General features: G+C 39.7%; 84 protein-coding genes, 1 tRNA gene and 1 other RNA gene. 39 read left to right on the top strand and 47 right to left on the bottom strand.

The annotated features are described in order from the left end of the window. The first annotated feature begins 399 nt into the window (after positions 1-399). Together HMPREF1320_RS04295 and HMPREF1320_RS04290 are read left to right on the top strand one after the other, a co-directional pair. On the top strand, positions 400-2,448 hold the full coding sequence (locus tag HMPREF1320_RS04295; protein ID WP_034554108.1) for an HD family phosphohydrolase: 2,049 nt from the start codon (positions 400-402) through the stop codon (positions 2,446-2,448). A 4-nt stretch (positions 2,449-2,452) separates the two neighbouring features. Continuing rightward, entirely contained in the window at positions 2,453-6,343 is a 3,891-nt protein-coding gene (locus HMPREF1320_RS04290) for a response regulator (protein WP_034554106.1), read from the top strand. An 80-nt stretch (positions 6,344-6,423) separates the two neighbouring features. Here the strand turns inward: HMPREF1320_RS04290 and dld are convergent, their stop codons facing one another. The 11 genes from dld to HMPREF1320_RS04235 all read right to left on the bottom strand — a co-directional run bounded on the left by dld (position 6,424) and on the right by HMPREF1320_RS04235 (position 19,114). After that, positions 6,424-8,115 carry a D-lactate dehydrogenase gene (gene dld, locus HMPREF1320_RS04285; protein ID WP_009417531.1) on the bottom strand — a complete coding sequence of 564 codons (1,692 nt, stop codon included), beginning with the start codon at positions 8,113-8,115 and terminating at the stop codon, positions 6,424-6,426. Further along, complete coding sequence (locus HMPREF1320_RS04280) at positions 8,115-8,735, bottom strand: DUF5683 domain-containing protein (RefSeq protein ID WP_009411757.1); 621 nt, start codon at positions 8,733-8,735, stop codon at positions 8,115-8,117. Before HMPREF1320_RS04280 ends, dld begins: the two co-directional genes overlap by 1 nt. Continuing rightward, entirely contained in the window at positions 8,728-9,660 is a 933-nt protein-coding gene (locus tag HMPREF1320_RS04275; RefSeq protein WP_009417469.1) for a ParB/RepB/Spo0J family partition protein, read from the bottom strand. The genes HMPREF1320_RS04280 and HMPREF1320_RS04275 overlap by 8 nt, the downstream gene beginning before the upstream one ends. After that, a complete protein-coding gene (locus HMPREF1320_RS04270) occupies positions 9,660-10,430 on the bottom strand; it encodes a ParA family protein (protein ID WP_002671062.1) in 771 nt (256 codons plus the stop codon). The genes HMPREF1320_RS04275 and HMPREF1320_RS04270 overlap by 1 nt, the downstream gene beginning before the upstream one ends. Positions 10,431-10,441: 11 nt before the next feature. Then, positions 10,442-10,594, bottom strand: coding sequence for a hypothetical protein (locus HMPREF1320_RS11505; RefSeq protein ID WP_034554104.1), 153 nt, complete (start codon positions 10,592-10,594; stop codon positions 10,442-10,444). 47 nt (positions 10,595-10,641) lie between these two features. Then, a complete protein-coding gene (locus HMPREF1320_RS04260) occupies positions 10,642-12,321 on the bottom strand; it encodes a putative transporter (protein WP_009417499.1) in 1,680 nt (559 codons plus the stop codon). Positions 12,322-12,504: 183 nt separating this feature from the next. Continuing rightward, positions 12,505-14,130 carry an L-glutamate gamma-semialdehyde dehydrogenase gene (pruA, locus tag HMPREF1320_RS04255; RefSeq protein WP_009417472.1) on the bottom strand — a complete coding sequence of 542 codons (1,626 nt, stop codon included), beginning with the start codon at positions 14,128-14,130 and terminating at the stop codon, positions 12,505-12,507. A gap of 467 nt (positions 14,131-14,597) precedes the next feature. Then, the gene (locus HMPREF1320_RS04250; RefSeq protein ID WP_009417496.1) at positions 14,598-15,536 is read right to left on the bottom strand and encodes a hypothetical protein; all 939 of its coding nucleotides are present in this window, start codon (positions 15,534-15,536) and stop codon (positions 14,598-14,600) included. 101 nt (positions 15,537-15,637) lie between these two features. Beyond that, positions 15,638-16,378: a hypothetical protein gene (locus tag HMPREF1320_RS04245; protein WP_009417476.1), complete on the bottom strand. Its 741-nt coding sequence runs from the start codon at positions 16,376-16,378 to the stop codon at positions 15,638-15,640. 11 nt (positions 16,379-16,389) lie between these two features. Further along, positions 16,390-18,732, bottom strand: coding sequence for a TonB-dependent receptor (locus tag HMPREF1320_RS04240; protein WP_009417521.1), 2,343 nt, complete (start codon positions 18,730-18,732; stop codon positions 16,390-16,392). A 100-nt stretch (positions 18,733-18,832) separates the two neighbouring features. Continuing rightward, entirely contained in the window at positions 18,833-19,114 is a 282-nt protein-coding gene (locus HMPREF1320_RS04235; RefSeq protein WP_009411765.1) for a hypothetical protein, read from the bottom strand. A 522-nt stretch (positions 19,115-19,636) separates the two neighbouring features. Here HMPREF1320_RS04235 and HMPREF1320_RS04225 point away from each other — a divergent pair. Continuing rightward, positions 19,637-20,422, top strand: a complete 786-nt coding sequence (locus HMPREF1320_RS04225; RefSeq protein WP_009417463.1) for an HAD family hydrolase — start codon at positions 19,637-19,639, stop codon at positions 20,420-20,422. Between the two features lie 202 nt (positions 20,423-20,624). Further along, entirely contained in the window at positions 20,625-22,868 is a 2,244-nt protein-coding gene (locus HMPREF1320_RS04220; RefSeq protein ID WP_009417468.1) for a nitric-oxide reductase large subunit, read from the top strand. 73 nt (positions 22,869-22,941) lie between these two features. Here HMPREF1320_RS04220 and rnpB read toward each other — a convergent pair. From rnpB to HMPREF1320_RS04180, 9 genes are all read right to left on the bottom strand, one after another. Next, an RNA gene (rnpB, locus tag HMPREF1320_RS10805) (RNase P RNA component class A) lies at positions 22,942-23,247 on the bottom strand. Between the two features lie 11 nt (positions 23,248-23,258). Next, positions 23,259-24,101, bottom strand: a complete 843-nt coding sequence (locus HMPREF1320_RS04215; protein WP_009417516.1) for a transketolase — start codon at positions 24,099-24,101, stop codon at positions 23,259-23,261. An 82-nt stretch (positions 24,102-24,183) separates the two neighbouring features. After that, the gene (locus HMPREF1320_RS04210) at positions 24,184-24,924 is read right to left on the bottom strand and encodes an SDR family NAD(P)-dependent oxidoreductase (RefSeq protein ID WP_009417488.1); all 741 of its coding nucleotides are present in this window, start codon (positions 24,922-24,924) and stop codon (positions 24,184-24,186) included. Further along, the gene (locus HMPREF1320_RS04205) at positions 24,921-25,973 is read right to left on the bottom strand and encodes a patatin-like phospholipase family protein (RefSeq protein ID WP_009417514.1); all 1,053 of its coding nucleotides are present in this window, start codon (positions 25,971-25,973) and stop codon (positions 24,921-24,923) included. Before HMPREF1320_RS04205 ends, HMPREF1320_RS04210 begins: the two co-directional genes overlap by 4 nt. Continuing rightward, positions 25,949-26,737, bottom strand: a complete 789-nt coding sequence (locus tag HMPREF1320_RS04200; protein ID WP_009417497.1) for a phosphatidate cytidylyltransferase — start codon at positions 26,735-26,737, stop codon at positions 25,949-25,951. The genes HMPREF1320_RS04205 and HMPREF1320_RS04200 overlap by 25 nt, the downstream gene beginning before the upstream one ends. After that, a complete protein-coding gene (locus HMPREF1320_RS04195) occupies positions 26,724-27,329 on the bottom strand; it encodes a CDP-alcohol phosphatidyltransferase family protein (RefSeq protein ID WP_009417515.1) in 606 nt (201 codons plus the stop codon). The genes HMPREF1320_RS04200 and HMPREF1320_RS04195 overlap by 14 nt, the downstream gene beginning before the upstream one ends. An 81-nt stretch (positions 27,330-27,410) precedes the next feature. Next, positions 27,411-28,766, bottom strand: coding sequence for a peptidylprolyl isomerase (locus HMPREF1320_RS04190; protein WP_009417493.1), 1,356 nt, complete (start codon positions 28,764-28,766; stop codon positions 27,411-27,413). 111 nt (positions 28,767-28,877) lie between these two features. Next, a complete protein-coding gene (locus HMPREF1320_RS04185) occupies positions 28,878-29,966 on the bottom strand; it encodes a hypothetical protein (RefSeq protein ID WP_009417470.1) in 1,089 nt (362 codons plus the stop codon). A gap of 58 nt (positions 29,967-30,024) precedes the next feature. After that, positions 30,025-31,197: an AIR synthase related protein gene (locus HMPREF1320_RS04180; protein ID WP_009417491.1), complete on the bottom strand. Its 1,173-nt coding sequence runs from the start codon at positions 31,195-31,197 to the stop codon at positions 30,025-30,027. A gap of 639 nt (positions 31,198-31,836) precedes the next feature. Between HMPREF1320_RS04180 and aroB the strand changes: the two genes are divergently transcribed. The 4 genes from aroB to HMPREF1320_RS04160 all read left to right on the top strand — a co-directional run bounded on the left by aroB (position 31,837) and on the right by HMPREF1320_RS04160 (position 37,808). Continuing rightward, the gene (gene aroB / locus HMPREF1320_RS04175) at positions 31,837-32,925 is read left to right on the top strand and encodes a 3-dehydroquinate synthase (protein WP_009417489.1); all 1,089 of its coding nucleotides are present in this window, start codon (positions 31,837-31,839) and stop codon (positions 32,923-32,925) included. Between the two features lie 245 nt (positions 32,926-33,170). Further along, positions 33,171-35,774: a thrombospondin type 3 repeat-containing protein gene (locus HMPREF1320_RS04170; RefSeq protein ID WP_009417530.1), complete on the top strand. Its 2,604-nt coding sequence runs from the start codon at positions 33,171-33,173 to the stop codon at positions 35,772-35,774. Positions 35,775-35,796: 22 nt separating this feature from the next. Beyond that, positions 35,797-36,729, top strand: a complete 933-nt coding sequence (locus HMPREF1320_RS04165; RefSeq protein ID WP_009417525.1) for a PorP/SprF family type IX secretion system membrane protein — start codon at positions 35,797-35,799, stop codon at positions 36,727-36,729. A gap of 164 nt (positions 36,730-36,893) precedes the next feature. Continuing rightward, positions 36,894-37,808 carry a PorP/SprF family type IX secretion system membrane protein gene (locus HMPREF1320_RS04160; protein ID WP_034554093.1) on the top strand — a complete coding sequence of 305 codons (915 nt, stop codon included), beginning with the start codon at positions 36,894-36,896 and terminating at the stop codon, positions 37,806-37,808. A gap of 18 nt (positions 37,809-37,826) precedes the next feature. Here the strand turns inward: HMPREF1320_RS04160 and HMPREF1320_RS04155 are convergent, their stop codons facing one another. The 4 genes from HMPREF1320_RS04155 to HMPREF1320_RS04140 form a co-directional block, all read right to left on the bottom strand. Continuing rightward, the gene (locus HMPREF1320_RS04155) at positions 37,827-38,714 is read right to left on the bottom strand and encodes a DUF4249 family protein (protein ID WP_009417523.1); all 888 of its coding nucleotides are present in this window, start codon (positions 38,712-38,714) and stop codon (positions 37,827-37,829) included. Between the two features lie 20 nt (positions 38,715-38,734). Then, on the bottom strand, positions 38,735-41,107 hold the full coding sequence (locus tag HMPREF1320_RS04150) for a TonB-dependent receptor (RefSeq protein ID WP_009417535.1): 2,373 nt from the start codon (positions 41,105-41,107) through the stop codon (positions 38,735-38,737). A gap of 357 nt (positions 41,108-41,464) precedes the next feature. Next, the gene (locus HMPREF1320_RS04145; protein WP_009410200.1) at positions 41,465-42,337 is read right to left on the bottom strand and encodes a flagellar motor protein MotB; all 873 of its coding nucleotides are present in this window, start codon (positions 42,335-42,337) and stop codon (positions 41,465-41,467) included. A gap of 82 nt (positions 42,338-42,419) precedes the next feature. Next, positions 42,420-44,102, bottom strand: coding sequence for an OstA-like protein (locus HMPREF1320_RS04140; RefSeq protein ID WP_009417479.1), 1,683 nt, complete (start codon positions 44,100-44,102; stop codon positions 42,420-42,422). A 563-nt stretch (positions 44,103-44,665) separates the two neighbouring features. On the opposite strand from HMPREF1320_RS04140, the gene rsmH reads away from it, so the two are divergent. The 6 genes from rsmH to HMPREF1320_RS04110 all read left to right on the top strand — a co-directional run bounded on the left by rsmH (position 44,666) and on the right by HMPREF1320_RS04110 (position 50,517). Further along, the gene (gene rsmH, locus HMPREF1320_RS04135) at positions 44,666-45,580 is read left to right on the top strand and encodes a 16S rRNA (cytosine(1402)-N(4))-methyltransferase RsmH (RefSeq protein ID WP_009417475.1); all 915 of its coding nucleotides are present in this window, start codon (positions 44,666-44,668) and stop codon (positions 45,578-45,580) included. A 10-nt stretch (positions 45,581-45,590) separates the two neighbouring features. Continuing rightward, positions 45,591-45,920: an FtsL-like putative cell division protein gene (locus HMPREF1320_RS04130; RefSeq protein ID WP_002671172.1), complete on the top strand. Its 330-nt coding sequence runs from the start codon at positions 45,591-45,593 to the stop codon at positions 45,918-45,920. A 37-nt stretch (positions 45,921-45,957) separates the two neighbouring features. Continuing rightward, positions 45,958-47,976 carry a penicillin-binding protein gene (locus tag HMPREF1320_RS04125; protein WP_009417481.1) on the top strand — a complete coding sequence of 673 codons (2,019 nt, stop codon included), beginning with the start codon at positions 45,958-45,960 and terminating at the stop codon, positions 47,974-47,976. A gap of 117 nt (positions 47,977-48,093) precedes the next feature. Continuing rightward, entirely contained in the window at positions 48,094-48,414 is a 321-nt protein-coding gene (locus tag HMPREF1320_RS04120; protein ID WP_009417465.1) for a DUF6922 domain-containing protein, read from the top strand. Next, entirely contained in the window at positions 48,369-49,010 is a 642-nt protein-coding gene (locus HMPREF1320_RS04115) for a nucleotidyl transferase AbiEii/AbiGii toxin family protein (RefSeq protein WP_009417534.1), read from the top strand. Before HMPREF1320_RS04120 ends, HMPREF1320_RS04115 begins: the two co-directional genes overlap by 46 nt. Before the next feature lie 46 nt (positions 49,011-49,056). Further along, positions 49,057-50,517, top strand: coding sequence for a UDP-N-acetylmuramoyl-L-alanyl-D-glutamate--2,6-diaminopimelate ligase (locus tag HMPREF1320_RS04110; RefSeq protein WP_009417501.1), 1,461 nt, complete (start codon positions 49,057-49,059; stop codon positions 50,515-50,517). 192 nt (positions 50,518-50,709) lie between these two features. Here HMPREF1320_RS04110 and HMPREF1320_RS04105 read toward each other — a convergent pair. After that, positions 50,710-50,783 (bottom strand) — tRNA-Arg (locus HMPREF1320_RS04105). An 89-nt stretch (positions 50,784-50,872) separates the two neighbouring features. Continuing rightward, complete coding sequence (locus HMPREF1320_RS04100; RefSeq protein WP_009417522.1) at positions 50,873-51,925, bottom strand: branched-chain amino acid aminotransferase; 1,053 nt, start codon at positions 51,923-51,925, stop codon at positions 50,873-50,875. Between the two features lie 152 nt (positions 51,926-52,077). Between HMPREF1320_RS04100 and mnmD the strand changes: the two genes are divergently transcribed. After that, complete coding sequence (gene mnmD / locus HMPREF1320_RS04095; RefSeq protein ID WP_009417500.1) at positions 52,078-52,740, top strand: tRNA (5-methylaminomethyl-2-thiouridine)(34)-methyltransferase MnmD; 663 nt, start codon at positions 52,078-52,080, stop codon at positions 52,738-52,740. Here the strand turns inward: mnmD and HMPREF1320_RS04090 are convergent. Together HMPREF1320_RS04090 and tsaE are read right to left on the bottom strand one after the other, a co-directional pair. Next, positions 52,703-53,728, bottom strand: coding sequence for an o-succinylbenzoate synthase (locus HMPREF1320_RS04090; RefSeq protein ID WP_034554089.1), 1,026 nt, complete (start codon positions 53,726-53,728; stop codon positions 52,703-52,705). The two genes, mnmD and HMPREF1320_RS04090, sit on opposite strands and share 38 nt — an antisense overlap. A gap of 37 nt (positions 53,729-53,765) precedes the next feature. Continuing rightward, positions 53,766-54,230 (bottom strand): tRNA (adenosine(37)-N6)-threonylcarbamoyltransferase complex ATPase subunit type 1 TsaE, encoded by a 465-nt coding sequence (gene tsaE / locus HMPREF1320_RS04085; protein WP_009417498.1) that lies wholly within the window; start codon positions 54,228-54,230, stop codon positions 53,766-53,768. Positions 54,231-54,542: 312 nt separating this feature from the next. Between tsaE and HMPREF1320_RS04080 the strand changes: the two genes are divergently transcribed. The 5 genes from HMPREF1320_RS04080 to HMPREF1320_RS04060 all read left to right on the top strand — a co-directional run bounded on the left by HMPREF1320_RS04080 (position 54,543) and on the right by HMPREF1320_RS04060 (position 59,808). Next, entirely contained in the window at positions 54,543-55,868 is a 1,326-nt protein-coding gene (locus HMPREF1320_RS04080; RefSeq protein WP_034554086.1) for an anaerobic C4-dicarboxylate transporter family protein, read from the top strand. A 56-nt stretch (positions 55,869-55,924) separates the two neighbouring features. Continuing rightward, positions 55,925-56,983, top strand: a complete 1,059-nt coding sequence (ansB, locus tag HMPREF1320_RS04075; protein WP_034554083.1) for an L-asparaginase 2 — start codon at positions 55,925-55,927, stop codon at positions 56,981-56,983. Between the two features lie 63 nt (positions 56,984-57,046). Beyond that, complete coding sequence (locus HMPREF1320_RS04070) at positions 57,047-58,249, top strand: OprO/OprP family phosphate-selective porin (RefSeq protein ID WP_034554080.1); 1,203 nt, start codon at positions 57,047-57,049, stop codon at positions 58,247-58,249. A 6-nt stretch (positions 58,250-58,255) separates the two neighbouring features. Continuing rightward, positions 58,256-59,095, top strand: coding sequence for a helix-turn-helix domain-containing protein (locus HMPREF1320_RS04065; RefSeq protein ID WP_009417506.1), 840 nt, complete (start codon positions 58,256-58,258; stop codon positions 59,093-59,095). Positions 59,096-59,178: 83 nt separating this feature from the next. Continuing rightward, on the top strand, positions 59,179-59,808 hold the full coding sequence (locus HMPREF1320_RS04060) for a DUF417 family protein (RefSeq protein ID WP_002671199.1): 630 nt from the start codon (positions 59,179-59,181) through the stop codon (positions 59,806-59,808). A gap of 87 nt (positions 59,809-59,895) precedes the next feature. On the opposite strand, the gene HMPREF1320_RS04055 is transcribed toward HMPREF1320_RS04060, so the two are convergent. Continuing rightward, positions 59,896-60,414, bottom strand: coding sequence for a KdsC family phosphatase (locus HMPREF1320_RS04055; RefSeq protein WP_009417512.1), 519 nt, complete (start codon positions 60,412-60,414; stop codon positions 59,896-59,898). Then, complete coding sequence (locus HMPREF1320_RS04050; RefSeq protein ID WP_009417482.1) at positions 60,395-61,165, bottom strand: Rossmann-like and DUF2520 domain-containing protein; 771 nt, start codon at positions 61,163-61,165, stop codon at positions 60,395-60,397. The genes HMPREF1320_RS04055 and HMPREF1320_RS04050 overlap by 20 nt, the downstream gene beginning before the upstream one ends. Positions 61,166-61,699: 534 nt before the next feature. Between HMPREF1320_RS04050 and HMPREF1320_RS04045 the strand changes: the two genes are divergently transcribed. From HMPREF1320_RS04045 to HMPREF1320_RS03975, 14 genes are all read left to right on the top strand, one after another. Next, positions 61,700-62,302 (top strand): LUD domain-containing protein, encoded by a 603-nt coding sequence (locus HMPREF1320_RS04045; RefSeq protein ID WP_009417518.1) that lies wholly within the window; start codon positions 61,700-61,702, stop codon positions 62,300-62,302. Between the two features lie 6 nt (positions 62,303-62,308). After that, complete coding sequence (locus HMPREF1320_RS04040; protein ID WP_009417483.1) at positions 62,309-63,151, top strand: phosphatidate cytidylyltransferase; 843 nt, start codon at positions 62,309-62,311, stop codon at positions 63,149-63,151. Beyond that, positions 63,151-63,945: a diaminopimelate epimerase gene (dapF, locus tag HMPREF1320_RS04035; protein ID WP_009417502.1), complete on the top strand. Its 795-nt coding sequence runs from the start codon at positions 63,151-63,153 to the stop codon at positions 63,943-63,945. The genes HMPREF1320_RS04040 and dapF overlap by 1 nt, the downstream gene beginning before the upstream one ends. After that, entirely contained in the window at positions 63,942-64,442 is a 501-nt protein-coding gene (locus HMPREF1320_RS04030) for a GNAT family N-acetyltransferase (protein WP_009417511.1), read from the top strand. Before dapF ends, HMPREF1320_RS04030 begins: the two co-directional genes overlap by 4 nt. Positions 64,443-64,450: 8 nt before the next feature. Beyond that, positions 64,451-65,269: a ZIP family metal transporter gene (locus tag HMPREF1320_RS04025; protein WP_009417519.1), complete on the top strand. Its 819-nt coding sequence runs from the start codon at positions 64,451-64,453 to the stop codon at positions 65,267-65,269. 102 nt (positions 65,270-65,371) lie between these two features. Then, positions 65,372-66,646, top strand: a complete 1,275-nt coding sequence (glyA, locus tag HMPREF1320_RS04020) for a serine hydroxymethyltransferase (protein WP_009417510.1) — start codon at positions 65,372-65,374, stop codon at positions 66,644-66,646. 371 nt (positions 66,647-67,017) lie between these two features. Continuing rightward, the gene (gene tatC / locus HMPREF1320_RS04010; protein WP_034554074.1) at positions 67,018-67,827 is read left to right on the top strand and encodes a twin-arginine translocase subunit TatC; all 810 of its coding nucleotides are present in this window, start codon (positions 67,018-67,020) and stop codon (positions 67,825-67,827) included. An 8-nt stretch (positions 67,828-67,835) separates the two neighbouring features. Further along, positions 67,836-68,489 (top strand): hypothetical protein, encoded by a 654-nt coding sequence (locus HMPREF1320_RS04005; RefSeq protein ID WP_009410049.1) that lies wholly within the window; start codon positions 67,836-67,838, stop codon positions 68,487-68,489. 6 nt (positions 68,490-68,495) lie between these two features. Next, a complete protein-coding gene (lptB, locus tag HMPREF1320_RS04000; protein WP_009410048.1) occupies positions 68,496-69,239 on the top strand; it encodes an LPS export ABC transporter ATP-binding protein in 744 nt (247 codons plus the stop codon). Positions 69,240-69,280: 41 nt separating this feature from the next. Further along, positions 69,281-70,504: a peptidase T gene (gene pepT / locus HMPREF1320_RS03995; protein ID WP_009417490.1), complete on the top strand. Its 1,224-nt coding sequence runs from the start codon at positions 69,281-69,283 to the stop codon at positions 70,502-70,504. A gap of 104 nt (positions 70,505-70,608) precedes the next feature. Continuing rightward, the gene (locus HMPREF1320_RS03990) at positions 70,609-71,802 is read left to right on the top strand and encodes a pyridoxal phosphate-dependent aminotransferase (protein ID WP_009417517.1); all 1,194 of its coding nucleotides are present in this window, start codon (positions 70,609-70,611) and stop codon (positions 71,800-71,802) included. A 156-nt stretch (positions 71,803-71,958) separates the two neighbouring features. Further along, positions 71,959-72,939 (top strand): 6-phosphofructokinase, encoded by a 981-nt coding sequence (gene pfkA / locus HMPREF1320_RS03985; protein ID WP_002671231.1) that lies wholly within the window; start codon positions 71,959-71,961, stop codon positions 72,937-72,939. Between the two features lie 53 nt (positions 72,940-72,992). Beyond that, positions 72,993-73,991, top strand: coding sequence for a type I glyceraldehyde-3-phosphate dehydrogenase (gene gap, locus HMPREF1320_RS03980; RefSeq protein ID WP_009417466.1), 999 nt, complete (start codon positions 72,993-72,995; stop codon positions 73,989-73,991). Positions 73,992-74,073: 82 nt separating this feature from the next. After that, on the top strand, positions 74,074-74,928 hold the full coding sequence (locus HMPREF1320_RS03975; protein WP_002671235.1) for a hypothetical protein: 855 nt from the start codon (positions 74,074-74,076) through the stop codon (positions 74,926-74,928). A 57-nt stretch (positions 74,929-74,985) separates the two neighbouring features. On the opposite strand, the gene HMPREF1320_RS03970 is transcribed toward HMPREF1320_RS03975, so the two are convergent. Together HMPREF1320_RS03970 and HMPREF1320_RS03965 are read right to left on the bottom strand one after the other, a co-directional pair. Then, a complete protein-coding gene (locus tag HMPREF1320_RS03970; protein ID WP_002671237.1) occupies positions 74,986-75,600 on the bottom strand; it encodes a deoxynucleoside kinase in 615 nt (204 codons plus the stop codon). 2 nt (positions 75,601-75,602) lie between these two features. Then, positions 75,603-76,091 (bottom strand): Lrp/AsnC family transcriptional regulator, encoded by a 489-nt coding sequence (locus HMPREF1320_RS03965; RefSeq protein ID WP_002671239.1) that lies wholly within the window; start codon positions 76,089-76,091, stop codon positions 75,603-75,605. 674 nt (positions 76,092-76,765) lie between these two features. Here HMPREF1320_RS03965 and HMPREF1320_RS03960 point away from each other — a divergent pair. From HMPREF1320_RS03960 to HMPREF1320_RS03940, 4 genes are all read left to right on the top strand, one after another. Further along, positions 76,766-77,848: an AMP-binding protein gene (locus tag HMPREF1320_RS03960; RefSeq protein WP_009417495.1), complete on the top strand. Its 1,083-nt coding sequence runs from the start codon at positions 76,766-76,768 to the stop codon at positions 77,846-77,848. Between the two features lies 1 nt (position 77,849). Then, positions 77,850-79,676 (top strand): ABC transporter ATP-binding protein, encoded by a 1,827-nt coding sequence (locus HMPREF1320_RS03955; protein WP_009417484.1) that lies wholly within the window; start codon positions 77,850-77,852, stop codon positions 79,674-79,676. 381 nt (positions 79,677-80,057) lie between these two features. Continuing rightward, positions 80,058-81,353 carry a tyrosine--tRNA ligase gene (tyrS, locus tag HMPREF1320_RS03945; protein WP_034554070.1) on the top strand — a complete coding sequence of 432 codons (1,296 nt, stop codon included), beginning with the start codon at positions 80,058-80,060 and terminating at the stop codon, positions 81,351-81,353. Positions 81,354-81,439: 86 nt separating this feature from the next. After that, positions 81,440-81,643: a hypothetical protein gene (locus HMPREF1320_RS03940; protein ID WP_034554069.1), complete on the top strand. Its 204-nt coding sequence runs from the start codon at positions 81,440-81,442 to the stop codon at positions 81,641-81,643. A gap of 46 nt (positions 81,644-81,689) precedes the next feature. Here the strand turns inward: HMPREF1320_RS03940 and HMPREF1320_RS03935 are convergent, their stop codons facing one another. The 9 genes from HMPREF1320_RS03935 to HMPREF1320_RS03900 all read right to left on the bottom strand — a co-directional run bounded on the left by HMPREF1320_RS03935 (position 81,690) and on the right by HMPREF1320_RS03900 (position 93,447). Beyond that, positions 81,690-82,295: an IMPACT family protein gene (locus HMPREF1320_RS03935; RefSeq protein WP_009417509.1), complete on the bottom strand. Its 606-nt coding sequence runs from the start codon at positions 82,293-82,295 to the stop codon at positions 81,690-81,692. A gap of 9 nt (positions 82,296-82,304) precedes the next feature. Further along, a complete protein-coding gene (sprA, locus tag HMPREF1320_RS03930; RefSeq protein ID WP_009417504.1) occupies positions 82,305-89,387 on the bottom strand; it encodes a cell surface protein SprA in 7,083 nt (2,360 codons plus the stop codon). Between the two features lie 627 nt (positions 89,388-90,014). Beyond that, a complete protein-coding gene (gene cdd, locus HMPREF1320_RS03925; RefSeq protein ID WP_323984882.1) occupies positions 90,015-90,512 on the bottom strand; it encodes a cytidine deaminase in 498 nt (165 codons plus the stop codon). 53 nt (positions 90,513-90,565) lie between these two features. Further along, on the bottom strand, positions 90,566-91,180 hold the full coding sequence (locus HMPREF1320_RS03920; RefSeq protein WP_009417528.1) for a DUF4230 domain-containing protein: 615 nt from the start codon (positions 91,178-91,180) through the stop codon (positions 90,566-90,568). A gap of 72 nt (positions 91,181-91,252) precedes the next feature. Next, complete coding sequence (gene crcB, locus HMPREF1320_RS03915; protein ID WP_009417464.1) at positions 91,253-91,627, bottom strand: fluoride efflux transporter CrcB; 375 nt, start codon at positions 91,625-91,627, stop codon at positions 91,253-91,255. A gap of 24 nt (positions 91,628-91,651) precedes the next feature. Beyond that, positions 91,652-91,780, bottom strand: coding sequence for a hypothetical protein (locus HMPREF1320_RS11750; RefSeq protein WP_009417480.1), 129 nt, complete (start codon positions 91,778-91,780; stop codon positions 91,652-91,654). Positions 91,781-91,828: 48 nt separating this feature from the next. After that, the gene (locus tag HMPREF1320_RS03910) at positions 91,829-92,143 is read right to left on the bottom strand and encodes a hypothetical protein (RefSeq protein WP_009417508.1); all 315 of its coding nucleotides are present in this window, start codon (positions 92,141-92,143) and stop codon (positions 91,829-91,831) included. A gap of 16 nt (positions 92,144-92,159) precedes the next feature. Then, positions 92,160-92,774: an endonuclease III domain-containing protein gene (locus tag HMPREF1320_RS03905; RefSeq protein WP_009417467.1), complete on the bottom strand. Its 615-nt coding sequence runs from the start codon at positions 92,772-92,774 to the stop codon at positions 92,160-92,162. Positions 92,775-92,901: 127 nt separating this feature from the next. Further along, positions 92,902-93,447, bottom strand: coding sequence for an NAD(P)H-dependent oxidoreductase (locus tag HMPREF1320_RS03900; RefSeq protein WP_002671258.1), 546 nt, complete (start codon positions 93,445-93,447; stop codon positions 92,902-92,904). 94 nt (positions 93,448-93,541) lie between these two features. Here HMPREF1320_RS03900 and HMPREF1320_RS03895 point away from each other — a divergent pair, with 94 nt between their 5' ends. After that, positions 93,542-93,919, top strand: coding sequence for a winged helix-turn-helix transcriptional regulator (locus HMPREF1320_RS03895; RefSeq protein ID WP_009410025.1), 378 nt, complete (start codon positions 93,542-93,544; stop codon positions 93,917-93,919). Positions 93,920-94,055: 136 nt separating this feature from the next. Here HMPREF1320_RS03895 and HMPREF1320_RS03890 read toward each other — a convergent pair whose 3' ends face one another. From HMPREF1320_RS03890 to HMPREF1320_RS03865, 6 genes are all read right to left on the bottom strand, one after another. Further along, a complete protein-coding gene (locus HMPREF1320_RS03890; RefSeq protein WP_009417532.1) occupies positions 94,056-94,505 on the bottom strand; it encodes a MarR family winged helix-turn-helix transcriptional regulator in 450 nt (149 codons plus the stop codon). Further along, positions 94,480-94,932, bottom strand: coding sequence for an EVE domain-containing protein (locus HMPREF1320_RS03885; RefSeq protein ID WP_034554066.1), 453 nt, complete (start codon positions 94,930-94,932; stop codon positions 94,480-94,482). The genes HMPREF1320_RS03890 and HMPREF1320_RS03885 overlap by 26 nt, the downstream gene beginning before the upstream one ends. 62 nt (positions 94,933-94,994) lie before the next feature. Then, positions 94,995-95,549: an NAD(P)H-dependent oxidoreductase gene (locus HMPREF1320_RS03880; RefSeq protein WP_009417526.1), complete on the bottom strand. Its 555-nt coding sequence runs from the start codon at positions 95,547-95,549 to the stop codon at positions 94,995-94,997. A 193-nt stretch (positions 95,550-95,742) separates the two neighbouring features. After that, entirely contained in the window at positions 95,743-96,120 is a 378-nt protein-coding gene (locus HMPREF1320_RS03875; protein WP_009417520.1) for a VOC family protein, read from the bottom strand. Positions 96,121-96,196: 76 nt separating this feature from the next. Further along, complete coding sequence (locus HMPREF1320_RS03870; protein ID WP_198006259.1) at positions 96,197-96,946, bottom strand: helix-turn-helix domain-containing protein; 750 nt, start codon at positions 96,944-96,946, stop codon at positions 96,197-96,199. A gap of 178 nt (positions 96,947-97,124) precedes the next feature. Next, a partial coding sequence (locus HMPREF1320_RS03865) for a gliding motility-associated C-terminal domain-containing protein (protein ID WP_009417505.1) occupies positions 97,125-97,940 on the bottom strand: 816 nt, incomplete at its 5' end.

Raw genomic sequence — 97,940 nt, 5'->3', positions numbered from 1 at the left:
CCGAATAGGAGAGTATGTGATTGGGGTGAGGATTCTCTTTCTTTCGTCTCGAAACCCTGTTTTTAACATTTTTACCCTTGTTGTATCATATTATTAATCAACCACTTATATACCCTTTCTATACCAATCGTCCAAGATTCGTATAAGCTTCCTATAAGCTCTCTATAAGCTACCCCCACCCTCCTAATAGCCTTTTTTCATCAAAAACCCTCCCTCCTCTCTTCCGAACTTCTCCGATATCTTTCGAATCTCTCAACGCTTTCCCATTTGCTAATTTAACTGCCTGTGCGGCTCGCACCTCATTTTCTCATTTTCTGGTATTATTAGCATTTTTGGTATTAAAAAATTATTTCTTATCTTTGCATTGCATTTACATCTACATTTGAGAAAGGAAAAACAATGATAACGCTCAAAAATATCAAAGCATTTATTAAAAAATCTCTTGTGTTCAAGGTTTTAGCCTTTGCTATAGCCTTAGTACTCATCTTGCAAGTATTTCCCGAAAAAGCGAAATTTAAATACGAATTTCGCAAAGGAGAGCTTTGGCAACACGAAAACCTATATGCCCCTTTTGATTTTCCCTTAAAAAAAACAGAAGAGCAAATAAAAGCCGAAAAACAACAAATAACCAACCAATCTACGGTGTATTACAAGCAAGATACTACCGCCTTTGTGAGTGCTAAGCAAAAGTTTGAACAGAAAAAGTACGCTTATTTCAAACATCTGCCCGACGATAAACGAGAACTCTTGCTTAAAAAAGCTGAGGCTTTTTTAGCGGAAAGCTATCGCAACGGAGTGATGCTTAATCAGCCTGCGTTTAGCCCTTCTGAAATCTTCATTATCAAGCATAACAATCAAATAGTAGAAGTGCCTGCCGAACGTGTGTTATATCTTCAACAGTTGGCAACAGCTGTTAAAAACTATTTCGATACCGCCCCTTATAATGAGTATCACAAAAATTACTACGACCTTTTCTTTGAAATCCTTACTCCTAATCTCGTAATCGACCAAAATTTCACTCAAAAAGCACTTACTCAAAACCTTAAAGAGATAGTCTATACGCGCGGTTGGGTAAATAAAGGGAAACTCATCATTGCCAAAGGTGAATTGGTAGAGGGCGAAAAACTGAATACTTTGTTGTCGCTCAGAGACGAGTACGAAACCCAAACGTGGAGTCAGAACAACTATAATTGGTCGCTTTTAGGTTATTACACGTTAGTAGCTATGGTATTGCTACTGATGGCGTTATACTTAAAAATATACGAAAATAAATTATATAAAAGCAACCTTAAATTGAGTGTTATCTTACTCAATATGCTCAGTATGATTCTTTTCGTAGGGCTCATTTCAAGGTATTTCCCCGATTATATCTATATTGTCCCCGTAGGAATGATGGTGCTCATTCTCAAGTCGTTTTTCGATTTGCGTACCGTCCTCTTTGTGTATATCAGTACCATACTCATCACAGGCTTTATTGTGCCCAATAGCTTCCAGTTTGTATTCATACAGATTGTGGCTGCTATGGCTATCATTCTCACCCCTAAGGGAATGCACTACCGATTGAGCAGTTTTGTATCGGCGGGACTCATCACGGCTGCCTATTTAATTATTTATATCGCTTTCCACACCATTACCGAAGGAACACTCAAAGGGCTCGATATCTCTCTACTTACCCTCTTTATCCTCAATGGTATTGGTATTCTCTTTTCACAACCCTTTACATATATCTACGAACGTACTTTTGGCTTAGTTTCCGATGTCTCTCTCTTAGAACTCTCCGATACAAATACCAAGCTCTTGCGTCAGCTTTCCGAAAAAGCTCCAGGCACCTTCCAGCACTCTATGCAAGTGGCTAATCTTGCCGAAGCTGCTGCTGCCGAGATTGGAGCTAATACCCTCTTGGTACGTGTAGGTGCCCTCTATCACGACATCGGTAAGATGGAAAACCCTATTTACTTTACCGAAAACCAAAAAACAAGTCTCAACCCTCACGACCAGCTTACTCCTGAACAAAGCGCTAAGGTGATTATCAAGCACGTAGCCGATGGAGTAGAACTCGCTCATAAAAACAAACTGCCCAAACGCATTATCGATTTTATTAAAACCCATCACGGGCGCAGTCTTACTTATTATTTCTATCGCAAAGCCTTAGACTTAAATCCCGAAGGTACTAAGGAAGAAGATTTCCGTTATCCAGGTCCTATTCCTTTCTCCAAAGAAACCGCTATTCTTATGATGGCTGATTCGGTTGAAGCAGCTACTAAGAGCCTCAAAAATCCTACCTTCGAAGCTCTCAATGAGTTTGTAGACCGTATTATCAAAAAACAATTAGACGATAATCAGTTTGCCAATTCCGATATATCTTTCAAAGAAATCGAAGCTATCAAACGCATATTTAAAAGCAAACTTACTAATATCTATCACGTACGCATCGAATACCCTGAATAACCCAATGAAGATAATAAAACTATCATCGGTGCTTGGCACTTGTATCTTACTTTTTTTTACGTGGGTAATCTACGGGCAAAACCCTACGGAATACTATTTTAAACGTATTTCCATTGAACACGGTCTCTCTCAATCGGGCGTTACCGCTATTGTACGTGACCATAAGGGAATTTTGTGGATAGGTACTCGCCAGGGTATCAATAGGGTAGACCGTAATCATATCAAAAGGTATACTGAGTCTTACATCTATCATCTTTATGAAGATACCCAGCATAACCTTTGGGCTGTAACCGATAAAGGCGTATGGCAATACGACCCTAATAAAGATACTTTTACCTCTAAAATCCAGCAACAACTCTTCTCTATTTGTGCTACTGAGCAAGGGGTTTACTTTGGTGGATATAGTGCTATCTACCACTATAACTACAAAACTAAAAATATAGGGCGCTTGCCTTTGAGGAAAGAACCTAAAACAAAAGATAAAGAATGCCTCATTACCTATCTATGTCCTGTTGATAATACAACCTTTCTTGTAGGTACTGAAAACGATGGTATTTATAAGTATTCTCTTACCTCAGAACTGTTGAGTTTGTTTATTGAAAATACAAGCCCGCTGAGTTCTTTGTATTATGATGCACAACGCAAAGAAGTGTATTATTCTATTTTTCAAAAAGGGCTTTTTCGTGCTACCCTTGCAGGTGAATTGCGCTCGCATTACGATACTCACAATACTCTTTTGTCCAATGATATTATCTTAGATATCAAGCCTTATAAAGGCAATATATGGTTAGCCACCGATGGGGGAGGAGTATCGGTTTTTAGTCCTGAGAAGAATACTTTTTACAATATTCAGCATAGTGCCGGTAATATACATTCCTTGCCGGTCAATTCCATTACAGTGCTTTATGAAGACCCTAATCATAACCTTTGGGCAGGTACAGTGCGCGATGGCGTTTTTCTCTTTAAAGAAACCTATATCAAGACTTATACCGATAGTGCGTTAGGAAGTAGCAATGGGTTAAGTGAACGCGCTGTGATAAGTTTGTTCGAAGCTCCCAATGGCATCATATGGATAGGCACCGATGGAGGAGGTATCAATGCTTTTAACCCCAAAACAGAACAATTTGTACATCATACCAATACGTATAACGATAAGGTCTCTTCTATAACCTACTTTTCACCTAATGAGTTGTTAGTCTCTCTTTATGGCAAAGGTCTTTTCATATATAATATTCTGAGTCGTTCCTACACTTCTTTCTTGCTCATCGATGAAGCTACTGACCAGCAAGAGTGTCACGCAGGCTTTACTCCCTTTGTATATCACATTGATAAAGATAAAATACTCATTACAGCTAAAAATACCTATCTGTATAATCTTCAAAACAAAGAGTTTAATAAAATTTCTTTTGCCGAAGGACTTACTCCTAAAAATGCCTTACAACTCAAAGCACAACAAGGTGATACTTTATTTCTCTCCAAAGGAAATGTACTCTACCAAATGAAGTTATCGGAAGCTAAGATAACACGTTATTTAACCCTTAAAGAGGGGTATACTATTAGTGCAGTATGCAATGATAAAGCTCATCACACCCTTTGGATTGCTACTTCCAATGGGTTGTTTAGCTATGCGATACCACAAAAGAAGCTCAGTGCAGTAGGAACCGACAATATGTTCCATCAAATTAGCTATATGCAACTCGATACTGAACAGCGTTTATGGATTAATGCTTCCAACGTGCTGTTTTCTTATCATATTCCCGATAAGAAGATAATGATTTGGGACGATTCCGATGGCTTTCTCCACAACGATGTGCTTACAGGCTATGTACAGTTGTTGCCTTCCCCTTACATCTATATGGGAGGAGTGGGTGGTTTTGTGAAGATAAATAAGAATATTCACACCGAAGAGAGTAGTACTCCTTTACTCTTTTTGCAAAATATAGAATTGAACGGCAAAATATACACCGCCGAAAACTTTCCTAAAGAGGTACCCCCTTATTTCAAAACCTTAAAGCTAAATGTAGGATTGAATGAAAAAGATATGTTTAGGCGCATACTCTTCCGTTTTAAGATTAAAAATAACGCCCAAACTTCGGTGATTGAAACCTATGACAATAGTTTAGATATCTCTTTGCTTTCAGTAGGAAAATACCAAGTAGAAGTCGCTTGTATGACTAAAAATGGCTATTGGACGAAAGATACCCCATTGCTCAACTTCGAAGTGCTTCCTGTGTGGTATCAGCGTACTTCTTTTTTGGTAGGAGTTTCTTTGCTTTTGTTGGCTATTATTGCAGGTGTAATGTGGGGTTATCTGCGTCGTAAAAAACAACAACTCAAATGGCAAATAGCTTTGCATCAGCAGGAACTTAATGAAGATAAAATACAATTCCTCACCAATGTAAGTCACGAATTGCGCACGCCTCTTACCCTCATTTATGCACCGTTAAAGCGTCTGCTAAATCATACCGAGAGTGGTAAACTCACGCGTTCACAGAAAACCCAGTTAGAGAGTGCTTTCCGTCAAGCTACTACTATGAAGAATATTATCAATTGGGTATTAGACTACAACCGTAATACTTCATTAGAAAATACACTCACCAAAGCCTATACTGATTTGAATCACCTTATCACCGATAGTGCTAAAGATTTTGAACAAGAATTTGAAACAAAGCATATAAGTTTAGAACTACACCTCGATAAAAATCTACCCCCTGTAGAGTTAGATAGTGCCAAAATAAGGGTAGTCCTATCTAACCTACTAATGAATGCAGTAAAGTTTAGTAATGAGTATTCTACTATACACATTCGCAGTAGTTATAACGAACAAAAAGTGCGTTTTCAAGTAGAAAATACCGGTATAGGATTACATAATATCGATATGGATAAGCTCTTTACTCGCTTTGAACAAGGAAAACACAACCAGCGAGGTAGTGGTATAGGGTTGGCTTATTGTAAAGAATTAGTAGAGAAACATCTCGGTACTATTGGGGCTTATCAAGATGAAGAAGAGCAAACGGTTTTTTATGTAGAATTACCTTACTCTCATAGCACTGAGGGCGTCCTTCACAAGTTTGAAGGTGAAGAAGAACAAACTGAAGCACCAGAGAAGATAGCAGTAACTATGGATATCTCTATGTATTCTGTACTCTTAGTAGATGATAATCCTGATTTTTTAAACTATCTTTATGATGAACTTCGTCCGTTGTTTAAAAGCGTTTTAAAAGCAGTAAATGGTGAGGAGGCTTTGTTGTTATTAAAAACGCACCAGCCCGATATTATCATCAGCGATGTGATGATGCCTGTAATGAATGGTTATCAGTTGTGTAAAGAGGTGAAAGAGCATTTGCAAATCAGTCATATTCCCGTAATATTACTCACGGCTAAAAGTGATACCGAAAGTCAAAAGATAGGCTATAAATTAGGTGCCGATGCTTATCTCTCTAAACCTTTTGATATAGATCTTTTGCTTTCAGTAATAAGTAATTTGCTCAAACAAAAAGAGCTCATCAAGCAACGTTATGAAAAAGAATTATTGATTCCTTCACCTGCACTTACTACTATCAGCAATGCTGACGAAGTGTTTATGATAAAACTTAATGAAATTATCAAAAAACACTATAGTAATATCGACTTAGATGTAACAATGATTTCTGAAGCAATGGCAATGAGTCGTGCTTCGGTGTATAATAAAATGAAACAAATTACAGGCATTGGTATCAGTGAATATATCAATAAGTATCGTATAGAAGTAGCTTGCCAGCTCTTAAAACAAACAGAAAAATCAGTTACTGATATAGCTTTTGAAGTAGGATTTAATTCTTCTAAGTATTTTAGTACGGTTTTTAAACAAGCTACTAAAATAACGCCACGTGATTATAGAGAAGGTATGAAATGATAAAGAAAAACAAAAAAGAGAGGCTACCTCAAAACTTTTTGAGGTAGCCTCTCTAAATAAATATGTAATACTATGAGTTTCTATTTCCAATCTTTTTTCTTAGAGGTCTTACCGATACCTGGGTTAAAGCTATTGGTAGGGTCAAGAGAGTTGTAAAAGTTCTTAAGGTCGTCGTTAGCGTGATATAAATGTCCTACATTGTGTTCTGCAGGATATTGTGCGCCACGAGTGTCTAATATTTTGAGCATCTCTTCTTCTATTTCCTCACAGTTGTAACCTTTCTTAATCACGTAATCTTGATGGAATACGTGGCACATAAAGTGACCATAGTATAATTTGTAAAGTATCTTAGCGTCGAGTTCAGGAGGAAGCTTTTCAAACCAATCTTCATCATTGCGACGCAAAGCGATGTCTAAAGCGACGATATCTTCTACCTCGTCCTCGTGTACGGAACGATAGCGAATAGCTGCTGAAGCCACTGCAAAGCGCAAGAGCATTGCTGCTTGTGCAAGTTTGGCATCACACTCTATATAAGCTCCTTTAGTGCTATCGGCAAATTCTTTTTGCAAATAAGCTCTAGCTTCGTCTACCCCTTTGCCTCCCATTTTTAAAATGAGATGGTGCTCGTATTGGTTGCGGTAATCCCACAATATTTTGGGGAGGTGTTGAGGCATTAGTTTAGAGGTGAATTGCAAGAATTTTTCACTGAAATGGTTGGGCATAAAAGGTAGTTTTTTGGCTACGCGGTCGCCCCACGCTTTGAGAGAAAAGAGCTTGGGTAAGTATTCGGTACCTACATTTTTGATATACCAAAAAGTATCTTTACCGTATTTAGCAGCGATATCAAAGGCGGTACGGTGAATATACTCGCCAGAGATAGGAATTTCTTCGAAAGTACCGAGCATATCACGGCGCAATTTGGTAAGTACCGCTGTATTGTTAGTACCTATATAGAATACAGCTGTTTTTTTCTCGGCAGGGAAAGTATCCACGCGTACGGCAAAAACTCCTAAACGACCTGCACTACCTGATGCTTCGTATAAGCGAGCTGGGTCGGCATTGAAGCGAGCAGGCGTATTGGCATTAATCTCACGTACGTGGTTACAATAGTCGTGATCGTGTCCTTTCTTATCAGAAGTGTGAATATCCTTTGCTTGGTATCTACCCTCTTGCAGATTGGTAAGTATTTCCTTAGGAGTATTTCCTAAATCAATACCTAAGTGATTAATGAGTTCTAATTTACCGTTGGCATTGCGTTGGGCATAGAGAGCCATTTCAGTATAAGCAGGACCACGTTGTACTAAAGAACCGCCAGAGTTGTTACACACGCCTCCAATTACTGAAGCCCCAATGCAAGAGGAGCCTATTACTGAATGAGGTTCGCGGTTATAGGGTTTTAACTCTTGTTCCAAGTGGTTGAGTGTTGCTCCTGTAAGACATATAGCTTGCTTAGCATCAAGTATAAGCTGAATGTTGTCATTACGCATCGTGTTGATGATTACTACATCGCGGTCGTAATCGTTACCAAAAGGATTAGATCCTCCCGTGATACCTGTATTGGCAGCTTGTGAAATTACAATCACATCAGCTGCTACACAAGCTTCGAGTACTTGCCACTGTTCCCACAAAGTAGCGGGACGCACCACAGCAATTGCATTTCCGGTACCAAAACGATACCCAGTGCGGTAACGTTCAGTTTTTGAAGGGTCAGTAATAACGTACTTTGCACCAACAATGTGGCGCAAGGTTTCTAATAGATTTTGTGTGGTCATTATTTCTTGGATTTATAGTTGAGTGTCAAGCCAAATTGGGGCTGTGTGAGGAAATCGTGTTGAATGAAAGGTTCCACTGTGAGGCGTTCATCTACATTGAATTGTTTGAGATGTGCATCGACATTCGCCTCGATGATATTCAGCGCATATAAGCCTATCCCTATAAGAATAGAAAGCTCTTTATTACGACGATAGAACTGTATGCCTCGTCTCAATCCATCGGTACTGAGACGCGGTTGTCCACTGGGGGTAGTGCCATAAAATTCATCATCGGTAAATCCTTGTTGACGACGTTTGTAGGCAGTGAGGTAACGATCGTATTCCTTAGAGTTTTGTATGTAGAAGTATATTGGGGTACCGATAGCAATATACACCAAAGGAACTTTCCAATAGCTCTTGTTGTATATCTGACCTAAACCTGGGATAACCGCTGAATAGAAGGCGGCTTTAGCAGGCGAAAGAGGGTCGGTATTCCAAGGGACTTTTTTCATATTGTCTTGCATAACAGCTATCTGCACAGAGTCTGAGGGTGTTTTTACCACTTCCTCTGTATCGTCTTGTGCATACGAAATACCCACTCCCATAAGTAGGGCTATTATCAAAACAATCTTTCTACTCATCCTTTTTGTGTAATAAACTTTGAATACGTTTGAAATCTTCCTCTGAACTAAAAGGAATGGTAAGGCTACCTTTGCCGTTCTTGCTCATCTTTACAGTAACTTTAGTACCAAAAAAATGATTAAAACTACTCATATTTTCTTTGATATAAGTAGGTACTTCAGTTTTACTATTGCTTTTAGGGATTTGAATACTTACCACATTAGGTGTTTCGGAGTTTTGCAAGCGGCGCACTAACTCTTCGGTATCACGCACTGATAGGTTATCGGAAATGATACGCTGGTATACTTCTGCTTGTTGTTCAGGGTTTTCTATGGCGATTATTGCACGACCGTGCCCCATAGAAATGAATCCGTCGCGTATGCCTGTTTGAATGATAGGAGCGAGTTTGAGCAAACGCAAATAGTTTGTAATGGTAGAACGTTTCTTGCCCACACGTTTGCTCATTTGGTCTTGAGTGAGATTCACCTGCTCGATGAGCTGTTGGTAAGAAAGAGCAATCTCTATGGGGTCTAAATCTTGACGCTGAATATTCTCTACCAAAGCCATTGTGAGTGACTCGTTGTCATCGGCAATGCGAATATAGGCAGGAATGGTTTTCAGTCCAGCTAATTTAGAAGCTCTGAAACGGCGTTCGCCCGAAATGAGTTGATATTTGTTTTCTCCGTCGAGTTTGCGTACAGTGATAGGTTGCACTACCCCTAATTCCTCAATAGAGGAAGCGAGCCCTTGTAGCTCTTCTTCATTAAAAGAAGTACGAGGCTGAAAAGGATTTGTTTCTATTAGGTCGAGTTCAAGTTCTATGATATTTCCTACAATCTTATCGGCATTTTTATCTTTGATAGAATTAATAGCCACTTCGGGACTATTGCCAAAAATAGCTGAAATACCTCTCCCCAAGGCAGGTTTTTTAGCAGGTTTTGTCATTATACTGTTTTGTTTTTATCTATAATCTCTTGAGCTAAGTTGATGTGATTGGTAGCCCCTTTGCTGGTAGCATCGTAGTTGATGATAGTTTCACCAAAACTAGGTGCTTCACTAAGGCGCACATTACGCTGGATAATGGTTTTGAATACCATATCGCTGAAGTGTTTTTGTACCTCTTCCACCACTTGGTTAGACAAACGTAAGCGCGCATCGTACATAGTGAGTAATAAGCCTTCGATATCCAAATTGGGATTGAAGGTTTTTTGTACACTCTTGATAGTATTAAGAAGTTTACCCAACCCTTCCAAAGCGAAATACTCACACTGGATAGGTATAATCACCGAGTTAGCTGCTGTAAGAGCATTCAGGGTGATAAGTCCCAACGAGGGTGCACAGTCTATCAAAATGTAATCGTACTGGTCTTTGATAGGCTCTAAGGCTTTTTTGAGCATATATTCTCGTTGTTCTTTGTCTACGAGCTCAATCTCAATAGCCACTAAGTTGATGTGAGCAGCAATAAGGTCGAGATTAGGAGAGCTGGTGTGAACAATCATATCTTTAGCCTCCATAGTGTGTTCCAAAAGCTCGTAAGTACCGTGCTCAATAGAATCTACATCAATACCTATGCCAGAAGTAGCATTTGCCTGCGGGTCGGCATCGATGAGTAATACTTTTTTCTCCAATACGCCCAATGCGGCGGCTAAGTTCACGGAAGTAGTGGTTTTACCTACTCCTCCTTTTTGGTTTGCAATAGCTATTATTTTACCCATAGATTTATATTTTAAAAGTTAAACGGAAGCCCTTGTTTGGCTACTTCAGCCAAGATAGCTTCATTTTTATCGGTAGCACTCTTAATGGATTTGTTTAAGGTAACTATCCAAAAGTCCTTGATTTCTTGGAGTTTGCCCACCATATCCATCATATTTTCAAACATAATATTTTATTCTTTCAGAGGGCAAAAGTACAACTTTTTTTGAAACGTCACACAAAAAATACAATCAATAATTGTGCTACCATTATTCGCAAGAATGTAGTAAGTGGATATACACTTGCATAAGTGAGTGCGGGAATCTCGGAGTTTGACATATCATTAGCAAAAGCCAAAGCTGGCGGGTCGGTTGAAGCTCCAGAGAGTAATCCGCAGATACCCAAATAATCTAATTTTCCTCTAAAACGAGCTACTAAAGAGGTGATAATAAGTGGTATAAGAGTAATGAGCGCTCCTAAACACATCCAGTACAAGCCTTGTCCATGCAAGATAGTTTCTATAAAAGTAGCTCCTGCGTCTAAGCCCACACTGGCAAGGAAGAGCACAATACCTATCTCTCGTACCATCAGGTTGGCACTTTGCGATACGTAGTGAGTTACTGAGAATTTACCTCCATAACGGCTGATGAGAATGGCAACAATCAGAGGGCCTCCCGCTAACCCTAATTTTACAGGTACAGGTATGCCAGGGATAGCAAACGGAATGCTTCCTAATAATACACCAAGAGTAATACCCATAAAGAGCTCGGCTATGTGAGGGGTTTGCATACGTCGTTTAGAATTACCGAACTCTTTGCTTACGAGTTGTATGTGCGATTCATCGCCTATTACAGTAATGGTATCACCAAACTGTAATTTTGTATCGGCAGCGGGCACGAACTCAATACCTGCGCGATATACACGAGTGATGGTTACTCCAAAACGTTTGCGAACATCGAGCTCTGCAAGAGTTTTGGTAAAAATAGCACGTTGGGTAACGTTGATACGGCGTGAAGTATAGCGCATATCTTTTACATCAGGAAAATAATCCAAAATAGAAACGCTGTCACCTATTAGGGTCAAAAACTTCTCATTTTCTTTTTGGTTAGCTACTATCAGTACGATATCGCCTTCTTCTATCAGTGTGTCGGCACTAGCTAATATAATCTCTCCTTTTCTACACATACGTGAGATGGTAAAGTCGAAATCAAGAGTTTGTTTGATAACGCTCAATTTTTTACCAAAGAGGGCAGGATTGCTTACTTTTATCGCGAATCGATTGATCACTACTTGGTCTTTAGAGTGACGTACAGAATTTAAACGTTTTTCAACATCTAAATTCACTTTTAAGAAGGCTTTGAGCCCTAACATTACCAAGATAATACCTAACACCCCGAAAGGATAAGCAACAGCGTAGGCGGTAGAGAGGTTCGGCATTGTAGCTGGGTCGCCTTTAAATACATCTTCTAAAGTAGCTTGAGCAGCTCCTAACCCTGGGGTATTGGTTACGGCACCTGACATTATACCTACCAAGGTACCCATATCGGTCTGGGTGATGTAGTGGATAGCAATTACAGTAAGTACACAACTCACAATAGAGAGCACTGCCAAGAGATTGAATTTGATGCCTTCTTTTTGGAAGGAGGCAAAAAAGCCAGGGCCTACTTGTAGTCCGATGGTGTAGACGAACAGAATCAATCCGAACTCTTTTACAAAATGTTGAATATGGGGGTTTACAGTGAATCCTAATTCGGCCATAGCGATACCTGCGAAAAGTACCCAAGCAATACCAAATGAGATGCCAAATATTTTAATTTTTCCTAAAGCAACTCCTACTGCGATGACCACGCTATACACTATCACAGTGTAAGCCACACTCTCGTGGTTAGTCATCAAGTTCCAAAGCCATTCCATTTAATGTCTAATGATTAATGTTTAGTGTTTAATGATTAATTAAGCCCCCGAACCCCCGAAGGAGGACAATCCACAAATACAAGTGTTTGTAAGGGAACTGTTTTTATATAGATTTAAGAGAAACTTTGCCAAAAGTGCGAGCCGCACGGGCAGAGGACTTTGGCAAAGTTAAAATTTTATTTATTATCCTAAGAATGGATAACGATAGTCTACTGGTGGTACAAAAGTTTCTTTGATAAGGCGTGGCGATACCCAGCGCAATAGGTTTTGGGCAGACCCAGCTTTGTCGTTAGTACCTGAGGCGCGTGCACCACCGAAAGGTTGTTGCCCCACTACGGCTCCTGTAGGTTTATCGTTGATATAGAAATTACCTGCTGCGTTTTCGAGTACTTTTACTGCTTCTTCTAACGCATAACGACAAGTACCAAATACAGCTCCTGTGAGTGCATAAACTGAAGTTTCATCAACAAGTTTCAAGGTTTCTTCCCATTTAGAGTCATCATATACATACACAGTTACTATAGGTCCGAAAAGTTCGGTTTCCATAGTGGTGTAATGTGGATTGGTGGTTACAATCACGGTAGGTTCTATAAAGTATCCTTTGCTTTTATCATATCCACCACCTACAAATATCTCGGCATCTTTGTCTTTTTTAGCTTGGTCGATATATTTAGCTAATTTATCGAAAGAATGTTCGTGAATTACCGCAGTGATGAAGTTCTCAAAGTTTTCAGGAGAACCCATTTTGAAAGAGAGTACATCTTTTTTTACCAATTTCAGCGTTTCGTCAGCCTTCGATTTAGGTAAGTACACGCGAGAAGCAGCACTACATTTTTGTCCTTGATATTCAAAAGCTCCACGAGTAATAGCCGTAGCTACTTGTTTGGGGCAAGCACTTGGGTGGGCGATGATAAAGTCTTTACCACCTGTTTCACCTACAATTTTAGGATAAGAGCGATAGAGGTGAATATTGTTACCTATCTTTTTCCAAATATCTTGAAATACTTCGGTAGAGCCTGTAAAATGAATACCTGCGAAATGAGGGCTTGCTAAAACAGTATCGGTAATCATAGCTGCATCGCCGTGCAATACGTTGATAACACCATCGGGTAAACCTGCTTTTTTGAGGACTTCTACTATCATTTCAGCGGAAAATATTTGTGAAGTACTAGGCTTCCAAATGACTACATTTCCCATAAGGGCAGCGCTGGTAGGGAGGTTGCCTGAGATAGCGGTGAAGTTAAAAGGTGTAACAGCATATACAAAACCTTCCAACGGACGGTATTCTACACGATTCCATACGCCTTCGGAAGAGTTAGGTTGGTCGTTATAGATATTAGCCATAAACTGCACATTGAAGCGCAAGAAGTCTATCAGCTCGCAAGCAGAATCTATTTCGGCTTGGTGTACTGTTTTAGACTGCGCTATCATAGTAGCAGCGTTCATTTTAGCACGATAAGGACCTGCAATGAGGTCGGCAGCTTTTAAAAAGATAGCAGCGCGTTCTTCCCACGCAAGGTTAGCCCACTGAGTACGCGCCTTTAGCGCTGCTTCGATGGCTTGTTGCACGTGTTCTTTGCTCGCTTTGTGGTAAACACCCAATGAGTGCTTATGGTCGTGAGGGGAATGCATTTCACCTGTCTGACCTGTACGTACGGCTTCACCTCCAATATAGAGAGGGGCATCTACTTTAGTATTCCACAATTCTTTATAGGCTTGTAGTACAGCCTCACGCTCAGTACTTCCTGGCGCATAACTTTTTACGGGTTCGTTGGTAGCTTTAGGAACCTTAAAAAATCCTTTTCCCATAGTATAGTTGTTTTTAGTTGTTGATACAATTCGAAAATTTCGGCTAAATTACAACAATTATTTGAATGTGCAAATTTTGATGAGATAATTTCTCAATTCAGGTGAAAGATAAAAGGTAGAGAGTAAAGGGTATGTTATAACTTCATACAATTGTTTTAACTCGTTTGATGACTTTTTATACTGTGAGCAAGTTGAGATATTTTAGTAAAAAGTGAAGAGAGAAAATGTTTTAAGGAAGAAAATGTATCTGAATATCAATGTTTATTCGAAGGAAGAGCGAAGCTGAGACGAACCTAAGACGAACAATGAACGGTACAAAACACGCGGATAGATATAGAATAAATGGAGGATAATAGGAGTAAAACGAGTATAAACTGGTTTTATTAGCTTTACTTATTGTTTAAAAAAGAGACTGTTCCTTAAAAAAGAACAGTCTCTTTTATTATTGCTAAGTGATATACACAAAATTATAAAAAGGTACCACTGCTTTCAGGAGAAAGATCAGAAGCTATAATGTCGTCTTGATCTTTCTTTATTTCGGCTTTACTAACACCAAACTCGCGCATTGCATCTTCTACCGTCTTGTCTTCTCGCAAAAGGTCTGTGTAGATATGTATAGGTATTTTTATATCTAACACTTTATTAGCAGGCACAGTGTTATAGGTTAGATTTGCGGGCTTGGTAGTAAAAACACCTAATACGATTTGCAAATCGAAGTTTATATAGGTTCTTTTTACTTCAAAAAAGCCTTTCAAGCCTATCTGCTCTTTACGAAGTACTCCTTTAGGAGCATTAGGGTTTTTATCAAAACTACCGCCTTTGATATACAATTCTTCAGGGTTGGTATCGCGGTATTTGTAGTCGAGTGCTTCAGCTTGGGTAGGCACAGTTGTATTGCTGGCTACTGCTGCAAAATTATTTGCGATAAAGAAAAATTGGTAGTGATTAGGAGCATTACCAGTGCTCAGTTGTGCATTTACACGCTTGCCGTCTTTGTCGTAAAAAATCAATTCTATACCGTATAAGCTCACGCCTGCATTGTGCTGATGATTGTGGAGAGCATCTTCGTCCTCATCTTCATCGTGGTGATCATCAGCCACTACATCAGTTCCTTCCCAGCGGATAGCAGTAGGGTTATCGGTAGCAGGTGTAGGCACTCCATTTATGTTATTAAAATAGAAACGTTGTACTGTTTTGAGGTATTTCACAGGATAATCGGGGTTTCCGTGAAAATAGCCGTGAGAATGCCCTTTGGTAAAGCGCACTTCTAGTTTGCTCCACGCAAATTCAGTAGGGTTTGTAATAATAGGGTTTTCTGGGTTTTTGTCCTTACTGCAAGAATTTAGGGTTATTGTTACAAATAGTAAAAATAAACTGATTTTTAAGATATAATATATTCTTTTCATCGTTTTTTAATATTAAAAGTTATTGTTTTGTAAATAATGTATTAGCAAGGTATCACCTTTGCCAAAGTTTAAAATTTTGGCAAAGTTCATAATACACACAGCTAACGAATAATCTGTATAGGGAGTATCATATCAGAGTCTAATTGAAAGGCGTTAGAATACTCCACTACGTTGTATGGACGCTCTTCTTGAGTTTTAGGGTTGAGCTTATTAGCAATAAGAAAGTGTGCTAACTTGATGCGCAACTTGTAATCACCTGCGGTAGCCTCGTCTTTAATGTGAAAGACGCCTTTAAGTCCAATAGGGTCGCGCTGCTCAGGGTTGGTTTTATCCCAAGTGCGCAAGCGCAATTTCACTCCTTGTGTGCCATAAGTAGCATTTTCGGGGTCGGTATCCTGATATACATAGCTTACCGCTTTGTTCATAGCCGTTACCATAGCGGTTCTTCCCGCTTCATCTTTAGGATATTCTCCTTGAAATAACTGAAAGAAGTGCTGATGAATAGGAGCCATTTTGGCACTTACAAACTCGTAGTTCATACGAGCTCCATTGTTGTAATAGACAATCTCGAAACGGTATTCGTGTCCCACTTGCCATTTTATAGGCTCGGTGATGTCATACACTATTCCTTTAGCTGATTTGTTGGCGGTGCGCTCTTGCACCTCGTTAGTTCCTAAATTGGTAATGATAAACTGCACTTTGTCGGGCATATCGTGCCCTCTGTCTTTGGTTTCATCGGTTGGAGGAGTGGGTTTAGTGTTGTCTTTACTACAACTACCCATTGTAAAACATACTAATGCTATTAGACTAATAGCTTTTAAATAATAAGATATCTTTTTCATTTTAATAGTGTTTAAAAATTGTAATTTATTCTTAAATATACGTTCCTACCCAAATCGTGGGCATAATACCTAAAACGATTGGTGTATTCCTTATATTCAGTATTAAAAAGGTTTTCGGCAGATAACCTTATGTCCAGGGTTTGGCGTTTGCCTATATCCAAAGTACCTCCTATACTCGCCTCGAAAAGGTGATAGGCATCGGGTGTAGTAGGCACTAATTCTTGTGAGGGCTCAAAGCGTGTTTGCTTGGCTACAAAAGTATGTCCTATGCTAGCACTCATACGGCTTAATAAACTGTTGCGGTGCGTTTTGTTATATTCTAGCGACTGACTGAAACGAGGGGCAGGGATAAACGGAAAGTAACGTCTCGTTTTCACTTCGTTAGCCCATACTACTGAGGCTTTCAAATGGTAGTCTAAACTTGTAGGATTGCCTACTTGTGCTACTCTGTTTTTGTTTAACAAACGAACAGTAGCATCGAGGTCAGCGCCTCTAAAAAACGCATTGGCTTGGGTGTACTGAAAGATAGGATACACGCCTGAAAAGAGGGTTTGCACTTCGCCGGTAGGATAATCGTAAATGTAATTCTTAATATATTGGATATAAAGGTCGAGATTTACATTCCAACGTTTATTCTCATTGTTTAGCAAAAGAGAGGTAACCCACTTCACTCCTGTTTCTGATTCGAGCTTATCGTCACCTAAATCATAAGTACCTGCGCCGTGATGAAGTCCGCTACTGTACAGTTCGTTCACCTGAGGAGCACGCCACGCCACGCCTATGTTAGATTTCAGTTGTGAAACTCGCGAGAGAGGCATTGTTCCTCCTAAGGTATAGGTGAAATTATGGAAGTTGTGTTCGCCTCCGTAACGCTGTGAGTACATATCGTAACCATCGGCATTGAGGTACTTATAGTCGTAACGCACACCTGCTTCTAATAACCAAGCATCTCGCTGAAAACGTTGTATTGCAAAAGCACCATAACTAAGTGAGGCATAGTTAGGGATTACAGGTACTACCCCCGTACCGGGTTGGTTGTAGTTGTCCTGCTTGTTGAAACTACCCCCTATGGTACTCTTCCATTTGCTGTAAGCGTTTTCCCAATACACATCGAGTGCGTGGGTAGTGAGCTCCATATTTAAGGCTGGGATGCGGGTTCTGTCCATTCGGCGAACACTGAACTCCTGACGAATATCTTTCTGAAAAGCGTATTGTGCGGTGAGTTTTCCTCCGAAGGGCAAGAAATAGAACGTTTTACCTTTTAACAGGTGGTGCACTACTTTTTGCTTGGGTGCATTGATGCTATACGAAAACGGATAAGTGGTAAGCGGTCTTCCAATTTCGAACCGAGCGAGCAAATCGTCTAAATTCCCAATATGCGAACCGTAGAACACACTGCTTTCGTTCTCATACCTACTGTAAAATATTTCAGCAGTGCCTTTTTCCTTCTGAACGCCTGTCGCTACTGAGAAATTGGCTTCACGAGCAGCAGTGTTATTCAGTAGGTAATTAGCTGTACTGATGTCGCCTGAACGTTTCAAAGTTCCTTGTACACGCCACGCCCAAGAAGGCAATTCGGGGACTGAACTTTCGACTTTTAACGTAGTACTCAATTTGCGTCCGTTAGAGCCAAACGAAGAAGCTAAGTTGGCGTGCAGACCGTCGCTATAAGGGAGTTTTTTTTGTTCTATGAGAATCACTCCACCTAAGGCATCAGAGCCATAACGCACCGATTCAGCACCTTTTACCACCGTTATTTGGTCGGCTACCAAAGGGTCGATTTCGGGAGCGTGGTCGGCACCCCATTGTTGTCCTTCTTGGCGCACTTCGTTGTTGAGTATCAAGATACGATTGCTGTGCAAGCCGTGAATTACCGGTTTAGCAATAGTCGCGCCTGTTTGTATCATCGATACTCCCGATATAGAGGTGAGCACTTTGGCTAAATCGTCGCCTTGTTTGTCTATCAAGCTATTTCTTTTGAGCGAAATGGATATGATAGATGGAGTTAAGCCTCTCACATACTGTTGAGTTGTATGTCCTGATACGGTAGTCCCTTCGAGTACACTCACTGCTTCTTTCATTACAATCACAAGAGGTTGTGAGTGTGGAATGATGACAGTACTTTCGTAATCGTGATAGCCTAAATAGGTTACTTTGATAGGGTAAGAGCCCTTGCTGAGTTTTTTTATCGTTACCTTCCCATCGGCATCGCTTATAAAGTGCTTTCCAACGAAATGCACTACCGCATTGCCTAAGGGTAGTTTTTGAGTGTCTTCTATTTGCAGTTGCAAGGTTTCTTGCGCATATAGCGAGAATGCACAACTGAGTAGCAGAAGACTGAATATCTTTTGCATAAAATCAATTTGAAAATTTTGGGAATTTGGAAATTAGCAAGCTGGGTAACAAGAGGAATGACTCCTCTTTTGCTAATTTACTAATTAACTCATCAGCTAATTACATCGGAGGACCTCTTGAAAAGATAGTAAAGGTGCTTTGAGGAAAGCCTTTTTCGATAAAGAAGAATACTGCTGTTGCACTTTGCTCTAAGAATAGATAGATAAAAAATGAAGGAGCAAAGAATTGATGCAGTTGTACAAAAATACAATCGTGATGAGTGTCTACCGCTGAAAGGTGAGCGTTGTGATGACACTTATCGCCGGTAGCTATAGCGCATAACTCTTCCTGAGTGTGGTGATTATGAAAGAATTCACCCACTGGAAAGGCTACTTTCAGCATACAAAACAGTAGCAGAAAGGCGAAGATGCGCGTGTGTAACGATTGTCTTTTCATAGTTTTCAAGATGCAAAATTACAAAATAATTATGAATTGCAAAAAAAAAAATGTCAATAATACTGATAATACCAGAAATGCCAATAATGCCAGAAATGCCAATAATTAACTTTGGCAAAGTTTTAAACTTAGCCAAAGTGTATACCGCAAAATGACGTATAGGAGTTTTCGGAAGATATCGGAGAAGTTCGGAAGAGAGGAGGGAGGGTTTTTGATGAAAAAAGGCTATAAGGAGGGTGGGGGTAGCTTATAGAGAGCTTATAGGAAGCTTATACGAATCTTGGACGATTGGTATAGAAAGGGTATATAAGTGTTTGAAAGTGAGTGGTTAAAAGATGAGAAAAAGAGGTAATTTTGAGGATAATAAAACGAAGTAAAACGGAAGTGAAGGGGTGGTTGAGATATATGAGAACCATATTTGAACGATATGTGTGAATAATTTTGTATATTTGCCGAAAATTAGAATGTATGATAAAACTTATAGTAACGGATATTGATGGTACTTTGGTGAATAATCAGAAGGAAGTACCTGAGAGTTTTTGGGAAGTTTTTAAGGAGATACGAGCCCGTAGAATTAATTTTTGCGTGGCGAGTGGACGACAAATACAGAGTTTGCACGAGCTTTTTGCACCTATTAAAGACGAGATAGCTTTTGCTCCTGATAACGGAGCTTCGCTAATATACAAAGGGGAGACGCTTTTTGAAAACCCTTTGAACCCTAATGGTATTCGCCCTATATTGGAAACTTGTGAACAGATTGGGCAAATAGGGGTAGCGCTTTGTGGGAGAGAGAATGCCTACATTAAGACGGATAGTGTTACTATTTTTGATGAAATAGCCAGACATTATCCCGCTCATACAAAGGTGATGAACTTTTCGGAAGTGAATGATGACATCTTTAAAATAACTATTTGTGATGAAGGAATTTCAAGGATCAATAGCTATCCTCTTTTGAAAAAGTATGAGAATGATTTTAATGTGGTGGTCTCAGGAGAGATATGGCTTGATATTACCCGAAGTGATGTGAATAAAGGGGTGGCGGTAAGACGTCTGCAAGAGAAATTAGGGGTCTTGCCATCGGAAACAGTGGTTTTTGGCGACCATATGAACGATGTAGAAATGATACAAACCGCTGAGATGAGTTACGCGATGAAGAATGCCCAAGAGGCTTTGAAAGCTATTGCTAATTACGTGACTGAATACGATAATAACGAGGCGGGAGTAGTGAAAACTATTCAGCATTTGATAAAATAAAAGAAGAATAGCAGAAAAGAAGGAGTACAAAACTCATAAAAAAATAAGGAAGGTTACCTATTGATTTTCAATAGGTAACCTTCTTTTTTGCAAGAAAAATTTAAAATTGGACGCAAAAAAATAATACAAAAGATATATAAGATACAATTATCTTTTATATATTTGCACCCAGAAATTACAAAAACACTAATATATTTTATTTATGACAGCTAAGAAATTATGGATTTGGCTTGGAGCAACAGTAGCTGCTTCATTCCTTGTGCTGATTCTCTTCGGTGTAGAAATATACCGTACAGCACCTCCTTTCCCCGAAAAGATTGTAACGACCAATGGGGAAGTGCTCTATGAAGGGCAAGACATTAAAGATGGTCAGAATGTTTGGCAATCGATGGGTGGTCAAACCGTAGGTAGTATTTGGGGACACGGTGCTTATATAGCACCCGACTGGAATGCTGATTATCTACACCGCGAATCGGTATTGCTATTAGAGCTTTTTGCTCAGAAAGACGGTAAGGTGTACAAAGACCTGCCTGAAGATGAGCAAGCGAAGTACCAAGTGCAGTTGCGCAAAGAGTTGCGTACGAACACCTTTAACCAAGAAACAGGTGTGATTACCTTCTCGCCAGAGCGTGCTCAGGTGGCTAAAGAGTTGGCTGCGTATTACACCAAACTCTTTATGGACGACCCTTCGCTAAGTGAAACGCGCACTCATTACGCGATTCCGAAGAATGCTATCAAAGACCCTGTGCGTATGCAACAGATGAATGCATTCTTTACGTGGACTTCTTGGGTATGTAGCACTAATCGTCCTAATAGCGATGTAACCTATACCAATAACTGGCCTTACGACCCTGTGATAGGCAATCACCCTTCGACTTCACTACAAATGTGGTCAGGATTTAGCGTACTGATGTTGCTTTTCGGGGTGGGACTCTTGGTGTATTATCACGCAAGCAACAAAGAGGAAGAAGAAAATGAACATCTTCCTGCGGAAGACCCAATGCGCGGTATGAAACCTACACCTTCAATGAAAGCTACCCTTAAATACATTTGGATAGTATCGTTACTTATCTTGGTACAGATGGTGGCAGGGGTGATTACAGCGCACTATGGTGTAGAAGGAGGAGGTTTCTTTGGTATTCCGCTTGATATGATATTTCCACAGGCTATTTCGCGTAGCTGGCACGTACAGTTGGCTATTTTCTGGATAGCAACCTCTTGGCTGGCTACAGGGCTTTACATAGCTCCTGCGGTATCAGGACACGAGCCTAAATATCAAAAATTGGGGGTAAATATACTCTTTATCGCCCTACTGATAGTGGTGTTAGGTTCTTTGGCAGGACAATGGTTTGGCGTGATGCAAAAATTAGGCTTAGTAGAAAACTTCTACTTTGGACATCAAGGTTATGAATATCTAGAATTGGGTCGTTTTTGGCAAATACTATTGCTTGTAGGCTTATTCTTGTGGTTGTTCTTGATGGTAAGAGCTTTATTACCTGCTTTACGAAAGAAAGACGAAAACCGCCATTTGTTATTACTCTTTGTATTGGCTTCTATAGCTATTGCAGCTTTCTATGGAGCAGGCTTAATGTATGGTCGCCAAACACATATGGCTATTGCCGAATATTGGCGTTGGTGGGTAGTTCACCTTTGGGTAGAAGGCTTCTTTGAAGTATTTGCTACCGTAGTGGCTGCTTTCTTGTTCTCACGTATGGGCTTATTGCGCTTGAAAGTGGCGAGTGCCTCAGTATTGTTCTCTACTATTGTATTCTTAGCAGGGGGTATATTGGGTACATTCCACCACTTGTATTTTAGTGCTACCCCTACGGGTGTATTAGCCTTAGGAGCTACTTTTAGTGCTTTGGAGATTGTGCCTTTGGTACTCATAGGATATGAGGCTTATCACAACTATAAGATTTCTAAATCTACTGAGTGGATAAAAGCCTACAAATGGCCTATCTATTGCTTTATTGCGATGTGTTTCTGGAACTTCCTTGGGGCAGGTATCTTTGGTTTTGCCATTAACCCGCCTATTGCCTTGTACTACATTCAAGGATTAAACACTACGGCAGTTCACGGACACGCAGCCCTCTTTGGGGTATATGGTATCCTTGGTATTGGACTTATCTTGTTTGTGCTTCGCGGTTTGTATCCTGATCGTCACTGGAATAACAAGATTCTTGGTTGGGCATTCTGGTTGATAAATATAGGGTTGCTTGTGATGTTGGTAGGAAGCTTACTTCCTATAGGTATTATGCAAGCAGTAGAAGCTATTCAAAACGGCTATTGGTCAGCGCGTTCTGAGGAGTTTATGCACACTGATTTGATGCAAACCATACGTTGGTTACGCATTCCAGGTGATATACTCTTAGCAATAGGTGAATTGCTATTGGTATACTTCATCATTGGACTTAAAACAGGTTGGTCATTAAGAGACAAGCGATAATTTACAAAATAAACCCAAAAAAGCCAAAGAGCTGTCCTCAAAAGAGGACAGCTCTTTGGCTTTTTTGGGTATAAAAAAGAGCAAATCATAAGCCGGATTCTGTACCTACTCTTACTGAGCAGGTGCTTATCATTTATCTCGGTTAATGATTGCTCATTAGCTCTAACCGCCTACCCTCCAACATCGGGCGAGCAACCCTCAAACGCTGGTTTACGCGACGTTGCACCTCATAGAGTTTACCTGATTTCACTATGGCATTACCCATACATTCTTTCTGTTGCACTTGTCCTCGCCTCGCGGCGGACGGGTGTTACCCGCTATGATGCTCTGTGGTGTCCAGACTTTCCTCTACTTTCGTAGCGATAAGCTGATTTGCTCTTTTAATCTTTATTAGTAGTCTCCTAAAGTTTCAGGATTCTGTGCTAAGCCTTTGGCTAATTGCTCGTCGTTAGGAGCCTTGCCGTGCCAAGCGTGAGTGCCCATCATAAAGTCTACCCCATTACCCATTTCGGTATGGAGTAAGATACATACAGGTTTGCCTTTGCCGGTTAAAGCTTTTGCATCTGCCAATCCTTTTAAGATAGAGGCGATATCGTTACCCTTTTCAATATCGATTACTTGCCAACCAAAGGCTTCCCATTTGGCGCGAAGGTTGCCCAAAGGCATTACTTTATCAGTAGGTCCATCAATCTGTTTGTGGTTGTAATCTACAGTAGCGATGAGGTTGTCCACTCCTTTACCCCCGGCGTACATTGCCGCTTCCCATATTTGCCCTTCTTGCAGTTCACCATCGCCGTGGAGGGTATATACCAAGTGGTTATCGCCGTTGAGTTTTTTAGCCAAAGCCACCCCAATCGCTACTGAAAGCCCTTGTCCCAATGAACCCGAAGCCACGCGTACACCTTCTAACCCTTCGTGAGGGGTAGGGTGACCTTGTAAGCGAGAATTGAGCAAGCGAAAAGTGTTCAGTTCACTTACTGGAAAGAACCCACGTCGTGCTAATACACTGTAAAACACTGGCGATATATGTCCGTTAGAGAGGAAGAACAAGTCCTCGTTTTTACCTTCCATAGAGAAAGGTAGTTTGATGTCCATTACCTCATTATAGAGGCATACAAGGAATTCAGCGCAACCCAAAGAGCCCCCTGGGTGACCTGAATTTACTTTGTGAACCATTCTGAGGATATCTCTACGCACCTGCGTAGTAAGGTCGGTAAGTTGCTGGATATTCATTGTATTTCTTCTGTTTTACGTTTTTAATACCGCAAAGGTACAATTTTTAAAGACAAAAGCAACAACGGAAGGATAATAAATTTTATTTCTTCATATAATGAGCTTTCTTATACATTATCTTTGAAAGTAGGAAAGAGGGCATATATGAGAGGAAACGCATTAACCATTTCATCCGTTTTGGGAATAAAAGCAATGCTTTCTTTTCAGTAATAGCTTGTGTGATTTTCCTCACAGCTTGGGCTTCGGTTACAAGAAAAGGTTTCTTAGAGAGGTCGTTGTGGTTGAGGTCGCGTAGTTTTTCGGTATCTACATAGCCTGGAGCAATGGTAGTAATTACGATTCCATACCGACGCAAAGCACGGCGATAAGCATCGGCTATTTGTATCACACTACGCTTGGTCTTGGTGTATAGGCTTGACTCGGGGTAGTCTAAAATACCCGAAATAGATGCGAGTAAGACTATTTGTCCGCCTGTGTGGCACATTGCTTTTCGTCCAACTTCTAAGCAGTTCACCGTTCCCATAATATTGGTTTGAAGCATTGCCACAGCTTCTTCATAGCTAATCTCATCTGCAACATCTTCAGCATAACTACCTGCACAATTGATGAGCAACGACAAAGCCCTCTCGCCTGCGAATTGCTGTATAACGTTTTGTAATTGCACTATATTGGTTACATCGGCTTGGTACTTCTCAAAACGTGATTCATCAGCGAGCTTTTGCAAATCTCTTCCACATACACCTACGCGATTGCCTTGTAGGTAATAATAGCTCGCCAATGCTAACCCTATGCCTGAGGTGCCTCCTATGATAAATATATTCATTGTTTAAAAGCGTTTATTGTAGTTTGATAACCGTAGTTCCATTGTTTTTCTATTTGTTCACGATAGTGAGCGTAGCTTTTTGGAAAGTGAATATCTACCGCACATCGTTTCCAGTTGATATACTTCTCTGAGTAAAATCCTTTTAAGACCATAGTAGCATCTCGGGTATCGATGAGCCGAGCGGGATATTGTGCTACTTCGGCTAAACGCTCGTTGCCACTAAAACCTAAAACTGCACGCACTAACGCTTCTTCAGTAGAACTATAAGGCTGTTTTTCCTCTCTTATCACTTCTTGCGAAAGAGTATTTGCTAATTCTATAGGTAGTAAATCTATTGCACCTCCTGCAAACACATCATCTGCTATATTCACCGGAGCTACGTAGAACATATCAGAAACTGAAATGCGGGCAGCAGTGAGCATTGGTATCTCTGTTTTAAGGAGAATATCTTTAGCAACTGCCGATTGTAAATAGTTATCAGAAGAGATTTGAATGGCTTGCAGATTTATATGTCTTGCAGTTTGTGTATCGGTAAAGAGTACTTTTTGGTAAAGCTTACGAGCCCCTCTCCGTTTGCCACATTCATCAGGAGTGAATAACATTTTAGAACCGATAATAATAGTAGGTAGGGTAGAGGAGAATTGCACTTTCGCGAGACTCGGTAATAGGTTAGAAAGGTCTTGTGCCATTGTTACTAAATAGCGATGAGACACATCTTCAATATAAGGAGCTTGCTTCTTGTCGTATTGTTTTTTAAGAGCTAAAAAACCTATACGGTATAATTGGCTATAAGGAGTGAGAGAAAGACTCTTGATGAAGTTATAAAATTCTTCGGATTGCAGGTAGGCTTTGCGAGCAGTATGTGTAGGAAAAGCGTTGATGATTAGAGTTGCAAAAGCACCTCCACAAGAGGCTATCAGTAGCGAAGGAGTTTTGCCTAAATCATCTAAAGCATTGTACATACCGCCATAAAGGGCAAAACGTGTACCCCCTCCTGAGAAAACTAAGGAATGATGGAATGTTTTCACTGTACCCATAGAAAGAACCATATACTGTTTAACAAAAGGCTATCCATACGGTCTAAAAGTCCGCCGTGACCAGGAATAAGGTTGCCAGTATCCTTTACGCCTGCTTTGCGTTTGAGAAAGGAAATACATACATCACCCCAAAAGCCGAAAAAGCTAATAGCTACCCCTAAGAGTAGCCACGTGTAAAGGGACGCTTGCAAACCGAGCACATACGCCAAACACACGCTTACAAAAGGCGTGAGTAAAATTCCTCCTACGCAACCTGCTATAGTTTTATTTGGACTCACCTCGGGCAGTATTTTCCGTTTGCCAAAGCATTTGCCTGATAAGTATTGAAACACGTCGTTCAGTTCGGTGGAAACAACCAAAAAGATAAGCCATAATAAGCCGTTAGGTACTGAAAGCAAAAAAAACAAATGTGGATAAGCAAATAAAACGATGAGTAAAGAGAGAGCTATATAAAGTACTTTGTTTTTGGCTACAAAGAAAGTTCCTAAAACTGAAATAATGAGCAGAACTATAGCTCCTAATAAATAAATTTGATAATGAGGAGAACAGAAAAGCAAAACGCCGTGTAGTATAGCAATAACAATAGGTAAGTAACGGGTGTTGAAAGAAAAGAGCCGTCCTAACTCTTTTAAACATTGAAAACTCACCCAACAAATAAAAATACGCATCGTAAGTTTATTATATACAGCCCCTGCGAAGACAGCAATAATGAATACCCAACTCCTAACGCGAAGAGGTACATCGGCAAACTTACTATGGCTATTAGTGTTGGGCATAAAGTCCTTTTTTGAGACGAATAAAGGTGCTGAGAAATAGTAAAGCAATTATAATCCCGAAGACAATCGCTGAGTAGGAAGTGATAGAAACGCCCAAGAAAGCTAAAAGTCCGTAAATGCCTATCAGTAAGGCACGGTCGCTTTTACCCATAGGTCCTTCATAGCGTCTTTCACCGCCTAACACTTTGCCCATTACGCCCGCAAATTCATTGAGAACGCTGAGCACAATAAAAATAACTACTAAATAAAGGCTTTCGGGGTGATATTTTAGCAAAGGGAAGAAGATGAACACATCAGAAATCACATCACCCAATTCGTTGAGGATTTCACCTAAAGAAGTGGTTTGCTGGAACTCGCGAGCCATCATTCCGTCGAGTGCATTGAGAATCATACGCAAGAGTAAACCTATAGGTAAGGCTAAGAAGAAGTAACGACATTCAGAGGCTTGCCAAAAGAGCACTCCAATTATTAAAGAAAACAAAATAGCAACTATCGTTATTTGGTTTGCAGTTACTTTCTTACGATGCAAGAACAGCAAGATAGGGTGTAGCAACTGCTGAAATTTAGGTTTTAGTTTGTAAACGGAAATCATATACTGAGCTATATAAACATTGATGAGGCAAAAGTAATAAAAAATAGTGAAAAACAAAACTTGCTTTTCACTATTTACTAATTATTTCTTAAGCCAATTGTTTTCAAACTTACAGTTCTTGTATTCTCCGTTTACTGAAATATAAGTTTTCTCGATATGTTCTTTCATCCACTTACTGATGGCTTTCAGTTGTTTTTCTTTCAGAGCTAAATCTTGTATCTTTACGTAATCCTTTACAAAGTCGGCTTGGTGTTCCTCAATACGGTTGGTGATTTGGTAAATCTTATAGGTCTTTTTGCCTGTTCTATCTTCGTCCAGGAAAGGTACTGATACCTCATTGTCTTTAAGGTCTGAAATGCGAGCGTAAAGTGTAGGCTCTATACGGGTAAGCTCGAAACGAGTAGAAAGGTCTTCGGGGTTGATAAGCTGACCGCCATCGTTGCGGGTTTCTTTTTCATCGGAGAAATTACGTGCAGCCTCGTCGAAAGTAACCTCTTTGTTTACAATGCGGTCGCGTATTTTGGCTATCTTCTCTTTAGCCTCGTTGAGAGCTTCTTCAGGAATTTCAGGCATTAACAAGATGTGTCGTACACTTACTTCCTTACCGCGAATCTTGTCCATTTGGATAATATGCCAACCGAAGCTAGACTCAAAGGGCTTAGATATTTCTCCTTCCCGCAGAGTGAAGGCTACGTCTTTAAAAGCTTTATCAAAAGCAGAGTTACGGTTGAAGGTGAGTACTTGTCCGCCAGTAGCGCGGTCTTGGGAGTAGAGAATGGCTTTGGTAGAAAAACTCATACCGTTTTCCTCTACATCTTTTTTAATATCGTTGAGTTGGTTTATTACTTTTTGTACCGAACTCTTGGGAGCTACAGGATTGACTACAATTTGAGCGATTTCTAATTCAGTACCAAAGTGCGGACGTTCATCGGCTGGAATAGCGTTGAAGAAGGTGCGTATTTCCTCAGGAGTTACTTCTATATCTTTTATAATTTGTTGTTTCATACGCTGAGCGAGCATACTCACTTTTAGGAGGTTGAAAAGCTCATCGCGCATAGATTGTTCGTCGTCTTTTTTATAGAACTCTAAAAGTTTCTTAATGTCGCCACCTAACTGAGCGGTCAAAAACTCAATACGTTGGTTCACTTGGTCACGTACTTCGCTATCGGTGAGCTTCACACTGTCTTGCACAGCTTGGTGAGCGTAGAGTTTGTCCTCCATCAGTTTGCCGAGCATCTGGCAACGGTTGATTTCACGAGTGTCTACCTCTTGCTGTTGCAAATCAATATACGCCTTGTCGATATCTGATTCTAAAATCAAATAATCACCTACTACCGCTGCTACACCATCTACCTTTCTGCGCTCATTGTTTTGGGCAAAAAAAGGAGTAGTGAACAACAGTATTACAAGTACTGACCAAATTTTTGTTTTATTCATAAACTTCGTTATTAACTTTAAACGTTCTGTTATTATATCAAAAGATGTGCCTAATTGCACTAACCAATTTGCAAAAGTAGTATTTATATTGGAAAAACGAAACTTTCTACTTTATTTTATTTTAAAACTACCGATGAACCACCCTATTGCGGGAAAGTAAAAAAGAGCAGTGAATGCCCATAACCATTCATAAAAATTACTGAAAATAGGATAGTTTACAATTACTGAAAAACCTTTGTAGGTGATGAGTACCTCGGTGGTGATAAAAGCAAAAAGAAACAGATAAACGAGCCATCGGTTTACTTTGTATACTTCTTCTAAAAACAGCAAGAGACCTATGGTTACAATCCCTAGAAAATTAAAGTGCAAGTAACTTATCAACAGGTCGATGTTTTTAAACAAATAAGGCGTAAGAACAGGGAAAGCACCTGTGAACATCATCACTACTTTGGCGATAAAGAAACTGATAAATACAGTAGCTAAAAAACTCTTAGGTTGAGTTTTTAGGTATAAACGCAATATCATCACTACCGCAATGAGCCAAATAAGCACCGAAGCTCCTCCTACGATATAGTAAATAGGATAGCTAAAATAGCCTACCCAAGAGATGAAAAGTGAACCTATAATTCCCGCTTGAAACAGAATGAATACACGCTTGATGAGCTGAGGATATTGAACGTCCCAACCGTATTTCTTTATAAAGAGTCCCATTAGGCTACTGAGCATAAAACCATTGTATTGAAAGTGCAAAAAGAAGGCAATGGCACACATATACATATCAGAGAACTTACCGTATTTCACTATGGTTACGGGCATCAACCATATTCCCAAACTCGATAGGATAAGATACCAAATTCCCATTTTTACAAAAGGGGAAGTGGCATACTTCATAAAAAACTTCGCAAAAAAATAGGTACAGAAGATAAACACTGATGAAAAACTGATAGAAACAGCCCCATATCCTTGAAAAGGAAAGCTACATAACATACCTAATACCGATAACTGAGTGATGTAGAACAGCCATCGGTAACGTTTGTGAAGTTGAGCGTTAAGAGGAATGAAAGTTCGCACTAAAATAGCCGAGAGCAGTACGTATACAAACCCTAAAAGTGCTAAATGCGAATGAGTATGTACGATATTTCGATAATTGAAATCGAAAGGATAGTCCACTACTTGTACCGAGCGCATAAAGATACCCAAGCACACTACTATAACGAAATAGGTAAATGCCCATCGTACATCAGTTCGTATGTTTAATTTAGTATTCAAAAGTACCGTATTCGCTTTTTATAGTGAGACATTTATTATCTGATGAGGCTACCCTACCTATGATTTGCGCTTCTACATTAAATGATTTTGCAATAGTGATAATATCTTCTGCAATGGCTTCCTCTACATAGAGCTCCATACGATGCCCACAGTTGAACACTTGGTACATCTCTTTCCAATCGGTGTTGGATTCTTCTTGAATGAGTTTGAAAAGGGGAGGGGTAGGGAAAAGGTTGTCTTTGATAATATGCAAGTTATCTACAAAGTGCAATATTTTAGTTTGTGCGCCTCCACTGCAATGCACCATTCCACATATTTGGGTATTGTTGTACTTTTCTAATATCTTCTTGATGATGGGTGCATAGGTACGAGTAGGAGAGAGAACGAGTTTGCCAGCGTTTAACGGACTGCCAATTACCTTGTCGGTAAGTTGTTTCGTGCCAGCATATACGAGCTCATTGGGGACAGCGGCATCAAAACTTTCGGGATATTTGTGTGCTAATACTTTTGCAAACACATCGTGACGCGCTGAGGTGAGTCCGTTGCTACCCATACCGCCATTGTATTGGTTTTCGTAGGTAGCTTGACCGTAGGAGGCGAGTCCTACAATCACATTGCCCGCTTTGATATTTGCGTTATCAATCACTTTACGGCGTTCTATGCGCGCTGTAACGGTAGAATCGACAATGATAGTGCGCACTAAATCACCTACATCGGCAGTTTCTCCCCCTGTAGAATGGATATGCACTCCAAAAGCAGAAAGTTCTGCAATCAGCTCTTCTGTTCCGTTGATAATAGCTGAAATGACTTCCGCAGGAATGAGGTTTTTATTGCGCCCAATGGTGGACGAAAGCATAATATTATCGACTGCTCCCACGCACAATAAATCGTCTATGTTCATTATGAGGGCATCTTGTGCAATGCCTTTCCACACGCTTAAGTCACCGGTTTCTTTCCAATACATATATGCCAAAGCCGACTTGGTACCGGCGCCATCGGCGTGCATTATAAGACAATAGTTGTCGTCGCCCGTAAGGTAATCGGGGACTATTTTACAAAAGGCTTTGGGGAATAATCCTTTATTAATATTTTTGATAGCTTTATGCACTTCGTCTTTGGCTGCCGAAACTCCGCGTTGTGCATAACGTTTGCTTACTTCCATTATAGTTTATTTTTGAGAGGCAAAGGTAAGAATAATTTATCAATTAGCAAATTTGGTACAGCGTGGTGCGAGCCACAAGGGTAGGTAAAGAATGAACGAACAATAGGTGAAAGAAGGCTTGTAGTTAATGGTTAGTGATTAATGGTTAATGGTGAAATTGGGAGAGGATTATACAAAGCTTATAGGATAATTAAACAATGAGTGGCTCTACAGTGGCTCTACAGTGGCTCTACAGTGGCTCTACAGTGGCTCTACAATAGATAATAAACGACCGAATGACGAATAAAACCTCCCCCTACCCCCTTCCAAAGAGGGAACTAAAGCGACGTAAAAATGAAGAAATAACGAAGAAAATATCCTCTCCCCAGTCACATACTCTCCTATTCGGAGACTACTCCCAAGGAGAGGGAGTATAGTAATGGAAAAGTGAGACGAAGAAAAGACGATGCGAGCCGCACGGGCAGATGATGAAAAGATGAAAGAAGAACGAAGAATGAACGAAGAAACAATAAATCTAAGATGAATGTAAGGCGAATGGAAGGAGTAAATGTGTTGTGTATATGACGGTCTTTTGGTGCTGAAAGGGGGAATTTGTACAATTGTTATTATTTTACTACTTTTGCCAAAAATTCTGTACTGATGGAAGCAAATGTTATCAGAGCTGGAAATTACAACGTTTATTTTAATGAGGAAGGAACTGATTTTATCAATCGAATAGTTGCGGAAAAACGTCCTTCGAAGCTATTTTTGTTGGTGGATAGTCATACCAATGAAAAATGTTTGCCTGTGTTTTTACCTACTCTCATTACTGATATTCCGATAGAAATTATAGAAATAGAAGCGGGAGAACTGCATAAAAACCTCGATACTTGTACGCAAGTGTGGCACGCACTTTCGGAATTAGGAGCCGACCGCAAGAGCTTGCTCATAAACATAGGAGGAGGAGTGGTAACCGATTTAGGAGGCTTTGTGGCTTCTACCTATATGCGCGGAGTGCCCTTTATTAATGTGCCGACGAGTTTACTGGCAATGGTAGATGCCTCGGTAGGGGGGAAGACGGGGGTGGATTTAGGTCCTTTGAAAAATCTTGTAGGAGTGATAAACAATCCGTTGGGGGTGGTGATAGACTCACAATATTTAGGAACGTTACCTGCTGAGGAATTGCGTAGCGGAATGGCAGAGATGTTTAAGCACGGACTTATTCGCTCGGAGGCCTATTGGAACAAAATGTGTGATTTGAGAAGCCTTTCGTTAGCTGATTTAGATAGCCTTATTCACGAATCGGTGGTGATAAAGAACGAGGTGGTAATGCAAGACCCGAAAGAATGTGGATTGAGAAAAATACTGAATTACGGTCATACACTGGGGCACGCTATCGAGTCGTATTGTTTGGAAAACCCTAATCGCCAATGTTTGTTGCACGGAGAGGCTATTGCGATAGGAATAGTGTTGGCTACTTACCTATCGGTGAAAAAGTTAGGCTTCCCTAAGGACAAATGCGATAAGGTGAAAAGCGTATTGGGAGAGTATTTCAGCAAACAAACTTTTCATAAAGAGGATATTGAGGATATTTGTGAGTTGATGCGTTTTGACAAGAAGAATGTAGCGGGCAGAGTACACTTTGTGCTTTTGGAGGAGATAGGTAAGCCTAAAACGGATTGTGTAGTGCCTGAGGAAGAGATTTACGAGGCGTTTGAGTACTATAGTGCGAGCCACACGGGGAGATAAAAGGTAAGACGTAAAAGGTAAAAGGTAAAGCCAGTGAGGGCTCACAGCTGGGTGTGTGGAGGCGGATTAATTAGCAAATGAGGAAATGAGAAAATGAGCGAATGGGAAAATGGGGAGATGAGAAAATTTGACTAATAAAGCAATAATTAATTATGACAACCTTTTTTAGGACGTGACAGTGATTTTTTTGGGTGAATATTAAGTGAGGAAGCAAAAGAAATTAAAAATATATAAAGAATTAAACATTGAGATATAGCAATTACAATAGTATTTTTTGGTTATTTATTTTGGTGGTGCTACAAGGGTCGGCACAGAGTTATTGGCGCAAAGCAGATTTCTCGACTCAGCGCAGTGCAGCAGTAACTACTAATAACCCCAATTATCAGTATTTTACACTGAATAAAAAGGCGTTTGCACGTGCTTTGGAAGCCGATAGTAGACGCAGTGAGGCTACCGTTCAGATACCTGATGCCAACGGAGCACTCATTACTTATCGCATTGCACCTACGCAGGTTCTTTCGGAAGCAGTTGCACGCAAATATCCTTCTATTAAAACTTTTGTAGGTAAATCAGTAACTGACCCCTCTAAACATATTCGTTTTACGTGGAGCGATTATGGGCTTGATGCTATTATGGAAGAAGAGTTGAGCTATTCGTTTATAGAAGCAGAAGATAAAGAAGGCGTTTATTACAGGGTTTATCGTCGTAAGGATGTTGAAAAAACATTCATAGACTGTAAAACATTGGATGTGCCTACTCTTTTGCAGGAAAGTAAAGCGGCTCAACGCCCTTCATTTCAGACTAAACCTATGCAACGTACCTTTCGCATTGCAATTGCTTGCACCCACGAATATACTGATTATTTCTGGGGGAAGGCTTCAGCTTTTGTCCAAATAGTCAGTACGCTAAACCGTGTAAATGAGGTCTATGGGCAACAGCTGTCGATTGTTTTTCAGTTAGTTTCGGACGATAGTATAGTATATGAGACTAAAGATACTGACCCTTTTACGGGTATTAACTACGAAAAAGAATGGTACGAGAATAAAGCTAGTGTACTGCAAGAAGTTTTGGACAACAAGATAGGTAATGCTAATTATGATATAGGGCAGTTGTTTCACAATGCTGCAGAAGGAGGTAATGCAGGTTGTATAGGGTGCGTGTGTACCAACGGCCTCAAGGGGCAGGGATTTTCGTCTTATCCGTTTGCTTACGTACGCAATAGAAGTGCTTTTGATATAGATGTGGTAGCTCACGAAATAGGACATCAACTGGGGGCACGGCATACTTTTTCTTATCGCAGAGAAGATGGGTCGGGGTCGCAGATGGAACCAGGGAGTGGTACTACTATTATGAGCTACGCAGGAGTTACGCGATATTATGATGTGCAACAGAATGCTGACCCTTATTTTCATCACCGCACTATTTACGACATTACAGATAACCTACAAGGCAAGTCTTGTGCTACCGAAAATTCTACGGGCAATACCCCTCCTGAGATACCCGACTTGAAAAGCTATACTATTCCGTATGGAACTGCCTATTTGTTAGAAGGTACTGCTACCGATGCTGATGGCGATGCATTGCTTTATACGTGGGAAGAAAGCGACAATTATACAGAAACGGGTAATTATTATTTTTCACCTACAATACGTTCAGGAGCTACGGCACGCTCTATGAAACCCTCAGCACAATCATATCGCTATATCCCGCGTTTGGAGCGTATAGTAGCGGGTACGCTCACCCAGCAAAAACCTAAAAAAGGAGATGCTTGGGAAACAGTGCTCAACATAGGGCGTACCTTGCATTGGACTTTTATGGTTATCGACCGTCCTTTAGCAAGCAATCAAACAGGAAATACAGCTTATAAAACTATTGATGTGGTAGTGAGTGCAGACGCGGGTCCGTTTAAAGTGAGTTCGCATACCGAGCAAAGCACTTGGTATGTAGGACAAAAAGTAAGTTTGCAGTGGGATGTAGCTAATACTGATAAAGCACCTGTGAACGCCGAAAAAGTGAAAATACTCTTTTCGACTGACGGAGGAGCTACTTTTTCGCATACCTTAGCTACGGGCTTACCCAATAACGGGAAAGCTGAAATAAGCGTGCCTGATGCTATTAAAACGCAGCAAGGAAGGTTTATGGTGAAAGCTGAAGAGAACCTATTTTTGGCGGTGAATGCAGGGAATATCACCGTAAAAGAAGATGACGATGTGGATAATGACGGCATACCTTCGCGTATGGATAACTGTCCGACTGTAGCCAATCCTGACCAAGCTGATGCTGATAATGACGGTGTAGGCGATGTTTGTGATGACGATATGGACGGTGATGGAATTTTAAATGTTTTGGATAACTGCCCTACCGTGTCTAACACTACCCAACAAGACACTGACAACGATGGTATAGGAGATGCTTGCGATAACGATATAGATGGAGATGGTTTCTTAAATGACCAAGATAATTGTCCTAATGTTTACAATCCAGACCAAGCTGATTTAGACGATGACGGTATAGGCGACGCTTGTGATGACGATGTAGATGGCGACGGAATCCCGAATGCACAAGACCCACAGGTGGATTATGTGCTTATCTCCAACGCTTTTACCCCTAATGGCGATGGGGTGAATGATACTTATGTGATAGCGCGTGCTGAACGATACCCTAATAACACCCTGTATATATTCAATACCTTAGGGCAATTAATCTACTCGGCTCACGGGTACAAGAACCAATGGGACGGAAAGAAATCTGATGGTACCTTAGTGCCACGAGGTTCGTATGTAGCTATTTTCAGCATTGACGGCAGTGAAAAGAACAAGAAACAACTTTGGATTTACATTAATTATTAAGAAGAGAAAAACACAGAATCCTATGAAAAAGATATTATTAAGTATGTTGGTAATAGGCACAAGTGCTTTGCACGCACAAGCTACAGACCCTACATACATTTTTTATCAACAACACGAAAACCTAATAAACCCAGCGGCAGTGGGAATGGAGTTTGGACACACTATTTCGGTGGATATACGCAACCAGTGGCGAGGAATGACCGAAGCCCCACAAACACAAACCCTTTTTACTACGCATCGTTTGAGTGACCGCGTGGGGTTAGGTTTTTCATTGGCAAGTAACAAAATATTTATACAAAAGCAAGCAGGCATTTATGCTGATTTCTCGTATGCAATACCCATTTCGTACAACTCGCGATTGATAGGAGGAATTAAATTTGGCGGTGATTTCTATAATATAGACGGAAGTGATATGACGTATTATAACGGCTTGTATAACCAATATTACCCTAATGGCACACGTATGCACCCTACTTATTATTACGACCCTTATTTGCAAACCATTTCAGGAAAGTTCCAGACTAACTTTGGGGCAGGGCTGTATTATGACCACCCTAACTTTTACGTAGGTTTTTCTATCCCTAATATGCTTGCTACCGATAGGGTGCGAATGGATAATGACCAAATGACTTCTTTAGCCGAAACGATGTACTTCTATACCATAGCAGGCTATTACTGGCGTCTTACTCCCGATTTCACTATTAAACCGGGTTTGCAGATGCGCTTAGCCAAAGGCGAATATCCCTCGACCGATATTACAGTAGCAGGAAACTTTTTGGAACGAGCAGAATTAGGGATTACTTATCGCACAGATAAGGCTGTGAATGCTTATGTATTATTTAATATTCCTAATTATTATGTATCTATAGGCTATGGTTTTGAGAGCTATTTTCAAACCCATATGAATTTACAGTCGCGCAACTCTCACGAGTTTTTGGTGCAATTTAAATGGTAAGGCTAAGAGGTGAAAATGAAACAAAGAGTGTTATTATAATTTAGAATTTAAGTGTTTGAGTTGTTTTTGTTTCTAATTGTTAGTTTATATTGCTTTTACTCAAATATTGGAGCTTTGTAGTTACAATTTGCTCCTATTCTTTATTGGAAGAAATTATTATCAGAATGAAAAGAAGATTACTTATCAGTGTTTTTTTGTTTATCGCAGGAGCACTACAAGCTCAATCTATAGACCCTACGTACATATTTTATCAACAACACCAAAACTTGGAGAATCCAGCTGTAGTGGGTGTAGAAAAAGGGCATACTATTTCAGCAGATATTCGCAACCAATGGCGTGGAATGAATGAAGCTCCTCAAACGCAAACCTTTTTTACCACTCACAAGATAACTGACCGCGTGGGCTTAGGGCTTTCAGTAACCAATAATAAAGTATTTATTCAGAAACAAACGGGTGTTTTTGGAGACTTTTCTTATAGAGTGCCTATAAACGAACATTCTAATATCGTAGGAGGAATTAAGTTTGGAGGAGAGTTTTTTAATATTGATATAAGCCAAATACGCACATATAATCACTTGTACAATGCGGGACAGAATGCTACGCGCTACGACCCCTATTTGCAAGATATCTCGGGGAAGTTCCAATTCAACTTTGGGGCTGGAGTTTATTATGAATTGCGTGACTTTTATGTAGGGCTATCTATCCCCAATATGCTTGCTTCTGATAAAGTGGGTATGGAAAATGATGTAATGACTTCCGTTGCTGAGAATATGTTATATTATGCAATGGCGGGCTATCATTGGCACATTTCCTCTGATTTTACTCTAAAACCAAGCGTACAAATACGTCTTGCTAAAAAACAAGAAGCCTCAACAAACTTCACTGTAGCTACTGACTATTTAAACCGTGCTGAGGTAGGACTTACCTATCGCACTGATAAGGCTTTTAGTTCTTATGTGCTCTTCAATATCCCGAATTATTATATATCAGTGGGATATGGTTTTGAAACCTACTTTCAAACACATCTCAATTTACAATCGCGTAACTCTCACGAGTTTTTGGTACAAGTGAAGTGGTAGTGTGAGCTGCACGAGCAATTATTTTACTGTATATTGTAGCGTAGTATACTGTGCCACCCGAAAACCTCCAAGAGGGTTCGCACGAGAATTTTCTTTGTTCACAATATTACCTATGGGGCGCGTAGGAATAGTAAATGGACCTTGTCCTTCTGATAGTCTTATAAGCATTTGCACAAATTCTTTGTATTGAGGGTGAATTCGATAAAGTGTTACGTTTACAATATCTCCTTTGTTTAACTTATCATTATTGAGTCCTGTCATTATAAAGAAAAACTTATAGTTAGCTATATAGTTGTCGTCCAAAGTCCCGTAAGTAATTTTTTTACTACTACTTTGTGTCAGCCTTACTAAATAAGCATTGGCTACACCATCACTAATACCGTCAAAGTAGAATTTTAACTCTATTTGGTCACCTAAAAAGCCTCCGTTTTCTTTCTGTACTATTTTGTCAGAAGGTATTATAGGAGCTTCAAGCATTTTGCTCTTAGCAGTATAGGTTTGTCCGTTGAGTTCTATGATAAGTTCATAGTCCTTGCCCAATTCAGGAGTGATACCTGTGGGGAATACATAACGGCTACCGCCTTTTAATGTGGCTACGTTATCAGTGGTAATGGTAGAAGTACCGTCCCATAACGAGAGTTGGTACTCTTGCGTCTGGGTTTGAGTATGTGCTTTGATTTTCACAATGGCATTATCAATAGCAGGTGAAGGCGTATCGCCAAAATAGGCTTCCGTATAACTGATGTCCACTACAGGATAGGCTTTTGTTTCTCCTTTCTTCCAATCGAGAGATGCATCAATCACTAACTTTTGAGGAGCAGAGTCCAAATTTAAATCTATGACCTCTTCACAAGAAGTTAAAGCTAAAGCACTGAGAAGTATAATATAAATATTTATTATTTTCATAGTAAATAGAGGTTTAAGCATTAGAAACTAAAGTTATAAGTTACACTGGGTATAATACCAAAAATAGAGAGTTTAACGGCTTCATTTTTATGGGTGTCTAAGTTCTCACGGAAGGAAACACTCACAGCATTCTTGCGGTTGTACACGTTGTAAATACCGAAAACCCATTCGCTTTTCCAACGCTTGTTTGGGCGTTGTGGCGTATAGGTAGCCGAAAGATCCAAACGGTGATAAGTAGGCAAGCGGTATTCGTTGCGTTTGCTATAGTCAGGAACACTCTTTCCTAAGTAGTTATAACGTCCTACGGGGTAATTAGTAGGTAAACCTGATTGAAAGTTAAATACAGCTCCGAATGTCCATTTAGCAGAGAGCTCATAGGTAGCTGTAATCGAAACATCGTGAGGTTTGTCGTAGGGAGCACTATACCAGTCGCCGTAGTTGATACCTATTTCTTCAAGAGTACGCCCTTTAGTTTGCATTTCCGATTTTGAGAGTGTATAAGCTATCCACCCAGTGAGTTTACCGGTGTTTTTACGCAATAACAGTTCCAAACCATAAGCTCTGTTTTCCCCTGTTAGCAATACTTGTTCAATCGCTTCGTTAGCAATGAGGTTCGCACCGTCTATATAGTCTAAGCGATTTTGCACTTTCTTGTAATAAGTTTCGACCTCTATACTGTATTTATCGTCCGAGAAGTTAGAAGCATAACCCAATGCCACTTGGTCAGCTAACTGTGGTTTGATAAACTCATCACTGGGTGCCCATACGTTCAAAGGCGAAGGTGAAGCTGTGTTAGAAATCAAATGTACATATTGAGCCGTACGCGCATAACTTGCTTTTATTGATTTATTATCGTTGAAAGCATAGCTCATAGTAAAGCGTGGTTCGAAGTTAGAGTACAAATTTATAATACGGTTGCTACCGTAGTACTTCGTCCCAATAGGAGTCGCTTTCTGATAGATTTGTCGGCTAGCGTTAAATATCACAGGGTTGTCATCTTTATACACATTTACAGTACGCTTTCCTAAGTGATAAAAATTACTAAAGCGTAAGCCGTACGATACCGTAAGAGCTTTCCCAATTTTCTGTTCGGCATCAGCATAGAATCCCAATTCAGCAGCATATTTATTGTCTAATATTTTTTCTTTAATAGTAGAAGCAGGAGAGGTAGGTACTATTTTACCAGGTTTGAAGGTATAATACAATCCTTGAAATCCATAAGTGAATTTAAACTTCTCTGATACATAGTTCTTAAAATCATATTTTAGGTTGAAATTCTCTATCCCTGAAGTCCATATCATATCAATCCAGTTAAAGTCAAACTTATAGTCGTAATTGCTATAAATAGCAGATAAATTAGAGAAGAGCTTCTCAGTAAATAAGTGATTCCAACGCAAATTCACTAAAGCATTGCCATAAGCATTAGTAAGGTTATCGCTCAGTTTAAAAAGGTCTCTACCAAAGTAACCCGAAAGATACAGCGCATTGTTTTGGTTCAGTTGGTAAGAGAGTTTTGTATTGAGGTCGTAAAAGTACATCGAATTTTCATTGTCGCTCAGTTTAAGGAAGAGATGAGCGTAAGAGGCGCGACCTCCTACTAAAAACGAGGCTTTATCTTTTACTATAGGACCTTCCGCAAGTAATCGTGAAGAGAGCACCCCTATACCCCCTGTAGCTCCGAACTTGTTCTTGTTACCCTCTTTCTGATAAATATCCAAAACCGAAGCGATACGTCCGCCATAACGTGCTGGAATTCCTCCTTTGTATAGCTTCATATCACGTATAGCATCAGCGTTGAAGACGCTCAAAAAACCAAAGAGGTGCGATGCATTGAAAATCGTTGCTTCATCAAGAAGCACTAAATTCTGGTCGGCAGCACCTCCACGCACGTTAAATCCTGATGATGCTTCGCCTGCGTTGCTCACCCCTGGCATCTGCATCAGCGTTTTGATAATATCTACTTCACCTACCAATACAGGCAGTTTCTTCACCGTAGCGATAGGAATAGAAGCTACACTCATTTCAGGCTTGCGTACTGCTGTTTTCTGGGTTGTGGCATTTGCAGTTACGTCTACTCCTGTAAGCTGAATAGCCTCAGGCTTCAGTTTGTAATCTTTGCGGATATTCTTGTCTAGTACTATAGTTTCTTGGTGAGTACCATAGCCTATATACTCAATGGTAATGGTATATTTACCTTCGGGCAAGGTAATAGAATAGAACCCGTACTCGTTGGTAGAGGTACCTGTGTGCAGTTCTTTGATGATAAAGTTTACCCCTAAGAGCTTTTCGCCGTTAGAAGCATCAGCAATCGAACCACTAAGGGTGTATTTGTGCTGTGCAAAAACAGCAGTTGTAGCTACTAAAAACAATAGTAGCAAACATTTTCTTTTCATATGTTACTGTTTTTATTTTTCGGTACAAAAGTATAAGACAAGATGTTTATAGCACTTATCTATTTCTTTTAATAAGTTATCAATTTTGTGTCTTTTTGAGTGCAAAGGTATAACAATATTGTGGTTTATACAAAAAATTAGTGAAATAATAACCAACGCTTGATTGTTTTTTTTACTAAACTTATAACTTCAAAAATCTACTAATTTACCAATTAAAAAAATACCTGTCGTGCTACGACTGCTTGTGTGGCTCGCACTTTCTATTCACTCTTCCATACAAAAAAGTCAGCAATTAGCCTTACACTAACTGCTGACTCTTATTTCATTTTCTAATTTGCTAATGTTCAAATTTGCTAATTATTTTCCTTTACCACCGATAGCAGGGTCTTTCATTCCCTCTTCAATCATAGTGTAGAATTGGTCGAGCTTAGGCAATATCACAATACGAGTACGACGGTTTAAGGCACGTCCGTTAGCATCACCATTGCTTGCTAATGGCACGTAGTAGCTACGTCCGGCAGCGGTCATACGCTCAGGAGCAACTCCAAAGTCTTTTTGTAATACACGTACAATCTCGGTAGCACGCATTACGCTCAAATCCCAGTTGTCACGAATACAACTTGTTTTGATGTTTACGTTATCGGTGTGTCCTTCCACCATAAACTCAAAGTCAGGTTTATTTTTAACCACTTTTGCAACTTTTTCAAGTACGCTCTTTGCGTTTTTAGAAATAGTGTAGCTACCACTGCTGAAAAGCATCTTATCAGAGATATTGATAAATACCACACCTTTTTCTACTTTGATGTCTACATCTTGGTCGTCTAAGTTACCCAACACTCCTTTGAGGCTTTGTACCAAAGCGAGGTTTATTGAGTCACGACGGGTAACAGCATCGCGCAAATTCTTGATAGTTAAATCTTTTTCACGCAAGCTTTCCAATGATTTTTCAAGGTTCTCAGCACCTTTTTGGGTAAGCGTAGTAAGGTTACCCATATTGTTGATGAGCTGCTGATTGTTTTCTTTGAGCAAGTCGTTCTGATTTTTCATACTCTCCAACTTGTGAGTCAAGTTGTTCTTTTCGTCTAAACACATATTGAGTTTTACGGTAGCAGTGTTTAGCAAATCCTCAGTCTGTTTGTTTCTTGCTTCTAATTCAGCATACTTCTTTTTGGATACGCACGATGTGGTAATTAATCCCAACACCGACATTGCGATAATAAATTTTTTCATATAGTTTATGTTTTAAAATTAATCAATAGGCAAATGTACGCCTTTTTTTATTATTGTGCAATAAAAATGCCAACTTTTCGTCTTATTTGCTTTTTGGTTTCTCTTTAGCCTTCTCTTTCCCTGCCTTATTCTCTTTTTTAAGCGACGGATTTGCAAGCAGATTTTCCTCCTCGTCTATCTCCTCAGGGGTCTTCATTCCCTTAATTTCTTTGGGTTTTATTTTCTTCTCCGCGTCGCTAAAAATCTCTTCTTTACTGCGGATACGTTCATCACCTCGCCATATAAATTCCTTAAACTTACGGTCGTTCACGTGTAATTTATCGTCTGGGTATAAATTCCCCGATGGTTGTGTAATAAACACCGTTTGTTGTATTTGCTGGTCTTTGTTTAAATAGAGCTTAATATGACTACAAGTCAGTTTGTTGATACCTACTAGCTCCTTAGCGTCGTTATACACGTAATAAATAGACTCGGTATTCTGCAAAAAGTCTATTTGTCGCAAGACATTTTTCTTGAATTTGCCATACAAGAACTTGCCTTTCACTTGGTTATAGCCATCGCCCAAACTGTCTTTCTCTACCACCAGTGCGTTGTTAAACACTTTCAAAGAGTCCAATTGCTCGGTCTTCGTATTGGCAATCAGGTGAATATTGTCACCCGTCATTTGGCTTTCGCCTGTCCACGCTACAGGTTTGCCCACCATTTGGGTCAGCCCATTAGCCTCGTTAGAGTGAATAGAATCGCACTTGGCTTGCATATCACTTTTGAAAATACGAGCATCGGGGTAAGCGCGAATCACGCGGTGTTGCGGTTTGCCAGTAACCAAAATGCGCTTGCCGTGCATATACATCGAGTCTTTCTCTACTAATGTGATTACCACTGCCTTTTTGGTGATAAACATCGAATCTTTTGCCTTGTGAATTTCGCCGTAATGCCCTCGTACAAAGGTCTTGTTTACCGTGTCCGAAATGAAGATATTGTTAGAGCCCGAAGAAAACTGACGGCGTTTATCAAAATACAAACTGTCGCCCACCAAGGTTTTCAGGTCGTATTCTATCTTGGCGTGCTTCATAAAATAACCCAATTCTCGGCGCGTATCGTAAAAACCACGCTCGCAATACACTTTGTAGTCAGCGCCCACAATGGTAGTTTTGCCGTAAAAATAGGCGTTGCCCGAATTGTGATAATAGTCCAACACCTGCGAATTAACCGTAAAATCTCTATTGACAATCTTTACCGAATTGGTAAATTGGTTTTTCTTGGTCGTTACGTAATACTTTCCTGTTTTACTGGTGAGCTCATTTTCAGGGTCAGTAATTTTCCCGAAATTGTTGTAATAAGCCTCCTGAGAGTTGCGGTCGAAGAAGAGTTCTTGGGTTTCCAGCGTCATATTCCCATTGCGCAATAGCACGTTCTCGCGCGCTACAGCTGTTTTAGTATTCCCTTTATACGATACGTACTGACTGTTCATTTGTAGCGTGTCGCCTTGTTGTAACACTACATTGCCGTGTGCAATCACCTCGTTTTTCTCCTCGTAGAGCACAGCCAAATCGCACCACACGTCTAACCCTTGATGTCGAAACTGTACCCGTTGCCCGTCCGATTTAAAGATAGTAGCCCCAGGATATTTCTCATTGTCAATCGTAAATTCCCCCCCGTAGATAATTTCGATACGGCGGGTCTTGCTATTGTCATTCTGAGCCCAAAGGTTAGTACAAAAGGTTAATAAACAAGTGAATAATATATAGTAATACGTTTTTTTCATTCAAATTCATTCCAATGATGGTGCAAAGATACGAAAATAATCATAAATGCCAATACATCTATGCCCCACACATCAATTTTTATACCATTCTCTTCCAGTTCACAGCCTTTACGGTTTCTGTATTCCTCCTTTTTCGTCTCTATATACTTTCGTTTTTTCACTCTTCTTCCTTCGCCTAATTAACACTTTTTAACTCTTCAATATTCGCTCTTAATCTCTCATTCTTAACTACTTATATACCCTTTCTATACCAATCGTCCAAGATTCGTATAAGCTTCCTATAAGCTTTCTATAAGCTAACTATACCATAACCCTATCTTCGATACTTTTCGATTCTCTCCGAGATTCTCCGATAACACACCTTTACAATCCCTTCAAAACCTTCTCCATTTTCTCATTCTCACATTCTCACATTCTCACATTCTCACATTCTCACATTCTCTCATTTTCTCATTTCCTCATTCTCTCATTTCCTCATTCTCCCATTTTCTCATTTAATTTAAATTTGGTGGTTGAGTATTAAATTCGTACCTTTGCACTCTATTATATCACGTAGCAAGTAAATGAACAATAACACCCCCTATCATACTCCTGTACTCTTAACGCAAAGCATTGAGGGACTGAATATCAAAGATAATGGCACTTATGTCGACGTTACCTTTGGTGGGGGAGGGCATTCGCGCGAAATCTTAAAGCACCTCGGTAAAAACGGACGCCTCTATGCGTTCGACCAAGATGCCGACGCCCTTAATAATACCATCGATGATGAACGTTTTACTCTTATTCAGCAAAACTTTAAGTATCTGCGTCAGTATTTGCGCTTTTATGGAGTAACACAAGTAGATGGGGTTTTGGGTGATTTTGGGGTTTCCTCTCACCAGTTCGATGTAGCTGAGCGTGGTTTCTCTACTCGTTTTGAAGGTACACTCGATATGCGTATGAACCAGCAAGCTCCTCTTTCAGCCCAAGAAGTCGTCAATGAGTATGGCGAGATAGAACTCACTCATATCTTTTTTCAATATGGCGAACTGAAAAATGCCAAAGCGATAGCCCGTGCCATAATCAGTTACCGAGAGCAGAAGCCTATACGCTTAGGCAGTGAACTACAAGAGGCAGTAAAAGCTCTTTTGCCTAAATTTAAAGAGAACAAAGTGTTAGCACAAATCTATCAAGCCATTCGTATAGAGGTAAATGCCGAAATAGAAGCTTTGGAATCATTTTTGCTACAACTCCCTGCCGTAGTCAAGCCCCAAGGGCGTATCAGCCTTATCAGCTATCATTCACTCGAAGACCGCTGTGTAAAACGCTTCATTCGAGACGGACAGTTAGAAGGAGCTCCTGAGAAAGATTGGTATGGCAATGTGTCAGTACCCTTTAAAAAAGTAGGCGGTCTCATCACTCCTGATGATACTGAAATAGCACAAAACAGCCGTGCCCGTAGTGCCAAACTCCGTATCGCCGAACGTTTAAACTCATAACTGAAAAAAAATGGGAAAAGCCACTGATGAAATAAAGAATATATTGCGAGGAAAATTTTTGGTAGAAGGTAAAGAAGCTACCCGAAATTGGTTCTTCATAAGCTTCCTTTTTGCTTTGGGAGTTATAATGATAGCCAGCTCGCATATGGTAGACCGCAAAGTACACCAAATAGCTAAGCTCAACGACGAAGTAAATGAGCTCAAGAGTGAATTCGTCGATGTGCGTTCGCGTTTGCAGAAAGTGCGTTTGGAGTCTTCGCTTTTAGAACAATTAGAAAGTAAAGGACTCAAACAACCCGAAAAACCACCACAAAAAATAAAGGCAATTGTAGAAGAGTAATCTTTCAGATAATAGATAATACAAGTAGAAAGAAGCATTGGAAAAAAACGATAAAAAGATAACATCGCGCACTTATTTGGTAGCCATTATGATGCTACTGATGATAGGTGTCATTGCGGTAAAGCTCATAAAAATACAAATTGATGGTGATGAGTATCGCGCCAAAGTAGACGAAACTACCTTGCGAGAAGCTGATATTATCCCCAGTCAAGGTAATTTGTATTCTGATGATGGTAGCTTGCTTGCCACTTCGGTAACTCGGTATGATATTCGTTGGGACGGTATTGCGCCTTCCAGAGCTAATTTCAATAGGTATGTAAAACCCCTCAGCGATTCGCTTTCGCGTATGTTTGGAAAACCCAATAGCTATTACTTAAATCTCTTTAAAAAAGAACGTAGCTTAAAAAATCGCTATATGCTCGTAGCCACTAATCTGGGTTATAGCGAGTACTCCCGAATCAAGAAATTCCCCCTCTTCAATAAAGGTCCTTATAAAGGCGGTATCATCGTAGAGCGCAATATAAAACGCGAATATCCATTAGGAGGTATTGCACACCGCAGTATCGGCTATGCCCGTACTGATGAAACAGGCTATACTACCCGTGTAGGTTTAGAAGGTGCTTATGCCAGCTATTTGTTAGGAACCAAAGGTCGACGCGTAGAACAAAAAATAGCACAAGGACAGTGGAAACTTGCCAGTGGTTTTAATATCATCGAACCTAAGGACGGCTACGATGTAGTGTCTACTATCAATATCAATATCCAAGATATCGCTCACCACGCTTTGCTTACACAACTTAAAAAATACAAGGCTCATCACGGTTGTGTGATAGTAATGGAGGTGAATACAGGTGAGATAAAAGCTATTTCTAACTTAGAGCTGAATACTAAAAACGATACATATTCTGAGCGTTATAACTTTGCTATTGGTGAAGCACACGAACCTGGTTCAGTCTTCAAACTGATGACGGTAGTAGCCGCTATGGAAGCCCGCAATATCGATACGACTTATGTGGTAGATATCAAGGAAGGAAAACAACAGTATTACGATAAGACCTTTCAAGACTCTCAACATAGGTTTACAGGAAATATAAGTCTGAACAAAGCTTTTTCGGTCTCTTCTAATGTTGGAATGACAGAACTCGTGCATAGCCTCTTTTCAAAATCTCCTTCTGATTTTACTACCAAGCTCATTCAAATGAACCTAAATCAACCCTTAGGCTTACCTATTTTAGGCGAAGGGATTCCCTATATTCCTACACCTCGCGACAAAATATGGAGTGGGGTAACGCTTGAGTCAATGGCAATAGGTTACTCCGTAAAGATTACACCTTTACAAAGTTTGGCTTTCTATAATGCAATTGCTAACGGAGGAGTAATGGTCAAACCTCGAATGATAAAAGAAGTAAAGGAATGGAATAAAACAGTAGAGAAGTTTAATGTGGAGATTATCAATGGTAAAATATGTTCTAAACAAACTGCTGACCGTGCCAAGGGACTATTGGCTAATGTAGTAGAACGTTCCTACGGTTCAGGGCATCGCCTCCATTCTCCCGATTTCTCAATGGCAGGTAAAACAGGTACAGCCCGTAAGAACTATGCTAGTGCCGATAAGAGTAAGCTTAGCTATATATCTTCATTTGCAGGTTTCTTTCCTGTCGATAACCCTAAATACTCTTGTATAGTGGTTATTCACGAACCCGATAAGAGTGTAGGTTTCTATGGCGCCGATGTATCAGGACCTGTATTTAAGAGTATTGCTCATAAAATCTATACCAATTCGCTGTTGATGGATACGGTAGAAAACGTAGATAAAATATCAGCCAGTACTACTACAAACTACGAAGATTACTACGCCAAAGCTGCTAAGTACAAAACCATAATGCCCGACCTTAGTGGTATGAACGTAATGGACGCTGTTGCTCTCTTGGAGAATATGGGCTTACGAGTGAAATTCTCAGGTGAAGGTAAAGTAAGCGCACAATCAATTGCCAAAGGTACTAAAGTACCCCGCAATATAGTAGTAGTGTTACAATGTGGCAAATTAGAGAATTAGCCGACGTGCTAATATACTAATTTTACACCCTGCATTCTATTGTACATTTGTACCCTACAAACTCCAACCAGTCCTACTGGTCTGTATTATCCGATTTAAACTAACAACTAAAAAATAATGCTTTTTGATGATTGGAAAGACAAAGACCCTTTAAAAGTTTCTCCTACTTTACTTTGGGACTACGACCTCTCTACCTTTGATTGGGAGAAAGGTAAAGTAATAGTTGTACAACGCATTGTAGAAAGAGGGTGGGACAACGATTTTTATGCCGCTATGCAATTGTATGGAGGCTTGGAAGCGTTTATAGAAATAGTAAAACAAGTACCTTACCTAAACGAAAGGGATATGAATTTCGTTTCAAAGGCATTTCAAATAGATTTAAACGATTTACAATGTTACAAGAACAAACAGTACCGAGAGCAACTTTTGAACTCCTGAAAATCTTGATGAAAGATGAAAAGCTGAATAAATTCTATTTAGCTGGAGGTACTGCTATAGCCCTGTATTTAGGACATCGCACTAGTATTGATTTAGATTTGTTTTCGTTAGAAGATTTTGATAATACTGAATTAGAGTTTTATCTATCTCAGCAATATAACTTTCTTACTGACAATAAGGCTCGCAGTACTCTAAAAGGAAGTATAAAAGGAGTTAAAATAGACTTTATTACTTTTAATACTCCTTTGTGCGAACAGATACAAAACATAGGAGGTATAAGGCTATTTAGTTTGCAGGATATTATTGCAATGAAACTCTTAGCTATTGCCGATAATGGTACGCGGTTGAAAGATTTTATTGATATAGCCTATTTGTCGATGCGATTTTCATTTGATGAGATGCTCTCGTTTGTAGCTTATAAATTTTCTAATAAAAATCTACAAATATACCGAAAAGCTCTTTTGTTTCATAATGATATTTATTTTGATGTCCCTATTCAACTCACTGAAAAGAAATACCAATGGGGAAAGATAGCAAAACGCCTCGATGAAATGGTTACTTCTCCTAAGAAAGTTTTTGAACATTCGCCTTTGTAAAATGACACTGACAAATAGAAAAATCGGTTAATTACTAATTAACATTATGAACTTAAAAACATTACTTAAAAACATCACTATAAAAACTTCCCTTTATGTGGAAGATAAAGATATTACCTCCGTTTGCTTCGACTCCCGAAAGGTAGAAAAGGGAAGTATGTTTGTTGCCATCACAGGCACGCAATCTAACGGACACGAATACATAGACCAAGCTATACGCAGTGGCGCTACTGCGATTGTATGTGAGCAATTACCTCAACAGCCCTTGCCTGATGTGAGTTATATAGTAGTCTCCAATAGTCATAGTGCTTTAGCCTTGATTGTAGCTAACTTCTATGGCAATCCTTCCGAAAAACTTACCTTAGTAGGCGTAACAGGTACTAACGGAAAGACTACTATTGCAACGTTACTCTACCAATTGTTTAGAAAAGCAGGGCAAAAAGCGGGGTTACTCTCCACAGTGGCGGTATACGTAGACGACCAGCGCTTTGAAGCAACTCACACCACCCCCGACCCTCTTCAACTGAATCATTATCTGCACTTAATGGTACAACAAGGGGTGAAATACTGCTTTATGGAAGTGAGCTCTCACGGCATCGACCAGCATCGTACTGAAGGGCTACAGTTTGCAGGAGGTATTTTCACTAACCTCACCCGTGACCACCTCGATTATCACAAAACCTTTGCTACCTATCGCGATGTGAAAAAGCGTTTCTTTGATGCGTTACCCTCTACTGCTTTTGCCTTAATAAACAACGATGATAAGAATGGGGCTTTTATGCTACAAAATACCAAAGCTCAAAAGAAAACATATGCGCTTAAAACTCACGCAGATTATAAGGCATATATCATTGAGAGTAGATTTGACGGCTTGCTGTTGCGTATCAATCAGCACGAGGTATGGACAAAACTCATAGGTGAGTTTAATGCCTATAACCTTTTGGCGGTATATGCTACAGCTACTCTATTGGGTATTGACGAACTCGAAGCACTTACTCTTATCAGTGCCATAGAACCTGTGGCAGGACGTTTTCAGTATGCCGTATCGGCTACGGGAGTGATTACCATAGTGGATTATGCTCATACCCCCGATGCTCTTGAAAACGTTCTGAAAACTATCAACGATATACGCACTCACAACGAGACCCTCACTACCGTAGTGGGGTGTGGGGGTAATCGTGACAAAGGTAAACGCCCTATAATGGCTAACATAGCTACAACCCTCAGCGATAATGTAATCCTCACTTCCGACAACCCGCGCAACGAAGAACCTGAGACGATTCTTTCCGAAATGGAACAAGGGGTACAGCCACAATACTTTCACAAAGTACAAACCATCACCGATCGTCGTCAGGCAATACAATCCGTTTGCAAGAATGCCAAAAAGGGAGACATCATTCTCATCGCTGGTAAGGGACACGAAACTTACCAAGAAATTAAAGGCGTTAGACACCATTTTGACGACTTTGAAATCGTACGGGAATACTTGGAGCTCTATAAGAAATAAGATTAGGTTTTAAGAGGAAAGTTTTTAAGTATTTACATCATTATAAAAATAAACTTTTCCAAGAGCTTTAAGCTCTTGGAAAAGTTTATTATACCACTACTTTGTTTTAAGATTTAAATTGTGTATATTTATTTTCCTTATACGACGTTCATTAAGATAAAAAAAGCTCCAACAAAGTTGGAGCTTTTTTCGTGACCTCGACAGGATTCAAACCTGTAACCTTCTGAGCCGTAATCAGATGCGCTATTCAGTTGCGCCACGAGGCCATTGTTGTTCTTGTTTTACGGGTGCAAAGGTACGACCTTTTTTGAAACCTGCAAACTTTTTCACAACTTTTTCACAAATTATTTTCTTCTTACTTTACTTGCACTCTCCAGCCGAAGGGGTCTTCTGCCTTGTTATACTGAATGTTAAGTATTGCTTGTTTGATTTTATCGGTATATAATTCAGCAGGGCGATTTACGCTGTAATCTTTGCCTTTATAGCCAAATCCAGATATAGGGCTAATTACCGCTGCCGTTCCGCAACCAAATGCTTCTTTCAATTCACCTTTTTCAGCAGCTTCGATAAGTTCGGTTACTTTCACGGGGCGTACTTCGGTTTTGATACCTAATCTTTCGGCTACTGCAATGATACTTTTACGAGTTACCCCATCGAGAATACGTTCACTAGTAGGGCAAGTAACAAGGGTGTCACCAAAACGGAACCATAGGTTCATTGTACCTGCTTCTTCTAAGAATTGGTGAGTAGCGTCGTCTGTCCACATCACTTGTTGGTAACCTTCATTGGCAGCTTCTTGGGTAGGGAAAAACTGACCTGCGTAGTTACCTGCAGCTTTAGCAAAACCAAAACCACCATTAGCAGCACGGCTGTAATAGTCGGCTATTTTTACTTTTACATCGCCTTTGTAGTAAGCTTGTACAGGGGCAGTAATAATCATAAAAAGGTAGTTTTTAGCAGGAGCCGCTTGCACGCCTGCAGTAGTAGCAATCATAAACGGACGCAAATAGAGGGCATTGCCAAATCCAGGTTTTATCCACTCGCTATCGATATCTACAAGAGTGCGGAGTGCCTTATCAAACCATTCTTCGGGGAACTCAGGCATTGCCAAGCGTGAGCAGGATTTGTTGATACGTTTGTAGTTTTCTTGCGGACGGAATAGAAAAACGTGTCCATTGTCGTCCTTATAGGCTTTCATTCCCTCAAAAACAGCTTGTCCGTAGTGGAATACGCTTGCCGAAGGCTCAAGGGTTATAGGAGCATAAGGTTTGATGGTTGGGTTTTGCCACTGTCCATCTTTGTATTCGCAGATAAACATATGGTCAGCAAAAGTTTTACCAAAACTCAGTTTTGAAAAGTCTATCTGGTTAATACGACTTTCTTTTACTTTTTCAATCTTTAAATTCATATTGTTTTAGTTTTTGATTTTGTCTAAATTTTTGTCAAAGGTACAAAATATTTTTTAACTTTGTCGCGTAAAACACAAAAATCTTTACCTATATTTTTCAACACACTAACTATTAAACGATTACTTGTTACCTTTTATCTTTTACCTGAATAATGACTCACGAACTTATAAAAACCTCTGATGGCTCTACCAGCTTTTATATTCCACAGTTGGACGAGACCTATCACTCAGTACACGGCGCGCTTCAAGAAACCCAATACGTGTTTATCAAAAACGGACTGCAACTGTTTGACCATCAAAGCATCTCTATCTTAGAAATTGGCTTTGGTACGGGTCTCAACGCTCTAGCTACTTACAAAGAGCACGAATCCTTGCAACTGAATATTCGTTACGAAACGGTAGAAGCCTATCCGCTTTCGTGGGACGAAGCTTCACAGATGAATTTTTCGCAATTGCTGAACGATGTTACACTTACTCCTGTCTTTGAACAAATGCATCGTTGTATCTGGGATAAACCAGTGTCACTTTCTTCCTCTTTTAGTTTCAAAAAGCGATTACAACGTTTTGAAACTATCAACGATACCGATACTTTCGACCTTATTTATTTCGATGCTTTTGGGGCGCAAGTGCAACCCGAATTGTGGCAAGAAGCTATTTTCCAACGAATGTACACTGCCCTCAAACGAGGAGGCTATTTAGTAACCTATGCTGCCAAAGGCTCTGTGCGTCGTGCAATGCAGGCTTGTGGCTTTACGGTGGAACGATTGCCCGGACCGCCTATGAAAAGGGAAATGTTACGCGCTCACAAGGATTAAAGCCTAAATGTCCGTTTCCTACATACAAAGGAAAAGGTATATTGTTTGTATACAGCGTTCCCGTACCTAAGCCTTGGGGCATTGGGTTGCGAAGTGTGTACGTCCATTGTGCAATGGCATTAAGCCCTATGTTGCTCTCCAAAGCCGATGTTACCCACCAACCTATATCCAATGTTTCGGCAAGAGTTATCCATTCTTCAGAACCACTATAACCTCCTATGAGCGAAGGTTTTAAAATGATATACTGCGGTTGTATCTCTCTCAGAAGTCGTTGTTTTTCTTCCCTTGTAAATATCCCTATCAGCTCCTCGTCGAGGGCAATAGGCAGAGGTGTTTGCTCACACAGTTCAGCCATCGCTTCCCACTGTCCTGCGCGTATAGGTTGCTCAATAGAGTGTAATTGCAAAGTAGCCAAGTGTTCTAAATACCTCAGTGCCTCAGTTGCTTGAAACGCACCATTAGCATCTACCCGTATTTCTATATCGTTTGCCGAAAACTCATTGCGCAAAGCTTTTAAAATGCGATATTCTTCTTCAAAGTCAATCGCTCCTATCTTCATTTTGATACAGCGAAAACCCTGAGCGAGTTTCTCTTTTATCTGCGCTTTCATAAAGTCGGGAGAGCCCATCCAAATGAGTCCATTGATAGGTATAGCGTCTTTTCCCTTCGTAAAGTTCGAAGGAAAGAGCTCGTACCAGTGTGGAGCTACTACCGACCTAAATGCTTGTTCCACCCCAAATTGTATAGACGGAAAAGTCTTGAGCTCTTCTAATAAAGCCTTTTCTCCCAAGTGTAAGTGTTGTTCTACCCATTGTAATTTAGCCTCATAATCAGGTACATCATCGGCACTAAGCCCACGAAAGAGATTGCATTCTCCTATGCCTTTTTTGCCCTCTTGTTCTATTACCAAAAAAAAGGTCTCTTTGGAGGTAAGAACCCCTCTTGATGTCCCCGAAGGACGTTTAAAATTGAGAATGTGTTTAATCATAATTTGGTGCGAGCCGCACGAGCATTTTATCAATTTTCTAATTGCTAACTACTAATTTTCTATGGTTTTTATCTATTTGTATCAATTCGACTGTGGTATAAGTATCAGGCAAGTATTTTTCAACCTTTTCCGCCCATTCAATAAAGCACCAATCGCCAGAGTAGAGGTATTCTTCAAAGCCGATATTAAAAGCCTCTTCCTCGTTTTTGATACGGTAAAAATCAAAGTGGTAAATACGACTATCAGCACCTTCATAAGAGTTCACAAGGCTAAAAGTAGGGCTACTCACATTGTCTGTACTACCTAAGGCACGCACCAAGGCTTTGATGAGTGTTGTTTTGCCAAATCCCATTCCTCCTCTAAAAATCACCACTTTGTAGTGTAAGTGAGGCAGAAGTTTTTTTGCAATTGTATCGATATCCGCTAAAGTGTAGGTAAATTCCATAACGTTATTTTTGAGGGCAAAGGTAGCAAATAATTGCGAATGACCTCCGTTTGACATTGAAAAGAATTTTTAATGTTATATACAAAAATCTTAAAAAATCAAAAAATGGAAATTAACTGAATTATAGAAATTATATTATTTTTAACTATTGTATATCAAGTGTTTATATACCTTTTGTATAACAATCTTCCAAGATTCGTTCAAGGTTCCTATAAGCTTCCTATAAGCTAAGTATAAGTTATCTCCTAAATTTAAAAGTTCTTTTTATTTTAAAAAATATTCTTTTTCTCTTTTTTGTTTTCAAAAACTTTCGTATCTTTGACCCGAAATTAGTAGTTACTAATTGTTATTGTCAATTATTCATTGAATATGATATATATAGAATTATTAATCGTGCTCCTCGCTATCTTTGTAGGAGCCAGAGTAGGAGGTATTGGGCTCGGTATCTTCGGTATGATAGGTTTAGGAATTCTGGTCTTTTGTTTCGGACTCAAACCTGGTAATCCGCCTATCGATGTAATGCTTATCATTGTAGCAGTTATTACAGCGGCTGCTACATTGCAAGCAGCGGGAGGTTTAGATTATTTGGTGAAGGTAGCCGAGAAAATTCTGCGCAAAAATCCCGCTATGATTACCTTCTTGGCGCCTGTAGTCTGCTACTTTTTTACTTTGTTTTCAGGCACAGGTCACATAGCCTATTCGCTTTTGCCTATCATTTCCGAAATTGCTACCGATAGCAAGGTACGCCCTGAGCGTCCCCTTTCTATATCGGTAATAGCTTCGCAACAGGCTATTACAGCTAGCCCTATTTCGGCAGCTACAGCCGCTTTACTTTCAGCTGAGCTCTTAGGTAGTAAAGGTATTACGCTGGGCAATATCCTGATGGTGTGTATCCCCGCTACGCTCATAGGGGTGATTGTAGGCGCCATAGCCGTGAGTTTTATGGGCGTTCCTCTCGAAAAAGACCCTGAATACCAACGCCGTTTACGTGAAGGTCTTTTAGAAAAAGAAAGTCATACCGCTTCGCAAATGACCGGTAAAGACCTGCAAAGAGCCAAAACGTCAGTGATTATTTTTCTTATAGGAGTCCTCTCTATCGTACTTTTTGGTTCTATTGATAGTCTCCGTCCATCTTTTGAAGTAGGAGGTGAGAAAGTACAAATGGGAATGACCCAACTCATCGAAATTATAATGATGTCTATCGCTGGCTTGATGATTATCTTTGCTCGAGTAGACATCAATAAAGCAGTAAAAGGCTCGGTATTTATTGCAGGTATGCAAGCTGTGATAGCTATTTTTGGGATTGCTTGGATGGGCGATACCTTTTTCAATGGCAATATTGAGTTCTTCAAAATGCACATCGAACAAATAGTTACTCAATATCCTTTCCTCTTTGCAGTAGCCCTTTTTGTAATGTCTGTTCTTTTATTTAGTCAAGCCGCTACGGTACGAACTCTTTATCCGTTAGGGATTGCCTTAGGCATTCACCCAATGGCAATGATAGCAATGTTCCCTGCGGTGAATGGCTATTTCTTTATCCCTAATTATCCTACCGTAGTAGCTGCTATCAATTTCGATAGAACAGGCACCACTCGCATAGGCAAGTACGTGCTGAACCACTCGTTCCAAATTCCTGGTTTTGTAGCTACTATTGTAGCCATTGCAGTAGGTTACCTAATAATTATGTTTATGTGAAATATCTAATTTCTAATTCTTAACTTTCCATTCAAAACTAATAACTAAAATTATATATGATGACATTAATGAAAAAAATTGCCCTCTCATTGCTCTTAATGATGACTGTGGCAGTCTTTGCGCAACAAAAGCCAAAGATTCGTATTTTAGCTACCGGTGGTACTATCGCAGGAGTAAGTAAATCAAATACTGAAACCAACTATAAAGCTGGTGAACTCGGTATTTACCAACTCTTAGACGCAGTACCCGAAGTGAAGAATATAGCCAATATAAGTGGTGAACAGATTGTGAAAATCGGTTCACAAGATATGAACGATGAGGTATGGCTCACTCTTGCCAAACGCATCAACCAGCTCTTAAATAAAGAAGGATATGATGGTGTGGTAATCACTCACGGTACCGATACAATGGAAGAAACCGCCTACTTCCTCAACCTTACTGTACACAGCAAAAAACCTGTGGTAATGGTAGGAGCAATGCGTCCTGCTACCGGTATGAGTGCCGATGGTCCTCTAAACCTTTATAACGCAGTAGTAACTGCTACCGATAAAAATGCTATGGGGCGTGGAGTAATGGTGTGTATGAACGACATCGTACTCGATGCTAAAGATGTCATTAAAACCAATACCACTGCTGTCGAAACTTTCCAAGGAGCTAACTATGGCAAATTGGCATATATTCACAACGGTAAGGTATTCTTTAATCGCACTCCTGAAAACAAACACACTTATCAATCAGTGTTTAATGTTGATAATTTGAAACAATTGCCTAAAGTAGGTATCGTATACAGTTATTCTAACGTATCCGAATTGCCAATGAAAGCCTTTATGGACGCTAAATTCGATGGTATTGTACACGCAGGAGTAGGTAATGGTAACCTCTATCACACTATCTTCGATTTGGCAGTAAAAGCTAGAGAGCAAGGCATTCAGTTTGTGCGTTCTTCACGCGTACCTACAGGAGCAACAACTCTCGATGCCGAAGTAGATGATGCTAAATATCAATTTGTAGCTGCACAAGCACTCAACCCACAAAAAGCTCGTGTTCTATTGATGTTGGCACTCACTAAAACTAAGGATTGGAAACAAATCCAAAAATACTTTAATGAATACTAAAACAAGTAAGAGATAATAAGTAACAAGTAAAAAATGCCTCTTATCTCTTACCTCTTACCTTATATGAAAAGAATATTATTGGCAATAAGCCTTCTGGTAGGAGGTGTTGCCACTGCACAACAAGATTTGCAAGACCAAATCAACCAATTGAGGGCAGAAATTGACCAGTTAAAAGCTACTGCTCCTGCGCCTCTACCTATGTCACAAGATGGAGAAGAAAACCCTATTCATAAGAAGTTTAATATGTACTTCAACTTTCAATCGAGCTTTGATCTTGAAAAAGTAAAAGACCAAGATATGACTGCTCAATTCAAAGCGCGCCAATTGCGATTGGAGGTTCGAGGTGATATTACCGACCGTATTTTCTACCGCTTCCGTCATCGTTTGAACAAATCAAATGCAGCAACCTCTTTGGATAATCTCGCCAAAGCTACCGATATGCTCTATGCAGGTTTCCGTTTAGACGATAAATGGACACTTACTGCAGGTAAAATGTGCCAAGCGTGGGGAGGTTTTGAGTTTGACCTAAACCCAATGAACATCTATGAATATTCTGATTTCGTAGACCATATGGATAATTTTATGTTAGGTGCGATGATTACTTATGCCCCTAATAAAAATCACGAGTTTAACTTCCAAATTACCGATGTGCGTAATGATAGTTTTGAAAAACTATACGCAGGAAGTAGCTTTGAAGCAAGCAAATCACCACTTACTTATATTTTTAACTGGAATGGTAGTTTCTTTGATAATAGATTGCAAACACGTTGGGGAGCAGGGATTCAGCAAGAGGCTAAAAATATAGCCAATTCGATGGTTATGTTGGGTACTAAGCTAAACTTACCTAAGTTTCAAGTCTTCTTCGATTATATGATGGCTTATGAAAACTTAGACCGTTTGCAATACGCTTCTGTTTATACCACAACAGCCGTAGCTGTTCCTGCTTATTTAGAAGATACATCTTATAATTCTTTTGTAGTAAAAGCCGAATACCAGCCTATTCCACAACTGAATATTTTTGCACAAGGAATGTATGAAATGGCTGATGTGAAAAATAGTAGTCTCCCTTCTGGGGCTTATAATAACAACTATCGTTCTTATGGCTATTATGCAGGGGTTGAATATTTGCCTTTTGAAAAGCAAGACTTGCGTTTCTTCTTGGCTTATATAGGGCGAGCATATGATTATGAACACCAACCGCTTTCTCCTATGTTAGATAAAAATAGAGTAAGTATTGGTTTGATGTACCGTATTAAGGCATTTTAGTGAATAGTGGATATAGCTGTTAAACATATTACATTACAACAATTCTCCACACCTGTACGTGTGGAGAATTATTGTGTATTTATATTTCGAGGAGAAGGAACTATTGCCGTAGATACGGTGCCCTATTCCTATGAAGGTAATACACTACTTTTTCTATCACCTTATCAATATTTTCAATGGGTAGAAGGTACTGCGAATGATAACTTACTGTTGGAATTCCACGGTGATTTCTACTGTATTGAGTACCACAAAAAAGAAGTAGCCTGTAACGGACTCCTATTTAACGCTATCTTCTTGTATCCTCATATCAAGGTTACTGATAAACGTTTTGCTGAAATAATAACTCTTTTTGAACGTATAGAAGACGAAAGCAAAACGCCTTCCCTTTATTCAGAATCTGTACTCAAATCATACTTGCAACTTATTTTGGCTTTAGCAAGTAAAGAAAAAAGCCTATTGTTAGAGCATACTTCTCTTAAAACTGAACATCATTTAGCTAACGACTTCCAAAAACTCTTAGAAGACCATTTTATTACAGAACGCAATGTGTCCTTTTATGCATCAGCATTATGCCTTACTCCCGATAGTTTTAGCAAGAAAATAAAAACACTTTTAGGAAAAACACCCAATAAACTCATACAAGAACGTGTAGTGCTCGAAGCTAAAAAACTGCTTCATCTCACCTATAAATCCATTAAAGAAGTGGCCTTTGAACTCAACTTTGAAGATGAGTTTTATTTCAGTAGGTTTTTTAAGAAAAATGTAGGTCTCTCACCCAAACACTTTCGAAAAAAGGTAGGAATCTCTATCGTTGCCCAGCCTAAAACGGAAAAGTCTATGAAATAACCTTTTTTATCCATTCGAGATACAAAATAATGCCGTATCTTTGCCCCCGCAAATAAAAAGTTAATTTTAAATATTAAATCACTATGCAAAAATTATTATCATTTTTAGCCGATAGCGAACGTTGCTTTGTAAACTTTATCAGGGTCGCTATCTTTATTGTAATGGCTTGGATTGGAGGACTTAAAGTGTGCCAGTACGAAGCCGATGGTATTGTTCCCTTTGTAACGAATAGCCCGTTTATGAGTTTCTTCTACAACAATTCAGGCAAAACTGCCATTGATGAGAACGGCGTGACAGGTGAAGCAAACAAAGGTAAAGAAGTAGCCCAATACAAGCTACACAAGAATCCTGAAGGGAAGATGGTAAAAGCTAATATTGAATGGCATAAAGAGAACGGTACTTATGTGTTCTCATATGGTTTAGGAGCTTTTATTTGTTTGATAGGATTCCTTACTTTACTCGGTATTTGGTCGCCTAAAATAGGGGTTATAGGAGGCTTACTCACTTTCGGTATGAGTATAGTTACCCTCTCTTTCCTCATCACGACTCCTGAGGTGTATGTGCCTAACTTAGGTGGAGATATGCCTACGCCTGCTTATGGATTCCCTTATCTATCGGGAGCGGGACGTTTAGTATTGAAAGATATTATTATGTCGGCAGGTGGATTGATAGCAGCCTCAGAAGCTGCTCGCCGATTGCTAAAAAAGAATTAGAATTAGGAGAATATTAATTCTATCATCTAATTATAAGGGCTGTCTACCGCAAGGTAGACAGCCCTTTATATAATAAGTAAAGTGGGATTATTTATCTTCAAAAGTCCAATCGCCACGCACTTTAAGCACTTGTTCTATAATATCGCGCACAGCTCCCTGTCCGCCTTCAAGATGCGAAATGTAATCGGATACGGCTCTTACTTCGGGTACGGCATCTACGGGGCAAATAGCCAATCCTGCTCGCTTCATTGGAGGGATATCGGGCATATCATCACCCATATAAAGTATTTGTTCTCTTTTAAGATGTTTTTCTTTTTGGTATTTCAAAAAGGTTTCGAGCTTTTGGTGACGGAGCATAAAAATATCTTTTACTCCGAGGTTTTCGAAGCGTTTTTGTACGCCTACGTTACCTCCTCCTGTAATGATACATATGTTGTAACCTTTGGCGATAGCTGTTTTTACCGCAAATCCGTCCTTCATATTCATACTGCGCAATAGGTCGCCATCGTTATCTACCAATACTTGAGTATTGGTAAATACGCCATCAACATCAAAAATAAAAGTTGTGATGTTCTTTAAACGTTCTTTATAGTTCTTTCTTTCCATAAGTGTTTATTATTGATTTTGTAATTATATTGTATATTTCTCGTTCATAACCTGAAAGCAAAGCCAAATGGTTAGCAATAGTTTGAGTATCGCGACGTCGTGCAGGTCCTGTTTGTGCTTCGAGGGCGGGCATTGTTTGGAGTTTTTCGAAAGTATTTTTTAGCAAAGGTTCTAATATTTCAAATGGAATGGCGTGTGCCTCGCATATTTTTTGACTGATAGCCACCAAATGATTGGTGAAATTATTAACGAAAACAGCCGATAGGTGCATTATACTGCGTTGGTAACTACTCAGCCGATACACTTTTGTGGAAAGCTTTTGAGCTAATGGGTATAGAAATCTTTCCATATCCTCAGTATGTTCAGCCTCTAAACAAAAAGGAATGTTTGAAAAATCGACCTGAGTGCTTTTTGAAAAGGATTGTAAAGGGTAAAACACGCCACGTCGGTTTTTGGGTGAGAGTACCTCCATAGGGGTATTGCCAGAGGTGTGCACTACCAATTGCCCCTCGAAAGGAAGGGAGGCTGAAACTTCACTAATAGCTTCGTCTTTCACGGCTATAATACATATATCGGTGGGGTGCAAGTCGGTAAGGCTGTGAATTTTATCTATCTGAAAATCATTAAACTCAGGGCTGAATTCACTACGGTTATACAACTGCCGAAGGTGCACCTCAGGGAGCTGATAGAGGGCTTTGGTGAGGTGATAAGCCACATTGCCTCCTCCTATGATACTAATATTAATAGCCATATTGACTGCAAAAAAAATGTTAAAAATTGCTTTTTCGCGAATATTCTTCAAAAAAAGACAAGGTTCTGTTTTTTCACCTCAAAAATACAAAAGGTTGATAATCAATGAATGTTTTTAGTTCTTATCTTTTACTTTACCTCTACTTTACTCGAACCTAAGATGAAGGTAAGACGAACCTAAGACGAAGCTAAGGCGAAGGAAAGAGGGTATTAAGCTGAATATCAAACGGAAAAAAGCTGTTTTTAGTTTATTGAGAAAAAAATGTTAAAATTGCGTTTTTGGCGAAAAAAACGCAAAAAAATAAATATCATATATTCAGTAAGGGTACAAAGGTAGGAAAATAAAAGCAAATAACAAATTTTATAGAAAAAGTATATAGATTCATTTATTTTGTATATATTTGCAAAAAAATAGGGCTCGTTGTATTATCTGCTGGGCAGATATGAATGGAATAAAATACTTCTTTTGTTGATATTCAACGGATAAGAAGATTAAGTATTAGTTAGATTGCCAATTGTAAAAAACGGATTGTCAATGAATTTATTTAGAAGATTATTTAAAGGGAATGATATAAAAAGTGAAGATGAAGTACGCAAGTTAAATGAACAGCTTCCTGCTGATGAGCAATTTGCGATGAACTTTACTAAAAATGGCGGAAAGTTTATTTATTGCACTACTGAAATACAGGTGCAAGAGGTTTTTCGGCATATACTGAAAGAGTTGGGCGTATATGTAAAGATGAGTAGTAATGCTTCTCACACTATTAAAACGATGTTTGAAGAACACACGCCACTGTTTACTGCTGATATCGAAACTTCGAACGTGTATTTGACGGATTGCGAGTATCTTATCACTACTTTGGGCGGGATTATGCTCTCTTCGCATCAGTTGAGACATAAGAATATCAATGAATTACCTGAAATATTTATTGTCTTTGCCAAAACGAGTCAGATGGTGAGAGATATTCCTGAAGGAATGAGGGGTATAAAGAACAAATACCCGCAACAATTTCCTACGGGGCTCATTACGCTACAAAGTTTCACCGATGACCCTGAGAAAAATAGTATCAACTATTACGGCACGAGTTCTAAGAGGACGTACCTGATACTCTTAGAAGATTTACCTATTGATAAATAATAATTTATGAACGAACTCTTCAAAAGAACCATTACAGGCTTTATTTATGTTTTTCTATTGCTATCGGCAATTATGCTCAATGCTGATGCTTTTGACTTCTTGTTTTTATCCTTTGGTATTATTTGTTTATTTGAGTTTAAAAGGCTTATCAGATTAAAGGAATTGCATATATTTTTACTTTTTTTGTTGGTTTGGTGGCTGTTTATTCACTTAAAAACTTATCCTTTCTCGGTTTATATACTGCTTTTGGCTACTTTGCTTGCCAATATATACCTCACGATGATGCTTTTCAACGAAAAAACGCCTATCCGCAAGCAAAGTAACAATACTAAACTGCTTATTAGTTTACTGTATATAGGAGGAGGTTGTATATTTATGCCTCTGATTTACAAATATGAGAATAATCCGAACCCTAATTATTTTTATCAGAATATATTCAACAACGAGTCGCAAATTACGATGATAGGACTGTTGTGTATTATATGGGCGAGTGATAGTTTTGCATACCTTACAGGCAAAGCCTTTGGCAAACACAAGCTCTTTGAGCGCATTTCGCCTAAGAAAACTATTGAGGGTTTTGTGGGCGGACTCATAGGGGCGATGCTTATCGCTACGGCTATTTCGTATTACAGTGGCAGACCACTATGGCAATGGCTTATATTGGCAGTGATTTTGGTGGTTACCGGTGCGGTAGGCGACCTGGTAGAGTCTAGCTTTAAACGAATTGCTAAGGTAAAGGACAGCGGGACGATACTGCCAGGACACGGAGGTTTACTCGACCGCCTGGATAGCCTTATTTTTGCCTCGCCTTTTGCGTACTTAACGCTACTAATTTTTGACCTTTTTTGATGATGAAATTCTACAAATATCAAGGAACAGGGAACGATTTTGTGATGATAGACAATCGCAAAGGGGTATTTCCTAAAAATAACGAAACGCTTGTGGCACAATTGTGTCATAGGCGTTTTGGTATTGGAGCCGATGGATTGATATTGCTTGAGAACGACCCGCAGTATGATTTCCGTATGGTGTATTACAATTCTGACGGGCGTGAAAGTACGATGTGTGGCAATGGGGGGCGCTGTGTGGTGGCTTTTGCGAAACAATTGGGTATTATAGAACACGAAACGCTATTTATAGCTGTAGATGGGGAGCATCGTGCTACGATTGAAGGGGATAGCTACGTGCGCTTGCAAATGAAAAATGTAACTAAGGTGGAAGAACACAAAGGCTACGTATTCTTAAATACAGGGTCGCCTCACCACGTGCAATGGGTGGAAGAGGTAGATACCGTAGACGTGAAAAGCGAAGGAGCTACTATACGCTATGGAGAACTTTATGCTACTCAGGGCGGTAGTAACGTGAATTTTGTGAGCAAAGGAGAGAAAGGCTTTAAAGTGCGCACCTATGAGCGCGGAGTGGAAGATGAAACTTACTCTTGCGGTACAGGGGTTACAGCCGTAGCGATTGCTCTTTATCACATAGGAGAAACCGATGCACAACAGATTACCCTGCACACTCGAGGAGGTGACTTGCAAGTGGCTTTCGATAGAGTAGGAGAGGGGTATGAGAATATCTATTTGAGTGGTAGTGCTCAATTCGTGTTTGAAGGAACAATAGAAGAGTTAAAAGGTAAAGAATGATAAAGTTAAGAGCGTTAGAACCTGAGGATATAGATTTCTTGTATCAGTTAGAAAACGAAGAAGCCTTGTGGGAGGTGAGTGACACCCAATTGCCTTTTGCTAAGCATTTGCTACAAGATTATATACGGAATGCCCAACAGGATATTTACGAAGCTAAGCAGTATCGCTATGTTATAGCGTTTGAAGAGGGAATGCCTATGGGCTGTGTAGATTTATACGATTTTAGTCCGAAGCACCGTAGAGCAGCTGTGGGGATAGCTCTTTTGCCCGTCTATCGAGGGAAAGGTTATGCCAAAAAAGCCTTGCAACAGTTGATAGCTCATACACAACAATACTTAGACTTACACCAACTGATTGCTTATATCCCTGCGGATAATGAGGTGAGTATACGCCTTTTTGAGGGAGTAGGATTTTGTTGCAGTGGTGTACAAAAAGACTGGCTTTACAGTCAAGGAGTTTATAAAGATATGTTATTATACCAAAATATTTTCAGATAAGTCATAAAATGATACGAGATATTATTACTTATTTAGAGACCATAAACCCTATACTTGCTGCCTTATACGCTACCATTTTCACGTGGAGTGTAACAGCTTTGGGGGCTGCAGTGGTATTCTTTTTTAAGAAAGAAAACAAGACCGTGTTAGATGGTATGTTAGGCTTTACAGGAGGGGTGATGCTGGCAGCCAGTGTGTGGAGTTTGATAATACCCTCTATTAATATGACAGAAGGTGAAGGCTTTATAAAGGTTCTACCTGCTACGGTAGGGATATTTATGGGAGCACTTTTTCTTTATGTATTAGATAAGTTATTACCGCACTTTCACGCCAACTTCAAACAAACAGAAGGTATTAAAACCGATTGGCAAAAAACTACTTTGCTTATTTTAGCTATTACCTTGCACAACATTCCCGAAGGATTGGCGGTAGGGGTACTCTTTGGAGGAGTAGCCGCTGGTATTCCCGAAGCCTCTATTGCGGGAGCGGTAACTCTTGCCATCGGTATTGGGCTACAGAATTTTCCTGAAGGAATAGCCGTAGCGATGCCACTCAGACGTATGGGGGTGAGCAGATGTAAGAGCTTTTTTTATGGGCAGCTTTCGGCTATTGTAGAGCCCATAGCAGGGGTATTAGGAGCTTTTGCAGTACTCTTTTTTACTCCGATACTCCCTTATGCTCTTGCTTTTGCGGCAGGAGCTATGATTTATGTGGTCATAGAAGAGGTAATACCTGAAGCCCAGCAAAATGAGAACACCGATGTTTCTACCATAGGCTTTTTAATAGGTTTTGTAGTGATGATGGCAATGGACGTGGTATTGGGCTAACAAATATTTCTTTACAGATGTTTGTGTGATACTGAAAAAAAGCATATATTTGCCCAGAAATAGAAGCAATGAGAAGAGTATTAAACATTAAATAATTTTAATATGAAAAGAGACATTGATATTTTTGAACTAATTGAAGACGAAAGAGAGCGCCAAGAGTTGGGGATTGAGCTCATCGCTTCAGAGAATTTTGTGAGCGACCAAGTAATGGAAGCAGCAGGTTCGGTACTGACTAATAAATATGCTGAAGGTTATCCAGGCAAGCGTTACTACGGCGGTTGTGAAGTGATTGATGAAATAGAGCAAATAGCTATTAACCGCGCTAAAGCGCTTTTTGGTGCTAAATATGCCAATGTACAACCTCATAGCGGTTCGCAAGCTAATGCGGCAGTTTATGCTACTTGTCTTAAACCAGGCGATAAAATTCTCGGTTTCGACCTCTCACACGGCGGACACCTTACACACGGCTCACCTGTGAATTTCTCAGGTAGGTTGTATGAACCTGTATTTTATGGGGTAGAAAAGGAAACAGGAAGACTCAATTACAACAATATATTAGAAATAGCGGAACGCGAGCGCCCTAAAATGATAGTAGCAGGAGCTTCGGCGTATTCTCGTGATATCGATTTTAAATGCTTTAGGGAAATAGCCGACAAGGTAGGTGCTATCCTCTTTGCTGATATTGCACACCCTGCGGGGCTTATAGCCAAAGGACTTTTGAACGACCCTATCCCGTATTGTCATATTGTAACTACTACTACTCATAAAACACTGCGAGGGCCTCGAGGAGGACTTATCTTGATGGGTAAAGATTTTGAGAACCCTTTTGGTATAAAGACTCCTAAGGGAGAAGTGCGAATGATGTCGTCACTTATAGACAGTGCGGTATTCCCAGGTAACCAAGGAGGTCCTTTGGAACATATCATCGCAGCAAAAGCGGTTGCCTTTGGCGAAGCTCTTTCTGATGATTTTCTCTATTACGCTATACAAGTGCAAAAGAATGCGCGTAAATTAGCATCTGTACTTTTAGCAAAAGACTATGATATCATCTCTAAGGGAACTGACAATCACTTAATGCTTATTGATTTGCGTAATAAAGATGTAAGCGGTAAAGAAGCAGAAGAAGCCCTTGGTAAAGCAGATATTACTGTGAACAAGAATATGGTGCCTTTTGATACTCGCTCGCCTTTTATAACCAGTGGTATTAGGGTAGGAGTATCAGCAATCACTACTCGTGGACTGAAAGAAGCTGATATGGAACGTATTGCCGACTTTATAGACCGTGCGATTACTAATCGAGATAATGACGAAGTGCTTGAAGAAATAGCAGAAGAAGTGAACAAGTTTATGGAAGATAGACCTTTGTTTGCTTATTAGTAAATTATAGGCCACTTATATAAAGTATAAACATAGGCTCTTACTAAGTTTTTAGGATTTAGTAAGAGCTTTTTTGTTGCGATGTTTCCTAGACTGTAGACGATACCCATATCCGCACCTTCAACGGAAACTGATGGTGCTAACAATGTGATTGAAGTATTGCAAAACGATACTTCCCCGAAAAGTCTAAAAAGTCCAACTACTTTACTCACTTGCCCATCGTGCTACGACCTCTGGCAAAGATGATTATTGGTATTTTTGATATTACTGGTGGTAAGTTAAAAAAGTTAGTTGCTAATTGTGAATTATGAATTATTTATTATCTTTGCACCATCAAATTTGTTATAAAAGATAAAAACAACAAAGCAACGATGGAATCATCACAAGATGAAATGTCCTTTTTAGACCATTTGGAAGCCTTGCGCTGGCACTTGATACGTGCTATTATAGCTGTTTTAGCAGTGGGTGTGGTAGCGTTTGTGTGTAAGGATTTTATTTTCCAAATCATCTTTGCTCCTAAGAATGGTGATTTCTTTACTTACAGAATGTTCTGTAAGATAGGTCATCTTTTTGGATTTAAAAGTGCTTTTTGTGCTGAACAATTGCCTTTTACAATTCAAAGCCGTACAATGGCAGGGCAGTTTTCAGCTCATATCTGGACGTCTATTTGGGCAGGAGTGATTCTCGCATTTCCTTATGTGCTTTATGAAGTGTGGAAATTCATCAGTCCAGCACTTTATGAAAACGAGCGCAAGCTGGCTCGTGGCTTTATTCTCATTGCTTCTTTGCTGTTTTTTATAGGAGTTTTGTTTGGCTATTATCTCATCACCCCACTATCAGTGAATTTCTTAGGGTCTTATTCAGTAAGTCCCGAAGTGAGAAACCAAATAGATTTAAACTCTTATATTTCGGTAGTACGCTCGTCAGTCATTTCGTGTGGCATTATTTTTGAGCTACCTATTGTTGTTTATTTTCTTACCAAATTAGGAGTGATAACACCTGCTTTTATGCGAAAATATCGCCGGCACGCAGTCATTGTAGTGCTTATCATTGCAGCAATTATAACCCCTCCTGATGTAGTAAGCCAAATTATCGTGTCGATACCGATAATGCTCTTATACGAAATAAGTATTTTTATTTCAGCTTACGTCTTAAAAAAAGAACAAAACAAGGTAATTTAATATTTTTAATGGATTGTAATACCTACTTACAGCACCTACCCAACGTGAAAACGTTGAAACAGCTTTGCAAAGGCGAAGCCGTATTAGATTGGATTATTTGTGGTCACGAGTTTGAAGTTTATCACACCTACTACAAAGTAAATGAAGAAGAATATGAAGGCTATGAAGCCCAATGGGGGCACGGCTTTGAAGATGAAGACGGTTCGTCGCTGTCGTTTTATTTTATTGATAAAGCCTGCTTAATCGTTCCCTCTTCGAGCGCCGAAGATAGCAAAGGAGGCGATAATCACGACTTCGAGAAGCGTATCCCGAAGGTGTTCTTGCCGTACTATCGTAAAAACTTTTCAGAAAGTGATATTCCTTTCGTGATATACTCTTTAGATGGTGAAACGTGGCAATGTGTAGAGAACTTCCCTGTGGAAGAACATATCGATAAGTTTGAGTATATTTCTACTGACCCTATGAAATACAAAGAATGGGCAGTGGAATACTTGGGTGACGAAGGCTTCTTGCAAGAAGTAATGAGCGAACAAACCATTACCGACCTTTACGAAGGGAAAGTGCTTACCGAAGAGATGGTGTACAGTATCGTAACCGAAGTACACGATTGGGTAGATTTAGAAACAGAACTCAACGAAATGCCTTATCGCTTTTCGTTTTAAGATTATATGAAATTAGTAGTAAATAACATCATCAAAATATACAAAGGAAGAAAAGTAGTAAAAGGCGTTTCGCTGGAAGTAAACCAAGGTGAAATCGTAGGACTCTTGGGGCCTAACGGAGCAGGAAAAACGACTTCTTTTTATATGATTGTGGGACTCATCAAGCCCAACGGTGGTACTATTTTTTTGGATAATACCGAAATCACCAGTTATCCGATGTACAAACGTGCTCAAAGCGGTATTGGGTATTTGGCACAAGAGGCTTCGGTATTTAGAAAGCTGAGTATTGAGGACAATATCAAAAGTGTCCTACAACTCACCAAACTCTCTAAGGCAGAACAACAACGCAAAACCGATGAGCTGATAGAAGAGTTTGGCTTAGGACATATTCGTAAAAATCGTGGAGACTTGCTTTCAGGAGGAGAACGTCGTCGTACAGAAATTGCACGTGCTTTGGCTACCAGTCCGAAGTTTATCTTGCTCGACGAGCCTTTTGCAGGGGTAGACCCTATAGCGGTGGAAGATATCCAACGCATTGTAGCACAGCTCAAAGACAAGAATATAGGTATTCTCATCACCGACCACAATGTACAGGAAACACTAGCCATTACCGACCGCACTTATTTGATGTTCGAGGGAGGAATCCTCAAATCAGGAGTGCCTGAAGAATTGGCAGCTGATGAGATGGTAAGAAAAGTATACCTTGGAAGAAACTTTGAATTGAGACGCAAGAAAATATTAGAAGATTAGCCAATTAACAATAAAAAGAAATAACTAAAAACTATAATATAATGAAAAATTTAGTAGACCGTTTTATTAAGTATATAAAAATAGACTCTCAATCCAACCCTGAGAGCGAAACAACTCCTAGCACCGAAAAACAATGGAATATGGCAAACCTATTGGTAGAAGAATTGAAAGCCATTGGTTTGCAAGACGTAACTGTAGATGAAAACGCCTACGTGATGGCTACGTTGCCATCGAATGTAGATTACCCAGTGCCTACCATTGGTTTTATTTCTCACTTCGATACATCACCTGACTTCTCTGGTGAAAACGTAAATCCACAGTTTATAGAAAATTATGATGGGGGAGATATTCTCCTCAACAAAGAACAAAATATAGTGTTATCACCTTCTTATTTTGAGGATTTGTTGCTCTACAAAGGCAATACCATTATCACAACCGATGGTACGACCCTCTTAGGAGCTGACGATAAGGCAGGGATTGCCGAAATCGTAACCGCTATGGAATACCTTGTGCAACACCCCGAAATCAAACACGGAAAAATACGCGTAGGCTTTACCCCTGATGAGGAAATAGGACGTGGAGCACATAAATTCGATGTGAAAAAATTCGCTGCCGACTGGGCTTATACAATGGACGGTGGACAAATAGGCGAACTTGAATATGAGAGTTTCAATGCAGCAGGAGCTAAAATTCACTTCAAAGGAAAGAATGTGCATCCTGGTACTGCAAAAAACAAAATGATAAACTCAATGCTCGTAGCTACTCAGTTTATCAATGCACTACCAGCCGATGAGATTCCAGCACGTACCGAAGGTCGCGAAGGATTCTATCATATTACTGATATTTCTGGAGATGTAGAAAATACGGTAGTACAGCTTATCATCCGCGACCACGACCGCGACCTTTTCAACAAACGCAAAGCCGTAGTACAGCAAATTGTAGACGACCTTAACAAGCAAATTCCTAATGTGGCAGTGGCCGAAATAAAAGACCAATACTACAATATGGGTGAAAAAATCAAACCTGTGATGCATATTGTGGAAGTAGCCGAACGTGCGATGAAAGAATTAGGTATTACTCCTATTACCAAACCTATCCGCGGTGGTACCGATGGTTCTCAACTTAGCTTTATGGGATTGCCTTGTCCCAATATCTTTGCAGGCGGACATAATTTCCACGGTAAATACGAATTTGTACCTGTAGAAAACCTCGAAAAAGCTACCGAAGTGATTATTCGCATTGCTGAATTAGTAGCAAAAAAATAATATAATTAGCCGATTTATCAATTAGCCAATGTGTTAATTGACAAATTGGCTAATTTGCTAATTTTTCATTAATCATTAATAATTAACCATTAATCATTAAAAAAATGCCTACAATATCACATAGAGCGCAAATATTGCCTCAGTCACCCATTAGAAAACTGACCCCTTACGCTGAAAAAGCAGCTAAGGAAGGGAAGACTATTTATCACCTCAATATTGGTCAGCCTGACATTAAAACCCCTGAAATAGCCGTACAAGCCGTAAAAGATTTTACCCCTAAGGTATTGGAATATACAAAAAGTGAGGGAATCGATTCTCTTAGAGAAAAGGTGGTGGAATATTACAAAAAACACGATATTAAGGTAGAAAGTAGTGATATTATCATCACTTGTGGAGGTTCTGAAGCTCTTACCTATGTAATTGCTACTGTTGCCAATGCCGATGATGAAATTATCATTCCAGAACCTTATTATGCGAACTATATTAGCTTTTCAGAAGCCTTTGATGCAGTGTGTGTGCCTATCACTTCTTCTTTTGATGATAACTTTGCCTTACCTTCTATAGAAGAGTTTGAGAAAAAGATAACTCCTAAAACTAAAGCTTTTCTCATTTGTAACCCCGGGAATCCTACAGGCTATCTGTATTCTAAAGAAGAAATTTTGCAATTGGCAGCAATAGCTAAAAAATACGATATTTTCCTTATTTTCGATGAGGTATACCGAGAGTTCGTATATGATGGTGCTACCCATTATTCCATTATGCAAGTAGAAGGCATTGAACAAAATGCTATAATGATAGATTCGGTATCTAAACGTTTTAGTATGTGTGGAGCGCGCATCGGGTGGGTAGTCTCTAAGAATAAGGACGTGATGATGTCTGTTTTGAAGTTCGCTCAAGCACGCTTGTCTCCCCCTACTTATTCACAAATAGGAGCTGAGCGCGCTTTTGATGTACCCGAAACTTATTTTGAAGAGGTATTAAAGGAATATACTCAGCGTAGGAACGTGCTCATTGAAGAACTCCGAAAAGTAGAAGGTGTACGTGTATCGATGCCTAAGGGGGCTTTCTATTGTATAGCCGAATTGCCTGTAGAAAATGCAGAAGACTTCTGTATATGGCTTTTAGGCCATTTTTCAGTAAATAACGAAACGGTAATGTTAGCTCCTGCCGAAGGTTTTTATGCTACCGAAGGTTTAGGGCGCAACCAAGTGCGTATAGCTTATGTACTCGAGAAGGAGAAGATAGTAAAAGCTATTCACATATTAGGTGAAGCTCTAAAGGAATACAACAAACATTAAGATTTAATGAAGATTTTATAAAACTAACTTTTAACACCTATTTTCTAATCCCTAATAAACTAAATAGTTATATTTTTTAGTGTTAAAAAAACACATAAAATTATTGCTATATCAAAAATATTTTGTACTTTTGAGGCGGAAAATTAAAAACAGACAATGTCAGTAAAAAAAATAGCAGTATTAACATCAGGAGGAGACGCTCCTGGTATGAACGCCGCCATTCGTTCAGTGGTACGTACTTGTGCATATCACAACATCGAAGTGGTAGGTGTATATCGTGGCTATCAGGGAATGATAGAAGGCGATTTTGAAGAAATGAACGCACGTAGCGTTCGAGATATTATCAATAGAGGAGGTACTATCTTGAAATCAGCTCGCTCTAAAGATTTTAAAACTCCTGAAGGGCGCAAGGCAGCTTATGAAAAATTAAAAGCTGCAGGGGTAGATTCTTTGGTAGTAATAGGAGGTGATGGCTCTTTCACTGGGGCACTCTTGTTCAACAAAGAATTTGGTTTCCCCGTAATGGGAATCCCTGGTACTATCGATAACGATATCTATGGTACTGATTTTACTTTGGGATATGATACAGCTCTCAACACTGTAATTGAGGCTATCGACAAGATTAGAGATACCGCAAGCTCCCACAATCGCTTGTTTTTCATAGAAGTAATGGGGCGTGACGCAGGACACATCGCCTTGAACTCTGGAGTAGGGGCAGGTGCTGAAGAAATCTTGATTCCAGAAGAGAATATAGGGCTTAAAAAGCTACTTGAATCTTTGGAAAAAAGTCGTAGGACTGGTAAAACTTCCAGCTTGGTAGTGGTTGCTGAAGGCGATAAAATAGGTAAAAACGTATTCGAACTTAAAGAATATGTAGAGCAACACCACCCCGATTACGATGTGCGTGTATCAGTATTAGGGCATATGCAACGTGGAGGTGCTCCTTCTTGCTTCGACCGCGTATTGGCAAGCCGTATGGGGGTAAAAGCAGTAGAATCACTCCTTGAAGGGAAATCTAACTATATGGTAGGAATCCGCAATAATAAAATGGAACTCACTCCGCTTGAAAAAGCTATCAAAGGCAGTTCTAAAATAGATACGGAACTCCTCCGTGTAGCCGAAATAATGGCAACTTAGTAACGTAACAAACTTAAAATTAAATAACGAATAAATTAAATTAAAAGAGAATTATGTCAGTAAAAATTGGAATTAACGGTTTCGGACGTATTGGACGTCTCGTATTCCGTGCTGCTTATGAAAGAGCCGACGTAGAAATCGTTGGTATTAACGACCTTTTGGATGTAGATTACATCGCTTACCTTTTGAAATACGATTCAGTTCACGGAACTTTTAAAGGTGATGTGAAAGTAGAAAATGGTCACTTAGTAGTAGATGGCAAAAAAGTGCGTATCACTGCTGAAAAAGACCCTAACAACCTTAAATGGAACGAAGTACACGCCGATGTAGTTGCTGAATGTACTGGTATCTTCACTACCTTAGAAAAAGCACAAGCTCACATCAATGCTGGGGCTAAAAAAGTAGTTATTTCTGCTCCATCAGCTGATGCTCCTATGTTTGTAATGGGTGTGAACCACAAATCAGTAAAACCTACTGATACTATCGTGTCTAACGCTTCTTGTACTACCAACTGTTTATCTCCTGTTGCTAAAGTATTGAATGATAACTTTGGTATTGAAGAAGCCTTAATGACTACAGTCCACGCTACAACAGCTACTCAATTGACTGTAGACGGTCCTTCTAAAAAAGACTGGAGAGGTGGACGTTCAGCACTTTGCAACATTATCCCTTCTACTACTGGTGCTGCTAAGGCTGTAGGTAAAGTAATCCCTGAATTGAATGGTAAACTTACTGGTATGGCATTCCGTGTGCCTACTGCTGATGTTTCAGTAGTAGATGTTACCGTTCGTACTAAAAAGGCAACTACCTTAGAAGAAATCAATGCTGCTATGAAAAAAGCATCAGAAGGTGAATTGAAAGGTATCCTTGGCTACACTGAAGACATGGTAGTTTCTCAAGATTTTGTAGGTTGCAAACTTACTTCTATTTATGATGCTAAAGCTGGTATCGGTTTGAGTGCTAACTTCTTCAAAGTAGTTTCTTGGTACGATAACGAAACTGGTTATTCAAACAAATTGGTAGATTTAGCACAGCACATTGCTAAATTGTAATTCATAAAGAAAAAAGGTGAGTTGCCTATGGAGGCATACTCACCTTTTTTAATAGTAAACAACTTAATAAAACCGAAACGATATGATTTTAATTGTAGACAGTGGAGCTACTAAGGCCGATTGGACAGCCTTAAATAGCAAAGGTGAAAAAATATTTTTTACTCAAACTTTAGGGTTAAATCCTGAAGTTCTTACAGAAGAAATTCTCGTAGAGCGTATTACCACCAATTATCAATTGTTTGAGAACAGAAATTCAGTATCAGAAGTTTATTTCTATGGTGCTGGTTGTGGTACTGAACGCATTCGTTACTTTGTAGAACGCAGTTTGGCAACTATCTTCAAAAACGCTAAAATAGATGTGAAAGAAGATACTTATGCAGCTGTGTTTGCCACTACAGCTCCCACCGATAAAGCTATTGTATGTATCTTAGGTACAGGTGCTAACTGCTCTTATTGGAATGGTAAAGAATTATACCAAGCAGTAGATTCATTAGGCTATATTTTGATGGACGAATCAAGTGGGAACTTTTATGGTAAACGATTGATTATCGACTATTACTTCAAAAAAATGCCATCAGACCTTGTACAAAAATTTGAAAACCAATATGAATTGGGCTCAGATGTGATTAAAAATCATTTGTACAAGATGCCAAACCCTAACAGTTACTTGGCTACTTTTGCGAAATTCGTAGTAGAAAATAAGAATCACGAATATTGCCGTGAGATGGTGAGAAAAGGTATGCAACTATTTGTAGACCACTGGATTTCTCAGTATGAAGACCGTTACGAAGTGCCTATCAACTTTGTAGGTAGTATTGCTTTCTTCCTCCAAGATATTTTGGAAGAAATATTGACAGAAAACAACCTTAAATTGGGTACAGTGCTAAGAAAACCAATTGATGGTTTGGTTGCTTTCCACGTAAACAAATTCTTTTAATAACGAATAAAAGATAAAATAAAAAAGACACTCACTATTGTGGGTGTCTTTTTTATTTTAGAACAATCCGTAGAGGAGAGCATCTATTTTATTGATGATTTCACCTAAATCTTCAGGGTTGTTTACGAAATCAATATTATCTACTTCTATAATGAGTAGTTTCCCCTTGTCATAACTTTTTATCCACTGTTCGTATCGCTGGTTGAGGCGGTTAAGATAGTCTATTGAGATTGTATTTTCGTAATCTCGACCGCGCTTTTGTATTTGGTTTACCAAGTTGGGTACTGAGCTTCTGAGGTAAATCAGTAGGTCTGGTGGGAGAACAAGACGCTCCATCAGAGCGAATAGTGATTTGTAATTATCGAAATCACGAGAGCTCATCAGTCCCATTTCGTGTAAGTTAGGGGCAAAGATGTGAGCATCTTCGTAAATAGTGCGGTCTTGAATGATGTTATTCCCTTTCTCTCTAAAATCCAAAATCTGTCGGAAGCGACTGTTTAGAAAGTATATTTGTAAATTAAAACTCCAGCGCTCCATTTGGTGATAAAAATCATCTAAATAAGGGTTATCTACCACATCTTCGAAATGGGCTTCCCATTGGTAGTGTTTGGCTAATAGAGAGGTAAGGGTAGTTTTTCCAGCTCCTATATTTCCTGCAATTGCTATGTGCATTTTTAATTAGTTTTTTCAGCTTCCTCACGTAGACATTTTATCATAGAGGTGTTCTTGATTTCTTGTATTACGAAAGAACTTTGAATGTTAGAGATAATTTCTAATTTAGATATTTTGTGTACTACAAATCTCTGATAATCTTCCATATCGTTGAGCATAACTTTTAGCAGGAAGTCGTAGCCTCCTGCCATATACGAGGCTTCTAACACTTCATCTAAAGTGCTTATATATTTTTCGAACTCATTAAATAATTCGGCACTATGCTTAAGAAGTTTTACTTGACAATAAGCTACCAATTTTTTTCCGAGAGCTTTAGGATTGGCTACCGCTACATATCTTTGAATTATTCCTAGTGATTCTAATCGTTTGATACGTTCGTGAACTGGAGTGATTGATAGGCTTACTTTTTCGGATAATTTTTTAATAGATTGTTTGCTATCTTGTTGTAATTCATCTAAAAGTGCTAAATCAATACGGTCTAATGCATACATACTTTTATAAATTTATTGGGGGTAAAATTAGAAAATATTTTTGATATAGCAGGGGAAAAGACAAAATATTTTTTCTGTTTTTTTTATAAAAGGCTCATAATCATTATTATTTTTAGATGAATAATTGGGTTGCAAAAGGCTAAAACTATAGAAATATTTTCTGAGTAAAGTATATTTTACAGAATAGGTTATTTTCAATAATAGTTTGTATTGTCTTTAAATTGATTATCAATTTAATCAGCTTTGTCAAAGTGTGTGTTGCAAAAAGGACACATTAGCGTTTTTGGAGAGACACAGAATTATCGAAGGAAAACGAAGAATATCAAAAGATGATTGGAGGGGTTTTTGGTGAAAAAAGGCTGTGAGAAGGGTGGGGTTAGCTTATAGAGAGCTTATAGGAAGCTTATACGAATCTTGGACGATTGGTATAGAAAGGGTATATAAGTAATTGATTCATACTGTAATACAGCAAGACTAAAAATGCTAAAAACGGGGTTTCGAGGCGAAAGTAATGGAAAGGTAAAATGAGAATAGAGCGATAGTTTGGTAATTGCCGACAACCCCAATGAGGGTGAATTGTAGCAATGAAAATATAAGATTTTACATTTAATTTTGCTCATTTCGTTTAATTATTGTAGCTTTGCCACTGCTATTAAAACAATATTACATTTAAGATGAACGAAATAGACTACAAATTTGTACATAAAGATTTTAGAATCAATGGATTTCCTATAGATAGAGAACGACTTATTATCTTGGCGGTAGCCTACGTGAAAGATGGTTTGCCTTACCGTAAATCGGTGGGGAGGTTTCTTCTGGATTGGCTTGACGACAGGGATTATATAGAAGCAACAACCTCTGGTTCTACTGGCATTCCTAAGCAAATTCACCTTAAGAAACAAGGTATGGTTAATTCGGCTTTGGCTACTGGTGAATACCTTAATCTTTCACCTAAGAATCGTGCTTTGTTGTGTTTGCCAGCTGACTTTATTGCAGGTAAGATGATGCTTATTCGTGCCATTATTTTAGGTTTACACCTTGATATCATTCGCCCTTCGTCTATGCCTTTATCGCTTACCAGTAAGGATTATGATTTTTGTGCAATGATACCTTTGCAAGCGGCGAAATCTCTTACTGATTTGCCTCGTGTGAAGAAGGTAATATTAGGAGGAGCTTCTATTGATGGAGAATTAGAGGCTAAATTGCAGAATATTCCCACAGAAGTGTATTCGTCTTACGGAATGACTGAAACCATTTCGCATATTGCGATGCGCAGGGTAAATCATACGATGGAGCACGAAACTACCTATAAAGCAATGCCTAATGTTACGTTTACCCAAGACGACCGCAATTGTTTGGTAATAAATGCACCTTTGATTGCCGACCACCCCGTGATTACTAATGATATTGTAAATCTCATATCGCATAGCGAATTCGAGTGGTTAGGGCGTTTTGACAATATTATCAATTCGGGAGGCTTTAAAGTCTTTCCAGAAAGTGTAGAGCACAAGATTAAGAAGTACATCAAAGGTGATTACTTTATTACTAAAGAACCTGATGATGAATTAGGACAACGAGCAGTGCTTTACGTACAGGGTGAGGAGAAGGATTATCCTACTTTGGCACACGATATTTATATGGATAAAGATATGCTGAAATACGAAGTGCCTCGCCAAATCTATTTCGTTCCTAAGTTTGTGTATACCGATAATCAAAAGCTAAGAAGGGACGAAACGGTTAAGAAATACAAGAAATAAGATGAAACTCAAGAGATTTATCCCTTATATATTGCCTTATAAGAAACAGGCAATACTGAACATATTTTTCAATATTTTTTATTCACTCTTTAGTGCACTTTCGTTTGTGGCACTTATCCCAATGCTTGATGTACTTTTTGGCAAAGCGCAAACAGTAGCTGAAGCTCCTGTATATTCGGGTAATTTGTTGGATTTAGGGAGTTATGGTAAAGCCTACTTAAACTACAAAGTAGGAATTCTTGCGGGAGAAAATACTATTTGGGCTCTTGGAATAGTGATTGCTTTGGTAATTTCACTCTTCTTGCTGAAGAATATGTTTAGCTATTTAGCTTCTTTTTTCATTACTTACCTTCGCAATGGTGTATTACGCGATTTGCGTGATGCACTTTACAAAAAAGTTGTAAGCCAACCGATAGCATTTTTCTCAGAACAGCGCAAAGGCGATATTATGTCGCGTATGGTAGGTGATGTAAACGAAGTACAATACTCATTGCTCTCGGGATTGGAGGCTTTTGTGAGAGAACCTCTTACTATTCTCTTTTCTATTTTGGTGATGCTAGGTATTAGCGTGAAACTCACAGTATTTACCTTTGTATTTATTCCTATTGCAGCAGCAGTAATTTCGAGGATAGGCAAATCACTAAAAAAGAATTCAATAGCTTTACAACAAGAGCAAGGGCGATTTCTTTCGCTTATAGAAGAGACTATAGGCGGATTGCGCGTTATAAAGGCATTTAATGCTGAGGGTATTTTCTCTAAGAAATTTAAGGAATCTAGTAATACTTTTAACCGATTGAGCAATAAGGTAATGAACCGTCAGAACTTAGGGTCGCCAATGAGTGAGTTTCTCGGTATCCTAATGATTGCTATTTTGCTGTGGTTTGGAGGCTCGTTAGTGTTGGTAGATAAAACATTAGAGGGCACTCAATTCATTGCCTTTATGGGATTGGCGTACAATATTCTCACCCCCGCAAAGGCTATCAGTAAGGCATCATACGATATGCGAAAAGGGAATGCAGCAGCCGAACGTATTTTGGAAATTCTTGATTACGAGAATCCTATTAAAGAGTGTGAAAATCCTGTTGTAATTTCTGATTTTACCACTGCTGTAGCTCTGAAAGATATTACTTTTGCGTATGCTGAACTGCCCGTACTCAGTCATTTTTCTTTGGAAATACCTAAAGGAAAGACAATTGCCTTAGTAGGACAATCGGGGAGTGGCAAGAGCACTATTGCGAACCTTATTACTCGTTTTTACGATGTAAATCAGGGAGAGGTACTTATTGATGGGGTGAATGTAAAAGATATGCAAACTGCCTCCTTGCGAAAACTCATAGGGGTGGTATCGCAGGATTCTATTCTTTTTAATGATACGGTAAAGAACAATCTGCTGATAGGAAAGCCCGATGCTACTGATGAAGAACTAGTGACAGCGGCTAAGATAGCTAATGCTTATGAATTTATAAAAGACCTTCCCAAGGGTTTCGATACCAACATAGGCGATGCAGGTAGTAAACTGAGTGGCGGACAAAAACAACGCCTTAGTATTGCTCGTGCAGTGCTGAAAAATCCACCTATAATGGTACTCGATGAGGCAACTTCGGCACTTGATACTGAAAGCGAGCGTTTGGTACAGAATGCCTTAGAAAATATGATGAAGAACCGCACTTCGGTAGTGATTGCGCACCGCCTTTCAACAATCCAAAATGCAGACCAAATAGTAGTAATGCAAAAAGGGCAAATAGTAGAGCAGGGTACCCATACTGAACTGATACAAAAGAACGGTATGTATAAAAAGTTAGTGGAAATGCAATCGTTTGAGCAATAAGCTTAGGGTATAGGTGCGAGTCGCACATTCAGTCGTAGCACGACGAACATTTTTTGGTGAAAAGAAAAATTGAGTTAGCTTATAAGAAAGACGAACAAAAGACGAAGGAAAGACGAACAAAGGACGAACAAAGAACGAAGGAAAGACGAACAAAGAACGAACAAAAGACGAACAAAAGACGAACAAAAGACGAACAAAAGACGAACAAAGAACGAAGGAAAGACGAACAAATGATGAATCTAAACCGAAGAAAAAGCGAATAATAAAACAACTACAAACAGATATTTATACTTACTTATTTAGAACTTTAGCAAGAAGGAATGAGTGTTTTTACTTTTTTCGTACCTTTGCACCCAAATAGATTATAAACGAATAAAACTAATGAAGAATTTTATAGAAGAATTGCGTTGGCGTGGTATGATTCAGGATATAATGCCTGAAACCGAACAACACCTTATGGAAGGCTTACGCGCGGCTTATGTGGGATTTGACCCTACAGCCGACTCACTGCATATCGGTCATTTAGTGGGCGTAATGATATTGCGCCACTTCCAAAATTGCGGACATAAACCTTATGCACTCGTAGGAGGAGCAACAGGTATGATAGGCGATCCTTCAGGTAAATCAGTAGAACGCAATTTGCTCACCGAAGAAGTATTAGCACACAATATAGCGGGTATCAAAAAACAATTAGCAAAATTTCTTGATTTTGAAAGCACTGCGCCTAATCGCGCTGAACTCGTGAATAACTACGATTGGATGAAAGAGTTCTCATTCCTTTCATTCATTCGCGATATTGGTAAGCACATCACCGTAAACTATATGATGGCTAAGGATTCGGTAAAAAAACGCTTCGACCCTAATGAAAATACTGATGGAATGTCGTTTACTGAGTTCTCATACCAACTTTTGCAAGGTTACGACTTTTTGCATCTCTATCGCGAGAAAAACCTCACTTTACAAATAGGAGGCTCTGACCAATGGGGAAATATCACTACGGGTACTGAACTTATTCGCCGTATTGCAGGCGGAAAGGCGTATGCCCTTACTTGCCCGCTGATTACCAAAGCCGATGGCACTAAATTTGGTAAAAGTGAAGGTGGTAATGTGTGGCTTGATCCTGAGAAAACCTCGCCTTACAAGTTCTACCAATATTGGATTAATATCTCCGATGCCGATGCCGAGCGTTATATCAAAATCTTTACAATGCTTAGTAAAGAAGAAATCGATAGTCTCATCGTTCAACACGCCGAAGCGCCTCACTTACGCATATTGCAAAACAAATTGGCTGAAGAACTCACCCTATTAGTACACGGGCGCGAAGAGCTTGAGAAAGCTAAAAAAGCCTCACAAATCCTCTTTGGTAACTCTACTTCTGCCGATTTGCGCACTTTAGACGAGAAAACTTTCTTAGAAGTGTTTGACGGCGTACCTCAAGCCGAAGTAAGTGCCGCCGATATCGCTGGCGGACTTGATATGATTGCTATTCTTTCAGCAAAAACAGGCTTTATCAGTTCTAATTCCGAAGCACGTCGTGCCTTGAAAGAGAACTCTATTTCCGTAAATAAAGAGAAAGTAGGTGAAGACTACCAAATAGGGGAAAAAGACCTTGTAGATGGGAAATTTATTTTATTACAACGCGGAAAGAAAAACTACTTTATAGTGAAGAAAGTGTAGCTCTCTATAATATTCAACTTTGTCAAGGGAGCGCGCCGTGCAGATAGAAAAACTTTGGCAAAGTTTTTAACTTCTAGTTCTTAACAATGAAACTCCTCTTACCCTTTATTTTATGCTTCTTACTTATCGCTTGTAAAACAGTAGATATGACTGTGCTAAACGATGTGCCTTTTTATGCTTTTTCTAAAGAAAAGGAAGGAGATAATGAACGTAAATTTCCTTTTGTACCTTTGGAATACCAACAGCAAAAGGCAGTAGTGAACAGCTTTCAGTTGCATTTTAAAAAATAGATAAATAGACAATCAATGAAAGTAAGCACCCAAGAAAAGAAACACCCTAATTTTCTTCTATTATATGTACCCCAAAGAGATTACTAAAAATCTCTTTTACTTTTATAAAATCACTTTGTCGTACGGCTAAATGTAGCACACAGTTTTCAGTGAGCAGTTGATGAGTGATGGTGAGGTTTTGCTCTTTTACTACCCGCATTACTTTGTTCATCAGTGGATATTCAAAACTGATGATAAGTTCTTCGGTAATGAGCTTTTCTACAATTTCTACTTCTTGCAAGGTGAGCTGAGCAGTAGTTTTGTAAGCCTGCACCAATCCGCCTACCCCTAATTTAATCCCTCCGAAATAACGCACTACTACCACCAGTACGTTAGTAAGCTCAAACGACTGTATTTGCCCATAAATAGGAATCCCTGCTGTATTGTTAGGTTCACCGTCGTCGTTAGTGCGATAACGCTGGGTAGTGCCATAACCCAATTGCCATGCATAACACCAATGCCGTGCCGAGAAATGTGCTTTCTTCACAGCTTCGAGATGCACCTTTATCTCCTCTTCAGAAGTAATCGGGAAAGCATAGCCTAAAAACTTACTGCTTTTCTCCTTAAAGATCACCTCTTCTACCGAGGTTGCTATGGTTTTGTAGGTATCCAAATCAGCTAATTATTGAAAGGTATATTTCACTGAAAGTCCTGTGCGAATAGTCGTCATTGGGAAAGCAGTTGAGATAGCCGATTTAGAGAAATTGTATTGGAAATAATACGATGCCAAAAGGTTACGAGTAAGAGCATATTCGGCAGTGAGGTTACCCAACCACGAGGTTTGTCCTGCTGTTACTTGGTTGTTGAATATTTCCATATTGCGTATTACCGTAAACTCATTGAGGTAAGAAAGAGTGCCTTTCAGTACCAAATCGCTCTTCAAGGTAGTGAGATTACCATTTACTCGGGTAACGAAACGCAAATCTTTAAATCGGTATCCTACCCCAAATTTGTATTCGCGTTTGAGAATCTCAGTTAGGTAATCATTATCTAAACTGATAGAAATAGTGCGGTCTCGGTTGAATTCTGCCAAGAAGCTCATAGAGTTTTTGAATTCCATATCTGCCCTAATAAGCGGATTGAACTGCTCAGCGAGCGTAACAGTAGAATAAAGTTTCTCATTGAGAAAATCGCCTGCTACGTTCGTTTTATTAGGGTTAGCCGGTTCATATTCTAAGTTAGTTCGGAACTCACTAAGCGAGTAGCTAGCACGATAACCGTGTGCCAATGAGAAACGACGGAAAGTATTCTTGATAAACTCTACGCGCATTAGTCCGGTATAGCGTATATTCCACTCAGGGATAGGAATATTCTTGAAAGCGTCAAGCGATACGCCACTGGCGCTACTTCCTGAATAGGCTGCAAAGAAAGCAGGTATCATCACTGCTTGACTCTTTTTGCTATAACCTATAGGGTAACCTTCTGCATCTACGCTGGCTGGATTCAAACCGCGCGCCTCAGCCAAACGACGTGCTACGGTAAGTCGGTTTTCTTTGAAACGTTCAAAGGCTTCCGACTTGTATTCATCAATCTTATTAAAGGTAGTAGCTATCAAGTTGGTAGAAATATTGAAGCTACCTACTTGGTTGCCTACTAATGGATTATAAACAAAGTTCCGCACTTCAAAGGTTTCAGTATAGTTCTCGGTATACTGACGATTAGCCTTTAAGTTGATTTGCAAATCAGGGATAGGTTGCAGATTAGCCGTAAGCAATAGTTGTCTTTCTTGTGATCTGATGTATTGGTCGTTGAAATCAGGAAACTCAGTAAGATAACCTCGTTTTGCCATCTCGTAACGCAAGTCAGTTTGGTCGCCAAACATAAAGCCTGCCGATGGTTTAAAGGTGCCTAAGAAGCCCACTTGTTGCGTATATCCTGGTATGGTGCGAGCATTGGTAACTGAGTAGTTCACTCCTACTGTTTTAAGCATTGTCAAAAAAGTTTTAGCTACACTGGCTTTTTCTCCTCTTGGAGTCGCTTTTACGCCTAAGTAACGATACAGCTGGTCGAAAGTAAGGTTTGCTGTAAAGTTATGCGTATTGCCGTTTTGCAAGGTGTTTACTTCTTGGCGTGCCAACTGTAAGAGGGTTTGTGAACCGCGCTGATAGTCAAAATCACCAGAATAAGTATAGTTAGCTTTCATAAATTCAAAGAAAGGAAACTTACTAAAAGGCAAATCGTAGTTCACTTGGAACTTCGAGAAGAAGTGGTCTGGAGTTCCTAAATCCCAGAAATCTGACCAAAGTGATACTTCTTTATTAACGCCTGATATGTCGCCATTGCCATCGTACACATAGTAGTTGCGAATGATACTGTTATTAGTAGCATTAAAGTTCAATCGCAATGATTTAGTCAAATTGTAGTTGATAGCGTATTGGTGATTCATCTGGTAATTGCGCTGTTGTAGCTCAGGGAGTGCTTTTTGCTGATTTGCATTCACACCATCAAAATGTACATCGCGGAACAATTGCTTGGTAAAAGAACGATTGATATCAGTAGTGAACATAATGCTGGTAGGCAGAATGTTCAAGTTTATATCTGCTAACCATTGCCAATAGCGCTTATTAGCAAACTTACTACTTTTCTTGAAAGGCTCTACCGCAGTAGGTTTGAAAGTATAGTTGTACATAAAGCCTGCGCGCACTTGTTGTTCATCTTCGTAACGCAACTCGTAATCGCGGTGGTTCTTCTCGTTGTAAGCGTAGTTAAAAGTAAAGTTCTCTATGTTGTAAATACGGTTTTTCTGTCCTTCGCCTAAGTTTTTCTTCACCCCGATGAGGTTAATACCGCGTCTTAGTGTATAATCTTCCGCTTGTTCTTTAATAATTTCTCGCTCGCGTGCGTTTTGTGCTACGTCCAATCGGTCTTCTAATTTGATGTCTTGATATACGGGGTCGTACTCTGGGGTCGAGAGTTTCTGCGAGTGATTCAAGCCTACCGGTATTTGCATATTCCACTTAGGAGGGAGCAGTTTCCCCGCATTGATGTTCATCATTACATCGTATTCGCGGGTACTTTCTAAGGCGCGCTGATTAGGAGCTTGGTCTACCGCTCCAAAACCTACGGTATGCATACGCCCTGTAGCCGAGATGTTCATTAGTTCAGAGGCATTCGCATCAAGAGAGCCTACGGCTGCCCAACCGCCGTGGTTTTCCAATTCGGCTACACGCAATTCGTTGAACCAATATTCCCCACTCAGTCCATTACTACCCGATACGTTTTTCACCCCTATCATTACGGCTCTTACACTACCGAGCGATGGATTCCCTTTGATTACATAACGGTTTTGTCCCGCTACGTGTGGTGCACTCTCAGGTACTACATTGAAGTTTGCATCGTAGTATACCGCATCGCTCATTGTTTGGTTGCGTATGCTGATAGCTTTTAACTTGGTGAGCACGTCCATTGGAATAACCAATTGGTTGTTTTGTGGCCATATCAGTTGCTCTGTCGAAGCACCCGCAGGCGTTACCTGTAAGGGTACTTCCACTTGGTAATAGTTGTCGTTAAAGTCAGTACCTACCCGCAAGAAAGCCACTGCCTGATTATCGCTCAGCGGTTTGTTCTTATAGGCTTCAGCGTGTACAAACATCTTGATATACTTGTATTGTCGAAGGTCAAAGCGCATTGCCTTGTATACCGCCCTACTATCGTTGTTTTCAAGGTTATCCACTATGTAAGATAAAGCCTGCTCGTTTTGTTCTACCAAGGTGTTGTTGGTATTAATACGCTCACGGCGTACCCCTGGTGGCATACGGTAAGGAATAGGCTGACGGGTTTCGTTCTCAATTAAGTTTACTGAATTGATTTCTACTTTGGTGCCGTCATCACTGGGGTCGTCCTTATCGGTGCTGAGGGTATAGTTGTAATAACGCCAATCACCGCGAATAAGGTCAAGTGTACCAAAGCGTAATAGCATTTCTTGAGGGAAGCCTGTAAGGTACATACGCATATGGGTCATCGAGTTGATGATATCCATTTTGTCGTTGTTGTTCAATGGGTATTGGAACCCTTCTCGCCACATCTCACCGCTGGCAATCGGTATTTTAAACTGTATCCAGCGGGCACTTACTTGTTGCCCGTTAGGTGCTTCTACCGATACCACGCGAATATCATTCACATAAGGGTCAGCAGTGGTGATATTAGGTTTAATACGCACTCTGTATTCAAGGTAGTTGTTGGCGGTGTTCATCGTATAATCACCGTTGATATCTTCATAATCAGGAATTGTAGTCGAACCTCTGTTCGTATTAGTCACTGCCACAGGCGAGTTTCCTTGCGTACCATTGTAGTTGTAATAACGGTTTAAAATACCACCACTACGCGCCAAAAAGTATTCGTAGTTATCCATCGCAGGGTCGTTAGGTGAGGTAGCTACGTTATTGTTGTATATTCTCGATTCTTCGGCGTCGTTGAGTCCATCTAATCCTATATCTTGCAAAGCACGGTTAGATGAGTTGTCATCAAAAGCATATATCAGCGATTGTGCCGCAGGTACTTTACCCCAAGAAGAGGTATTAACACTTGAGGTAGAAGAAAGTCCTGGTAAGCCGTTTTCGTATTGTTTTCTACCGTCTTTAAGCACGTCTTCTGATATATTTCCTAAGTTGAATACCAATTCTCCATCACCACTGTATTCACCTGAATAATAAGGATCCATCACCCAGAACTGCAAGAACTCTATGTTACTTTCTTGAAAATCCGAATAGCTCATACCGCGCATAATTCCTGCCCATTTGTCGTTTTTAGTACGAGAAGCAAAACTTGGGTCGTTGTTATAAGGCCCTTTTACATTAGGGTAATAAGCTAAGTCTAAGGTAGTTTGTACTAACGATTGTCCTTGGGCTAATTGCTGTTGTGGGAAGATTTCTTCTATAAAAATACGACGCGTACTATTCTTAGAGATTTCGCTACTGTTTATCTCCGAAGGCTTTTGGTTTGAATAGAACACAGGGTCTATGGTATACCACGACAGTTTGGCACGCCCATAACCATTGCGTAAGTTATTGGGGTCATCAGGCCCATTACCGTATAGGGTGCGTGAAGCTGTACCACTGCCTTGTCCAAATTCCAAAGGCGTACTCGCCAATTTCCACGCAAGAGGCGAACGCATATCAATAGTGGCTTGCGCTGCCTCAAAGTCGTCTAAGTACACGGTAGTTTCTCCGTCAAAATCATCTGCCTTAGGGGTACCGGCTCTTAGGTAAGCAAATTCACCTCGTATAGATAGATTCGACGGCGCATCGCTCTTAATCGTAGGAATACGGTTTACCCACCGAGTGAGGAAAGGTAGCTCAGTAGAGTAAGTTCCTCCAAAACCGAAGATAGTATTGTTTACGGCTTCTTGTCCGTAGCTGGTCTTTTGGGTATAAGGTCGTTCGCGTAGGTTCACGATAGAACCTCCAATGATAAACTTATCGTTGAATTTGTGTTCTACATTTACGCCCATAAAGCGGGTGGTTTGCCCTCCAAAAATCAGGTTGTTCTCTACTGAAACCTGTATAGGCAAGTTGCTCGCTTCAAGACTCGGATTGATAATCTCCACAATTCCTGATTGATAGTCTACTAAATAGTCTAACCCTTCTACCAGTATGCGCCCACCTGCAATCACGGTTACTGAACCACGAGGCACATTGAAAGCCCCTAACGAAATCCCCCTTCTTCCCGATGACTTATAGCGTCCTTTCATTTGGAACTTATTCTTATCACCGTCCATCTGGGCTTGGGTTTTCGTATTTTTGTATAGTGAAGTATATACGTATTTTCGTTGGTTGTCATTATAAGTTGCAGGGTCGTCGTAATTTGCACCACCACCTAAGGTGTTGTAGAGGTATTCACCAAAAGGCTCTACTTTGGTAAAGAATATTTTTCCGTATTGTTCGTCTACAGTAATGCCCGGAACAAAATCAAAGAACCCGTCACCACCTGGCTGAGGGTCGTTGTATTTGTTGAGGCGGTCGAAGTTGAAGAGATTTAACAAAATGCGGTCTTCCAATCCTGTAGGCCAACCGTTATTGTTTACTTTTTCGATATAGTTAATAGGGGAGGGGTTGGAGTAGAAGATATTCATACGGAAATCTTCTGGTGAAAGCTGTGCCGAACCTACTGAATACACGTTCTTCATCATCAAATCCCAAATAGGGTCTTTCACATTTAGGCGGTTACTTTTAAGCATCTTCAACACCAAAAGGTTGTTGGTAATCGCATTGTTACCACCTCCGTAGAACTGATTGGTAGTTGCCGAAATACCGTCGTTGGCAAACTCACCCACTTGATACACTTGGCTGCCGTAGGTATATTGATAAGCTACCGCCAATACCTCATCGCTACTAAGGGCTGTGTTCAGCGAGATATAACCGAGTTTGGTATCTACTTTATAGTCCACTCCCTCTTCAAGTTTACGAGCGTTCTCTATAACGGCGTAGTCGTAACCCTGACTCACGTAGGAGCTGTTCGTGCCAAAACCTTGTTGTACCGTAGCCACATCGCGAATAGCGCTGGTAAGTACCGAATTTGGTGTGCCCAAACGTGTAGGGTCGTATTTGTTAGCCCCATTGGCAGGCATATTATTGGTGGTAGCATTAAAGAAGCTGGCTCCTGCTTTATTTCCCAAACGTGTATTCTCCATTTTGGGTTCACCTAAGTCTTGTACAGCCAAGATATTGCGGATATTCCCCATACGGCTATTGCGGTTGGTTACCCACACCTCCAAACGGGTAATTTGCACTTTACTATTGATAAATGGGTAGTTTTCTAAAGCGCGGTCGTAGTTATCACGGAAGAACTGTGCGAGGAAGTAGTTGCGGTTTTCGTCGTAGTCAAGAGCCGAAAATTCAAACTCTGTAATAGTGCCACTGCCTTGGGCACTTACGGTCTTTCGCTCCGATTTCTGTTCAGAGAAAACACCCGTGATAGTAGTACGCCCAAATTTAAGTTCTGTCTTCACCCCGAAAAGGCTCTGCGAACCTGTGATGAGTGAGTTAGACATCGGCATTGAGATATTACCCAATTCTATTTTTTGTACGATATCGTCTTCATCAGGGGTATATTCTAATTTAAATACATTTTGGAAATCAAAAGAGGCTTGTGTGTCGTACTGAGCGTTAAGTGTTAGGCGTGTACCTATCTTACCGGTAAGCCCTAAGCTGATGCGCTGTTCAAAATCTAAGCCCCACGAACTGCGGTAACGCGGACTCACTACGGGGTTGTCGTTGCGCGTATAGCGTACGCCTAAATCTACCCCTACACTTCCCTGCGGAACCAGTTCTATATTGCGCCCCCCGAACACGCTTTCAAAAAAGTCAGAATTTACGTATAATTCCGGCAAGAGGTCGCGTTGCGTTTTTTTCTTATCGGCAGTATTGCTTTGGGTATCGCCTATGGCGTCCAATTTAGTTCGGTAGTATTCCTTCATACGCTCACGCAACACCAAGTTTTCATATTGTTGTACCGTGAGAAACATAGGGGTAGAAAGGTCGTAATTCCCTAATTTCTCAGTGTATACATAGCGGTCGAGCGTCGGGTTATAGGTGTACTGATACACAATACTTTTAGGTTGCTCTAACCCTATACGCCCAATGCCATTCCGCACAGTCGTCTCAGTTTGAGTACTCGTAGCGGTTTGGGTCGTAGGGGTTACTTGTGCTTGAACACTGAATCCTGCTAAAAGTAGTAGAAATAAGGTTAAACGTTGCTTTACTGACATCTTATAAGAAATAATTAAACACCTATAAACCAAATTATTGCTATAACGTTATAACCTCTTTTTTGGCAGATAGGTACATTATGAGATAATGTAATTTGGTGCAAAAATATAAAATAAAGTATAATTGGCAAAGGATATCACTTTTTTTCTACACCAAATGTGTAAATTATTTTTTTTAATATACTTCACCTTCACCCTATCTTATCATTATCCTACCTTCGCCTTTCAAACGGATAACCACCCCAGTTGAAATCATCTTCCCCCTCCTAATGCGCTCTTCACTTTCGTTTTTTCCCTCTTCACTCTTCGCTTAATTAACATTTTTTAACTTTTTAATATCTGCTCTTACCCTCTCATTATTAACCATTTGTATACCATTTCTATACCAATCGTCCAAGATTCGTATAAGCTTCCTATAAGCTTTCTATAAGCTAACTATACCATAACCCTATCTTCGATATCTTCCGTGTATATCCGAAATACTCCGATAATGCACTTTTGTAAATCCCTCTCTTTTGCAAAAAATAAGGCAATGGTTTTTCATACCATTGCCTTATAGCAGTTACTCTTTATATTTCTTTTTTACGTTTATCTATTAACTCTCACCTGCCCTTGTGGCTCGCATTTTTACATCAAACTACCGTCAAAAAGGAAAGGTAGTAAATCTTTGATAGAAGCTGTTCTGATGATATTCCCTTCTGCTCCCATAAAATAAACAGGTATTAGCTTTTTCTGCTTAGTCTCGTATTCTGAAAGTGATTGCCTACACGCTCCACACGGAGAAACAGGGTAACAAGTAGGGTCTTCGGCAGTGCCCGAAATAGCAATCATCTCTATTTCTTCATCAGGACATTGGGTAGAAGCCTGATAAATAGCCACTCTTTCAGCACATAACCCCGACGGATAAGCGGCATTCTCCTGATTAGAACCTATGAAAATCTGTCCGTTTTTAAGACGAACCGCCGCACCTACTTTAAATTTCGAGTAAGGAGCATAAGCATTTTCTCTAGCCATAATGGCTTGTTGCATTAGTTCTTGTGCTTTTTTTGGCAGGTCAGTAACCCCCTCAAAAACGCTATATTTAATATTTAATTGTTTTTCCGTTTTCATAAGTGAATATTCAATATTTGATTTATGGGGCAAATATACAGAAAATAATCAAAACTAATACACTTTTGTTATGGTTTCAGCATTTTAAAATCTTCTCTACTCTCAATAGGCGTATTTTGGTACTCTAACGTCCAGCCCACAGCTCGGGTAGCAAAAATAAGGTTAGAAAGTTCGGTAAGCAATCGATTTTCGGCATTGCTCCTTAGGGTTGAAGCATTCACTTTGCGTTCCAACTCGGCTTTTACCTTCTTTTGTATCTTCTCTACATCGGCAGGAGTAAAAGGATTCACCTGACTCTGGCTCACGTCGTAATATTTCATCGTTGGGTATATCTTTACCTCTGCCTCTGGTAACGATTTAATGATGACTTTCTTTTGCTCTTCGTTTACCTCATAGCTGATTTTGTGCAGGTCGTAAGCTACCGTTACATCAGCATTTACTACTGTGAGGATTTTCTTGTCAAACGAAAGTAAATCCATAAAGTATTTTTGAGTATCGGTATACGAGAGTACTTCTGCAAAATGTCCTTCAGTAACTACCAACTTGCTCACGTTGGCTATTTGCGTTTGTATCAGAGCCGTATCAGCCTCCAATCTCTCTTTGTCTTCTTTCTTATCAGTAAAATACTTTATTAATAGCAAGGCTACTACAGCCACAGCTACTCCTAACAAAAATTTCTTCATTGTCGTATATATTTTTTAATGTAAAAACTTCTTATTTAAATACCAGCTATCGCAGGCTTTATCTTTTATCTTTTACCTGTTGCCTATAAAGTATCCCAAAAAGCACGCCAAAATTCCTAATCCTACACTTCCTACTACATAAAAAGTAGCTTTTAGTAGTTCTTTTTGCTGAAATAATTGCAGTACTTCCAATGAAAAAGTAGAGAACGTGGTGAAGCCTCCCAAAACGCCTGTCATTAGTAATAAAATTAGATAGCTATCTACTTCTCTATTCTTGAAATAACCATAGAGTATTCCTATCAAGAAACACCCCAATATATTTACCATAAAAATACTTATTGGGAAGGACAATATTTTACCCCATCTGCTCAATCCTACTGAAAGCACATAACGAAAAACTCCGCCCATAAAGCTCCCAAGTCCTACTATTAAAACTGATTTTATCATACTTACAATTGTTTGGTAATACTGTTAGATTTGTTTATCGCCTGCCCAACTCACAAAAACCCTCATTAAATGAGTTTCGAGGGCTTCGCAATAGCCTACAAAGAAGAAATCTTCTCTGTACACTAGCTCTTCGGAGAGCTTTATATTTTCCACTTGTTTTATTTTTATCTTCTTTTGATAGTTCGTTGTGATGTTGTTTGTTTACTTGTAATAATAATACCAATTTCCGTTCCACTCCTTGTCGCAATCTTCCTGAGAGGCAAAAGTACAGTCCTTTATACCTTCCTCAGGGTATTGTTGCTCACGCAATAGTTTTTGGTGATAGTCGTTTATCTTTTGCAGTAAGCCTGTTTCCTTTGCTTTGCTCAATTCTTCCTCTGTTTTAAAGATGTAAGACACAAAGTAATCTTGTGGGGCTATATAAGCTCCGAAATCCACAGAAGCGTATAATTCTTGAAAAGTTGCCTTTACCTCTTCTTGTGTACTCGCAATGATATTTTTCCATATTTTGCTCATAATTTTTCTATGTTTATTATTCTAATAACCACTGTTCATCGGTAAAACCTTTGCGGTAAGCCTTGCCGTGTACATCAATCACAGCGTGCCATTCTTGGCAGGTTTCTAAGGGAATTTCAGCCACTAAGGGCATACACTCTTCACGGAGGGCTTTATAGGTTTGTGCGGTAGAAAGGTTCAGGCGGTTCAAAAGTCGTATAGCGTACTGGTCAGCTATGAACACCTTTCGCTCAAAAATGTACAACAACATAGCATCGGCAGTTTCCTCGCCCACACCTTTGATAGAGAGCAGTTCCTTGCGAAGCTCCTCAGTAGGGATAGCCTCAAACTTTTGTAAGGAAGCTCCGTGCGACACGTACCATCCCATCAGGGCTTTGATGTAAGTGCTTTTCTGCTTGTAGAAGCCTGCCGGACGTATATATTCCTGTAAAGTGTTCAATTCCATAGCGTGTAAAGCCTCTACCGATAGGTTGCCCTCTAAGTTTGCAAGGGCTTTTTCGGTATTCTGTTGGGTGGTTTGCTGAATGAGAATCATCGAAATCCAGTCGGTAATGCGATTGGGGTCATTCCACCAACATTGCTTGCCGTAATGGGCTAATAATTTATTGAAAACTTTGATTTTTTGAGACATAAAATAATTTTCTGATGAGCAAAGGTACAAAACAATTGACAATTGGCAATTGATAATTGATAAAACCCTCCCTACTAGTAGTATTTCCTACTAGTGAGGAGGGTGTTTTCTTATCCTAATTTGTGTGTTATTTCAGCAAAGAAAGAAATGCTAACAATCGCTGGGCTTGCGCTTTGGCTTTTGCTTCTATATCCTCTTTGGTATAACCTGCATTTACTGATGTCCCGTGAAAATATAGAGGCTCTACATACTTCATCTGCGCATAATAAGCCGTTTGCGCTAAGTTCTTGCAAAACTCGTATACTTTGAAATGGTGTTCTCCCAAAGTGTGATATTCACTTTCGGGTGCCCCAACGGTAAAACTTGGGATAAAATATTTCCCTTTGAGCTTATCTCCTTGTGAACCATAAGCAAACTGATACGTGAAAACCTCATCAAACCAATGCTTGAGTATCGCTGGCATATTATACCAATAAAAAGGATATTGAAAGATAACCTCTTGATGCTTGAGTAAGGCTTCTTGCTCTGCTTTTACATCTATTTGAAAGGTAGGGTATAGCGCTGATAAATTTCTGATTTCAAAATCTATATCACTACGAGAAAGTTCCTCTATGATAGCCTTATTGGCTATCGATTGGTCAAAATGGGGGTGTGCTAAAATTACTAATGCCATATCGAAATTATTTTTTAATTTTGGCGCAAAATTATAGTACAACTTTCAATCTGGCAATAACTATCTAAATAGATACTTTATAATTTCAACTATTATGGAAACAAAAATAGAGTGTACAGCCCCCAGCGTTCGCTTAGGAGAAAAGACCTATCCTTGTACCATTGCCGTAGCGATGGATTTGATAGGAGGAAAATGGAAAGCCGTGATTTTATACCACCTTAAAGAAGGTGAAAAGCGATTTAGCGAACTGAGAAAAGACCTCTATTCGGTAACCGAAACTACGCTGAGTATCCAGCTAAAACAATTGGAAAACGACGGGCTTATTTCTAAAGTTGTCTATGGCGAAAAACCTCCTTTGGTGGCTATCTACTCACTCACCGACTTAGGAAAATCTTTTTTGCCCATACTCGATGCCCTTACCCAATGGGGAAATAAAATTGTGCTTGAAAAAGGAACTTTCCTAACGGAATAAAACACAATTATTAATTTCCAAATTTTCTAATTTGCTAATTGCTCAATTATTCTCCGCTTCCTTCTTCAAAGCATTCACTCTATTAATACCCAAAGGAAAACCTATATAAAGGATAGCAAGGAGCAAAACGATTCTGCTAATTTGTCAAAAGTTTGTGCAGTTGAGCGTTGAACGAGGACTGTTCGGTTGCCAAAATACTGAAAAATTCATCATCGAAAGCCTCGACCTTAGCGACAGCTTGCGCGATGAGTTCGGCTCCTTTATCGGTGATAGCAACTACTTTGGCGCGGGTGTCGGTCTTGTGCTCTTCCCTTGTGATAAGGTCTTTGCTCTGCAAAGTACGCACCACTTGCGAGGTAGTCATTGGGTCTATCTTGGTGAAATTTGCCAAAGACACCTGCGTGATTTCCTTTCCTTGTTGGGCGAACCACTGGGCACTCGCCAAGAGTACAAACTGGGGATGTGTGAGGTCGAAAGGTTGCAACACTTTTTTGATTCCGCGTTGCCATAACATACTTACCTGCCAAAGTAAAAGCCCTGAGCTTTCTTCGGCTCTTAAACTAAAAATTGAGTGCTGAGAGGTCATTGTGTAACATTTTAGAGGCTATAAGTTTAAAATCGTTCTCGGATATTTCCAAAATACCAAAGCGAAAAGGATATCCCCACGCTTTTTTGTTAGGGATAAAGTCCAATAGCTCGATAAGGTCGGCTATGGGCGTTTCTTCACAGTCTACAAAAATAATATTTCTCCTAAACGGACAGAAATTTTCACTCATCTGAAAGGCATAGACTTCCTCGTCTTTCACTCTGCCAATAGCCGTGAAGGCTTGGCATTTGTCTTCCTTTCCAAAATAGCGTTTGGAAGAGTAATAGAGAATACCATCTCCCTCCTGCATACGTTTCAAAGGCTGTGCCTTGCCGTGGCAAGCTTGGGCAAATCCTCCCGCAACGCCCATTTGTACGTGGTCTCTACTCGCCACGATAATCCAATATTTGATAGGTCTGTTTTTCATTTATAAATGGAATAAAAACCGTGTGACACACTGCCACACGGCGATTTTTATCAATTGCAAAATTAGTTTAATTCTTTGATTTGCGCAACCAATCGAACGGCGTGCTCTTTGGCTCTTTGTTGTAGGGTTGTAAGTGCTTCTTTGGGCATTACCTCTGGAATGTACTTCATTCCATAAGAGATTACAGGCTCTTGGAATAGCAGTTTGCAATGATTGGCAGTTTGGCGGTGAATGTTGAGAAAATCGGTAAACGGATAGTTCTGTGCGCCACCGTGTTGGTAAGCCTCTTCAGGTGCTCCGGTAGTGAAAGAAAGGATGAGTTTCTTGCCCATCAGCTTGTTGTCGCCATAAGCAAAGCCGTGTGAAAACACGTTGTCTAACCATTTTTTCAGCAAGGCAGGAAGCGAATACCAATTCACGGGGAATTGCCATACAATTACATCTGCTTTTACAAGTTTAGCTTGCTCGGCAGTTACATCAATTTGATAGTTAGGGTAGAGAGCTTGCAAGTTACTTATTTCAGCCTCAGGGAGCAAGCGTTTTACTTCTTCTAAAATAGCCTTATTGGCGTTAGACGTCTCCATAGTAGGATGCCCGTTGATAATTAAAACTTTCATATATAATTTAAATTTACTTCTTTATTCGGGCGCAAAGGTAATATGTTTTTATATAATAAGCAAACTTACTATATATTATTTTATAAATATTTTTTTGAGGTGTAGGTATTACTGTGAGTTAGGGATATAAAAACTCCCCGCCAGTAGATTTCTTTACAAGCGGGGAGGGCGTTTGTATTTTATTTTCAATATCTTATTCAGGGGCTGAATAGGTTACTATGTCAATGCCGATGCCGTTGGGGTCTATAATGGCAAAATGGCGGTCGCCCCAAGGCTCTTCGCGTAAGTCTATGGTAATGGGTACTCCCTGCTTTTTTAACTTGTGGTAATACTCATCTACATTCTCTACTTCAATAGTGAGGTATACGCCCTGTTGGGTAAAAGGTTTTTGGAAGAGAGGCTGTTGCGAAGGGTGATTAGGTAATAAAAAACTGATTTCTGCCTCGTGATTAGGGGTGTGCAACAGCAAATAAAAGTCGTTTTCAAAAGTAATGCCAAATTGTAATACTTGGGTGTAGAAAGCCTTACTCTCGGCTAATTTCTCGGTGATAATACCTGCGTTTAATTTCATTCTGATAATGTATTTGTTATTTGGGGGCAAAAGTACCGCAAGCGCAGGAAATACGATTGTAAAAAACGGACATTCTTCAGCCTAACACCTTGCTCGGGGTATCTCCATAGAATGTTTTAAACGATTTGATAAAATGGGCTTGGTCGTAATAAGAGTCTAAAAAAGAATGGTTGTGGTAGGATTTTGTACTTAGTATATGTTGGAAGCGCACAATATTGCTAAAAGTCTTAGGACTATCGCCTATGTAGTAGTCGAAAAGGCGGCGCAACTGTCGGGCACTGATACCCATATCTAACTGACTGATGTGCATCGTGCCTTTGCTCTGTAATATCTGCAAAAGTGCCGAGAAAAAGCGCTTGTCCATCTGCAAAGGGCGTTGTGATAGGTGGCGGAGAAAATAGTTGTCCAAATGTTGTGCAATGGTAGCTAACGAAAGGGGAGTTTCTAACTGCTGAGTGATAAAAGTAGCTAGTGCGGGAACTACCTCACGCAAAGGGATTTCTTGTGCGCTGATTTCAAAAGCATCCTGACCAAAAAGTAGCGGAAAGACACTGGGTAGAAAGCGCACTCCCACATAGTGAAAAGCACCCATTATGGGAAACTCTATGTATGTATTGCAATAGCCCATAACGGAACTCATCTGAGGGTTGTTACAGTCAAAAAATAGGTCTATACAACCATCGGCAACTACTCGGTAGCAAAAAGGTGTATTACGCGGAGGAGATTTCAGTTCCCAATAGCAATAGATAAACGAACGCAAAGCCTCGCACGGAAGAAACTCGGTATAGGTAACCTCTTTTTCTTCCGCAGGAATAACCGATTGCATAGGGTGATAATAGGAGCGAAGTGATAACACGTTGTTTGCTATTGATGAAGTGCAAAAATAGGAATAATTAGCAATTAGACAATGTGTAAATTATAAAAAACTCCCCGCTCGTATAATTTACGAGCGGGGAGTTGTTGTTTTACGCTTTCAATCTTTTTAAGCGTGAATACCGTGGAGCTTATTTCTTGATATACAACCAACCTACTTTGCTTTGTTGTTGGTTATGCTCATCGGTGTATTCAATTACATAATAGTAAGTTCCTTGTGGAAGTTTGTTAGGAGCTTCTACAGTTACACGTCCGTTAGAAATGCCTTTGAATACATTTCGAATGTTGTCGTAATGTTCAGCTTCCCATACTTTCACACCCCAACGGTTGTAAATACGTACCACATTGTTAGGGTAACTTTCAATACCTGCTATGTGGAAGTGGTCGTTCTTGTCACTACTTAACGATATAGCGTTGTAGATAACAATACTTTTAATTATCTCCACTGTTACAGTTGCAGTTGCACAACCACTGGCATTGCAAAGTTCGTATACAAAGGTATCAGTGCCTGCAAAGTCGGTGTGAGGGCGGTATTCAATAGAACCATCACTATTTACTGATACAGAACCATTCGCAGGGTTTGTGGTAACATTAGGTGTAGCACCTTCAGGGGTGTCATTGCCTAATACATTGATAGTTACTGGCGTATTGAGTGGTGTAGTTGCTCTGTCATCAACTGCTACAGGAACTGGAGCTGTAGGTGTTGTTGTACCCACTACAACAGTAGCTGTGGTAGTAGCACAATTTCCGCTATTTAACTTATCACAGATTTGATAAACAATAGTGTAAGTACCTGCTGGTGTATTGTTAGGAACAGTTACTTTACCATCGCTATCCAAAGTAGGTGTGTTAGTACCTGGTTGTTTAGGAGTAGCGCCTGTAACTACTGAAATACTTACGGTATTAGTAGTAGCTGTTGCCGTACCAATCTTATCGTTATCAAGTAC

The organism is Capnocytophaga sp. oral taxon 335 str. F0486, assembly GCF_000277665.1.
Taxonomy (GTDB): domain Bacteria; phylum Bacteroidota; class Bacteroidia; order Flavobacteriales; family Flavobacteriaceae; genus Capnocytophaga; species Capnocytophaga ochracea.
This window is presented reverse-complemented; position numbering and strand designations above follow the sequence as displayed.

What these genes read in the sequence shown, in the direction of transcription:
- HMPREF1320_RS04295 (WP_034554108.1), top strand. Translation starts at nt 400, where the DNA reads ATGATAACGCTCAAAAATATCAAAGCATTTATTAAAAAATCTCTTGTG.
- HMPREF1320_RS04290 (WP_034554106.1), top strand. Translation starts at nt 2,453, where the DNA reads ATGAAGATAATAAAACTATCATCGGTGCTTGGCACTTGTATCTTACTT.
- dld (WP_009417531.1), bottom strand. Translation starts at nt 8,115, where the DNA reads ATGACCACACAAAATCTATTAGAAACCTTGCGCCACATTGTTGGTGCA.
- HMPREF1320_RS04280 (WP_009411757.1), bottom strand. Translation starts at nt 8,735, where the DNA reads ATGAGTAGAAAGATTGTTTTGATAATAGCCCTACTTATGGGAGTGGGT.
- HMPREF1320_RS04275 (WP_009417469.1), bottom strand. Translation starts at nt 9,660, where the DNA reads ATGACAAAACCTGCTAAAAAACCTGCCTTGGGGAGAGGTATTTCAGCT.
- HMPREF1320_RS04270 (WP_002671062.1), bottom strand. Translation starts at nt 10,430, where the DNA reads ATGGGTAAAATAATAGCTATTGCAAACCAAAAAGGAGGAGTAGGTAAA.
- HMPREF1320_RS11505 (WP_034554104.1), bottom strand. Translation starts at nt 10,594, where the DNA reads ATGTTTGAAAATATGATGGATATGGTGGGCAAACTCCAAGAAATCAAG.
- HMPREF1320_RS04260 (WP_009417499.1), bottom strand. Translation starts at nt 12,321, where the DNA reads ATGGAATGGCTTTGGAACTTGATGACTAACCACGAGAGTGTGGCTTAC.
- pruA (WP_009417472.1), bottom strand. Translation starts at nt 14,130, where the DNA reads ATGGGAAAAGGATTTTTTAAGGTTCCTAAAGCTACCAACGAACCCGTA.
- HMPREF1320_RS04250 (WP_009417496.1), bottom strand. Translation starts at nt 15,536, where the DNA reads ATGAAAAGAATATATTATATCTTAAAAATCAGTTTATTTTTACTATTT.
- HMPREF1320_RS04245 (WP_009417476.1), bottom strand. Translation starts at nt 16,378, where the DNA reads ATGAAAAAGATATCTTATTATTTAAAAGCTATTAGTCTAATAGCATTA.
- HMPREF1320_RS04240 (WP_009417521.1), bottom strand. Translation starts at nt 18,732, where the DNA reads ATGCAAAAGATATTCAGTCTTCTGCTACTCAGTTGTGCATTCTCGCTA.
- HMPREF1320_RS04235 (WP_009411765.1), bottom strand. Translation starts at nt 19,114, where the DNA reads ATGCTGAAAGTAGCCTTTCCAGTGGGTGAATTCTTTCATAATCACCAC.
- HMPREF1320_RS04225 (WP_009417463.1), top strand. Translation starts at nt 19,637, where the DNA reads ATGATAAAACTTATAGTAACGGATATTGATGGTACTTTGGTGAATAAT.
- HMPREF1320_RS04220 (WP_009417468.1), top strand. Translation starts at nt 20,625, where the DNA reads ATGACAGCTAAGAAATTATGGATTTGGCTTGGAGCAACAGTAGCTGCT.
- HMPREF1320_RS04215 (WP_009417516.1), bottom strand. Translation starts at nt 24,101, where the DNA reads ATGAATATCCAGCAACTTACCGACCTTACTACGCAGGTGCGTAGAGAT.
- HMPREF1320_RS04210 (WP_009417488.1), bottom strand. Translation starts at nt 24,924, where the DNA reads ATGAATATATTTATCATAGGAGGCACCTCAGGCATAGGGTTAGCATTG.
- HMPREF1320_RS04205 (WP_009417514.1), bottom strand. Translation starts at nt 25,973, where the DNA reads ATGGTTCTTTCTATGGGTACAGTGAAAACATTCCATCATTCCTTAGTT.
- HMPREF1320_RS04200 (WP_009417497.1), bottom strand. Translation starts at nt 26,737, where the DNA reads ATGCCCAACACTAATAGCCATAGTAAGTTTGCCGATGTACCTCTTCGC.
- HMPREF1320_RS04195 (WP_009417515.1), bottom strand. Translation starts at nt 27,329, where the DNA reads ATGATTTCCGTTTACAAACTAAAACCTAAATTTCAGCAGTTGCTACAC.
- HMPREF1320_RS04190 (WP_009417493.1), bottom strand. Translation starts at nt 28,766, where the DNA reads ATGAATAAAACAAAAATTTGGTCAGTACTTGTAATACTGTTGTTCACT.
- HMPREF1320_RS04180 (WP_009417491.1), bottom strand. Translation starts at nt 31,197, where the DNA reads ATGGAAGTAAGCAAACGTTATGCACAACGCGGAGTTTCGGCAGCCAAA.
- aroB (WP_009417489.1), top strand. Translation starts at nt 31,837, where the DNA reads ATGGAAGCAAATGTTATCAGAGCTGGAAATTACAACGTTTATTTTAAT.
- HMPREF1320_RS04165 (WP_009417525.1), top strand. Translation starts at nt 35,797, where the DNA reads ATGAAAAAGATATTATTAAGTATGTTGGTAATAGGCACAAGTGCTTTG.
- HMPREF1320_RS04160 (WP_034554093.1), top strand. Translation starts at nt 36,894, where the DNA reads ATGAAAAGAAGATTACTTATCAGTGTTTTTTTGTTTATCGCAGGAGCA.
- HMPREF1320_RS04155 (WP_009417523.1), bottom strand. Translation starts at nt 38,714, where the DNA reads ATGAAAATAATAAATATTTATATTATACTTCTCAGTGCTTTAGCTTTA.
- HMPREF1320_RS04150 (WP_009417535.1), bottom strand. Translation starts at nt 41,107, where the DNA reads ATGAAAAGAAAATGTTTGCTACTATTGTTTTTAGTAGCTACAACTGCT.
- HMPREF1320_RS04145 (WP_009410200.1), bottom strand. Translation starts at nt 42,337, where the DNA reads ATGAAAAAATTTATTATCGCAATGTCGGTGTTGGGATTAATTACCACA.
- HMPREF1320_RS04140 (WP_009417479.1), bottom strand. Translation starts at nt 44,102, where the DNA reads ATGAAAAAAACGTATTACTATATATTATTCACTTGTTTATTAACCTTT.
- rsmH (WP_009417475.1), top strand. Translation starts at nt 44,666, where the DNA reads ATGAACAATAACACCCCCTATCATACTCCTGTACTCTTAACGCAAAGC.
- HMPREF1320_RS04130 (WP_002671172.1), top strand. Translation starts at nt 45,591, where the DNA reads ATGGGAAAAGCCACTGATGAAATAAAGAATATATTGCGAGGAAAATTT.
- HMPREF1320_RS04120 (WP_009417465.1), top strand. Translation starts at nt 48,094, where the DNA reads ATGCTTTTTGATGATTGGAAAGACAAAGACCCTTTAAAAGTTTCTCCT.
- HMPREF1320_RS04115 (WP_009417534.1), top strand. Translation starts at nt 48,369, where the DNA reads ATGTTACAAGAACAAACAGTACCGAGAGCAACTTTTGAACTCCTGAAA.
- HMPREF1320_RS04110 (WP_009417501.1), top strand. Translation starts at nt 49,057, where the DNA reads ATGAACTTAAAAACATTACTTAAAAACATCACTATAAAAACTTCCCTT.
- HMPREF1320_RS04100 (WP_009417522.1), bottom strand. Translation starts at nt 51,925, where the DNA reads ATGAATTTAAAGATTGAAAAAGTAAAAGAAAGTCGTATTAACCAGATA.
- mnmD (WP_009417500.1), top strand. Translation starts at nt 52,078, where the DNA reads ATGACTCACGAACTTATAAAAACCTCTGATGGCTCTACCAGCTTTTAT.
- HMPREF1320_RS04090 (WP_034554089.1), bottom strand. Translation starts at nt 53,728, where the DNA reads ATGATTAAACACATTCTCAATTTTAAACGTCCTTCGGGGACATCAAGA.
- tsaE (WP_009417498.1), bottom strand. Translation starts at nt 54,230, where the DNA reads ATGTCAAACGGAGGTCATTCGCAATTATTTGCTACCTTTGCCCTCAAA.
- HMPREF1320_RS04080 (WP_034554086.1), top strand. Translation starts at nt 54,543, where the DNA reads ATGATATATATAGAATTATTAATCGTGCTCCTCGCTATCTTTGTAGGA.
- ansB (WP_034554083.1), top strand. Translation starts at nt 55,925, where the DNA reads ATGATGACATTAATGAAAAAAATTGCCCTCTCATTGCTCTTAATGATG.
- HMPREF1320_RS04070 (WP_034554080.1), top strand. Translation starts at nt 57,047, where the DNA reads ATGAAAAGAATATTATTGGCAATAAGCCTTCTGGTAGGAGGTGTTGCC.
- HMPREF1320_RS04060 (WP_002671199.1), top strand. Translation starts at nt 59,179, where the DNA reads ATGCAAAAATTATTATCATTTTTAGCCGATAGCGAACGTTGCTTTGTA.
- HMPREF1320_RS04055 (WP_009417512.1), bottom strand. Translation starts at nt 60,414, where the DNA reads ATGGAAAGAAAGAACTATAAAGAACGTTTAAAGAACATCACAACTTTT.
- HMPREF1320_RS04050 (WP_009417482.1), bottom strand. Translation starts at nt 61,165, where the DNA reads ATGGCTATTAATATTAGTATCATAGGAGGAGGCAATGTGGCTTATCAC.
- HMPREF1320_RS04045 (WP_009417518.1), top strand. Translation starts at nt 61,700, where the DNA reads ATGAATTTATTTAGAAGATTATTTAAAGGGAATGATATAAAAAGTGAA.
- HMPREF1320_RS04040 (WP_009417483.1), top strand. Translation starts at nt 62,309, where the DNA reads ATGAACGAACTCTTCAAAAGAACCATTACAGGCTTTATTTATGTTTTT.
- dapF (WP_009417502.1), top strand. Translation starts at nt 63,151, where the DNA reads ATGATGAAATTCTACAAATATCAAGGAACAGGGAACGATTTTGTGATG.
- HMPREF1320_RS04030 (WP_009417511.1), top strand. Translation starts at nt 63,942, where the DNA reads ATGATAAAGTTAAGAGCGTTAGAACCTGAGGATATAGATTTCTTGTAT.
- HMPREF1320_RS04025 (WP_009417519.1), top strand. Translation starts at nt 64,451, where the DNA reads ATGATACGAGATATTATTACTTATTTAGAGACCATAAACCCTATACTT.
- glyA (WP_009417510.1), top strand. Translation starts at nt 65,372, where the DNA reads ATGAAAAGAGACATTGATATTTTTGAACTAATTGAAGACGAAAGAGAG.
- tatC (WP_034554074.1), top strand. Translation starts at nt 67,018, where the DNA reads ATGGAATCATCACAAGATGAAATGTCCTTTTTAGACCATTTGGAAGCC.
- HMPREF1320_RS04005 (WP_009410049.1), top strand. Translation starts at nt 67,836, where the DNA reads ATGGATTGTAATACCTACTTACAGCACCTACCCAACGTGAAAACGTTG.
- lptB (WP_009410048.1), top strand. Translation starts at nt 68,496, where the DNA reads ATGAAATTAGTAGTAAATAACATCATCAAAATATACAAAGGAAGAAAA.
- pepT (WP_009417490.1), top strand. Translation starts at nt 69,281, where the DNA reads ATGAAAAATTTAGTAGACCGTTTTATTAAGTATATAAAAATAGACTCT.
- HMPREF1320_RS03990 (WP_009417517.1), top strand. Translation starts at nt 70,609, where the DNA reads ATGCCTACAATATCACATAGAGCGCAAATATTGCCTCAGTCACCCATT.
- pfkA (WP_002671231.1), top strand. Translation starts at nt 71,959, where the DNA reads ATGTCAGTAAAAAAAATAGCAGTATTAACATCAGGAGGAGACGCTCCT.
- gap (WP_009417466.1), top strand. Translation starts at nt 72,993, where the DNA reads ATGTCAGTAAAAATTGGAATTAACGGTTTCGGACGTATTGGACGTCTC.
- HMPREF1320_RS03975 (WP_002671235.1), top strand. Translation starts at nt 74,074, where the DNA reads ATGATTTTAATTGTAGACAGTGGAGCTACTAAGGCCGATTGGACAGCC.
- HMPREF1320_RS03970 (WP_002671237.1), bottom strand. Translation starts at nt 75,600, where the DNA reads ATGCACATAGCAATTGCAGGAAATATAGGAGCTGGAAAAACTACCCTT.
- HMPREF1320_RS03965 (WP_002671239.1), bottom strand. Translation starts at nt 76,091, where the DNA reads ATGTATGCATTAGACCGTATTGATTTAGCACTTTTAGATGAATTACAA.
- HMPREF1320_RS03960 (WP_009417495.1), top strand. Translation starts at nt 76,766, where the DNA reads ATGAACGAAATAGACTACAAATTTGTACATAAAGATTTTAGAATCAAT.
- HMPREF1320_RS03955 (WP_009417484.1), top strand. Translation starts at nt 77,850, where the DNA reads ATGAAACTCAAGAGATTTATCCCTTATATATTGCCTTATAAGAAACAG.
- tyrS (WP_034554070.1), top strand. Translation starts at nt 80,058, where the DNA reads ATGAAGAATTTTATAGAAGAATTGCGTTGGCGTGGTATGATTCAGGAT.
- HMPREF1320_RS03940 (WP_034554069.1), top strand. Translation starts at nt 81,440, where the DNA reads ATGAAACTCCTCTTACCCTTTATTTTATGCTTCTTACTTATCGCTTGT.
- sprA (WP_009417504.1), bottom strand. Translation starts at nt 89,387, where the DNA reads ATGTCAGTAAAGCAACGTTTAACCTTATTTCTACTACTTTTAGCAGGA.
- HMPREF1320_RS03920 (WP_009417528.1), bottom strand. Translation starts at nt 91,180, where the DNA reads ATGAAGAAATTTTTGTTAGGAGTAGCTGTGGCTGTAGTAGCCTTGCTA.
- crcB (WP_009417464.1), bottom strand. Translation starts at nt 91,627, where the DNA reads ATGATAAAATCAGTTTTAATAGTAGGACTTGGGAGCTTTATGGGCGGA.
- HMPREF1320_RS03910 (WP_009417508.1), bottom strand. Translation starts at nt 92,143, where the DNA reads ATGAGCAAAATATGGAAAAATATCATTGCGAGTACACAAGAAGAGGTA.
- HMPREF1320_RS03905 (WP_009417467.1), bottom strand. Translation starts at nt 92,774, where the DNA reads ATGTCTCAAAAAATCAAAGTTTTCAATAAATTATTAGCCCATTACGGC.
- HMPREF1320_RS03900 (WP_002671258.1), bottom strand. Translation starts at nt 93,447, where the DNA reads ATGGCATTAGTAATTTTAGCACACCCCCATTTTGACCAATCGATAGCC.
- HMPREF1320_RS03895 (WP_009410025.1), top strand. Translation starts at nt 93,542, where the DNA reads ATGGAAACAAAAATAGAGTGTACAGCCCCCAGCGTTCGCTTAGGAGAA.
- HMPREF1320_RS03890 (WP_009417532.1), bottom strand. Translation starts at nt 94,505, where the DNA reads ATGACCTCTCAGCACTCAATTTTTAGTTTAAGAGCCGAAGAAAGCTCA.
- HMPREF1320_RS03885 (WP_034554066.1), bottom strand. Translation starts at nt 94,932, where the DNA reads ATGAAAAACAGACCTATCAAATATTGGATTATCGTGGCGAGTAGAGAC.
- HMPREF1320_RS03880 (WP_009417526.1), bottom strand. Translation starts at nt 95,549, where the DNA reads ATGAAAGTTTTAATTATCAACGGGCATCCTACTATGGAGACGTCTAAC.
- HMPREF1320_RS03875 (WP_009417520.1), bottom strand. Translation starts at nt 96,120, where the DNA reads ATGAAATTAAACGCAGGTATTATCACCGAGAAATTAGCCGAGAGTAAG.
- HMPREF1320_RS03870 (WP_198006259.1), bottom strand. Translation starts at nt 96,946, where the DNA reads ATGCAATCGGTTATTCCTGCGGAAGAAAAAGAGGTTACCTATACCGAG.